General features: G+C 69.5%; 110 protein-coding genes (2 of these 110 only partly in view). 72 read left to right on the top strand and 38 right to left on the bottom strand.

Going from position 1 to position 113,222, the window contains the following annotated elements; all coding sequences use genetic code 11:
* Positions 1 to 242: the beginning of a glycine oxidase ThiO gene (thiO, locus tag A605_RS09065; protein ID WP_015401208.1), read on the bottom strand. 889 nt of this gene lie to the left of the window's left edge; only the first 242 of its 1,131 coding nucleotides appear in the window; it begins with the start codon at positions 240 to 242; the stop codon falls past the left edge of the window.
* Positions 235 to 912 carry a thiamine phosphate synthase gene (locus tag A605_RS09060; protein WP_015401207.1) on the bottom strand — a complete coding sequence of 226 codons (678 nt, stop codon included), beginning with the start codon at positions 910 to 912 and terminating at the stop codon, positions 235 to 237. Before A605_RS09060 ends, thiO begins: the two co-directional genes overlap by 8 nt.
* A 326-nt stretch (positions 913 to 1,238) precedes the next feature.
* Here A605_RS09060 and rplS point away from each other — a divergent pair, with 326 nt between their 5' ends.
* Positions 1,239 to 1,580, top strand: coding sequence for a 50S ribosomal protein L19 (rplS, locus tag A605_RS09055; protein ID WP_015401206.1), 342 nt, complete (start codon positions 1,239 to 1,241; stop codon positions 1,578 to 1,580).
* Between the two features lie 469 nt (positions 1,581 to 2,049).
* Here the strand turns inward: rplS and A605_RS09050 are convergent, their stop codons facing one another.
* Positions 2,050 to 2,418 (bottom strand): hypothetical protein, encoded by a 369-nt coding sequence (locus A605_RS09050; RefSeq protein WP_015401205.1) that lies wholly within the window; start codon positions 2,416 to 2,418, stop codon positions 2,050 to 2,052.
* Positions 2,419 to 2,547: 129 nt separating this feature from the next.
* Here A605_RS09050 and A605_RS09045 point away from each other — a divergent pair, with 129 nt between their 5' ends.
* On the top strand, positions 2,548 to 2,949 hold the full coding sequence (locus A605_RS09045) for a VOC family protein (RefSeq protein ID WP_015401204.1): 402 nt from the start codon (positions 2,548 to 2,550) through the stop codon (positions 2,947 to 2,949).
* Positions 2,950 to 2,958: 9 nt separating this feature from the next.
* On the opposite strand, the gene A605_RS09040 is transcribed toward A605_RS09045, so the two are convergent.
* Positions 2,959 to 3,405 (bottom strand): hypothetical protein, encoded by a 447-nt coding sequence (locus A605_RS09040; protein WP_015401203.1) that lies wholly within the window; start codon positions 3,403 to 3,405, stop codon positions 2,959 to 2,961.
* 140 nt (positions 3,406 to 3,545) lie between these two features.
* Positions 3,546 to 5,360, bottom strand: coding sequence for an ABC transporter ATP-binding protein (locus tag A605_RS09035; RefSeq protein WP_015401202.1), 1,815 nt, complete (start codon positions 5,358 to 5,360; stop codon positions 3,546 to 3,548).
* 119 nt (positions 5,361 to 5,479) lie between these two features.
* Between A605_RS09035 and lepB the strand changes: the two genes are divergently transcribed.
* The 7 genes from lepB to A605_RS09000 all read left to right on the top strand — a co-directional run bounded on the left by lepB (position 5,480) and on the right by A605_RS09000 (position 11,435).
* Positions 5,480 to 6,298 carry a signal peptidase I gene (lepB, locus tag A605_RS09030; RefSeq protein WP_015401201.1) on the top strand — a complete coding sequence of 273 codons (819 nt, stop codon included), beginning with the start codon at positions 5,480 to 5,482 and terminating at the stop codon, positions 6,296 to 6,298.
* A gap of 2 nt (positions 6,299 to 6,300) precedes the next feature.
* Positions 6,301 to 6,954: a ribonuclease HII gene (locus tag A605_RS09025; RefSeq protein ID WP_211208971.1), complete on the top strand. Its 654-nt coding sequence runs from the start codon at positions 6,301 to 6,303 to the stop codon at positions 6,952 to 6,954.
* Between the two features lie 22 nt (positions 6,955 to 6,976).
* On the top strand, positions 6,977 to 7,285 hold the full coding sequence (locus tag A605_RS09020; protein WP_015401199.1) for a DUF2469 domain-containing protein: 309 nt from the start codon (positions 6,977 to 6,979) through the stop codon (positions 7,283 to 7,285).
* Positions 7,286 to 7,439: 154 nt separating this feature from the next.
* On the top strand, positions 7,440 to 7,817 hold the full coding sequence (locus tag A605_RS09015) for a YraN family protein (protein WP_015401198.1): 378 nt from the start codon (positions 7,440 to 7,442) through the stop codon (positions 7,815 to 7,817).
* Positions 7,804 to 9,336 (top strand): YifB family Mg chelatase-like AAA ATPase, encoded by a 1,533-nt coding sequence (locus A605_RS09010; RefSeq protein WP_015401197.1) that lies wholly within the window; start codon positions 7,804 to 7,806, stop codon positions 9,334 to 9,336. Before A605_RS09015 ends, A605_RS09010 begins: the two co-directional genes overlap by 14 nt.
* Positions 9,333 to 10,493, top strand: coding sequence for a DNA-processing protein DprA (gene dprA, locus A605_RS09005; protein WP_015401196.1), 1,161 nt, complete (start codon positions 9,333 to 9,335; stop codon positions 10,491 to 10,493). Before A605_RS09010 ends, dprA begins: the two co-directional genes overlap by 4 nt.
* 36 nt (positions 10,494 to 10,529) lie before the next feature.
* Positions 10,530 to 11,435: a tyrosine recombinase XerC gene (locus A605_RS09000; RefSeq protein WP_027004105.1), complete on the top strand. Its 906-nt coding sequence runs from the start codon at positions 10,530 to 10,532 to the stop codon at positions 11,433 to 11,435.
* 14 nt (positions 11,436 to 11,449) lie between these two features.
* Here the strand turns inward: A605_RS09000 and A605_RS08995 are convergent, their stop codons facing one another.
* Positions 11,450 to 11,965: a M23 family metallopeptidase gene (locus A605_RS08995; protein WP_015401194.1), complete on the bottom strand. Its 516-nt coding sequence runs from the start codon at positions 11,963 to 11,965 to the stop codon at positions 11,450 to 11,452.
* 338 nt (positions 11,966 to 12,303) lie between these two features.
* On the opposite strand from A605_RS08995, the gene rpsB reads away from it, so the two are divergent.
* The 6 genes from rpsB (at position 12,304) to A605_RS08965 (ending at position 18,041) form a co-directional block, all read left to right on the top strand.
* Positions 12,304 to 13,128: a 30S ribosomal protein S2 gene (gene rpsB, locus A605_RS08990; RefSeq protein ID WP_027004107.1), complete on the top strand. Its 825-nt coding sequence runs from the start codon at positions 12,304 to 12,306 to the stop codon at positions 13,126 to 13,128.
* Positions 13,129 to 13,360: 232 nt separating this feature from the next.
* Complete coding sequence (gene tsf / locus A605_RS08985; RefSeq protein WP_015401192.1) at positions 13,361 to 14,188, top strand: translation elongation factor Ts; 828 nt, start codon at positions 13,361 to 13,363, stop codon at positions 14,186 to 14,188.
* 304 nt (positions 14,189 to 14,492) lie between these two features.
* Positions 14,493 to 15,179 (top strand): UMP kinase, encoded by a 687-nt coding sequence (pyrH, locus tag A605_RS08980; RefSeq protein WP_042440422.1) that lies wholly within the window; start codon positions 14,493 to 14,495, stop codon positions 15,177 to 15,179.
* Positions 15,180 to 15,256: 77 nt separating this feature from the next.
* Positions 15,257 to 15,814: a ribosome recycling factor gene (gene frr, locus A605_RS08975; RefSeq protein ID WP_015401190.1), complete on the top strand. Its 558-nt coding sequence runs from the start codon at positions 15,257 to 15,259 to the stop codon at positions 15,812 to 15,814.
* A 168-nt stretch (positions 15,815 to 15,982) separates the two neighbouring features.
* The gene (locus A605_RS08970) at positions 15,983 to 16,885 is read left to right on the top strand and encodes a phosphatidate cytidylyltransferase (RefSeq protein ID WP_015401189.1); all 903 of its coding nucleotides are present in this window, start codon (positions 15,983 to 15,985) and stop codon (positions 16,883 to 16,885) included.
* 172 nt (positions 16,886 to 17,057) lie between these two features.
* Complete coding sequence (locus A605_RS08965; protein ID WP_015401188.1) at positions 17,058 to 18,041, top strand: LLM class flavin-dependent oxidoreductase; 984 nt, start codon at positions 17,058 to 17,060, stop codon at positions 18,039 to 18,041.
* A gap of 46 nt (positions 18,042 to 18,087) precedes the next feature.
* Here A605_RS08965 and A605_RS08960 read toward each other — a convergent pair whose 3' ends face one another.
* Positions 18,088 to 18,561, bottom strand: a complete 474-nt coding sequence (locus tag A605_RS08960) for a LapA family protein (RefSeq protein ID WP_015401187.1) — start codon at positions 18,559 to 18,561, stop codon at positions 18,088 to 18,090.
* A gap of 104 nt (positions 18,562 to 18,665) precedes the next feature.
* Between A605_RS08960 and rlmN the strand changes: the two genes are divergently transcribed.
* From rlmN to A605_RS08945, 3 genes are read left to right on the top strand one after another with little or no spacing between them, the layout of a single operon-like run.
* On the top strand, positions 18,666 to 19,763 hold the full coding sequence (gene rlmN, locus A605_RS08955) for a dual-specificity RNA methyltransferase RlmN (RefSeq protein ID WP_015401186.1): 1,098 nt from the start codon (positions 18,666 to 18,668) through the stop codon (positions 19,761 to 19,763).
* A gap of 20 nt (positions 19,764 to 19,783) precedes the next feature.
* Positions 19,784 to 20,635: an ABC transporter ATP-binding protein gene (locus A605_RS08950; protein ID WP_015401185.1), complete on the top strand. Its 852-nt coding sequence runs from the start codon at positions 19,784 to 19,786 to the stop codon at positions 20,633 to 20,635.
* On the top strand, positions 20,628 to 22,235 hold the full coding sequence (locus tag A605_RS08945) for a hypothetical protein (RefSeq protein WP_015401184.1): 1,608 nt from the start codon (positions 20,628 to 20,630) through the stop codon (positions 22,233 to 22,235). Before A605_RS08950 ends, A605_RS08945 begins: the two co-directional genes overlap by 8 nt.
* Before the next feature lie 319 nt (positions 22,236 to 22,554).
* Here the strand turns inward: A605_RS08945 and A605_RS08940 are convergent, their stop codons facing one another.
* Complete coding sequence (locus A605_RS08940) at positions 22,555 to 23,028, bottom strand: DUF2631 domain-containing protein (RefSeq protein WP_015401183.1); 474 nt, start codon at positions 23,026 to 23,028, stop codon at positions 22,555 to 22,557.
* 167 nt (positions 23,029 to 23,195) lie between these two features.
* On the opposite strand from A605_RS08940, the gene dxr reads away from it, so the two are divergent.
* The 4 genes from dxr (at position 23,196) to A605_RS08920 (ending at position 28,831) form a co-directional block, all read left to right on the top strand.
* Positions 23,196 to 24,365 (top strand): 1-deoxy-D-xylulose-5-phosphate reductoisomerase, encoded by a 1,170-nt coding sequence (dxr, locus tag A605_RS08935; protein WP_015401182.1) that lies wholly within the window; start codon positions 23,196 to 23,198, stop codon positions 24,363 to 24,365.
* Between the two features lie 19 nt (positions 24,366 to 24,384).
* On the top strand, positions 24,385 to 25,596 hold the full coding sequence (locus A605_RS08930) for a M50 family metallopeptidase (protein ID WP_015401181.1): 1,212 nt from the start codon (positions 24,385 to 24,387) through the stop codon (positions 25,594 to 25,596).
* Positions 25,597 to 25,709: 113 nt separating this feature from the next.
* Positions 25,710 to 26,873 (top strand): flavodoxin-dependent (E)-4-hydroxy-3-methylbut-2-enyl-diphosphate synthase, encoded by a 1,164-nt coding sequence (gene ispG / locus A605_RS08925; protein WP_015401180.1) that lies wholly within the window; start codon positions 25,710 to 25,712, stop codon positions 26,871 to 26,873.
* A gap of 80 nt (positions 26,874 to 26,953) precedes the next feature.
* Complete coding sequence (locus A605_RS08920) at positions 26,954 to 28,831, top strand: penicillin-binding transpeptidase domain-containing protein (RefSeq protein WP_034990159.1); 1,878 nt, start codon at positions 26,954 to 26,956, stop codon at positions 28,829 to 28,831.
* Between the two features lie 12 nt (positions 28,832 to 28,843).
* Here the strand turns inward: A605_RS08920 and A605_RS08915 are convergent, their stop codons facing one another.
* Positions 28,844 to 30,997, bottom strand: a complete 2,154-nt coding sequence (locus A605_RS08915) for a LamG-like jellyroll fold domain-containing protein (RefSeq protein WP_015401178.1) — start codon at positions 30,995 to 30,997, stop codon at positions 28,844 to 28,846.
* Positions 30,998 to 31,273: 276 nt separating this feature from the next.
* Between A605_RS08915 and map the strand changes: the two genes are divergently transcribed.
* From map to A605_RS08900, 3 genes are all read left to right on the top strand, one after another.
* Positions 31,274 to 32,143 (top strand): type I methionyl aminopeptidase, encoded by an 870-nt coding sequence (map, locus tag A605_RS08910; protein ID WP_015401177.1) that lies wholly within the window; start codon positions 31,274 to 31,276, stop codon positions 32,141 to 32,143.
* A 73-nt stretch (positions 32,144 to 32,216) separates the two neighbouring features.
* Complete coding sequence (locus A605_RS08905; RefSeq protein ID WP_015401176.1) at positions 32,217 to 32,936, top strand: ABC transporter ATP-binding protein; 720 nt, start codon at positions 32,217 to 32,219, stop codon at positions 32,934 to 32,936.
* 5 nt (positions 32,937 to 32,941) lie between these two features.
* On the top strand, positions 32,942 to 35,446 hold the full coding sequence (locus tag A605_RS08900) for an ABC transporter permease (protein WP_015401175.1): 2,505 nt from the start codon (positions 32,942 to 32,944) through the stop codon (positions 35,444 to 35,446).
* 318 nt (positions 35,447 to 35,764) lie between these two features.
* Here A605_RS08900 and A605_RS08895 read toward each other — a convergent pair whose 3' ends face one another.
* The 4 genes from A605_RS08895 to A605_RS08880 form a co-directional block, all read right to left on the bottom strand.
* On the bottom strand, positions 35,765 to 36,157 hold the full coding sequence (locus A605_RS08895; protein ID WP_015401174.1) for a hypothetical protein: 393 nt from the start codon (positions 36,155 to 36,157) through the stop codon (positions 35,765 to 35,767).
* 38 nt (positions 36,158 to 36,195) lie between these two features.
* Complete coding sequence (locus tag A605_RS08890; RefSeq protein WP_015401173.1) at positions 36,196 to 36,627, bottom strand: hypothetical protein; 432 nt, start codon at positions 36,625 to 36,627, stop codon at positions 36,196 to 36,198.
* A gap of 418 nt (positions 36,628 to 37,045) precedes the next feature.
* Entirely contained in the window at positions 37,046 to 38,455 is a 1,410-nt protein-coding gene (mtr, locus tag A605_RS08885) for a mycothione reductase (protein WP_015401172.1), read from the bottom strand.
* 67 nt (positions 38,456 to 38,522) lie between these two features.
* Complete coding sequence (locus tag A605_RS08880) at positions 38,523 to 39,557, bottom strand: alpha/beta hydrolase (protein WP_015401171.1); 1,035 nt, start codon at positions 39,555 to 39,557, stop codon at positions 38,523 to 38,525.
* A 297-nt stretch (positions 39,558 to 39,854) separates the two neighbouring features.
* Between A605_RS08880 and mqo the strand changes: the two genes are divergently transcribed.
* Positions 39,855 to 41,357: a malate dehydrogenase (quinone) gene (gene mqo, locus A605_RS08875; protein WP_015401170.1), complete on the top strand. Its 1,503-nt coding sequence runs from the start codon at positions 39,855 to 39,857 to the stop codon at positions 41,355 to 41,357.
* 183 nt (positions 41,358 to 41,540) lie between these two features.
* Entirely contained in the window at positions 41,541 to 42,107 is a 567-nt protein-coding gene (locus A605_RS08870; protein ID WP_015401169.1) for a dihydrofolate reductase family protein, read from the top strand.
* Between the two features lie 15 nt (positions 42,108 to 42,122).
* Here the strand turns inward: A605_RS08870 and A605_RS08865 are convergent, their stop codons facing one another.
* Genes A605_RS08865 through A605_RS08855 form a run of 3 tightly spaced genes read right to left on the bottom strand, consistent with a single transcriptional unit; the run spans position 42,123 to position 45,327 of the window.
* Positions 42,123 to 43,739 (bottom strand): ABC transporter permease, encoded by a 1,617-nt coding sequence (locus A605_RS08865; protein ID WP_015401168.1) that lies wholly within the window; start codon positions 43,737 to 43,739, stop codon positions 42,123 to 42,125.
* Positions 43,736 to 44,656, bottom strand: a complete 921-nt coding sequence (locus tag A605_RS08860; protein WP_015401167.1) for an ABC transporter ATP-binding protein — start codon at positions 44,654 to 44,656, stop codon at positions 43,736 to 43,738. Before A605_RS08860 ends, A605_RS08865 begins: the two co-directional genes overlap by 4 nt.
* Positions 44,653 to 45,327, bottom strand: a complete 675-nt coding sequence (locus tag A605_RS08855) for a TetR/AcrR family transcriptional regulator (protein ID WP_015401166.1) — start codon at positions 45,325 to 45,327, stop codon at positions 44,653 to 44,655. The genes A605_RS08860 and A605_RS08855 overlap by 4 nt, the downstream gene beginning before the upstream one ends.
* Before the next feature lie 125 nt (positions 45,328 to 45,452).
* Between A605_RS08855 and A605_RS08850 the strand changes: the two genes are divergently transcribed.
* Positions 45,453 to 46,343, top strand: a complete 891-nt coding sequence (locus A605_RS08850; RefSeq protein ID WP_015401165.1) for a VOC family protein — start codon at positions 45,453 to 45,455, stop codon at positions 46,341 to 46,343.
* An 86-nt stretch (positions 46,344 to 46,429) separates the two neighbouring features.
* On the top strand, positions 46,430 to 47,326 hold the full coding sequence (locus tag A605_RS08845; RefSeq protein ID WP_015401164.1) for a VOC family protein: 897 nt from the start codon (positions 46,430 to 46,432) through the stop codon (positions 47,324 to 47,326).
* A 215-nt stretch (positions 47,327 to 47,541) separates the two neighbouring features.
* On the opposite strand, the gene A605_RS08840 is transcribed toward A605_RS08845, so the two are convergent.
* Positions 47,542 to 49,026, bottom strand: a complete 1,485-nt coding sequence (locus tag A605_RS08840; RefSeq protein WP_015401163.1) for a protein adenylyltransferase SelO — start codon at positions 49,024 to 49,026, stop codon at positions 47,542 to 47,544.
* A 148-nt stretch (positions 49,027 to 49,174) separates the two neighbouring features.
* Here A605_RS08840 and cobA point away from each other — a divergent pair, with 148 nt between their 5' ends.
* The 5 genes from cobA to A605_RS08815 all read left to right on the top strand — a co-directional run bounded on the left by cobA (position 49,175) and on the right by A605_RS08815 (position 53,575).
* On the top strand, positions 49,175 to 49,960 hold the full coding sequence (cobA, locus tag A605_RS08835) for a uroporphyrinogen-III C-methyltransferase (protein WP_015401162.1): 786 nt from the start codon (positions 49,175 to 49,177) through the stop codon (positions 49,958 to 49,960).
* Between the two features lie 71 nt (positions 49,961 to 50,031).
* Positions 50,032 to 51,165, top strand: a complete 1,134-nt coding sequence (locus tag A605_RS08830) for a sensor histidine kinase (RefSeq protein WP_015401161.1) — start codon at positions 50,032 to 50,034, stop codon at positions 51,163 to 51,165.
* Complete coding sequence (locus tag A605_RS08825; protein WP_015401160.1) at positions 51,162 to 51,839, top strand: response regulator; 678 nt, start codon at positions 51,162 to 51,164, stop codon at positions 51,837 to 51,839. Before A605_RS08830 ends, A605_RS08825 begins: the two co-directional genes overlap by 4 nt.
* A 60-nt stretch (positions 51,840 to 51,899) precedes the next feature.
* Positions 51,900 to 52,805 (top strand): ATP-binding cassette domain-containing protein, encoded by a 906-nt coding sequence (locus tag A605_RS08820; protein ID WP_015401159.1) that lies wholly within the window; start codon positions 51,900 to 51,902, stop codon positions 52,803 to 52,805.
* Between the two features lie 38 nt (positions 52,806 to 52,843).
* Positions 52,844 to 53,575, top strand: coding sequence for a hypothetical protein (locus A605_RS08815; RefSeq protein WP_015401158.1), 732 nt, complete (start codon positions 52,844 to 52,846; stop codon positions 53,573 to 53,575).
* On the opposite strand, the gene A605_RS08810 is transcribed toward A605_RS08815, so the two are convergent.
* On the bottom strand, positions 53,514 to 54,170 hold the full coding sequence (locus A605_RS08810) for a DUF1648 domain-containing protein (RefSeq protein WP_027004111.1): 657 nt from the start codon (positions 54,168 to 54,170) through the stop codon (positions 53,514 to 53,516). The two genes, A605_RS08815 and A605_RS08810, sit on opposite strands and share 62 nt — an antisense overlap.
* Before the next feature lie 30 nt (positions 54,171 to 54,200).
* Complete coding sequence (yaaA, locus tag A605_RS08805; RefSeq protein WP_015401156.1) at positions 54,201 to 54,932, bottom strand: peroxide stress protein YaaA; 732 nt, start codon at positions 54,930 to 54,932, stop codon at positions 54,201 to 54,203.
* 140 nt (positions 54,933 to 55,072) lie between these two features.
* On the opposite strand from yaaA, the gene A605_RS08800 reads away from it, so the two are divergent.
* The 3 genes from A605_RS08800 to A605_RS08790 all read left to right on the top strand — a co-directional run bounded on the left by A605_RS08800 (position 55,073) and on the right by A605_RS08790 (position 58,885).
* On the top strand, positions 55,073 to 56,830 hold the full coding sequence (locus tag A605_RS08800) for a proline--tRNA ligase (RefSeq protein ID WP_015401155.1): 1,758 nt from the start codon (positions 55,073 to 55,075) through the stop codon (positions 56,828 to 56,830).
* A 258-nt stretch (positions 56,831 to 57,088) separates the two neighbouring features.
* On the top strand, positions 57,089 to 58,351 hold the full coding sequence (locus tag A605_RS08795; RefSeq protein WP_015401154.1) for a phospholipase D-like domain-containing protein: 1,263 nt from the start codon (positions 57,089 to 57,091) through the stop codon (positions 58,349 to 58,351).
* A gap of 126 nt (positions 58,352 to 58,477) precedes the next feature.
* Positions 58,478 to 58,885: a DoxX family protein gene (locus A605_RS08790; protein WP_015401153.1), complete on the top strand. Its 408-nt coding sequence runs from the start codon at positions 58,478 to 58,480 to the stop codon at positions 58,883 to 58,885.
* 30 nt (positions 58,886 to 58,915) lie between these two features.
* Here the strand turns inward: A605_RS08790 and A605_RS08785 are convergent, their stop codons facing one another.
* Both A605_RS08785 and A605_RS08780 read right to left on the bottom strand, forming a co-directional pair.
* Positions 58,916 to 60,922, bottom strand: coding sequence for an MMPL family transporter (locus A605_RS08785; protein WP_015401152.1), 2,007 nt, complete (start codon positions 60,920 to 60,922; stop codon positions 58,916 to 58,918).
* A 125-nt stretch (positions 60,923 to 61,047) separates the two neighbouring features.
* Positions 61,048 to 61,917 (bottom strand): DUF4439 domain-containing protein, encoded by an 870-nt coding sequence (locus A605_RS08780; RefSeq protein WP_161607629.1) that lies wholly within the window; start codon positions 61,915 to 61,917, stop codon positions 61,048 to 61,050.
* A gap of 29 nt (positions 61,918 to 61,946) precedes the next feature.
* On the opposite strand from A605_RS08780, the gene rimP reads away from it, so the two are divergent.
* The 9 genes from rimP to A605_RS08735 all read left to right on the top strand — a co-directional run bounded on the left by rimP (position 61,947) and on the right by A605_RS08735 (position 71,346).
* A complete protein-coding gene (gene rimP / locus A605_RS08775; RefSeq protein ID WP_027004113.1) occupies positions 61,947 to 62,501 on the top strand; it encodes a ribosome maturation factor RimP in 555 nt (184 codons plus the stop codon).
* Positions 62,498 to 63,496 (top strand): transcription termination factor NusA, encoded by a 999-nt coding sequence (nusA, locus tag A605_RS08770; protein ID WP_015401149.1) that lies wholly within the window; start codon positions 62,498 to 62,500, stop codon positions 63,494 to 63,496. The genes rimP and nusA overlap by 4 nt, the downstream gene beginning before the upstream one ends.
* Before the next feature lie 207 nt (positions 63,497 to 63,703).
* Entirely contained in the window at positions 63,704 to 64,039 is a 336-nt protein-coding gene (locus A605_RS08765; protein WP_015401148.1) for a YlxR family protein, read from the top strand.
* A 110-nt stretch (positions 64,040 to 64,149) separates the two neighbouring features.
* The gene (infB, locus tag A605_RS08760; protein WP_027004114.1) at positions 64,150 to 67,014 is read left to right on the top strand and encodes a translation initiation factor IF-2; all 2,865 of its coding nucleotides are present in this window, start codon (positions 64,150 to 64,152) and stop codon (positions 67,012 to 67,014) included.
* Between the two features lie 141 nt (positions 67,015 to 67,155).
* Positions 67,156 to 67,596, top strand: a complete 441-nt coding sequence (gene rbfA / locus A605_RS08755) for a 30S ribosome-binding factor RbfA (protein ID WP_015401146.1) — start codon at positions 67,156 to 67,158, stop codon at positions 67,594 to 67,596.
* Complete coding sequence (locus tag A605_RS08750; RefSeq protein WP_015401145.1) at positions 67,596 to 68,555, top strand: DHH family phosphoesterase; 960 nt, start codon at positions 67,596 to 67,598, stop codon at positions 68,553 to 68,555. Before rbfA ends, A605_RS08750 begins: the two co-directional genes overlap by 1 nt.
* On the top strand, positions 68,552 to 69,874 hold the full coding sequence (locus tag A605_RS08745; RefSeq protein WP_034990160.1) for an MATE family efflux transporter: 1,323 nt from the start codon (positions 68,552 to 68,554) through the stop codon (positions 69,872 to 69,874). The genes A605_RS08750 and A605_RS08745 overlap by 4 nt, the downstream gene beginning before the upstream one ends.
* 13 nt (positions 69,875 to 69,887) lie before the next feature.
* Positions 69,888 to 70,697, top strand: coding sequence for a metallophosphoesterase family protein (locus tag A605_RS08740; RefSeq protein ID WP_015401143.1), 810 nt, complete (start codon positions 69,888 to 69,890; stop codon positions 70,695 to 70,697).
* The gene (locus A605_RS08735; protein ID WP_015401142.1) at positions 70,690 to 71,346 is read left to right on the top strand and encodes a 4'-phosphopantetheinyl transferase family protein; all 657 of its coding nucleotides are present in this window, start codon (positions 70,690 to 70,692) and stop codon (positions 71,344 to 71,346) included. The genes A605_RS08740 and A605_RS08735 overlap by 8 nt, the downstream gene beginning before the upstream one ends.
* Positions 71,347 to 71,512: 166 nt before the next feature.
* Here the strand turns inward: A605_RS08735 and truB are convergent, their stop codons facing one another.
* Positions 71,513 to 72,406, bottom strand: coding sequence for a tRNA pseudouridine(55) synthase TruB (truB, locus tag A605_RS08730; protein WP_015401141.1), 894 nt, complete (start codon positions 72,404 to 72,406; stop codon positions 71,513 to 71,515).
* A 29-nt stretch (positions 72,407 to 72,435) separates the two neighbouring features.
* On the opposite strand from truB, the gene A605_RS08725 reads away from it, so the two are divergent.
* The 3 genes from A605_RS08725 to rpsO all read left to right on the top strand — a co-directional run bounded on the left by A605_RS08725 (position 72,436) and on the right by rpsO (position 74,817).
* On the top strand, positions 72,436 to 73,398 hold the full coding sequence (locus tag A605_RS08725; RefSeq protein WP_027004116.1) for a bifunctional riboflavin kinase/FAD synthetase: 963 nt from the start codon (positions 72,436 to 72,438) through the stop codon (positions 73,396 to 73,398).
* A 53-nt stretch (positions 73,399 to 73,451) separates the two neighbouring features.
* On the top strand, positions 73,452 to 74,417 hold the full coding sequence (locus A605_RS08720; protein WP_015401139.1) for a nucleoside hydrolase: 966 nt from the start codon (positions 73,452 to 73,454) through the stop codon (positions 74,415 to 74,417).
* 130 nt (positions 74,418 to 74,547) lie between these two features.
* Positions 74,548 to 74,817: a 30S ribosomal protein S15 gene (rpsO, locus tag A605_RS08715; RefSeq protein ID WP_015401138.1), complete on the top strand. Its 270-nt coding sequence runs from the start codon at positions 74,548 to 74,550 to the stop codon at positions 74,815 to 74,817.
* 72 nt (positions 74,818 to 74,889) lie between these two features.
* Here rpsO and A605_RS08710 read toward each other — a convergent pair whose 3' ends face one another.
* Positions 74,890 to 75,417 (bottom strand): CPBP family intramembrane glutamic endopeptidase, encoded by a 528-nt coding sequence (locus A605_RS08710; RefSeq protein WP_015401137.1) that lies wholly within the window; start codon positions 75,415 to 75,417, stop codon positions 74,890 to 74,892.
* 131 nt (positions 75,418 to 75,548) lie between these two features.
* On the opposite strand from A605_RS08710, the gene A605_RS08705 reads away from it, so the two are divergent.
* A complete protein-coding gene (locus A605_RS08705) occupies positions 75,549 to 77,795 on the top strand; it encodes a polyribonucleotide nucleotidyltransferase (RefSeq protein WP_015401136.1) in 2,247 nt (748 codons plus the stop codon).
* 546 nt (positions 77,796 to 78,341) lie between these two features.
* On the top strand, positions 78,342 to 78,545 hold the full coding sequence (locus A605_RS16045; protein WP_211208970.1) for a M23 family metallopeptidase: 204 nt from the start codon (positions 78,342 to 78,344) through the stop codon (positions 78,543 to 78,545).
* Between the two features lie 27 nt (positions 78,546 to 78,572).
* Here the strand turns inward: A605_RS16045 and A605_RS15500 are convergent, their stop codons facing one another.
* The gene (locus A605_RS15500; RefSeq protein ID WP_015401134.1) at positions 78,573 to 79,304 is read right to left on the bottom strand and encodes an AMIN-like domain-containing (lipo)protein; all 732 of its coding nucleotides are present in this window, start codon (positions 79,302 to 79,304) and stop codon (positions 78,573 to 78,575) included.
* A gap of 100 nt (positions 79,305 to 79,404) precedes the next feature.
* Positions 79,405 to 79,794: a VOC family protein gene (locus A605_RS08690; RefSeq protein WP_015401133.1), complete on the bottom strand. Its 390-nt coding sequence runs from the start codon at positions 79,792 to 79,794 to the stop codon at positions 79,405 to 79,407.
* Positions 79,795 to 80,028: 234 nt separating this feature from the next.
* Between A605_RS08690 and dapB the strand changes: the two genes are divergently transcribed.
* The 7 genes from dapB (at position 80,029) to A605_RS08655 (ending at position 89,944) form a co-directional block, all read left to right on the top strand.
* Positions 80,029 to 80,775 carry a 4-hydroxy-tetrahydrodipicolinate reductase gene (gene dapB / locus A605_RS08685; RefSeq protein WP_015401132.1) on the top strand — a complete coding sequence of 249 codons (747 nt, stop codon included), beginning with the start codon at positions 80,029 to 80,031 and terminating at the stop codon, positions 80,773 to 80,775.
* Between the two features lie 2 nt (positions 80,776 to 80,777).
* A complete protein-coding gene (thyX, locus tag A605_RS08680; protein WP_015401131.1) occupies positions 80,778 to 81,536 on the top strand; it encodes an FAD-dependent thymidylate synthase in 759 nt (252 codons plus the stop codon).
* 60 nt (positions 81,537 to 81,596) lie between these two features.
* Positions 81,597 to 82,505 carry a 4-hydroxy-tetrahydrodipicolinate synthase gene (gene dapA, locus A605_RS08675; RefSeq protein ID WP_015401130.1) on the top strand — a complete coding sequence of 303 codons (909 nt, stop codon included), beginning with the start codon at positions 81,597 to 81,599 and terminating at the stop codon, positions 82,503 to 82,505.
* Between the two features lie 2 nt (positions 82,506 to 82,507).
* Complete coding sequence (locus tag A605_RS08670; protein ID WP_015401129.1) at positions 82,508 to 84,628, top strand: ribonuclease J; 2,121 nt, start codon at positions 82,508 to 82,510, stop codon at positions 84,626 to 84,628.
* 67 nt (positions 84,629 to 84,695) lie between these two features.
* The gene (locus A605_RS08665) at positions 84,696 to 85,322 is read left to right on the top strand and encodes a TIGR03085 family metal-binding protein (protein ID WP_015401128.1); all 627 of its coding nucleotides are present in this window, start codon (positions 84,696 to 84,698) and stop codon (positions 85,320 to 85,322) included.
* An 87-nt stretch (positions 85,323 to 85,409) separates the two neighbouring features.
* Positions 85,410 to 88,553 (top strand): FtsK/SpoIIIE family DNA translocase, encoded by a 3,144-nt coding sequence (locus A605_RS08660; protein ID WP_015401127.1) that lies wholly within the window; start codon positions 85,410 to 85,412, stop codon positions 88,551 to 88,553.
* 248 nt (positions 88,554 to 88,801) lie between these two features.
* Complete coding sequence (locus A605_RS08655; RefSeq protein ID WP_081602109.1) at positions 88,802 to 89,944, top strand: TerC family protein; 1,143 nt, start codon at positions 88,802 to 88,804, stop codon at positions 89,942 to 89,944.
* A 137-nt stretch (positions 89,945 to 90,081) separates the two neighbouring features.
* Here the strand turns inward: A605_RS08655 and A605_RS08650 are convergent, their stop codons facing one another.
* Positions 90,082 to 90,378: a YciI family protein gene (locus tag A605_RS08650; RefSeq protein WP_015401125.1), complete on the bottom strand. Its 297-nt coding sequence runs from the start codon at positions 90,376 to 90,378 to the stop codon at positions 90,082 to 90,084.
* Between the two features lie 59 nt (positions 90,379 to 90,437).
* Between A605_RS08650 and pgsA the strand changes: the two genes are divergently transcribed.
* The 4 genes from pgsA (at position 90,438) to A605_RS08630 (ending at position 92,977) form a co-directional block, all read left to right on the top strand.
* A complete protein-coding gene (pgsA, locus tag A605_RS08645) occupies positions 90,438 to 91,040 on the top strand; it encodes a CDP-diacylglycerol--glycerol-3-phosphate 3-phosphatidyltransferase (protein ID WP_027004118.1) in 603 nt (200 codons plus the stop codon).
* The gene (locus tag A605_RS08640; RefSeq protein ID WP_015401123.1) at positions 91,037 to 91,606 is read left to right on the top strand and encodes a CinA family protein; all 570 of its coding nucleotides are present in this window, start codon (positions 91,037 to 91,039) and stop codon (positions 91,604 to 91,606) included. Before pgsA ends, A605_RS08640 begins: the two co-directional genes overlap by 4 nt.
* Before the next feature lie 44 nt (positions 91,607 to 91,650).
* Positions 91,651 to 91,998 carry a helix-turn-helix domain-containing protein gene (locus A605_RS08635; RefSeq protein ID WP_015401122.1) on the top strand — a complete coding sequence of 116 codons (348 nt, stop codon included), beginning with the start codon at positions 91,651 to 91,653 and terminating at the stop codon, positions 91,996 to 91,998.
* Between the two features lie 139 nt (positions 91,999 to 92,137).
* Positions 92,138 to 92,977, top strand: a complete 840-nt coding sequence (locus A605_RS08630) for a PspA/IM30 family protein (RefSeq protein ID WP_015401121.1) — start codon at positions 92,138 to 92,140, stop codon at positions 92,975 to 92,977.
* 127 nt (positions 92,978 to 93,104) lie between these two features.
* Here the strand turns inward: A605_RS08630 and A605_RS08625 are convergent, their stop codons facing one another.
* From A605_RS08625 to A605_RS08615, 3 genes are read right to left on the bottom strand one after another with little or no spacing between them, the layout of a single operon-like run.
* Positions 93,105 to 93,719, bottom strand: a complete 615-nt coding sequence (locus tag A605_RS08625) for a CbiQ family ECF transporter T component (RefSeq protein WP_027004119.1) — start codon at positions 93,717 to 93,719, stop codon at positions 93,105 to 93,107.
* Positions 93,719 to 94,417, bottom strand: a complete 699-nt coding sequence (locus A605_RS08620) for an energy-coupling factor ABC transporter ATP-binding protein (protein ID WP_015401119.1) — start codon at positions 94,415 to 94,417, stop codon at positions 93,719 to 93,721. The genes A605_RS08625 and A605_RS08620 overlap by 1 nt, the downstream gene beginning before the upstream one ends.
* Positions 94,418 to 94,424: 7 nt before the next feature.
* On the bottom strand, positions 94,425 to 95,012 hold the full coding sequence (locus A605_RS08615; RefSeq protein ID WP_015401118.1) for a biotin transporter BioY: 588 nt from the start codon (positions 95,010 to 95,012) through the stop codon (positions 94,425 to 94,427).
* 119 nt (positions 95,013 to 95,131) lie between these two features.
* On the opposite strand from A605_RS08615, the gene A605_RS08610 reads away from it, so the two are divergent.
* The 3 genes from A605_RS08610 (at position 95,132) to recX (ending at position 97,427) form a co-directional block, all read left to right on the top strand.
* Positions 95,132 to 95,347 carry a DUF3046 domain-containing protein gene (locus tag A605_RS08610; protein WP_027004120.1) on the top strand — a complete coding sequence of 72 codons (216 nt, stop codon included), beginning with the start codon at positions 95,132 to 95,134 and terminating at the stop codon, positions 95,345 to 95,347.
* A gap of 266 nt (positions 95,348 to 95,613) precedes the next feature.
* A complete protein-coding gene (gene recA, locus A605_RS08605; RefSeq protein WP_015401116.1) occupies positions 95,614 to 96,774 on the top strand; it encodes a recombinase RecA in 1,161 nt (386 codons plus the stop codon).
* A 56-nt stretch (positions 96,775 to 96,830) separates the two neighbouring features.
* Positions 96,831 to 97,427, top strand: a complete 597-nt coding sequence (gene recX / locus A605_RS08600) for a recombination regulator RecX (RefSeq protein ID WP_015401115.1) — start codon at positions 96,831 to 96,833, stop codon at positions 97,425 to 97,427.
* A gap of 10 nt (positions 97,428 to 97,437) precedes the next feature.
* Here the strand turns inward: recX and A605_RS08595 are convergent, their stop codons facing one another.
* The 4 genes from A605_RS08595 to gluA form a co-directional block, all read right to left on the bottom strand.
* A complete protein-coding gene (locus tag A605_RS08595; protein WP_015401114.1) occupies positions 97,438 to 98,391 on the bottom strand; it encodes an amino acid ABC transporter permease in 954 nt (317 codons plus the stop codon).
* Positions 98,391 to 99,077: a glutamate ABC transporter permease GluC gene (gene gluC, locus A605_RS08590; protein ID WP_015401113.1), complete on the bottom strand. Its 687-nt coding sequence runs from the start codon at positions 99,075 to 99,077 to the stop codon at positions 98,391 to 98,393. Before gluC ends, A605_RS08595 begins: the two co-directional genes overlap by 1 nt.
* Before the next feature lie 61 nt (positions 99,078 to 99,138).
* Entirely contained in the window at positions 99,139 to 100,011 is an 873-nt protein-coding gene (locus tag A605_RS08585; protein ID WP_015401112.1) for a glutamate ABC transporter substrate-binding protein, read from the bottom strand.
* Positions 100,012 to 100,067: 56 nt separating this feature from the next.
* The gene (gene gluA, locus A605_RS08580) at positions 100,068 to 100,796 is read right to left on the bottom strand and encodes a glutamate ABC transporter ATP-binding protein GluA (RefSeq protein WP_015401111.1); all 729 of its coding nucleotides are present in this window, start codon (positions 100,794 to 100,796) and stop codon (positions 100,068 to 100,070) included.
* 219 nt (positions 100,797 to 101,015) lie between these two features.
* Between gluA and miaB the strand changes: the two genes are divergently transcribed.
* Both miaB and A605_RS08570 read left to right on the top strand, forming a co-directional pair.
* Positions 101,016 to 102,572 carry a tRNA (N6-isopentenyl adenosine(37)-C2)-methylthiotransferase MiaB gene (gene miaB, locus A605_RS08575; protein ID WP_042440112.1) on the top strand — a complete coding sequence of 519 codons (1,557 nt, stop codon included), beginning with the start codon at positions 101,016 to 101,018 and terminating at the stop codon, positions 102,570 to 102,572.
* 79 nt (positions 102,573 to 102,651) lie between these two features.
* Positions 102,652 to 103,347, top strand: a complete 696-nt coding sequence (locus A605_RS08570; protein ID WP_015401109.1) for an Rv2732c family membrane protein — start codon at positions 102,652 to 102,654, stop codon at positions 103,345 to 103,347.
* Between the two features lie 4 nt (positions 103,348 to 103,351).
* Here the strand turns inward: A605_RS08570 and A605_RS08565 are convergent, their stop codons facing one another.
* Both A605_RS08565 and A605_RS08560 read right to left on the bottom strand, forming a co-directional pair.
* Positions 103,352 to 104,515, bottom strand: coding sequence for a GNAT family N-acetyltransferase (locus A605_RS08565; RefSeq protein WP_015401108.1), 1,164 nt, complete (start codon positions 104,513 to 104,515; stop codon positions 103,352 to 103,354).
* Positions 104,516 to 105,904 (bottom strand): DUF349 domain-containing protein, encoded by a 1,389-nt coding sequence (locus A605_RS08560; protein WP_015401107.1) that lies wholly within the window; start codon positions 105,902 to 105,904, stop codon positions 104,516 to 104,518.
* Between the two features lie 246 nt (positions 105,905 to 106,150).
* Between A605_RS08560 and A605_RS08555 the strand changes: the two genes are divergently transcribed.
* Genes A605_RS08555 through dapF form a run of 3 tightly spaced genes read left to right on the top strand, consistent with a single transcriptional unit; the run spans position 106,151 to position 108,561 of the window.
* Complete coding sequence (locus tag A605_RS08555; RefSeq protein WP_015401106.1) at positions 106,151 to 106,762, top strand: hypothetical protein; 612 nt, start codon at positions 106,151 to 106,153, stop codon at positions 106,760 to 106,762.
* The gene (miaA, locus tag A605_RS08550) at positions 106,763 to 107,668 is read left to right on the top strand and encodes a tRNA (adenosine(37)-N6)-dimethylallyltransferase MiaA (RefSeq protein WP_015401105.1); all 906 of its coding nucleotides are present in this window, start codon (positions 106,763 to 106,765) and stop codon (positions 107,666 to 107,668) included. It begins immediately after the preceding gene.
* Positions 107,665 to 108,561: a diaminopimelate epimerase gene (gene dapF, locus A605_RS08545; protein ID WP_015401104.1), complete on the top strand. Its 897-nt coding sequence runs from the start codon at positions 107,665 to 107,667 to the stop codon at positions 108,559 to 108,561. Before miaA ends, dapF begins: the two co-directional genes overlap by 4 nt.
* Positions 108,562 to 108,571: 10 nt before the next feature.
* On the opposite strand, the gene A605_RS08540 is transcribed toward dapF, so the two are convergent.
* Both A605_RS08540 and A605_RS08535 read right to left on the bottom strand, forming a co-directional pair.
* Positions 108,572 to 109,120 (bottom strand): hypothetical protein, encoded by a 549-nt coding sequence (locus tag A605_RS08540; protein WP_081602108.1) that lies wholly within the window; start codon positions 109,118 to 109,120, stop codon positions 108,572 to 108,574.
* 27 nt (positions 109,121 to 109,147) lie between these two features.
* Entirely contained in the window at positions 109,148 to 109,891 is a 744-nt protein-coding gene (locus A605_RS08535; protein ID WP_015401102.1) for a hypothetical protein, read from the bottom strand.
* A 168-nt stretch (positions 109,892 to 110,059) separates the two neighbouring features.
* Here A605_RS08535 and hflX point away from each other — a divergent pair, with 168 nt between their 5' ends.
* Positions 110,060 to 111,613: a GTPase HflX gene (gene hflX / locus A605_RS08530; RefSeq protein WP_015401101.1), complete on the top strand. Its 1,554-nt coding sequence runs from the start codon at positions 110,060 to 110,062 to the stop codon at positions 111,611 to 111,613.
* Between the two features lie 67 nt (positions 111,614 to 111,680).
* Positions 111,681 to 112,982, top strand: a complete 1,302-nt coding sequence (locus A605_RS08525) for a uracil-xanthine permease family protein (RefSeq protein WP_015401100.1) — start codon at positions 111,681 to 111,683, stop codon at positions 112,980 to 112,982.
* A gap of 19 nt (positions 112,983 to 113,001) precedes the next feature.
* Here the strand turns inward: A605_RS08525 and A605_RS08520 are convergent, their stop codons facing one another.
* Positions 113,002 to 113,222, bottom strand: the end of a protein-coding gene (locus A605_RS08520) for a glycine betaine ABC transporter substrate-binding protein (RefSeq protein WP_015401099.1). 604 nt of this gene lie beyond the right edge of the window; 221 of the gene's 825 nt are visible here — the last part of the coding sequence; its start codon lies off the right edge, out of view — the gene reads right to left on this strand; its stop codon occupies positions 113,002 to 113,004.

Below are 113,222 nucleotides of genomic sequence, written 5' to 3'. Positions count from 1 at the left end.
CCCGCGCTGACCCGTCCCACCAGATCCGGGTACAGCGCGGCCGAGCGCAGCATCAGGGGAAACAGCGGTTCCTGCCGGTACTGCACCTCGGCGACCGGGGCGAGCATGCCGCCGGCGTGGTGCGTGGCACCGCTCGCCGGGGCCGGGTCGACGAGGGTGACCTGCACACCGCGCTCGACCAGTTCGAAGCAGGTCACCAGGCCCACCAGCCCGCCGCCGATGACGATGGCGCGCTCAGCCACGGCGTTCTCCGAATCCGGCGAGGATGCCGCGTGCCACGGCCGCGGGGTCGGAGGCGTGCATGAACCCGCGGGAGACCGCCACGCCCGCCACGCCGGTCTCCGCGAGGTCGGCGGCGTCCGCCGGGGTGACGTCCCCGATGGCCACGACCGGCACCGGGGATTCGGCCACCAGCGGCGGGTAACCCGCCAGCCCCAGCGGTGGGCGCCCGGAGTCCTTGGTCGGGGTGGGGCGGAAGGGTCCGGCACCGATGTAGTCGACGACGTCGGCGACGTCGTGCACCGCGCGCACCAGCTCGAGGGTGCCGGTGGTCAGGCCGATGGTCGCGTGCTCGCCCAGCAGGGCGCGCACATCGCGCACGGGAAGGTCGTCCTGTCCGACGTGCGCGCCGTGGACGGGAACGCCACGGCGCATGAGGGCGGCGGCGACGTCGGCGCGGTCGTCGACAAGCACGCGGGTGCGCGGGTTGGTCTCCGCGACGGCGAGCGCGACCCGTTCGGCCAGTTCGGTCAGGGCGCGGGCGCTGATCGGTTTGGAGCGGACCTGCACCACCCCGGCGCCGCCGGCCGCGGCGGCACGGGCGACGTCGATGATCCGGCGGGGTTCGCCCTGTCCGGTGACCACGTAAGCGCGTAGATCGGTGGTGGTGGGCAGGGTACGGGTGGACGGCATCGTCTGGCCTCTCTTCCTTCGCCGGTGCTAGCCGGACAGGTTCGGACGGTGCTCGCGCGGAGTGCAGCGCGATCTCAGCCCGATGCCTCGGGCGCCCGTGGGGTCGTGCCGCTCAGTGTAGGGCAGTGGCGGCGGCGGATGTCAAGGTCAGGGGGATTTGTCGGGTGCGGCCGGGATGTGGCACACTATCTCGGTTGACTGTGCATACCGCGTCCCGCGCGGGGATGCCAGCGGCGAACCATGTAGCGGATACGAACCGGCCGAGCGCCCGATGAGGGAAGTGCCGCCAGGGTCCTCTGTCCAGATCTCACAAAGGAATTTCAGACATGAACATTCTCGACAAGGTTGATGCAGCGCAGCGTCGCGACGACATCCCGGCTTTCCGTCCGGGCGACACCCTTGACGTTCACGTCAAGGTCATCGAGGGCAACAACGTCCGTACCCAGCTGTTCAAGGGCGTTGTGATCCGTCGTCAGGGCTCCGGCATCCGCGAGACCTTCACCGTCCGCAAGGTCTCCTTCGGCATCGGTGTGGAGCGTACCTTCCCGGTCCACTCCCCGAACATCGATCGCATCGAGGTCGTCCGCAAGGGCGACGTGCGTCGTGCCAAGCTGTACTACCTGCGCAACCTGCACGGTAAGGCCGCCAAGATCAAGGAGCGTCGCTAAGCACCGGCCCTCCGGGGCTCCGCTTCACGACGATCCGCGTCACCCCCGTTTCCCGCACACTGCTGCGGGAGGCGGGGGTTTCGGCGTTGGTGGGGGACAAGCTGGTTTCCATGACACTCGTGGAGGATCCGCCGGCCGGATCGGGGGGGGGCAGACGGATGCTGCTCGGGTCCGCCCTGGCGCCCGTGGCACCCGCGGATCCCCGGTCGGGGCCGCATCCCCTGGAAACGGCGGTCGCGAACGCCTCCTTTCAGCTGGTCCTGCCGGAGGAGCGGACCGAGGTCCGGGTCTGGACCGTCTCGGGATGCGCGCGGCTTCATCGGACCAGGGATTGTGCGGGTCCCGGAGAAGTGGCGGGGCACCTGCGTCGGTCCCCCTTGTCGGGGCGACGCCGGAACTGTCGCGACTGGTGCTCCAGCGGAGTGTTGACGCGGCCATGTACCGGCAACCGCCCTGGGGTGGGGGCCGGTCAGCGCCCGGCGGTCCTCGGCCGGTCGTCGATGAACAGTTCCATCATTGCGGTGAGGCGGTGGTCGATGACCGTCGGCTCCCAGCCCGGGGGACCGTGGCCGAACTTCTCCTCGGGGCGGCGGTGGAGCTCGTCGAGCAGCTGCTCGACGGTGGTCTCCGGAGGCAGGGGGACCAGACCTCCGGTGCCGATGCGCCCGAAGTGCAGCCGGTCGCTGTCGAGCACCGTCTCCAGGACGAACCGGACCTGTTCCTCGCTGGCCCAGCGGGCGTGGATGTCCATCACGCCGAGCGCCCCGGCGACCGACACCCAGTCGCGCATCTCGTCCATCTCGGCCAGGATCACCTCGACAGCCTCGTCCTGGCTCATACCGCCATCCGTCATCGCCTCAGGCCAACAACTCCGGCTCCCGGAAGACCCCGGTATGGGATACTGGTCCAACCCAGGTGAACATCCCCCGATCCGCCCGATCCGCCGTGACACCCCGAGGAGTTCCCCGTGATCACCAGCGTGTACCCCGTCATCATGACCGACGATCCCGGTTCCGTTGCCTCCTTCTTCTGCACCCACTTCGGCTTCGAGGCTGTCTTCTCCAGCGATTGGTACGTCTCACTCAACGCTGACGGTCATGAGATCGCCTTCCTGCGGTCCGGGCACGAGACGATCCCGGCGGGCCACCGGGCCGCCCCGGGGGTCACCGCGCCGGGCCTGCTCGTCAACATTGAGGTCGACGACGTCGATGCGGTGGCCGAGCGGCTCATCGCCGGGGGAGTTCCCGTCCTGCAGCCGCTGCGCTCCGAGGACTTCGGCCAGCGTCACATCATCGTCGAGGCACCCGGCGGGATCATGGTTGACGTCATCACCCCGATCCCGTTCACCGGCGAGCACCCCGGAGGCTGAGCCTCCGCGCTACCGTCGGCTGTGCCGGTGCAGGGTGTCGGAGTAGTTCTCCAGCCCCCGGCTGATCGCGCTCAGTCGGCGGGCCAGGGCATCCGCTCGTCTCTGGAGCTCGGTGAGCAGCTGTTCATCCGTTGCGTCAACCAGGCGGGGCCCCGGGACACGGGGTGTGCCGTCAACGGCGACGTCGTCCTCGGGGGTACGGTTCACCTGGGCCTTCGCCGCCCTGCGGAGCTGCTGCGCCGCCTCGTTGTCCGCCCCCACGCGGTCGAGCAGGGGGATCAGGCGCGCGTAGTCGCCCACGGTGAGACGTGATTCCTTCACGTGCCGCCACAGGGTGGAGGGGGTGATCCCGGCTTCGGTGGCGATGGCGTTGATGCTGGGCATGCCCGTCGCCTGGAACAGCGTCTCTTCCAGATTCCGGCCCGGGGCGCGCTTGCTGCGGGTGGTGGTGGCCATGGGTTCGGCCTTTCTCTCGGTTCCGTCTGCAATGCAATTGCAATGCGCAGCATTGCAGACGGCACGGAACCGTGCAACAGATGCAGGGGCCGGTGCCGCAGCGGGGGCACCCGGGTCCCGCGGCGTCGATAAGCGACTGTTCACCCCAGCAACTGCCGCGACGCCAGATCCCGGTAGAGCGGGCTGGTTTCCAGCAGCTCGGTGTGCGTGCCGGTGGCCTCGACACGGCCATTGTTCATCACGATGATCTGGTCGGCGTCGGTCACGGTGGACAGGCGGTGGGCGACCACCACGAGCGTGCGGCCCTGCGCGGTGGCGTCGATCGCGTCGAGGATGAGCTGCTCGTTCTGCGAGTCCACGGCACTGGTCGGCTCGTCCAGCATGAGGATCGGGGTGTCCATCAGCAGCATGCGGGCCAGGGCGAGTCGCTGGCGCTGCCCGCCGGACAGGCTCATGCCGCGGTCGCCGAGCACGGTGTCCAGGCCGTCGGCCTCCTCGAAGCGGGAGCGCAGGTTGACCCTCTCCAGTGCCCACCAGCAGCGTTCGTCGTTGATCTCCGGTGCGCCCAGCTGCAGGTTCTCCCGCACCGTGCCCGCCAGCACGGCGGCCTCCTGCTCGACGTAGCCGACGACCGCGCGCAGTGACGCCCGGTCGAGCTCCGCCGCGTCCTGCGCACCGAGCAGGATGCGGCCGGCGTCGATGTCGTAGAAGCGCTCGATCAGCGCGAGAGTGGTGGATTTGCCGGATCCCGAGGGGCCGACCAGGGCGGTCTTCTTCCCGGCGGGCACGTGGAAGGAGACGTCCTCGAGCACCGGCTTCTCTCCGTCATAGGAGAAGGAGACGCCCTCGAAGGTCAGGTCGTGGGCGGGTGCGGCCGGGGTGCCGCCGGTGGGTTCCAGGTCCTGCTCCATCACCTGCTGGATGCGCAGGAGGGCACCCATCGCCTGGCGGATGGTGGTCACCGCGGAGAAGATCGTGCCCAGCGGCATGGAGACCATGAACAGGTAGAGCACGAAGGAGACCAGGTCGGCGACCGCGATGTCGCCGGCGGCCACGCGCGCACCGCCGACACCCAGCACGATGAGGAAGCTGGCCTGCATCGCCAGTCCGGAGGCGGGGTAGAGCAGCGCCTCGACGCGCGCGATGCGCACGCCCTGTCGGTAGGCGCGGTCGGCGTCGGTGCCCAGCCCGGCCTCGACCTGGTCCTGGGCCCCGGTGGCGCGGATGGTGCGCACGGCGACCAGGGCCCGGTCCATGCCCGCACCCAGTGCGCCGACGGCCTCCTGGGCCTTCGTGGTGTACCGCTGGAGCAGTGAGGAGGCGGTGATCACCGCGATCATCGTCACCGCCACCACGGCCAGCACGATAAGCAGCATCAGCGGGTCGATCAGCAGCATGAGGACGACGGCGCCCACCATGGTCACCGCGCCGCCGACGGCGTCGACGAGGCCGCCCGTGAAGGCCTGGCGCACCAGGGTGGTGTCGGAGCCCAGGCGCGTGACCAGGTCGCCGGTGCGGTGGGCGTCGTAGATGCGCACGGGCAGCCGCAGCATCCGGGCGACGAGCTGCTGGCGGGTGGACAGCACCGCGGCCTCGGCGGTGCGGGTCATCACGTAGATCTGTCCGGCTGACAGGGCCGACGAGACCAGCAGCAGCCCGATCAGCAGGACCACCAGCCCGGTGACCGCGCCCTGCCCGATGCGGCCGATGATCTCGTTGATCACCATCGGCTGCGCCAGGCCGAGCACGGCCCCGAACAGGGAGAGCACGACCGCGACCGTCAGTGCCCCGCGGTGGTGGGCGAGCATGGCCAGCAGGGCCCGGAACGGGGCGGGCCTGCCGCCGGCACCCGCCCCGGGGTCCTGCCGTGGATCGGTGGTCAGCGTATCCCCGGCCTGCGGACCGGCTCCGCCCGGGGACTCGTCCGGGGACGCGGGGGGCTGGGGTGCGCTCATGGTGTGCTCCGGTGGGGGAAAAGGGGAGGTGGATCGGGAACTGAGTCTACGGCTCATCCTGCAGGCTCCCACCGTGGCGCTCACGGTCCGGGGCGTCGGTGCTGCTAATGTCGGTGCCCGTGACTGATTCCCCGCGCTCCTCCCAGGCCCCGTTCCCCGGATCCGGCCCCGTGCCCGCGTCCGGTGCGGCTGAAACGGCTTCCGCGCCGGCGTCGGAGAGCGACGAGAAGAAGCCGACCCCCTGGTACATCGAGATCCCGATCGTCATCGTGCTCACCCTCGTGGCGATCATCCTCATCCAGACCTTCGTCGGCCGGGTGTACATGATTCCCTCGCAGTCGATGGAGCCCACCCTCCACGGTTGTGAGGGCTGCACCGGCGACCGCATCTTCGTCGACAAGATCTCCTACCGCTTCTCCGACCCCGAGCCCGGCGACGTCGTCGTGTTCAAGGGCACCGAGTCCTGGAACACCAACTTCGTCTCGCAGCGCTCGGAAAACGACCTGATCCGTGGCCTGCAGAACGTCGGCTCTTACATCGGGCTCGTCGCCCCGGACGAGAATGACCTGGTCAAGCGCATTGTCGCCACCGGCGGCCAGACCGTCTCCTGTCAGGCGGGCGACCCGGCCGTGATGGTCGACGGCCAGCCGATCGACCAGTCCTACACCCTGCAGCCCCTGGCCTTCCCGGTCGACCCTGCCACCGGTTCGGAGGCCTGTGGCGGCGAGTACTTCGGCCCCGTCACTGTGCCCGAGGACCACTACTTCATGATGGGCGACAACCGCACCAACTCCGCCGACTCCCGCTACCATCTCGGCGATCCGCACCAGGGCACCATTCCGGAGGAGAACATCCGCGGCAAGGTCCAGGCCATCATCTACCCGTTCAACCGGATCGGCGGCGTGGGGGACCCGGACATCCAGCCCGCCCAGCAGTAGCCGTGGTGCGTCTGCGACGCCTGAAGCAGCAGCGCACCCACGAGGTGGCGCTGAACCGGGCCGGTCTCGGCCCGGTCGCCGGGGTGGACGAGGCCGGCCGCGGCGCCTGCTGCGGGCCGGTCACCATCGCCGCGTGCGTCCTGCCGGAGAAGGTCATCCCGGTCCTGGAGAAGCTCACCGACTCCAAGCAGCTCAGCCCCGCCACCCGCGAGCGGCTCTTCCCGGTCATCCAGGACCATGCCCTGGCCTGGTCGGTGGTGTCCATCCCCGCGGCGGAGATCGACGCCCGCGGCATCCAGCGCGCCAACGTCGGCGGCATGCGCCGTGCCGTGGCAGGGCTCGACCTGCGCCCCGGCTACGTCCTCACCGACGCTCTCAAGATTCCCGGCTTGACCATGCCGCATCTGCCCGTGATCGGCGGGGACGCCGCCGCACGGTGCATCGCCGCGGCCAGTGTGCTCGCCAAGGTCAGCCGCGACCGGATGATGGTGGAGCTGGACGCCCGCCACCCGGAGTACGGGCTCGCGGGGCACAAGGGCTACAGCACGAAGACGCACCTGGCTGCGGTGCGCCGCCACGGGGGAAGTCCCGAGCACCGATACACTTATGCCAACGTCGCAGCCGCTCACGCCGAGTGGCTGCGCGACCGTCGTTGAAGCATGGGCTAGGAGGCAGGTCATGAGTGCTGAGGAACTCGACAACTACGAGGCCGAGGTCGAACTCTCTCTCTACCGCGAGTACCGGGACGTCGTCAGCCAGTTCTCCTACGTGGTGGAGACCGAGCGGCGGTTCTACCTCGCCAACGCCGTCGAGCTGATCCCGCACACGTCCGGCCCGGACGTCTACTACGAGGTCCGGATGTCGGACGCGTGGGTCTGGGACATGTACCGCTCGGCCCGTTTCGTGCGCTACGTCCGCGTGATCACCTACAAGGACGTCAACATCGAGGAACTCGACAAGCCCGAGCTGATCATGCCGGATCAGTAATCCCCTCGGCGGCGTGTCAAGCGCGTCGGCGCCGCGGCTGTGGACAACTGCTGGTTGTCCACAGCCGCGGCGCTTCCGCGTGTGCGCCCCTTGTGGTGACCGTGCCCGCGCCCGAGAGTGGGAGGTGTCCGCACAACACCAAGGGGGGAACACCGTGACCACGAGAACGAGACGACGCGCACGCCTGGGCCGGCGCGGGGAGGACTACGCGGCCCAGCTCTACCGACGACGCGGCGGCGAGGTGATCGGCCGCAACGTGAGTTTTCCCGTCGGGGAGCTGGACCTGATCATCCGCGAACCCGACGCCACCACCGTGTTCGTCGAGGTCAAGACCCGGTCGGGGCGCAGCTACGGTGGGGCCGAGGCCGTGACGGGCCGCAAACTCGCCCGCATGCGCCGCGCCGCCGCCCACTGGCTCGAGGGGCGGCCGTGGACGGCGGTGCGGTTCGACGTCGTGGAGCTGACCGCCAGACGTGGCGGGCCCGGCTTCGAGGTCGAGCTCTACGAGGGGGTCGAGCATGGCGCTCGGTAGGGCCCACACCACCGCACTGAGCGGGGTCACCGCGCGGCCGGTGACCATCGAGGCGAACATCGGGCCGGGCCTGCCCGGCATCCACGTCGTCGGACTCGGCGACACCGCCGTCAGCGAATCCCGCGACCGCATCCGCACCGCCGTGGCGAACGCGCAGCTGGAGTGGCCGAAGACGAAGATCGTCGTCTCGCTGTCACCGGCCTCGCTGCCCAAGGCCGGCTCGCATTTCGACCTGCCCATGGCACTGGCGGTGCTCGCCGCCCGCCAACCGGAGGTCGGCCAACGGCTGTCGTCGACGCTGGTGCTCGGCGAACTGGGCCTCGACGGCTCGGTGCGGCCCGTGCCAGGAATCCTCCCGGCACTGCTCACCGCCCGCGCCGAGGGCTACCGGTGCGCCGTCATCCCACCCGGCAACGCCGCGGAGGCCACGCTCATCGACGACCTCGAGGTGCTTGTCGCAGGCAGTCTCGCGGACGCCTGGGAGTGGGGGACCGGCGAATCCGACCTGCCGGGGGCCGCGGACATCGTGCAGGACGCACCCGCCGCACTGCGCCGCCGCCCGGACTTCGCCGACCTCGCCGGCCAGGAGGACGCCCGCTTCGCCGCGGAGGTCGCCGCGGCCGGCGGACACCACATGCTCATGATCGGCCCACCCGGCTCCGGTAAGTCCATGATCGCCGCCCGGCTGCCCGGCCTGCTGCCGCCGTTGTCGACCGACCAGGCCGTCGAGGCCACCGCCGTGCACTCGGTCGCCGGCCCCAACGGCATGCCCGGCGGGGTGGTGCGCCACGCCCCGTTCGTGGCCCCGCACCACTCGGTGACCCGGGCCGCGCTGCTCGGCGGGGGAGCCGGCGTGCCCCGCCCCGGCGCGGTCAGCCTCGCCCACCACGGGGTGCTCTTCCTCGACGAGGCCTCGGAGATACCCGCGGCCACCCTGGACGGGCTGCGCACCCCGCTCGAGGACGGCCAGGTTCGCCTCGTGCGGGCGCGCCGGGAGGTCATCTTCCCGGCGCGCATCCAGCTGGTGCTGGCGGCGAACCCGTGCCGCTGCGCCGCGGAGGAACCCTCCGCCTGCCGGTGCACCGTCCGCCAGCGCACGACCTACCTGAACAACCTGTCCGGTCCGCTGCGCGACCGGCTCGACATCGGGGTGCGCACCAGTGCGCGCAACGCGGTGCTCGGTACCGCCGGGGCGGAGTCGACGGCGGTGATCGCGGAACGGGTGGCCGCCGCCCGTCAGCGCGCGGCCCACCGGTGGTGGGGGCACGGTTTCCCGGCGGCCACGAACGCCGCGATGGATCCGCATCAGCTGCGCCGCCACCATCCGGCGGATGAGGCCGCCATGGCGCTGTTGGGCGCCTACCTCGCCGACGGGGTGCTCAGCCAGCGCGGGGTGGACCGGGCGTTGAAGCTGGCGTGGACGATCTGTGACCTGGCCGGCGGAACACGGCCCGATCTGGCTCACGTGGCGCGCGCGATCGACCTGCGTGGTTCGACGACCCTGCGGGAGGCGGCGTGAGCACCCCCGAATCCTGGGCCTACCTCAATCGGGTGGTGGAGGGCCCCAGCCGGGCGCTGCAGGAGCTGTTGGCCGCCGGCCGTGACGCCGATGAGATCGCGGACGGTGTGCGCCGGCGCGCCAGCTGGTTGGGCGGGCTCGCCGAGGAGACGGCCGCCCGCCACGACTGGGACCGCGCGGAGCAGGATCTGGCCGCCGCCGCGGAGGCGGGCGCGCGGCTGCTCACCCCGGAGGACGCGGACTGGCCACGTCTGGAGCTTGACCGGGCCTTCGGCTTCGCGGCCACGGGCATGAGTGAGCATGTGCGCACCTACCAGTCCGATGCGGTCACCCCGCACGCCTTGTGGGTGCGCGGCGGGGCGGTGACGCCGGCGCTCGCGCAGTCGGTCGCGGTCGTCGGCACGCGCGCGGTGACCCGCTACGGGGTGGAGGTCACCCGCCAGATCGTGGGCGGTCTGGCCGCGCACCAGTGGACGGTGGTCTCGGGCGGGGCACTGGGCATCGACACCGCCGCGCACGAGGCGGCGTTGGCGGCGGGCGGGACGACGGTGGCGGTCACCGCCTGCGGCATCGACCGCGTCTACCCGGCGCGGAATGCGGCGCTGCTCGACCGCATCGCGGACGTCGGCTGCGTCATCAGCGAGTATCCGCCGGGCACGCCGCCGCAGCGTCACCGTTTCCTCACCCGCAACCGGCTGGTGGCCGCGCTGACCCGCGGCACGGTCGTCGTGGAGGCGGCGTGGCGCTCGGGGGCGCTGAACACGCTGAGCTGGGCGGAGGGGTTGGGCCGGGTGGCGATGGCCGTGCCGGGGCCGGTCACCGGTGCCGGGTCGCTGGGCTGCCACGAACGCATCCGTCACGGCCGCGCGCAGCTGGTCACCGGCGCCGATGACATCCGCTCCCTGCTGGGGCCGGCCGGGGCGGTGGACGCGGCCGAGCAGTACGAGCTGCAGTTCGCGCCGACCGCGGTGCAGGGACTCAGCCGCAATGAACTGCGCGTCTTCGACGCCCTCGATCCCGGGGTGGGGCGGGCCGCCCAGGAGGTCTCCGCGGTGGCCGGCCTGCCGCTGGCGCTGACGGTGCACCTGCTGGTGGACCTCGGTAAACGTGGGCTGGTGGCCCGCGAGGGCGTGGAGTGGCGCCGGGCGGAGGAGTGACCGCCAGGCGGTGGGCAGCCGGTAGACTCGGGCACCATGAGCACACAGGAGTCGCGGCAGCCCCAGGGGTCACAGGTGGGGGAGGCGGTCGACGACTTCGCCGAGCATCTCCAGCTGGTGGTCGGCCGCTCCGCGGCCACGGTGCGCGGCTACCGCTCCGACCTGCGGGACCTGGCCCGCACCGTCCCGGACTTCGCCGGATTCACGCTCGACAACCTGCGCGCCTGGCTCGCGGAGGCCGTCGCCGAGGGGAAATCCCGGGCCACCCTGGCCCGGCGCACCGCCGCGGTACGCGCCTTCTCCACCTGGGCCACGCGGCAGGGTCACCTCACCGCGGACGTGGCCGCCCGTCTGGTCACCCCGAAGGTGAACCGGAGACTGCCCACCGTGCTGGGGGAGAACCAGGCCGGCGAGCTGGTCGGCAACGCGGCCTCCGGCTCGGAGGCGGAGTTCCTGCGCGACAGCGCCATCCTCGAGCTGCTCTACGCCACCGGCATGCGCGTGGCGGAGTTGACCGGCCTCGACATCGCCGACGTCGACCTGGCCCGCGGCACCGCCCGGGTGACGGGCAAGGGCGACAGGCAGCGCACCGTCCCCTTCGGCGCGGCCGCCACCGACGCCCTGCGGACCTGGCTGGATGAGGCCCGCCCGCAGATGGCGGGGGAGACCGACGCGCTGTTCGTCGGCGTGCGCGGCGGGCGCATCGACCCCCGCCAGGTCCGCCGCATCGTCGACCGCGCCGGGCAGGTCACCGGCACCCCGGACCTGTCCCCGCACAGCCTGCGTCACTCCGCGGCCACACACCTGCTGGAAGGCGGGGCCGACCTGCGCGTGGTCCAGGAACTGCTCGGCCACTCCTCCCTGCAGACCACGCAGATCTACACGCACGTCTCCGCCCAGCGGCTCAAGGAGGTCTACTCCCGCGCCCACCCGCGCGCCTGAACTGCCCTGGCCGGTCAGAAGGGTTTGAGCCGGATCGTCGGCGCGTCCAGCAGGGACAGGGGATTGAGGTACTCGTCGCGGTCCGGGCCGGAGCGCGCACCCCAGTGCAGACCCGGATAGCCATCCACCGGATGCCCGAGCGTGCCGATGGCCTGGCCCTCGGCGACCTCCTCGCCCTGCCGCACCCGCGCGTGCACCGGTTGATAGGTGGTGCGCACCCCGTCGTCGTGGTCGACGGAGACCACCGGCGTGCCCGCCACCACGCCCGCGTGGGCGACCACGCCGTCCCCGGCCGCCACCACGGGTTCACCTATCCCGAGGGCGAGGTCGACACCGCGGTGGCCGGGCAGCCAGTTGTGCTCCGGTTTGTTGAAGGCGCGGGTCACGCGGGTGGCCACGGACCCGCCGGTCGTCGGGTCGACGTAGGCGGCCGCGGATGGGGCGGCGGGGAAGGAGACGGTGGCGGTGATGGCGACGGTGGCGGCGACGGCCAGTAGGGACGCGGGGACGCGACGGTGGGGGAGGCGCATATCCCGCACCCTCCCACCTTCGGGGGACGGGTGCGACGTCGGAACGCGTCCTCCTGTGGATGGTGGGGCGGAAGTTGCGTCCGGGGACCCGCCCTGTGGACAACCTGCGCGTCGTTTTGGCGACCGTCCTGCCAGGGGCTAAACTCGGTGACAGCAGTGTGTCCTCACCAGGGCCCGCTGACTACGCGCGGCGAAGCCCCGAGATGGGGGAGCCGGCTCCGACGAGGTCCCGGGGGCATGTTCCCAGGGTGTCGGACGGTCTTCGTCGCTAGGGTGCAGGACAAAAACCTGCACGAGCTCCACAGAAACCGAAACCCTAGACAGAAAGTGAGCGTGACATGGCAGTCGTAACCATGCGCGAGCTTCTCGACGCCGGTGTCCACTTCGGCCACCAGACCCGCCGTTGGAACCCGAAGATGCGTCGTTTCATCTTCACCGACCGCAACGGCATCTACATCATCGACCTGCAGCAGACCCTGACCTACATCGACACCGCGTTCGAGTTCGTCAAGGAGACCGTCGCCCACGGCGGCAGCATCCTGTTCGTCGGCACCAAGAAGCAGGCCCAGGAGGCCGTGCAGAACGAGGCCGAGCGTGTCGGCATGCCGTACGTCAACCACCGCTGGCTCGGTGGCATGCTCACCAACTTCCAGACCGTGTCCAAGCGTCTGCACCGCATGAAGGAACTGCAGGCCATGGACGCCGCGGAGAACGGCTACGAGGGCCGCACCAAGAAGGAAGTCCTCATGCTCACCCGCGAGCGCACCAAGCTCGAGCGCGTGCTCGGTGGCATCGCCGACATGACCAAGGTGCCCTCCGCCCTGTGGATCATCGACACGAACAAGGAGCACATCGCCGTCGACGAGGCGAAGAAGCTGAACATCCCGGTCGTCGCCATCCTCGACACCAACTGTGACCCGGATGAGGTCGACTTCCCGATTCCGGGCAACGACGACGCCATCCGCTCCACCGCCCTGCTGTCCAAGGTCATCTCCACCGCCGTGGAGGAGGGCAAGAAGGCCCGCGAGGAGCGTCAGCTGGCCGCCGCCAGGGAGGCCGCCGGCGACACCCAGGAGAAGGTCGAGGCCGACGCCGAGAAGGCCGCCGAGTCCTCCGAGGCTCCGGCAGCCGAGGCCACCGAGACCGCCGCCGCCGAGCAGTAGGTCCCAGCCCGGAACGGCGCCCCCGCCATCCCGCCACCCCTGCCAGTGCACGCACCGCGTCCTGCGGGGCCGGCCGGGGGCGGGGGCTTTCCCGTCCGTTCCGCCGATGCGCCGCCGACCCCGGCCCGCTGACGGGAGCCACACGCCGGACCCGGTCTCCGGCGAGAGCGCGGCGCGTCAGCTAGTCTTTCCCAACGAATACTGTTCCTACACGAGGAGGATCGCCCGAACTATGGCGAACTACACTGCTGCAGACGTCAAGAAGCTCCGCGAGCTCACCGGCTCCGGCATGCTCGACTGCAAGAAGGCCCTGGAGGAGACCGAGGGCGATTTCGACAAGGCCGTGGAGCTGCTGCGCATCAAGGGCGCCAAGGACGTCGGCAAGCGCGCTGAGCGCAGCGCGTCCGAGGGTCTGGTCGCGGTCTCCGGCAACACCATGATCGAGGTCAACTCCGAGACCGACTTCGTGGCCAAGAACGCCGAGTTCAAGGACTTCGCCGCCAAGATCGCCGACGCCGCCGCCGCCGCCAAGGCCAACTCCGCCGAGGAGCTCGCCCAGACCGACGTCGACGGCCGGCCCGCCGCGGACGCCATCCAGGAGCTGTCCGCCAAGATCGGCGAGAAGCTCGAGCTGCGCCGCGCCGCGACCATCGAGGGCGACAACGTCTCCGTGTACCTGCACCAGCGCTCCGCCGACCTGCCGCCGGCCGTCGGCGTGCTGGTCGCCTACACCGGCTCCGGCGATGAGGCCGGCAACGCCGCCAAGACCGCCGCCATGCAGGTGGCCGCGCTCAAGGCCCAGTACCTCACCCGTGAGGACGTTCCGGCCGAGGTCGTCGAGAAGGAGCGCTCCATCGCGGAGCAGATCACCCGCGAGGAGGGCAAGCCGGAGCAGGCCATCCCGAAGATCGTCGAGGGCCGCCTGAACGGCTTCTACAAGGACGTCGTCCTGCTCGAGCAGCCGTCCGTCGCCGACAACAAGAAGACCGTCAAGCAGCTCATGGACGAGGCCGGCGTCACGCTGACCTCCTTCGTCCGCTTCGAGGTCGGCCAGCAGTAGGCTGCCCGCCTCCGACGGCACCCGCTGACTCCGTTCAGCCCACCGGACCCCCGGACCGCCCCGCGCGGCCCGGGGGTCCGGTGCTTTTTCACCGGGGGATGGTGCACGGTCCGCCGTGCCCGGGCAGGAGAACATCGTGGGGTGGCCGTTCGGTAGGATGGACCCGACATCAAGACCCCCGAGGCGTCGGCCCGACTGATCGCGTGTCGATGAGCCATGCCCCGGCGTCCACCGCACCCCACCCAAAGGAGATCGCACGGTGACCACCCCTGACAGCTCGACGAGAACCGGCTACAAGCGAGTGATGCTGAAGCTGGGGGGTGAGATGTTCGGTGGCGGCAAGGTCGGTATCGACCCGGACGTGGTCGAGAACGTCGCCCGCCAGATCGCCGAGGTCGCCCGCGACGGCGCCGAGATCGCCGTGGTCATCGGCGGCGGCAACTTCTTCCGCGGAGCCGAGCTGCAGCAGCGCGGCATGGACCGGGCGCGCTCCGACTACATGGGCATGCTCGGCACCGTGATGAACTGTCTGGCCCTGCAGGACTTCCTCCTGCAGGAGGGGGTCGAGTGTCGCGTGCAGACCGCCATCAACATGGCCCAGGTCGCCGAGCCCTACCTGCCGCTGCGCGCCGCCCGGCACCTGGAGAAGGGCCGCGTGGTCATCTTCGGCGCCGGCATGGGCATGCCGTACTTCTCCACCGACACCACCGCCGCCCAGCGCGCGCTGGAGATCGGCTGCGACGTCCTGTTCCTGGCCAAGGCCGTCGACGGTGTGTACTCCGACGACCCGCGCACCAACCCGGACGCCGAGCTCTTCCACGAGATCACCCCGCGCGAGGTCATCGAGAAGGGCCTCAAGGTCGCCGACGCCACCGCCTTCTCCCTGTGCATGGACAACAGCATGCCGATTCTCGTGTTCAACCTGCTCACCCACGGCAACATCGCCCGTGCGGTGGCGGGGGAGCGCATCGGCACCCTCGTCAAGTCCTGATAGATTTATCCCGAGGTTCGTGCGTCACACCCGCGGGTGAGCGCGACGACACGTCAAGTAGCAAAGGAACCGCCCCCATGATCGATGACATTCTCCTCGAGTCCGAGGAGCGTATGACCGCCTCCGTCGAGCACACCCGCGAGGAGCTCGTGACCATCCGCACCGGCCGCGCCAACCCGGCCATGTTCAACGGCGTCATCGCCGAGTTCTACGGCGTGCCCACGCCCATCCCGCAGATGGCGACGATCTCGGTGCCCGAGCCCCGCATGCTGCTGATCAAGCCGTACGACATGTCCACGATGAACGAGGTCGAGAACGCGATCCGCAACTCCGATCTCGGTGTCAACCCCACCAATGACGGTCAGGTGCTGCGCGTGACCATCCCGCAGTTGACCGAGGAGCGCCGCCGCGACATGGTCAAGCTGGCCAAGTCCAAGGGCGAGGACGGCAAGATCGCCATCCGCAACATCCGCCGCAAGGGTATGGAGCAGCTCAAGAAGCTCCAGAAGGACGGCGACGCCGGCGAGGACGAGGTGGCCTCGGCCGAGAAGGATCTCGACAAGACCACCCAGACCTACGTCGCCCAGATCGACGAGCTCGTCACCCGCAAGGAAGATGAGCTCATGGAGGTCTGACCTCCGAGCAGAACACTCCGGGCACCGCCATCCGGGCCGGAGACCGACCGCACACTAGACTCAGGTGCACCGGTCGTGCCCCCGGGAGGCGGTGTTTTTGTGCGCCTTCGCGTGCGATGACCCCGGTCAGCACGCATCAACGACCAGACATGAAGCAGGAGGAGCCAGGTGAGTGACGTCAGTGGCGCATCCCGTCGTCCCCTGGGTGTGGACCATCTGCCCCGTCCCAGGAACTCCGCCGGCCGCAACCTGCCGGTTGCCGTCGGGGTCAGCGTGGTCCTCGGCGCGCTGGCCCTGCTGGCCGTGTGGATCGGCCCCCTCGGCTGGTACCCGCTGGTCGCCGCCGCCGTCGGCGTGGCCACCTGGGAGGTGGTCACCCGGCTGAACGAGCGTTCCTACCTCATTCCGCTCGTGCCGATGATCGTCCTCGGGCAGGCGATGGTGTGGCTGTCCTGGCCGTTCGGCACCAACGGTCTCGTCGCCGCGTTCGTCACCGCGGTGCTGGTGCTCATGTTCGGCCGGCTGTTCTCCCACGGCCGGCGCACGCCCCCGAAGAACTACCTGCGCGACACCGCCGTCGGCATCTTCGTGCTCACCTGGATCCCGCTGTTCGCCAGCTTCGCCGCGATGCTCTCCCTGATCTCCGCGGACTCGGCTGACGGGGTGCCGGGCGGGTTCTACATCATCACCTTCATGCTGTGCGTGGTCGCCTCCGACACGGGCGGCTACGTCGTCGGCGTCATGTTCGGTTCGCACCCGATGGCACCGGCCGTCAGCCCCAAGAAATCCTGGGAGGGCTTCGCGGGATCCGTCATCGGCGGGGTGGTGGCGGGAGCGTTGTCCGTGTCCCTGCTGCTCGAGCACCAGTGGTGGGTGGGTGCCCTGCTGGGGGTGGGCCTGGTCGTCTGTGCGACCCTCGGGGACCTGGTCGAGTCCCAGTTCAAGCGCGAACTGGGCATCAAGGACATGTCCGGGCTGCTGCCGGGACACGGCGGATTCATGGACCGGATCGACGGCATGCTGCCCTCGGCCATGGTCACCTGGCTGGTGCTCAGCCTCATCGGCGGCTGAAGCCGAGGCCGGACACCCGCCCGCCGTCCCAGTATTTGGCGTCCCGGTCACCGCCGGCGGGCTGACGGTCACGCTCCGATCTGCAGCGGGTGGGAATGAAGTGCCGTGGGGGCTGGTTGTCTCTGGTGTAGGCATGTATTTTCTGTTGATGTAAGGAAACTCCGATTTGTCTGTGCCGTTGAGCATTCTTGATCTGGTCTCCATCTCCGAGGGTTCCACGGCCCGCGGTGCCATCGCCGCCTCGATGGAGTCCGCCCGCCTCGCCGACCAGTTGGGTTACCGTCGGCTCTGGTTCGCCGAGCACCACAACACCCCGAATCTCGCCTCCAGTGCCACCGCGCTGCTGATCTCCCGGGCCGCCTCGGTCACCGAGCGCATCCGTCTCGGTTCCGGCGGGGTGATGCTGCCCAATCACGCTCCGTTGATGGTGGCGGAGCAGTACGGAACCATGGCCAATATCCATGGGGACCGGATCGACCTGGGACTGGGGCGGGCTCCGGGAACAGACCGGATGACCGCCCAGGCGCTGAATCGCTCCTCGGCCGAGCCGCAGGCCTTCGCCCAGAGCATCTATGACCTGCAGGGCTGGTTCGGTGAAACGGGTACCGCGCACAGTATGCCGATCATGTCCGCCGCCTCGGCCGGAACCGAGGTGCCCATCTGGGTGCTTGGTTCAACTGTCAACGGCGCGTCGATCGCCGGACAACTGGGTCTGCCCTTCTCCCTGGCCTCGCATTTCGCGCCCGACCAGGTGGAGGATGCCATTCAGGTGTACCGGGACGCATTCACCACCGAATCACCCACCGCCCAGATTGACGAGCCCTACGTCATGGCCGGCGTCAACGTCATGGTCGCCGACACCGACGAGGAGGCGGAGCGGGAATTCACGACCGTCGAGCAGATGTTCCTCGACATCCAGCGCGGCCGGTCCCGCCGGATCCAACCGCCGGTGGACCCGGAGACGCTCACGGGGCAGGGCAGCCGAGACCGGTCCATGCTGCGGATCAAGGCGGTGGGTGCCCCACAGACGGTGAAGGGGCAGCTGGAGGAGTTCGTGACACGCACCGGCGCCGACGAGCTCATCACCGTCACCTACGCGTTCGATCCGGCCGTCCGGAACCGCTCACTGCAGCTGCTGGCCGAGGCCTGGTTCTGAGCTCAAACGGTGTGCGCGGGGCGCCCCCACGTGCTCCGGGAGAATGTCACCGCTGTTGCCTGCGCAGCTTCTTCACCTGGCGGCGCAACTCGATCATGCGTACCCCGCCCGCCAGCGCCATGATCAGCGCGCCGGCGATGGCGGAGAACAGGTAGCCGATGCCCGCGGGGAACTGGAAGGACCAGGCGAACAGGTTCAGTTCCACCTGCTGCTGGTTCTGCAGGATGAACACCAGCAGCAGGATAAGCAGCAGTGCGCCGACGATCAGCGCCGCCCAGGTGCTCCCGGCCAGCGAGCCGTCGACCCGGCCCGCGGATTTCCCCGCCCGGGTCTTCTCCGTGGGCTTCGCCGGGACGGCGTCGGTGGCGGTGTCCTCGGGGGCGTCCGGTACCGCCACGGCGCGGGTGTCGTCACGTGGGGCGTCGTCGAACCCGGCCGGTACCCCGCTGCGGGCGGTCTCCGCGGAGGGGTCGATCGACGGGGTGTCTCGCTCATCAGGGTGTCGCGGGGAGTGTGTCATACCCCGTATTCAACGCGCGACCGCCGTAACCCGCCACCTTCCGCAGTGACGGTCGTCCCAACAATTCGATAACAGCACCTCCGACGTGCAAGGATGGAATCATTATGGCCCAACCCGTGAAACTCCAATTCGCCGCCCCCAAACGGGGAATGCCGCCGAAGCACTTCGCCGACCTCGACGCCGACGCGCGCGTCGAGGCGCTCGGCGAACTCGGCCTGCCGAAGTTCCGCGTCGACCAGATCGCCCGCCACTACTACGGCCGCTTCGAGGCTGACACCTCGACCATGACCGATCTGCCGGCCGACGCCCGCGCCAAGGTCGCCGACGCCCTGTTCCCGACCCTCATGACGCCCGTCCGCGTGTTCGACACCGACGAGGGCGACACCTCCAAGTCCCTGTGGCGCCTCCACGACGGCACCCTGCTCGAGTCCGTGCTCATGCGCTACCCCGAGCGCGCCACGCTGTGCATCTCCTCCCAGGCCGGCTGCGGCATGGCCTGCCCGTTCTGCGCCACCGGCCAGGGCGGGCTGGACCGCAACCTGTCCACCGCCGAGATCGTCGACCAGGTCCGCGCCGCCGCGGCCACGATGCACGCGGAGGGCTCCCGCCTGTCGAACATCGTGTTCATGGGCATGGGCGAGCCGCTGGCCAACTACAAGCGCGTGGTCTCCGCGGTCCGCCAGATCACCGAGCCCGCGCCGAAGGGCTTCGGCCTGTCGCAGCGCAACGTCACCGTCTCCACAGTGGGCCTGGCCCCGGCCATCCGCAAGCTCGCTGACGAGGACATGTCCGTCACCCTCGCGGTGTCGCTGCACACCCCGGACGATGAGCTGCGTGACACCCTGGTGCCGGTCAACAACCGCTGGCCGGTCGCCGAGGTCCTCGACGCCGCGCGCTACTACGCGGAGAAATCCGGCCGCCGCGTGTCCATCGAGTACGCGCTCATCCGCGACGTCAACGACCAGGACTGGCGCGCCGACCTGCTGGGCAAGAAGCTCCACGACGCCCTCGGCCCGCTGGTCCACGTCAACCTCATCCCGCTCAACCCCACCCCGGGCTCGAAGTGGGACGCCGCGCCGAAGGCCCGCCAGGACGAGTTCGTCCGCCGCGTCAACGCCCAGGGCGTGCGCTGCACGGTGCGTGACACCAAGGGACAGGAGATCGCGGCGGCCTGCGGCCAGTTGGCCGCCGAGGAGCGCTGACGGAATCTACGCTGTAATGCGTGAACACACCGATTCCGCATCTACCGCCCCTCGCCCCCGACCCGACCACGCAGGCCCTGGCCGTCCGTGACCTGACGAAGGTCTTCGGCACGGCCGTCGCCGTCGACCGCCTGAGTCTCGACATCCCGCGCGGTTCCATCTACGGCCTCGTCGGCCCCAATGGCGCCGGCAAGACCACGATGATCACCATGGCCACCGGCCTGGCGCGCCCCACTGAGGGGCGCGCCTGGGTGAGCGGGCACGACGTCTGGGTCGACGCGCTGCCCGCCAAACGCGCCATGGGACTGCTCGCCGACGGCGTGCCCGTCTTCGACCGGCTTTCCGGTCCGGAGTACCTGGCCTACCTCGGCGGGCTGCGCGGTATGGACGCCGAGGAGGTTGCCCGCCGCTCGGGCGAGCTGCTCGACGCCCTCGGGCTCGCCGAGGCGGGGGAGAAGTACATCGTCGACTACTCCGCCGGCATGACCAAGAAGATCCTGCTGGCCGGCGCCCTGCTGCACGACCCCGAGATCCTCATCCTCGACGAACCGCTCGAAGCCGTCGACCCGGTCTCCGGCCGGCTCATCCAGCAGATCCTGCGCGACTTCGCCGCGCGCGGCGGCACCGTGGTCCTGAGCTCGCACGTCATGGAACTGGTGGAGGGCCTGTGCGACCACGTCGCCATCATCCACCACGGCCGGGTGCTCACCGCCGGGCACGTCGAGAAGGTGCGCCAGGGCAGCTCGCTGGTGGACACCTTCGTCGGCTTCGTCGGCGGCGGGCAGCTGCGCGAGGGCGCACTCGGCTGGCTGCGCGGCGCCCGGGACCCGCTCCAGCGGCCCCGGAACCCCCGGGAGGCCGGCGATGAGTGAGACGACCTCGCTGCTGCTCAAACTCCAGCGCACCCTGTGGGCGCGCAACATGCGCGACAATATCGCTGCCGGCATGCTCACGGTGCTGGTCGTGATCTACGCACTGGGCGGGCTCGCGCTGCTCACGGCCATGGCGGTGCTCGCCGCGCAGCAGGACCAGTGGTCCGCGCTGGCGGGCATGGTCGGCGTCGGCACGCTGGCGTACGCGGGCGTGGCGGTCGTCCTGCCGTCGGGGGAGGCCCAGCTGCGCCCCGCGATGTTCGCCGCCCTGCCGGTCACGACCCGGCAGCTCCTGCCCGCGCTGGCGTGGTCGACGTTGCTGACCAGCCGCGGGGTGATCGCGGTGGTGTGCACGGCCGTCACCACGATCGCCGGGGTCATCCTGCTGGCGGGCGCGGGACACGTGTTCGCGGCCGTCGTCCTGCCGGTGGCGATGCTCGCCGCGCTGGTCACCACGCTGCTCCTCGGTGAACTCGTCGCCACGCTGGGCAGCGGGGGAGGCCGGACGTCGCGGGAACGGTCCAACATCATCGGTGCGCTGCTCGTGGTGCTCTTCCTCTTCGCCTTCAACGCCTTCGCCGGCCTCGGCGTGGAGGCCATCCCCCTCCACCTGGTCGGTGACGTGCTGGGCTGGACGCCCTTCGGCGCGAGCGCCGCGGTGGTCACCTCCGCGGTGCAGGGCCGCTGGTTGATCGCCTTCGGCCAGCTGTGCGTCGCCGCGGCCACCCTCGTGATGGGCGGCTGGTGGTGGCGCCGGGCCGTGGAGCGGCAGCTCGAGGCGCCGCTCGACGCCGCAGGTTCCTCCGGGGAGAAGCCGGACAAGCACCGGGAGGCGGAGGCCGGCACTCCACTGCTGCTGCCCGGCCTGCCGTACACGCCGGCGGCGATGGTGTACTCCCGGGCCGTGCGCTACCTGCGGCGGGACTCACGCATGCTGGCCAGCCTGGTGATGTTCCCCGTCATCGCCGCGTTCTTCCTGATCCAGGGCGTGCTCGTCCACGAGATGACGATGTTCATGGGCATGATCCTCATCGGGCTGATGGCCGGCACCCTGGCCGCCAACGACTTCGGCCACGACGGGCCCGCCACCTGGGTGCACCTGACCTCGGGAGTGCCGGTGCGCACGCTGCTGCTGGCCCGGCACGCGGCGTCGATGACCCCGCTGGTGGTCCTGCTCATCGGGGTCGACGTGCTCGGCATCATTCTGGCGGACTCCCGCGATGTCGCGCTGCTGGTAGCGGTGGTCTCGGTGGGGATGGCAGTGGCCGCGGGTGCGATCGCCCTGTTCTTCACCACCTTCAACCCGTTCGCGACCTCCCGGCCGGGCACCAGCCCGTGGGCCGACAAATCGGGCTACTCGGGGGCGGCGTTCATCTCCGCCTTCGCCGCGCTCTTCCTGGGGTGGCTCCCCGCGGCCCCGGGCGGGGCGCTCATCGCCGTCGGCTACCAGGCGGACGTCGTCTGGCTCGTGGGGCTCGGCGTGGTGCTGGTCCTGGCGCTGCCGGCCGCTCTCTACGCGGGGTCGGTGGCGCTGTGCACGCGCCGGGTGGGGCGGCGCCTGCCGGAGATCCACCACAAGGTCCGCGCGTGGGTGAATTAGGGCGGGCCTGATTCTTCGCCGGGCCTGGAGCGTGGCCGGGGTACTGCCCGCCCGCGGTTCCGGGGCGAGATCGCGTCGTCGAAGGACGGGGGTCTCGGGCGACATGGGGTATGACGCCTCCGGGGAAAAGCGGTGAACCGTCAGCAGGGGCGATACGCCCCATCCGTCAGCCGTGAATGGTCCGGAGACGTAATATCCCGGATCGGCCCACGTCAGCTCGCGTCGGCCCGCCCGGACCCGCGTCCAGACACGGAAAACCGCCCCCCCCCGGCGCGCTGTTCACAGCGGAGCCGAGGGGCGGTGGAGGTCGGGGAGCCGACTAGTGGAGCGAGCCCTGGTGCTCGGACTCCAGCGGGCGCTGGTCCTCACGCGGCATCTTGCGCAGGTGCTGGACGCGGGTGGGATCGATGTTCATGGCGATCAGCTGGTTGTCGGTCAGCTCGGCGTAGGGGCCCGACAGGGTCTTCTGCAGGTACGCCCACTCCGGCTCCTGGTGGCCGACCGGCTTGTTGCGGGCGGTCAGGGTGCGGCGCTGGGCCAGCTTCGGCTCGAAGAGGTGGATCAGCAGGCCGATGACGACGAGGACGGTCAGGACGAGGAGCCAGATGGTCTCGACGTGGCCCTCATGGTTGCCGAAGTTGTAGCCGAGCAGGAACAGAACGGAGATCCAGCCGGCGATCTGGATGGTGTTGCGTCCGATGTCACTCCAGCCCCAGGCCGCGGAGGGCACATCCAGGGTGGACACGCCGTGGTGGACCTCGGGCGCCTTCTCGTGCGAAGCAGCCACGTTCATCTCCTTCTCATCAACACGTCGTGTCCGGCCCGCCGTCGGGCGCGGATATCTAGGGCACGGCGTGTTGCTCAACAACAGTTCTCGCCCATTATCTTTGCACATCCCTCCCACGGACGGGGCACGGCACCCCCACGATTCCGCCTTCCGCGTCGTGGAACAATGGGGGAGTGACCAGTCGCAAACGCATTCTCATCCTCGGCTCCACCGGCTCGATCGGCACGCAGGCCCTCGAGGTCGTCGCCGGCAACCCGGACAAGTTCGAGATCGCCGGCGTCGCCGCCGGTGGTTCCGACCCCCAGCTGATCATCTCCCAGGCCCGTGCGCTGGGCCTGCCGCCCGGCCGGGTCGCCGTCGCTCGTGACGACGCCGCCGACACCGTCGCCGCCGCCCTCGGCGGGCCGGTGATCGCGGGGGCGGACGCCGCGGAAAAGCTCGTGCGCGAGGTGGAGGCCGACACGGTGCTCAACGCGCTCGTCGGCTCGCTGGGGCTGGCGGCCACGCTCGCCACGATCGAATCCGGCGCGGTGCTGGCCCTAGCGAACAAGGAGTCGCTGGTGGCCGGCGGCGATCTGGTGGTCGACCGCGCGGCGCCCGGTCAGCTCGTGCCCGTCGATTCCGAGCACTCGGCCATGGCGCAGTGCCTGCGCTCGGGCACCGCGGCCGAGGTCGAACGCCTGGTGCTCACCGCCAGCGGCGGGCCCTTCCGCGGCTGGACGCGGGAGCGGATGTGGGACATCACGCCCGGGCAGGCGGCGCAGCACCCGACCTGGTCGATGGGGCAGATGAACACCCTCAACTCGGCCACACTGGTCAACAAGGGGCTTGAGCTGATCGAGGCGACGCTGCTGTTCGGCATCGACGCCGACCGTGTCGACGTCACCGTCCACCCGCAGTCGATCATCCACTCCATGGTCACCTTCACCGACGGCGCGACCATCGCCCAGGCCTCCCCGCCGTCGATGAAACTGCCGATCGCCCTGGCCCTGGACTGGCCCGACCGCGTGCCCGGCGCCCAACCGGCGCTGGACTTCAGCACCGCCCACGACTGGCGTTTCGAACCACTCGACGACGCCGCGTTCCCCGCCGTTCAGCTCGCGCGCGACGTCGCCACGCGTGGCGGCACGCACGGGGCGGTCTACAACGCGGCCAACGAGGAGGCCGCCGCGGCGTTTCTGGCCGGGCGCATCCGCTTCCCGCGGATCGTCGACGTGGTCGCGGGGATCGTGGATTCTGCCTCACAGTTCGCTGGTGTACCCTCATGCGTCGACGACATCCTGGCCGTCGAGGCGGAGGCCCGGGCGCGGGCCAACGCGCTGATCGACTCCCTCGCCGGCTGACGCACCTGTTAGGAGAAACGTGGGAGCCTATCTCCTCGGCGTGGCCCTGTTCGCCCTCGGCATCGCGGTGACCATCGCCCTGCACGAGGCGGGGCACATGTTCACCGCGCGGGCCTTCGGCATGCGCGTGCGCCGCTATTTCATCGGCTTCGGACCGACCATCTGGTCGAAGCGTAAGGGGCACACGCAGTACGGCGTGGCCGCCGTGCCCGTCGGCGGGTTCTGCGACATCGCGGGCATGACCGCCCAGGATCCGGTCACCGCCGAGGAGGCCCCGCACGCCATGGTGAACAAGCCGTGGTGGCAGCGGGTGATCGTGCTCTCCGGCGGCGTGATCATGAACCTGATCGTCGGCTTCATCATCCTGTACGGCGTGGCGGTGACCTCGGGGATCCCGAACCCGTACGCCGACCACACGCCGACCGTCGGCGAGGTCACGTGCGTGGCGGACCAGCTCGACACCGAGACCATGGCCGACTGCTCCGGCACCGGGCCCGCGGGGGAGGCCGGCGTGCGCGTCGGTGACCGGATCCTGGCCCTCAACGGTGAGGAGCTCGAGGACTTCTACGAGCTGCGCGACACCGTGCTGACCATGCCCGGCGAGGACGCCGTGCTCACCGTCGAGCGCGACGGGCAGGTGCGGGAGATCACCGTGGAGGTCGCCTCCGTCACGCGTCTGAACCCGCAGGGCTTCGAGGTCCGGGCCGGCGCGATCGGCGTGGCCAATGCCCCGGTCGAGAACGCCGTGCGTCAGTTCGGCCCCGTCGAGGCCGTCGGCGCCACCGGTGCGTTCACCTGGCAGCTGCTCGAGGGCACCGTCGAGGCCATCATCCAGTTCCCGGCCAAGATCCCGGGCGTGGTCGCGTCCATCTTCGGCGCCGAGCGCGATATCGAGGGCCCCATGAGTGTGGTCGGCGCCTCCCGCGTCGGCGGTGAACTGGTGGAGCGTTCCCTGTGGGACGTGTTCTGGATGATGCTGGCCTCGCTGAACTTCTTCCTCGCCCTGTTCAACCTCATTCCGCTGCCGCCGCTGGACGGCGGCCACATCGCGGTGGTGCTGTACGAGAAGATCCGGGATCTGTTCCGCCGGATGCGCGGCAAGCCCGCCGGGGGGCCCGCCAACTACGAGAAGCTGATGCCGGTCACCTACGTCATGGCGGCGGCCCTGCTGTCGGTCGGCGCGATCGTGATCGTGGCCGACATCGTCAACCCGGTGCGGTTGTTCGGCTGATCACTGTGCCTTTCTGGGGATCCCACCCAGTGCTAAGGTGAGGGAGACTGACCCAAAAACCTGCACCGTGGGCGGCGTGTCGCGCGTCGCCCAAGTCGAGGAGAATGCACAAAGTGTCGACCCCCATCGGACTCGGACTCCCGGGCGCACCGGCGCCCACCCTGGCCCCGCGCCGCAAGACCCGCCAACTGATGGTCGGAAACGTCGGCGTGGGCTCCGACCACCCGATCAGCGTCCAGTCGATGACCACGACGAAGACCCACGACATCAACGCCACCCTCCAGCAGATCGCCCAGCTGACGGCCAGCGGCTGCGATATCGTGCGCGTGGCCTGCCCGAAGACGGTCGACGCCGAGGCGCTGCCCATCATCGCGAAGAAGTCCCCGATCCCGGTGATCGCCGACATCCACTTCCAGCCGAAGTACATCTTCTCCGCCATCGAGGCCGGCTGCGCCGCCGTGCGCGTCAACCCCGGCAACATCAAGGAGTTCGACGGCCGCGTCAAGGAGGTCGCCAAGGCGGCCGGGGACGCGGGCATCCCGATCCGCATCGGCGTCAACGGCGGCTCCCTGGACAAGCGCCTGCTGGAGAAGTACGGCAAGGCCACCCCGGAGGCGCTCGTCGAATCCGCCATCTGGGAGGCCGGACTGTTCGAGGAGCACGGCTACGGCGACATCGCCATCTCCGTCAAGCACTCCGACCCGGTCACCATGGTCGAGGCTTACCGCCAGCTCGCGGAGCAGACCGACTACCCGCTGCACCTGGGCGTGACCGAGGCCGGCCCGAAGTTCATGGGCACCATCAAGTCCTCCGTCGCCTTCGGCGCACTGCTCAGCCAGGGCATCGGCGACACCATCCGCGTGTCCCTGTCCGCCGACCCGGTCGAGGAGATCAAGGTCGGTGACCAGATCCTGCAGTCGCTGAACCTGCGGCCGCGCAAGTTGGAGATCGTCTCCTGCCCGTCCTGCGGCCGCGCCCAGGTCGACGTGTACAAGCTCGCCGACGAGGTCACCGCCGCCCTCGAGGGCATGGAGTACCCGCTGCGCGTGGCCGTTATGGGCTGCGTCGTCAACGGCCCCGGCGAGGCGCGCGACGCCGACCTCGGCGTGGCCTCCGGTAACGGCAAGGGCCAGATCTTCGTCAAGGGTGAGGTCATCAAGACCGTGCCGGAGGCCAGGATCGTCGAGACCCTCATCGAGGAGGCCCAGCGCATCGCCGAGGAGCAGGGCCTGGAAGAGGTCGAGGGCACCAGGGCCGAGGTGAAGGTCACCCGCTGACCTCCGCGCTGGTCCCCTCCGGCGTGTCGCCCCGGTGTGTTTCCGGGCGAAAGTGAAGTGGCGCTGTTAATCTGCCTGCCATGAGAACGACGGCGTTGATCATGGTCCTGGCCGTGATCCTGGGGCTGACGGCGTGCACCCCGAAGCCGGACACCCCGGCCCCGGTCGTCGAGGACTTTCTGGCGGCCCTGAGTGAGCGTGACGGGGAGACCGTCGCGTCGCTCATCGACACCCCCGCGCCGGCGCGGGAGATCATCTCCGCGACCTACGACGGTCTCCAGGCCGAGGGGCTGGAGGTCACCCCGGGCGAGATCACCACCGACGGCAACATCGCCACCGCCCGCTACACCCTCGACTGGCAGTTGCCGCGCGAACGCAACCTGACCTACGACACCGCGATGACCCTGACCCGCAGCGACGGGGAGTGGACGGTGCGCTGGCAGCCCACGCTGCTGCATCCGCGGCTGGGCGCGAACCAGCACCTCGAACTGCGTGCCGTGCCCGCCGGGAAGGCCAACGTGATCAGCTCCGACGGGGCGGCCATTCTCCGGCCCGGCGTCAGCTACCGTATCCTGGTCGACACCGACGCCATCGACGATCCGCGGGCCGTGGCGGACCGGGTGGCCTCGGCGGTCAACGCCGCCCACGAACGCGACGACACGGTCGCGCCCCTCGACGCCCGCGAGCTGGCCGAACAGTTCGAGGGCGCGGCCGGGGTGTACTCGGTGGGTATGGTCAACGAACACCAGGGCCCGCAGGTGGCCTGGGATCTGTCCGGGGTGGCGGGGGTGCGCCTCAACGAGGAGGCCGCGATGGTGCCCACGGACCCCGACTTCGCGCCGGACATCATCTCCCGGGTCTCGGGCATCGTGGCGGATGAACTCGACGGCGCGAACGGCTGGCGGGTGACGATGGTCAACGAGAACGGCGCGCCCATCGACGACGTGGAACACCATGCCGCCGAACCCGCCCCTTCCGTGCGCATCAGCCTGGACCACGACGTCCAGCGCGCCGCCCAGGAGGCGGTGAACATGCGCGAGGGCATGGAGGCGATGCTGGTGGCCATCCGGCCGTCGACCGGCCAGGTGCTCGCCGTGGCCCAGACGGAGAAGGCCGACGCCCGCGGGGACCTGGCGCTCAGCGGCCAGTACCCGCCGGGCTCCGTGTTCAAGATCATCACCGCCGCGGCCGGTGTCCAGGACCAGGGCCTGACCCCGGGCTCGATCGTGCCGTGCCCCGGATCGATGAACATCTACGGGCGCGTGGTGATCAACTACAACATGTTCTCGTTGGGCAACGTGCCCCTTGAGCGGGCCTTCGCCTCCTCCTGCAACACCACGTTCGCCGACATGAGCACACGGCTCGAGCCCGGCCAGCTCGCTGACATGGGCAAGCAGTTCGGCCTGGGCATCGACTACCGGATCCCGGGCCTGGACACCGTCACCGGCACCATCCCGGAGGGTGAGACCCCGCTGGAGCGTACGGAAGCCGGCTACGGCCAGGGCCTCAACCTCGCCAGCCCCTTCGGCTTTGCGCTGGTGTCCGCCACCGCGGCAGCGGGTCGGACCCCCGTACCGGTGCTGATCGAGGGACACGAGACAATCGTCAGCGAGGAGGTGCCCGCCCCGGACCCGGCGACCATCGAACAACTGCAGACCATGATGCGGGCGACGGTCACCTCCGGTACCGCCCGCGGTATGCAGGCCGGGGGAGAGATCTACGGCAAGACCGGCGAGGCCGAGATCAACGAGGGCTCGCACGCCTGGTTCACCGGCTTCCGCGACGACGACATCGCCTTCGCCACGCTGGTGGTCCTGGGTGGCGGCTCGGAGACCTCGGTGGCCATCACCGACCAGTTCTTCCGCACGCTCGACGAGATGCGCGCCGAGAACACACTGCCCGGGGAGGGGAGCGGGCAGGAACCGCCCGTGGCGCAGGAGGCCGCTTACGCGCCGTAGGGCCGGGGTGGGTCAGGCCCGCAGGCCCAGTGCCCGCAGCTGCTCCCTGATCTGGTTGATCACCGGGTGCTCAACGTTGAGCAGGGTGACCGCACCGGCCGCGATGCCGCCGATCGCCGCGAGCAGACCGAGGAAACCACCGTCGCTGGATCCACCGCTGGACCCGGGGGCGGAGCCTGTGCCGGTGGAGTCGCCGGGCCCGGCATCCTCCCCGGCGCGGGCGGTCAACCACTGATCCTCGGGCAGGGCGTCATGGACGATGCGGGTCTCCCCGATGGAGCCGTACCAGGGGTTGGCGGGATCGCCGGCCCACATGTTGGCGCCGATCAGCCAGGGATCGCCCGCGGAGGCCAGCCCCTCGGCGTCGAGGACGTCCCGCAGGATGGGGGCGCCGTTGATGAACATCTCGACGGTGTCCTCCGCCGGGTCGTTGACGATGGCCACGTGCAGCCATTCACCCACCGGAACCTCGTGGGACCAGTTGGAGGATCCGGTGGTGTCGCCCTCGGTCGCCACGGTGGTCCACTGCATCTCCCGGAGGGAGGAGACGGCCAGCGCGGCCGGTGGCTCCTCTCCCTCGGGCATGTCGTCGGCGAGTTCGCCGCGCGCGCCCTGGCGGGCGATCACCCCCATCCAGTGGTTGTCGCCGTCGAAGTTCTCGTCGATCCTGATGAAGGACTCGAACGTGTACCCGTCCCCGAAGGTTTCGGTGTTGAGCGGGGCGTCGGCGGCCGTTTCGAACCAGTTCAGGCGCCGGGGGTCGTCGGCCGGGTTGGTCCACCGCAGTGAACCGGTGTCGGAGGACAGCGGGTGCGTGTCGGTGGTGTACACGACGTCCGCCGCCTGCGCGCCCTCCGCACCGCGGATATTCAACGCTGCGCGGGTCATGTGGTTGCCGCCGGCGACGTCGGGGATGACGGCACCGGGCCCTACGGCCTGCCCCTCGGTGGCCTGCGCGCCGTCGATCAGGGTGGAGCCGGGGCGCCAGTGCACGGCGGTGTTCTCGGCGCGCGGGTAGTCCTCGGGGCCCTGCGGCAGGTCCCCCTCCTCGAGGGTGGGGGGAACATAACCCTCGGAGACGACCCTGCGGGCCAGGGCGGCGTAATCGGGATCGTCCTCCTCACCGATGCTCCAGCCCGGGGCGAAGCCCTCGAAGCGCTCGGCGAAGTTCAGGTCCACGGTCCAGGAGTCGCCGGATCCCGTCGGGATGAGATGGTCGAACTGGTTGCGGGTCTCGGCCGGTTTCTCCGCCACCCAGGGTGACAGGGCGGTCATGTCCAGCTGATTGCCGGACAGGTCGAACTGGATCAGTCCGAGCAGGCCGTTTCCGCCCTGGTAGGCCATCTGGTAATCCTGCAGCACATTGACGACCTCGTGGCCGTAGTCGTTTTCATCGACGCGGTACCCCGCGCCGTGGTGGTGGCCGCTGATCGTCAGGAAGATCTGGTCGTTGTGGGAGATGAAGGCATCCCACAGCTGCCGGCCGTAGGAATCCGACAGGAAGATGTCGCCGTCGGCGTCGATATTCGAGATCTCGTGGCTGGTGAGGATGACCGGCAGAGTCGGGTGCGCGTCCAGCACGGACTGGGCCCATTCCAGAGCGGCCTCGTCGGCCCGCCAGGCGAGGGCGAGCACCAGGTACTCCTGCCCCTCGGCCTCGAAGATGTGGTACTCGGACTCGTTGTTCGGGGCCTCGTACCGCCCGCCGAAGGTGTCGTTGTCCGCGGCACGTTCGGCGGGGAAGTGCTGCGAGAAGGGGGTGGGGCGGGCGTCGGAGATGTCGTGGTTGCCCGGCAGGACGGAGTAGTTCATGCCGCCGTCCTCGAGGATCCGCAGGGAACGGTCCGCGACCTCCCACTCCTGGGCGACCCAGGACTGGTCGACGACATCACCGAGGTGGGTGGTGAACGGGATGTTCAACTCCTCCTGATGTTCCACCAGCCAGCTCGCCTGGGTGGCGAAGGGCTCCGATCCGTAGCGGGCCTGGTAGAGATTCCCGGTGTCCGGGGTGGAGTAGCGGGAGTAGAACTGGGTGTCGGGCATGACCCCGAGGGTGAAGCGGGAACCCAGCGAACCGTCCTGTGCGTGGGCGACCGCCACAGCGCCGGAGGTGGCGAGCGCGGCGGTGAGCACAGAGACGGTGAACGAGAGGGAGCGACTAGTCACGGAAGGCCTTTCAACGGGAAACTGAAGAGCTGACCGGGCCCCGGACAGGCGCAGGTCAGCGAACTCAAGGTAGACCCGGGTTCTGAATGGTGCGTGAAATCCAGGACAACTCCGGAAGAGCATCCGGTAAAGGTCATATGATTTCGGTGATCGTGATAAACGTCCTGCGGCATACGCCGCGGACCAAGCCACCGGCACGGGACGCCGCGCCGTTCGCATCCACCACCGACCCCACCGCCGTCACACGTGGCGAACCCCGCGACTACCATGTCGTTCATGACCACACGCGCACCTCTGACCCCCGGCAAGCCCACCCCCGTCCGCACCGTCCCCAGGCACATCGAGCGCCCCGAGTACGTGTGGAAGGACGAGGTGCAGGAAAACGTCGGTGAGCCGTTCGTCCAGCCCCCCGAGGTCATCGAGGCCATGCGCGAGGCGTCGAAGATCGCGGCGAACGCGCTGAAGGAGGCCGGCAGGGCCGTCGCGCCGGGCGTGACCACCGACGAGGTCGACCGCGTCGCCCACGAGTACATGCTGGACCACGGCGCCTACCCGTCCACGCTCGGCTACCGCGGCTACACCAAGTCCACCTGCGTGTCCCTCAACGAGATCGTCTGCCACGGCATCCCGGACACCACCGTCATCCAAGACGGCGACATCGTCAACATCGACGTCACCGCCTACAAGAACGGTGTCCACGGCGACACCAACGCCACCTTCCTGGCCGGCAACGTCTCCGAGGAGCACCGCCTGCTCGTCGAACGCACCCACGAGGCGATGATGCGCGGCATCAAGGTCGCCAAGCCGGGTCGCGAGATCAACGTCATCGGCCGCGTCATCGAGTCCTACGCCAACCGCTTCGGCTACAACGTCGTCCGCGATTTCACCGGCCACGGCGTGGGCCCGACCTTCCACAACGGCCTGGTCGTCCTGCACTACGACTCCACCGTCTACCGCGATGTCCTGGAGCCCGGCATGACCCTGACGATCGAGCCGATGATCAACCTCGGCGAGCTCGACTACACCATCTGGGACGACGACTGGACCGTGCAGAACTCGGACCACAAGTTCACCGCCCAGTTCGAGCACACCATCGTCATCACCGAGGACGGCAACGAGATCCTCACCCTGCCCGACGAGGACTAGACATACGACCGGCCGCCCCGCTCGGCCGTATGCTTGATGAGTTCCCCGCTCCCACGTCCACGAAAAGGCACGCATGTCCCCGTCCGCTCCCGTGATCACGGCGACCAACCTCACCCAGTCCTTCGGGCGCGGCGACGCACAGGTCCGTGCCCTCGACGACGTCTCCCTGGAACTCCCGCGCGGTAGGTGGACCTCCATCATGGGGCCCTCCGGCTCGGGCAAGACCTCCCTGCTGCACTGCCTGTCGGGACTGTCCGTGCCGGACACCGGTTCGGTGGAACTGCTCGCCGGCGGCCACGCGAAGGCCCGCCCCGTCGATCTGGCGGTTCTGTCGGAGAACGGCCGCGCGCGGCTGCGGCGCACCCGCATCGGCGTGATCTTCCAGGAGTTCAACCTGGTGCCGGTGCTGAGCGTGCGCGACAACATCCTGCTGCCCACGCGCATGGCCGCCCGCCGGCCCGACCGCGGACACTTCCGCGACGTCGTCACGCGGCTGGGCCTTGACGACCGCCTGCGGCACCTGCCGCACCAGCTCTCGGGCGGGCAGCGCCAACGCGTGGCCATCGCCCGCGCCCTGCTGATGCGCCCGGACGTCATCTTCGCCGATGAACCGACCGGCAGCCTCGACTCGGAGTCGGGGGCGGCCGTGCTCGACCTGTTCCGCGAGCTCGTCGACGACTACGGACAGACCCTGGTCGTGGTCACCCACGACCCCTCCGCCGCCCGCCGCGGCGACCACCTGGTGACCATGCGCGACGGGCGCATCGCCAAAACCCGGTCGGCGGGGGAGTAGCGGGCATGCTGACCCTGGCACTGGCGCAGCTGCGCCGCCGCTCCGCGCGCTACCTGTCCCTGTTCTTCGCGATCTTCGCGGCCGTCGCACTCACCGTCGCCACCGCGGCGATCGTCACCACCCTGACGACGACCGTCAACGGCATGTTCGACCGCGCCTACAGCGAGACCGACGCCGTCGTCACGCTCGGTGCGGGGCGCTCCGGCACCGCCCAGCTCATCGTCGAGGAAATCGCCGCCCGCGACACCGTCGCCGACGTCGCCTTCGACCGGCAGGGCTCGGCCGCCGTCGAGGTCGACGGCTCGCTGTTCGCCTCCGGGACCGTCCAGCAGATCACCGACGGACCACAGCAGTGGCGCACGGTCACCGAGGGGCGCCTGCCCACCGGTCCGGGCGAGATCATGACCACCGGCGAACGCGCGGTGGGGGAGACAATCACCCTGCGGCCCTCCGGCGGCGAGCCCGTCACCGCGACGGTCGTCGGGCGGGCCGAGCGCTCCGCCAGCGAAGACCTCATCGGCTTCGACCTGTGGCTGGCCGCCCCGGAGGCGATGTCCGCCTGGTTCCCCGACACCGCGCGCGGCGAGATCCGCGTCGCCTCCGCAGGGCCGGACCCGCAGGCGCTCGTCGACGATCTCGGTTTCCTGACCGCGGACGCCTCCCTGCCCATCGACGGCATGGAGACCGCCGAGGCCCGCGCCGGGGCACTGGCCGCCGACTACCTCGGCGACCGTTCCCGCTACTTCCTGCTGCTGGCGGCCTTCCTCGTCGTTGTCGCGGTCGTCGCGGCCCTGGTCATCTTCTCCTCCTACCTGGTCATCGCGGGACAGCGGCAGCGTGAGTACGGGCTCATCCGCGCCGTCGGCGGTTCCTCACCGCAGCTGACCCTGTCCGTCCTCGTCGAGGCCGTCATGCTCTCGCTGATCGCGGGTGGGCTCGGCGCGCCCTTCGGCTGGTGGCTGGCCACTCTCGCCGGTTCCGGGGCCTCCCGACTCGGGGTGCGCGTCCCGCTCGACGAGGTCACCGTCGACCCGGCCGTCTTCGTCCTGGTCATCATCGGCGCCGTGGCCCTGACCGTCGTCTCCGCCTGGCCGGCGGCCCGCCGCGTGCTCAAGCGACCGGTCGTCGACTCGCTCAATGCCTCGTCCGCCGGCGGCGGCTCCCTCCTCGGTTCGCTCGTCGCGCTGGTGGCCGGCATCCTCCTGCTCATCGTGGCCTGGGCCGGGCGCGGTCTTCTCGACACCGCGTCGCCCACCGGCGCGATCATCGTCTCCGTGGCCACCGCCGGGGTGGCGGTCCTCGGCGTCCTGCTGGTCGCCGCCGTCGTGTGGCCGGCGCTGCTCGGCCTGCTCACCCCACTGGCCGCCCGGCTCGGTCCCGTCGTGCAGCTGGCCACCGCCTTCGCCGGGCGGCAGCGCATGCGCTCGGGCGCGCTCGTCGCCATCCTGGTCGCCGGCACGGCACTCGTCTCGGCGGTCCTGCACGGCCAGGACCGGGTCGAGTCCGTCATCCTGGAGCGCACCGCCTCGGCCGGCAGCGTCGACGTCGTCGTCGCCGGCATCGGGGACCCGCTGGCCCCGGAGACCGCCACCCTCATCCGGGAGACACCGGGCGTGGCGGCCGTCGCCGTGCCGGAGGCGGTGACGGTGGAGGGCCGGGAGGGCGACGCCGACACCGCGCTGGCCCTGTCCGCCGGGGAGGCGGAGACCGTCATGCGCGACACCCATCCAGTACTCGGGGCCGCCGGTCCGGGCGAACTCGTCCTCGCCGCGGACTCGCCGCTGCGCGATGAGATCGTCAACGGCTCCGTCACCACCATTGAGGTGCTCAACCAGCCCATCGATGTCGCGGTCATTCACGGTCAGGGCCCGCGCACCGTGATCGACCCGGGCGTCGCCGACGCCGCGCGCCGGGCCGCCGCCACCGCCAACGGGATCCCGCTGGAGATGGCCCCCGACCTGCCGACGCCCGTGGCGATGGTCCGACTCGAGGGACCAGCCCTCCAGCCGGAGGACAACCCCGCCCTGACGGGACTGCGGGAGACACTCGCCGCCCAGGAACAGCTGGTCAGCGTCTCCGAGGAGTTCGGGGCGCGCACCAACGCCGAGGAACTGGTCACCCGCGTGCTCACGCTGTCGACGCTCATGGCCGTGGTGGCCCTGCTCATCGCGGGCGTCGGCGTGGGCAATACCGTGGCACTGTCGGTCCGGGACCGCTCCCGGGAGCGCACTGTGCTGCACTCCGTGGGGCAGACCTCCGACGGGGCGGTCGCCTCCCTGGGGCTGGAGATGTTCCTGCTCACCCTGCCCGCCGCGCTGGTCGGCAGCCTCGCCGGGGGTGCCCTGGGCGGCTGGGCCGCCGACGTCTCGGTCGCCGCCGCCGAGGTGCCGGGCCTGGCCGTCACCTGGACACAGGTGCTCACCATCACCGCGGTCGCCACGGTCGGGGCCATCGCCATCGGACTGCTGACCCAGCTGATGGTCGGCCGGAGGCGCGGGACCGTGCTGTAACTGGCGCCCACCGGGCGCGAGGCCGGGGCCGGGAGCGCTGGACCGGGAGAACCGCAGCGTGGCCCGCCGGGATCACGGTGAGCAGGGCCGAAGGCCGTCGCCTACTGCGCGCGTCATCGATACCGCGGCAACGGATCACGGGTCTGGAGTTTCCTGTTCAGTCCCTGCCCCGATGGCCCGGAGTGTGCGCAGCTGCACACTCCGGGCATCGAATGCACCCCACGGAAGCAGCCGGGTGACCGGCCCGAGGTATGCAAAAAGGGCACTCCCGGGGGAGTGCCCTTGAAGTCTCGCTGTGTCTCGTCAGGAGACGGGTGATCAGTACGGCAGGATGCCCTGGTACTTCAGCCAGTTGATGCCGCCGATGACAGCACCGACGACTGCGCCGACGACGCCGAGAGCGGTGAAGTCTCGCCAGATCTCGGCCCACTGCGGGTTCTCACCGGTCTCTTCACCGAGCAGGTCGCTACCGGAGGCCTGGTCGTCGTCACGGATGATCGGATCCTCCGGGTTCTCCTCGTCCTCGTCCTGCTCGGACCAGGCGCCGAGGTCGTGGCCGAGGGCGGAGGAACCGGAGGACAGGCGGACGGAGGAGTCTTCCTGGACGTCCTGAACGTCGTCGCCGTCCTGGGCGGCGGCGATGGTGGTGCCGGCGAAGGTCAGGGAGACGGCGGTGGCTGTCGCGATGGCGGCGTTACGGAACTTGCGCATGTGGGGTGCCTACTTTCGGGAAGCTGGGAGCGGTGGACTTAGGCCTGCGGACCGTGGTTGAGGAAGTTGACGATCGGGCCCACGATCACGCCGATCAGGGAACCGATGCCACCCAGGATGCTGGCGCCGTAGAGCAGCTGGGCCCAGGCCGGCTGGGAGTCGAGGTCCTTCGAGGAGCCGAAGATGGCCGGGCCCTGGGCGGGCTGCTCACCTTCCAGCGAGGAACCGGTGTTGATGTCGGAGGAGAGGCTCGGCTCGTAATCCTCATCCGGCTCCGGGGCGGTGGGCTCGTAGTCCTCGACCGGGATCTCGTCGCCGCCCTGGTCGATGGAGTCATTCTGCTCCTGGGTGACGCCATCCTCCGGCGGGAGCAGATCGTCGCCGTCCTGGGCGGTGGCCACCGCGGTGGTGCCGAAGGTGAGGGCGAGTGCGGATGCGCCTGCGACGGCGGCGGTGCGGAAAGAACGCATATGGAATCCTTAACTGGTAGGTCTGACTAGGTTTCCGACTTTCGCGGAATTCCGTAGTGTCCCGGCACGTCAACGGGGACATGCCGTGTGACACCCGGGTGCCGCATGGAGTCGACACGCGCCGGTGTCAAACATCACCCTAAACAAATTCCAGGTTTGTCGCAGAACAAAACCAGCTTTTAAGGAGCTTTTATTAGGGCTCTCTCCCTGTGTGAACTGCTTAATTACCCTTACATTTCCCTAAAAACAATTGGGTAAGCACCACTTATCAATTAAGAGTCTTCAACTCACAACAGCCTGTGATTTCCCCCACAGGTTACCCCCGTTCAGTGAGGGCGATTTGACGCTCCGGCTCCCGCCCCCACGGGGCGCGGGCCCATGCCCGTCCGCCCGCCCCGCAGAGCTCCGGCCACCGGGATCAGTCGAACTCGAGGCCGAGGAGCGCGTTCTCGGTGACCTCCGGCAGCGCCGGGTGAATCCAGTACTGTTTGGTGGCCACCTCGCGGACGTCGAGGTCGAAGGCCATGACGGTGATCATCTGCTGGATGAGCGTTGCGGCCTGCGGGCCCATGTAGTGGGCGCCCAGCAGCCTGCCGGTGTCGCGGTCGGCGATGAGCTTGACGATGCCGGTGGAGTCCTCCATGGCCCAGCCGTAGGCCACGTCGCCGTACTTCTGGATTTTGGTGGTGATGCTGTGGCCGGCCCTGCGGGCCTGCTCCTCGGTCAGGCCGACCGTGGCGATCTGCGGGTGGGTGAAGGTCGCCGCCGGGATGTGCTCGTGCGGCAGCTTCCGCATGTCCTCCGGGTGCAGCAGATTGTGGCGCACCGCGCGCATCTCGGCATTGGCCACGTGCTTGAGCATGTAGGGCGAGGAGACGTCGCCGAGCGCCCACACGCCCTCCGCGGAGGTGGAGCGGCCGTACTCGTCGACGCTGATGCGCCCGTCCCCGGTCATCTCGACACCACCGGCGGCCAGTTCCATCTGGTCGCCGTTGCGCGTGCGCCCGGTGGCCACCAGCAGCACCTCGGCGGTGACGGACGAGCCGTCGTCAAGCTGTACGGTCACCCCGTCATCGGACTCGCTCGCGCCGATCGCGTTGCGCCCGGCCAGGACGGTGTAGCGCTGGGCAGCCAGCTGGTTGAAGCGGTCGCGCAGGTCGGCCTCGAGGTTGCGGAGCATGGGGGAGCGGGTGACCACGGTGACCTCGGTGCCCAGCGCGTCGAAGACGTGGGCGAATTCGGCGGCGATGAAGCCGCCGCCGACGATCACGATGGACTTCGGCTGCTCCGGCAGCCGCATGATGTCCTCGTTGGTGTGGTAGCGCACGCCGGAGGAGGCGATCGCCGCCGGGACGAAGGGGCGCGAACCGGAGGCGATGACCACCTGGTCGCCGGAGATCGTCCTGGTCTCCAGGCCCTGGCCGGTGCGCAGGGTGCGCTCGCCGACGAAGACGGCGTGCTGGTCGTAGACGTCGATGTTGGGGGTCTCCGGGCCGCGCCGGTACTCCTCGCCGCCGGCGGCGATCAGGTCGATGCGCTGGTTGAAGATGCGGGAGACCATGGACCGCCAGTCGACGTCAGTGACCTGGGCGTCGACGCCCAAGCGCTTCGACTCCGCCGTCTCGAGGGCGACGTCGGCAGCGTAGACGTACATCTTCGTCGGGATGCAGCCGACGTTGAGGCAGGTGCCACCGAAGGTTCCCTTCTCGATGATCGCGATCGACTTGTCCTCGAACTCCGGGCCGGGGATCGAGTTGCCCGAGCCCGTGCCGATGATGATCAGGTCGTAGTGCTTGTCAACCGCGACGGCGTCCGCAGAGGTGGCCATGAAAGCTCCAATCGTGTCCGGATAAATAGAGGTATCTTTCGTAATCCTACCGACCGATGAGGTCTACCTAATCCGAGGTCGAGACCCCTCGGGCCCCGTCGAGCCCCGTCAGCCAGTCCGCCGTGACCTCGAGCGCCTCCTCCCGGGCGGGCCGCAGGGAGAGGAACACATCGTGGCGGGCGTCCTCGATCGTGCGCACGGTCACCCGCGATCCCAGTCGCGGCGCCCAGTACCGGATCTGTGCGACGTCGAGCACCGTGTCCGCGGTGTCCGCCTCGGGTGCGTAGGGCCGTCCCAGCCGCGAACGGGACGAACACAGCGTGAGCACCGGCACGCCGACGTCGACCCCGCCCTCGTGCACCTGCCCGTGACCGGCGAGGATAGCGCGCAGCCAGCCCAGGTACTTGCGGTGCCCGCCCACCGGCTTCATCGTCACGTCGAAGTCCCACTCGCCGTGGTGGTCGCGGTGGATGGACGCCCCGTAGACGCCCAGGTTGCCGCCGGGGATGGCCAGATGCGGCCACCGGCGCCCCAGGAAACGCACCACGGGACGCAGAACCCGGACGACGGCGCGCGGGTACATCATGTCCAGCCACGGACTGTTGAGGATCACCCCGTCGACGTGCGCGTGCCGCGGGTCGCCCGTCCGGCGCAGGTGGTCCAGCCACAGCGGGACGATCAGTCCGCCGGTGGAGTGCGCGATCGGCACCACGCCCGGATGCTCACCGGCCAGGAAGTCCAGCGCGGCGGACAGGTCGGGGAAGTAGTCCTGCAGACTCTCGCTGTAGTGCCAGTGCTGGCCGGGCTGCCGGGCGCGGCCGGTCTTGCGCAGATCCAGGGCGTAGAAGGCGAAGCCACGCTCATGCAGGAAGCGGGCGACATGCTCCTGGAAGAAGTAGTCCGTCATGCCCGGGATCCACACCACGGCGCGGCGTCCGGCCCAGTCGGCCGGCGGGTGCACCGGATCGGGCAGATGGCGGATCAGTGTCGTCACCACCTCGCCCTCGCCCTCCGGGTCGGTGCCGAGGCGGAAGTCGCGGGCCTGGAAGCCCGCCCCGAGGAGATCGGGACGCCAGACGGGGTCGGGGGCCTGCTCGTTCATGCCCCTCAGCTTAAGGAAGCGGGCCCACCGGGGCGCTGTGGCGGCCGCGAAACGCGGGGCGGGACCCCGAACCCCCAGGTATGGGGTGCGGTGGGGGAGAACAGGTGACCCCCGGGCCCGAAATAGGGCCGATGTCCCCACCCCCGAACACCGAGGGCGTAATGTAATGGGGCACCGGACGACGTGTGCGGGTAGAGGAGCTGCCCGGCCCGCGCGCGGTCACGTTCTGCCCGTCAGGTCACCCGTCACCCTCCTGACGGCGGACCATCCACCGACGACGAAGAGGTAAATACAAAGGTGTCCACCAACAACGCAAACGCCACGCACGCCACCGACGAGGTCGATGTCGCCCTCGTCGGTGCCGGCATCATGAGCGCCACCCTGGGTGCCATGCTCCGCGAGCTGGAGCCGAGCTGGTCCCAGATGATCTTCGAGCGTCTCGACGGCCCGGCCCAGGAGTCCTCTTCCCCGTGGAACAACGCGGGCACCGGCCACTCCGCACTGTGCGAGCTGAACTACACGCCGGAGAAGAACGGCAAGATCGACATCTCCAAGGCCGTGAACATCAACGAGAAGTTCCAGGTCTCGCGTCAGTTCTGGGCCCACCAGGTCAACAACGGCGTGCTGTCGGATCCGCAGGACTTCATCGCCCCGGTCCCGCACGTCTCCTTCGGCCAGGGCCAGGAACAGGTCGACTACCTCCGTCGCCGCTACGAGGCGCTCGGCGCCAACCCTCTCTTCCCGGGCATGGAGTTCTCCGACGACAAGTCCGTCTTCGCCGAGAAGCTGCCGCTGATGGCCGAGGGCCGCGACTTCGACGCCGAGAAGACCGCCATCTCCTGGATCGACGAGGGCACCGACGTCAACTTCGGCGCCCTGACCGACCAGTTCCTCACCGCCGCCAAGGCCTCGGGTACCGAGATCCGCTACGGCCACGAGGTCAAGAACCTCACCCGTGACGGCAAGAAGTGGAAGATCACCGTCAAGAACGTCCACACCGGTGACACCCAGGTGATCAAGGCCAACTTCGTCTTCGTCGGCGCCGGCGGCTACGCCCTGGACCTGCTGCGCAAGGCGGGCGTGCCCGAGGTCCGCGGCTACGCCGGCTTCCCGGTCTCCGGCATGTGGCTGCGCTGCACCAACGAGGAACTCATCGAGCAGCACGCCGCCAAGGTCTACGGCAAGGCCAAGGTGGGCGCCCCGCCGATGTCGGTCCCGCACCTGGACACCCGCGTGATCGACGGCGAGAAGGGCCTGCTCTTCGGCCCCTACGGCGGCTGGACCCCGAAGTTCCTCAAGGAGGGCTCCTACCTCGACCTGTTCAAGGGAATCCGCCCCGACAACATCCCGTCCTACCTGGGTGTCGCCGCCCAGGAATTCGGTCTGGTCAAGTACCTCGTCGAGGAGGTCACCAAGAGCTTCGACGGTCGCATGGAGGCCCTGCGCGAGTACGTCCCGGAGGCGAAGAACGAGGACTGGGAGACCATCGTCGCCGGCCAGCGCGTCCAGGTGATCAAGCCGACCGCCGCCCCGCGCTTCGGCTCCCTGGAGTTCGGCACCACCCTGATCAACGACCTCGACGGCTCCATCGCCGGCCTGCTGGGCGCCTCCCCGGGCGCCTCCATCGCCCCGGCCGCGATGATCGAGCTGCTCGAGCGCTGCTTCGGTGAGCACCTGATCGACTGGTCCGACAAGCTCTACGAGATGATCCCGTCCTACGGCACCAAGCTCGCCGGCGACGAGAAGCTCTTCACCGAGATGTGGGACTTCACCCAGAAGACCCTTAAGCTGGAGCGCTAGGCCTTCCCGGCTCCCCGGTACGAGACAACCCCCGCCCGGGCGGGGGTTTCGTCGTCTCCGCCCTGGAATGCTGTCCCACCTGCCCACTTCCGCCCGCAGCGCCGGTGGGTGCCGGCACCCACCGAGGAGTAAGATTGGGGCCAGGAAACCGTGACCTCTGTCATGTCCCGCCAAGGAGACACCATGGGCAGGCTCGTGTACTCGATGATCACCTCGTTGGACGGCTACGTCGCCGACCGGAACGGCCGCTTCGAGTGGGCGCAGCCGGACGAGGAGGTGCTCGCGGTGATCAATGAGCAGGCCGCCGAGGCAGGCACCTATCTCTACGGTCGACGGATGTACGAGATGATGCACGTCTGGGAGACCGACCCGTCCGTCGCGGCGCAATCGCCGGAATCCGCGGAGTTCGCGCGAATCTGGCGGGCGGCGGACAAGATCGTCTACTCCACCACGCTGGATGAGGTGTCCACCCGTCGCACCCGGCTGGAGCGCAGCTTCGACCCACAGGCGGTACGGGAGCTCAAGGAGAACAGTCCGGCAGACCTGACCGTTGACGGGCCGACCCTGGCCGCCCACGCGCTGCGGCACGGCCTCGTCGACCAGGTCAGGCCGCTGGTGTGCCCGATCTCGATCGGCGGCGGCCTGAAGTTCCTCCCGGAGTTCCGGATTGGACTACGGCTGCGCGGCGAGCACGCCTTTTCCGTCGGTCTGGTCCAATTGCATTACGACGTCACCGGTGTGGACTCCTGAGCGCGGCAGCTGCGCTCAACCCTCGGCGATGTCGCGGCGCCGGAAACCGGCCAGCCCGATCACGGTCAGCAGCACCACCAGTACCACCAGCACGACCAGGGGCACCGGGTCGAGGTCGGCGTCGGGCACGGCTGGGGTGTGCCAGAGCGGGGAGAGACCGCGCGCCCAGTCCGGCAGGTCGAGCAGCTCGCCGAGGAAGAGCACCACCGCCGTCCAGGCGGTCAGCACCCAGGCCAGGACCGTGAAGCGGGGCAGCAGCCCGAACAACGCCGCCGCCAGGGCGCCGAAGAAGAGGATGGCGGGCAGGTAGGCCAGCGAGGCGGCCGGGATCTCACCGAGCCAGCGGGCCTCCCCCGAGGCGACCGTCATTCCGAGTCCGAGGCCGAAACCGAGGACCACCTGCACCAGGACCGCCTCCACGGCGACGACGGCACACCACCCGGACAGCAGGCCCGGGCGGGAACCGCCGCTGGTGAGCAGCCCGGTGATCCGTCCGTCGCGCTCCTCCGCACGCAGGCGCAGCACCCCGGACACCAGCAGGATCACCGGCCCCAGGCTCAGGTACGCCAGTACCAGGCCGCCGAAGGAGCGGGTGAGGTCCTCGAGGTTGAGGTCGGTCCACTCGCCGATGGCGGGCATCTGCTCGACCACCCCGTCGAGTTCGGTGGTCAGGCTGCCGAAGGCCACCGCGAAGAAGAACAGCCCCACCGTCCAGGCCACGAACGTCGGGGCCTCCAGGCGGTGGGCGAGGCCCGCCGGGGAGAGCAGCGCGGACGAGGCACGGGCCGGGCCCGGACGGTCCTGCCGGAGCCCGGCGCCGAGATCCCGTCGGCCTGACAGGTACAGGGCGAGTGCGGTCAACCCGGCCGCGACCACCGCGGAGACCACCAGCGGCCACCACCGCAGATCCGCGTACAACCGGGTCTGCTGCGCCCACGCGAAGGGGGAGAACCACGACAGCCACGACCCCTGGTGGTCGATGACGTCACCGATGCCGCGGATGACGAAGGCCAGCACGATCGCGGACACTCCCAGTCCCGTGGCCGCCCGGGAGCTGCCGGTCAGCTGCGCGGCCACCGCCGCGATCGCCCCGAAGACGAGTCCCGTCAGGGTGGTGGCCAGTCCGAACGCCAGGGAATCCGTGACCGCCATGCCGGGGACGGTGAGCCCCGCGGCGACGGCCGCCCCCACCGCGAGGTCGGCCAGGGCGACCAGGAGGAGGGCGGCCGCCGGGGAGGCGAAGCGGCCCACCGGCAGGGCGCGCAGCATCTCCAGTCGGCCGGCCTCCTCGTCGGCGCGGGTGTGGCGCACCATGAACAGCACGCTCATGATCGCGGCGGCGAGGAAGACCCACAGGGACAACTCGCTGGCGAGCATCACCCCGAAGGTGTAGTCGTCCCGGCTGAACAGTGGCCCGGTCATCATGATCGCGGCGGGGTTGTCCTGCAGCATGGCACGCGCCTGCAGCGATTCCCGGTCGGTGAAGGTCGCCTGCAGGGACACCACCGTCGAGGGGATGAGCACCAGGAAGGCCAGGATCCAGACGCTCAGCCGCACCCGGTCCAGCCGCAGGTACAGGCGCAGCAGGCGACCGGTGCCCGCGAGCGGGGAGGAGTGCACGGGTGCGTTCATCGGTTCGTCCCCTTCCCGGTCACTGCTTCGGCGCCGCCGTAGTGGCGCAGGAACAGCTCCTCGAGCGACGGGGGAGTGATCGTCAGGTGCTCCACGCCCAGCTCCGTGAGCACCTGCAGCACCTCGTTCAGCCGCTGGTCGTCGACGTCGAAGCGCAGCTGCCGACCCTCGACGGTGAGGTCGTGCACGCCCGGTGCCGACTCGAGCCGCGCGGGGTCCCCGGCCGTGGTGGCGGTGACGGTGGAGCGGGTCAGATGCCGCAGTTCGGTCAGGGTGCCGTGCTCGACGTCCGTACCGGCGCGGATGATGGTCACGGAGTCGCACAGCTTCTCCACCTCGCCGAGGATGTGGCTGGAGAGCAGGACCGTCCGACCCTCGTCACGCAGGGTGCGGATCTCCTCGGTGAAGATGGATTCCATGAGCGGATCCAGGCCGGCGGTGGGCTCATCCAGCAGGTAGAGCTCGACGTCCAGTGACAGGGCCGAGACCAGGGCGACCTTCTGACGGTTGCCCTTGGAGTAGGTCCGGGCCTTCTTGGTGGGGTCGAGCTCGAAGCGTTCGATCAGCTCCCCGCGCCGGCGGCGCTGCGCGTCGGAGCGCTGGTGGCGGGTGAGTACGTCGATGGCCTCCCCGCCGGTCAGGTTCGGCCACAGGTTGGTGTCCCCGGCGACATACGCCAGGCGGTGGTGCAGTTCCACCGCGTCCCGCCACGGGTCCAGGCCCAGCACCGTCGCGGAGCCGGAGGTGGCCCTGAGCATGCCGAGCAGGATGCGGATGGCGGTCGATTTCCCGGCGCCGTTGGGGCCCAGAAAACCCCGCACCTGTCCGGTGGGCACGGTGAAGGTGAAGTCGTCGAGGGCGCGGGTGCTCCCGAAGGTCTTGGTCAGGTCGGTGGTGGAGATGGCTGTCCCGGTCATGGTGTCTCCTGGTTGCTCCTGGGGCGGGCGGCGAGGTAGGCGTCGAGCAGCGTGGGGTCGGTGAGGATGGGTTCGGTGTAGTACTCGAGCACGGGCCCGATGATCCGTTCGGCGTAGTCGTCGAGCCAGCGGGGGAGTTCGTCGAGGTCCAGGTGCTCCTGCTGCGCCGGCAGCTGCAGCAGCAGCGCACCGAGCGCCTGCTCGGTCAGCACCCGGGCGCGCGCTTCCCGGTCACGGCTCGGACGCACCGTGCCCGCCTTCTCGCCGCGGCGCAGGTAGTCCACGGCGTCGGCGGCGAAGGCGTCGACCAGCCGGCGGGTCAGGGGACCGCCGGTCTGCAGTCGGCGCAGCACGTACCCGATGACCGGGGCGTACTCCTCGATCTGTGCGAGCTGGGAGAGCATCGCCGCCGCGCCCGCGCCGGGGGAGAGGACGGACTCCTTGCTCCGCGCGGTGGCCTCGAGGACGTGGCGGTCGCAGGCCTCGCGCAGCCCCTCGCCGGAGCCGAAGTGGTGGATGATCAGACCGGGGCTGACCCCGGCGTCCGTGGCGACGGCGCGCAGGGGAGCGCCCAGGCCGTCGGCGGCGAAGCGGCGGACGGCGGCGTGGATGATTCGGGCCCGGGTGGTCAGCTTGCCGTCCGAGGTGGAATCAGCCTCGGTTGAACTCATGTTCAATAGTTTAAACGCCTGTTCAGGACGTGTCTATAACGAATATCCATACCGGCCATAATCGGTCGGGGCCGGGCGTAGAGTAAACACAATCCCAGCCCTCTACGCTGAAGGAAATCAGTCCGATGCAGACGATCGTCCCCCACATCTGGCTCAACGGCGTGGCCGACGAGGCCGCGCAGTTCTACCTCGCCGCCTTTCCGGAGGCCCATGTCGTGGCGACCGAGACCTACCCCACCGAGGGCCTGCCCGAGTTCCAGCGGGAGTACGCCGGGCGCACCATGTCCATCACCCTCGAGATCGGCGGCTACCGGCTGGCGCTGATCAACGCCGGCGACGAGTTCACCCCGAACCCCGCGATCAACTTCTTCGTCAACTTCGACCCCGCCTTCCGCATCGACGCCCGCGGGGACCTCGACCGCACCTGGTACCGGCTCACCGAGGGCGGCCAGGTACACACGGAACTCGGCGACTACCCCTTCAGCCCGCGCTACGGCTGGGTGCAGGACAAGTACGGGGTCAACTGGGAGCTGATGCTCACCAACCCGGACGGTGACCCGCGGCCCTTCCTCATCCCCAGCCTCATGTTCTGTGGACCCGTGCAGAACAAGGCGGGAGAGGCCGTGGACCACTACCTCTCGGTGTTCCCCGACGCGCGGCTGGGCGACCGGGTCCACTACGACCGGGACAACGGGGTCGTGACCACCGACTCGGTCATCTTCTCCGACTTCCAGCTGGCCGGGGAGTGGCTCTCGGCCATGGACTCCGCCGTGGAGCAGCCCTTCACCTTCACACCGGGAGTCTCCCTGCTGGTCAACGCCCATGGTCAGGAGGAGATCGACCGGCTGTGGGCGGCGTTGGCCGCCGATCCCGACGACGGTCAGTGCGGCTGGCTGACCGACCGCTACGGCGTTAGCTGGCAGATCGTCCCCGACAACCTCGACGAGCTGCTGTCCCGGCCGGGCGGGTACGGCAGGTTCATGGAGATGAAGAAGATCGAGATCGACCGGTTCTAGGCGGGCGACGAGGCTTGTCGACGCCGCGGCGCACCCGGCGTAATGTGGGCCCCACCACAGCCCTGCGGGGAGATGGGAGACCCCTGATGCAGAAGATCGTCCCCAACCTCTGGTTCCACCGGAACGCGGCCGAGGCCGCGGAGTTCTACCGCACCGCCTTTCCCGGCACCCAGCTCATCGACACCACCTATTACCCGCAGGAGGGGCTGCCGGATTTCCAGCGGGACTTCGCCGGCGAGGTGCTCACCATCGACCTCGAGATCGCCGGCTTCCGCTTCACTCTCATCAACGCGGGCGACGAGTTCACCCCGAACCCGGCGATCTCCTTCATGGTCGCCTTCGACGAGCACTCCGACGGCGACGCCCGGCAGCGGCTGGACGAGACCTGGGAGGCGCTGGGGGAGGGCGGCACCGAACTGATGCCGTTGACCGAGTACCCCTTCAGCTCCTACTACGGCTGGATGCAGGACCGCTACGGCGTGAGCTGGCAGCTCTCCCTCATCGACTCCACGGACGGGGCAGGCAGCCGGCCGAGCGTGTACCCCAGCCTGCTGTTCGGTGGGGCGGAGCAGAACCGGGCGGCCAAGGCGAAGGAACGCTACCTCGTCGCCTTCCCCGACTCCGCCGACGGCGCCACCGCGCTCTACTCCGAGCAGACCGGCCCCGCCCCCGAGGGCGCGGTGATGTACACCGACTTCCAGCTCGAAGGCCAGTGGTTCGCGGCCATGGACTCCGGGGTGGAGCAGGACTTCACCTTCACCCCGGGTATTTCTCTGCTCGTCAACGCGGCCGACCAGGCCGAGATCGACCAGCTGTGGGACCAGCTCTCCCACGTCCCCGAGGCCGAGCAGTGTGGGTGGTGCACCGACGAGTTCGGCGTGAGCTGGCAGATCGCGCCCGAGAACATGAATGAACTGATGGATCGCGACGGCGCCTACGCAAAGCTCATGGACATGAAGAAGATCGAGATCGACCGGTTCTAGCGGGTGAGTGCGCCGCTGCGCACCCGCGGGACCGGTCGGTGGCCCCGCCCACGTATTACCCGACAGCCGCTGGCCTCGTTGCGGGAAAGGGCCGGATCTGATTCTTTTGAGCCTGCAACCCCGATCACCATGTGGTCAACCACTTCTTCCACAGCGGAGCAGGAAAATGCCCGTGGGGCGAACGACCCACGGGGCAAAAGTTCACAGCCGCGGTACTAGGTCCCGCAGTAGGTCACGTACCGCCCGAAGTCCTCCGGGGCCGGGTACTCGAGCTTCGAGAACCGGCCGTGGCGTTCGAACGGTGAGGTCACGGCGTCGAGAAGGCGCAGGAACGGTGCCATCTCGCCGTCCTCGGCAGCTTTCAACGCCTCCTCAACGAGGTGGTTGCGCGGAACGTAGATCGGGTTGACGCGCTTCATCGCCTCGCGATCGGGGCTCATCGCCAGCCAGCGCTTCAACCATGCGGTGATGTCGCCGGGGGCGGTGAACATGCGCAGCACCGGGGCGTCGTCCACCTGGTCCACTGAGGCGGTCTCGGCCAGCAGCCGGTTGAACCTGGTCAGATCCGGCTGATGCTCGGTGAGCAGCCCGATCAGGTCATCGATGAGCTTCTCCTGGTCGGGGGAGATGTCGGTGGTCGGCAGGCCCAGCGAACGGGAGGTCTCGCGCAGCCACGCCGCCCGGTAGCGATCGCTGAAGGAGTTCATCACCGGCTGGAGCGTTGCCGCCGCCTGCTCGACGTTGTCGTCGATGAGCGGCAGCAGAGTTTCGGCGAAGCGGGCGAGATTCCAGCCGATGATCGCCGGCTGGTTCCTGTAGGCGTAACGACCCTGGGCGTCGATGGAGCTGTAGACCGTGTCCGGGTTGAAGGCGTCCATGAACGCGCACGGGCCGTAGTCGATGGTCTCGCCGGAGATGGTGGTGTTGTCCGTGTTCATCACCCCGTGGATGAATCCCAGCCGCATCCACTGCGCCACCAGGCTCGCCTGGGCGTCCATCACCGACTCGAACAGCGCCAGGTAGGGCTGCTCGGCCCCGCGGGCCTGCGGGTGATGGCGGTCGATCGCGGCGTCGGCGAGCCGCCTGGTGACGTCGAGCTCCTCACCGTCCCCGCCACGGCTGCCGTCGATGAGCCGGGCGTACTGGAAGGAGCCCACGCGCAGATGGCTGGCGGCGACGCGGACGAGCAGCGCGCCGGACTCGACCCGGGTGCGCTGCACCTTCCGGCCGGTCGTGATCACGGCCAGTGAGCGGGTCGTCGGCACCCCGAGGGCGTGGACGGCCTCGCTGACCAGGTACTCGCGCAGCATGGGGCCGAGCACGGCGCGGCCGTCGCCGCCGCGGGAGAAGGGGGTCGGGCCGGAGCCCTTGAGGTGGATGTCGCGCACCCGCCCGTCGTGGTCGGTGACTTCGCCGAGCAGGAGGGCGCGCCCGTCACCCAGGCGGGGGACGAACTGGCCGAACTGGTGGCCGGCGTAGCCCTGCGCCACGGGGCGGGCGTCCTCGGGGACGTCCCGGCCGAGGAGGAAGGCCACCCCGTCCGGCGTGCGCAACCACTCCGGGTCGAGGCCCAGCTCGGTGGCCAGGGCGTCGTTGAGGACGACGAGCCGCGGGTCGGGGGCCTCCTCGGAGCGCCAGGGCACGGCGAGTTCGGGGAAAGTGTCGGCGAAGCGGGCGGACAGCTGAGTCTGCGTGCTCATGACCCCAGCGTAGCCGCGGGCGGACGGGGGAGGAAGAGCCGTTCCCGCACAGCGGACCGCGTTGTCGCGCGCCGGGCTGTCCCGATGGAGGCGGAACCGTACCGCTCGGTTCGGTTGCCCCGCACCACACCATCTAGACTGGGCACCCATGAGCGCCCCGAGCCCCCGCACCGACCTGCACCCGCACCCCACCGACACGTCCGCAACCGGCCTGCCCGGCGTGACCCTGGTCGGCGGCGGCCCTGGCGCGTGGGACCTGATCACCGTGCGTGGGATGCACGCCCTCCAGGCGGCCGACGTCATCCTCACCGACCACCTGGGACCGACGGGCGAGCTCGCCAAGCTCTGCGACACCGGCTCAAAGGAGATCATCGACGTCTCCAAGCTGCCCTACGGTCGGCAGGTGGCCCAGGAGAAGACGAATCAGCTCATCGTCGAGCATGCCCGCGCCGGAAAGCGCGTCGTCCGGCTCAAGGGTGGTGACCCGTACGTCTTCGGCCGCGGCTTCGAGGAGCTGGTCGTCTGCCGCGCGGCGGGTGTCCCGTGCGAGATCGTTCCCGGCGTGACCAGTGCGGTCTCCGTCCCCGCAGCGGCCGGCATCCCGATCACCCAGCGTGGGGTGGTCCACTCCTTCACGGTCGTCTCCGGGCACCTGCCGCCCGGACACCCGAAGTCCCTGGTGAACTGGGGCGCCCTCGCCAAGGCCGGCGGCACCATCTCGGTGATCATGGGCGTGCGCAACGCCGCGGCCATCGCCGACGCCCTCCTGGCCGCTGAGATGCCCGCGGACACTCCGGCCGTGGTGATCCAGGAGGGCACCACAGACGCTCAGCGGGCCTTCCGCTGCACCCTCGGCACGCTGGCCGAGACGATGGCGGACAACCAGGTGGGATCCCCTGCCGTCTACGTCATCGGGGACGTCGCGGGATTGTAGCGGGGCTGTGGCGGCGGAATCATCCCCGGGGATGAGGAACCGCCCCTGAGCGGACACTATCCTGGGGCGACATGACGAAACTGCGCTGGCCGACGAACTGGGTCGGCAGCCCGTTCCGGGTGCTGATGATCGTGGGGATCGCAGTGAGCACCACCGGCACCTACCGGGCCGCCGACCATCTCGACGCCCCGGCGGCGGTGATCATCACGGTGGTCACGGCGGCGTTACTGCTGCACCCCCGGAAGCCGGACGCCGCGATCGGAGTGGTCGCCGTCGCGTTGACCGTGGCAGCGTTCCTGCCGGATCTCCGCGGCTCCGTCCAGGTCTCCGTGCCGGTGTTCTACGCCACCTATCTGGTCAGCGCCTACTCGCACGCCCGCCTGCGGCCGGTGTGGTTGGTCTGGCTGCTGGCCGGTACCGGATTGGTCGTTGGCGGTGATGTCGCGTTCATGCAGACCGGGACCGCCGCGCAGCATCCGGGGCTTATCGTGGCCGTGCTGGTGGCGGGGGTGTGGCTGGTCCTCGGCTTCTTCTGGATGGTCGGCCTCCAGATCCGCCGCCGTCGCTCCGACTACCGGGCGCTGCAGGAGAAGGCCGAGCTGGCGGGCGTGGTGGAGCGCACCCGCATCGCCCGCGAGATGCACGACATCGTCGCCCACAGCCTCTCCGGCGTCATCGCGCTGGCCGACGGCGCGCGTTTCGCGGCGGCGAAGGACCCACAGGTGGCCGTCGACACCCTGGCGACGATCTCGGACACCTCCCGCCAGGCGCTCAAGCAGATGCGGGGGCTGTTGTCCGTGCTGCGCGAGGACACCGGGCGCGACCTCCAGGCCGCGCCGGGCGCCGCCGAACTCGGCGCCCTCATCGACGACGCCCGCCGTTCCGGCCTCGACGTCCGCGTCACCGGGCTGGCGGAGATCCCGGCGGAGCTGCCCACCCTCAACCAGTTCACTCTCTACCGGATCATCCAGGAGATGCTGACCAACATGCTGCGCCACGCCAGCGAACCCATGGGCACTATCGGCGTCACAGTCAAGGGTAAAAACCTGACTGTCAGGGCGAGCAATCCCGCTGTCGAGCCACCCGGCGACACCGCCGGATTCGGGCTCGTCGGCATGCGCGAGCGGGGGCGGGCCCACGGCGGCCGACTCCGGCAAGAGCTGCGCGCCGGGCGGTTCACCGTCACCGCGGAGGTGCCGGCATGATCCGGGTGGGACTCGTCGACGACCAACCCCTGGTGCGCGCCGGCTTCGCCATGCTCATCGGCTCCCAGGACGACATGGCGGTGAGGTGGCAGGCCGGTGACGGCGCCGAGGTCCCGTCCCAGGAGCCGGTCGACGTCGTGCTCATGGACGTGCAGATGCCCGGCATGGACGGCATCACCGCCACCCGCCGACTGTTGTCCGGTGACGACCACGTGAAGGTGATCATGCTGACCACCTTCGACGACGGCGAGTTCGTCTCGGGCGCGATCGACGCCGGCGCCAGCGGCTTCCTGCTCAAGGATGCCCAGCCGGAGGAGCTGCTCGACGCCATCCGCCTCGTCCACCGCGGCGACGCTGTCCTCGCCCCGCGGGTCACCGCCCAGGTCCTGCGTACCCTGCGCGCGCCCCGCCCGGGCGGCTCCGGCGTTACCCGTGACGAGCGCTCCCTGGCCGAGCTCACGCCCCGGGAGCACGAGGTTCTGCGGCTGATCGCCCTCGGATACAGCAATGAAGAGATCGCCGGGGCCGAATTCGTCTCGATGGCCACCGTCAAGACCCACGTGCGCCACATCCTGATGAAGACGAGCTCCCGCGACCGCGTCCACGCGGTGCTCTTCGCCTACCGCACCGGCCTGGTCGACACCGCCGAACTGCTGGATCATCCCCAGGGCTGAGACCGTGGATTCACCCTCAGGGACGATGTTTCCCGCTCGCGTTCCGGCGAGCATGAAGACATGCTCACAGTCGAACGCCTCACCAAGACCTACCGCGGCCACAACGCCGTCCGCGACCTGTCCTTCACAGTCCCCGACGGGCAGGTGACCGGCTTCCTCGGCCCCAATGGTTCCGGCAAGTCCACCACCATGCGCATGTGCGTCGGGCTCGAGACACCGACCTCGGGCACAGCCACCTTCGACGGCCAGGCGTTCCGGGGCCTGCGCCACCCCTCGCGTGTCGTCGGCACGCTGCTCGACGCCACCTGGTTCCACCCCGGCCGCACCGCGCGCGCCCACCTGGCCGCGATGGCGGCCCTGGCCGGCCTGCCGACCTCCCGCGTCGACGAGGTGCTCGACCGGGTCGGCATCCTGCAGGTCGCCCAGCGCAAGGTGGGCGGCTACTCGCTCGGGATGAAACAGCGGCTCGGTCTGGCGTGCGCCCTGCTGGGTGACCCGGCGCACATCCTCCTCGACGAACCGGTCAACGGGCTCGACCCGGAGGGGGTGCACTGGATGCGCGACCAGATCCGGCAGTTCGCCGCCGAGGGCAGGGCCGTGCTGGTCTCCTCCCATCTGCTGTCCGAGATGGCCCTGACCGCCGACCGCCTCGTGGTGATCGGCCGGGGTGAACTCATCGGCTCCGGCACAGTGGAGGAGTTCGTCGGGGCCGCGGGATCCGGAACGGTCGAAGCCGAGGTGAGCGATCCGACCACCCTCGTCGCCGCCCTCGCCGGGCAGGGAATTGCCGCCGAACGGGAGGGCGACACCGTCACGGTCACCGACACCGCGGTCACCACCACCCTCATCGGCGAGCTCTGCCTGGACCACCGCATCGTCATCCGTTCCCTGACCCGCGCCACCCCCAGCCTCGAGGAGGCGTTCCTCGGCGCCACCGCCGACGCCGTCGAATACCGCGCGGTCTGATTCCCCTCACCCCCCCCTGAATCCCGACAAGGAGAACCATGCTGAAGCTCATCACCGGCGAGACCGTCAAACTCTTCTCGCTGCGATCCACCTGGATCTACCTGATACTCAGCGCGGCGGCCATGTTCGCCGCCGCCCTGCTGATCATGTGGTCCTGGGGCAGGGACGAACCCGTCACCGTCCCCCGCCTGTTCACCGGCGGTGATCTGTCGATGATCATCGTCGTCTTCGCCGCCGCCATGATGGCCGCGGCCGACCTGCCCCGCGGCACCGTCGCCTGGTCCTATCTGAGCAGCAACCGGCGCACCGGCATGCTCGCCGCCCAGGTGCCGTTGATCGTCATCGCCGTCACCGCCGCGGTCTCGCTGGGGGTGGGGCTCGCGGTGCCGGTGATCTACGCCCTCGGCGGCAGCGTCGACTTCACCATGGGCGGCGGGACGACCGAGACAGTGGTCTCTTACTACGTTCAATGGGTCGTGTTCGCCACTCTGGCGGCCCTGCTCGCCGTCATCCTGCGCAGCGGCGCGTTCGCCGCGATGATCGTCATTGCCGAGATCTTCGTCGTGGAGGCCATGCTGGGCGCCATCGGCATCGACGCGCTCAGGCCAGTCCTGGATCTGCTGCCCCTGGCAAATATCCGGGTCCTCTCGGCCGGCGAGTTCGCCGACGTCACCCACGGCCGGCTCACGGCGGCGGTGATCCTCGCGGTCACGGTCGCGGTGTTCGCCGCAGGTGCGGCGTTGATCGTCCGCCGCCGGGCGGTGCGGTAGCGGGACCTGCGCCGAGGAACTCGTGCCGGGCCTTCTCGTCCTCGTCGGGCGGGAACAGTTCGCGGGAGCGGAACATCGCCCGGACGGCCAGCACCACCAGGACCAGACCACCGCCGAGCGGCCCGAGCAGAATCACCACGATCGACGCCGTCAGGTGCGCCCCGAACGCCGGAATCGTCGTGGCCACCGCGGCATACGTCATCCCCGCGGACAGGATGAGACCGAGGACGCCCAGACCCCGGCCTAGGTGGCCGAGCTGGTAGGCGAGCCGGTCGGCCAGGGATCGGGAGAATGGGGCGGGCACCCCACCGCGCGCCGGGTCCACCGGCATCGACCGGTGGGCCGCGGCCCCCAGGGCGGCGATACCGGCGAACAGGGCCAGAACCCCGAGTTCGCCCCAGCGCAGGAAGGTCACCGACCACCACGTCTTCGGCTCCCACCGGTCGGGCCCGTCCGCGCTGAAGTGGACCGGCACGGGATCCGGGATGAACGGCCAGTTCGCCGCCAGGATCACGAAGCCCAGGGCGAGGACACCCAGGGAGGTCAGGATCAAGCGCTGGGGGTAGCCGGGAATGCGCGGGTCAGGGGTGGTCACGGCCGACAGCCTAACGGGCTGACAGCGGTCTCAGACCACCAGCGTCAGTTCGGTGCCGCCGTTCTCCTCGACGGTCAGCCCGGTGCCACGGGCGATCTCGGCGACACCGGACGCGTCGGCGGCGTCCCGGTCGGCCTGTGCCAACACCCGCGCCAGCTTGCCCTTGTAGTGCTTGTTGAAGTGGCTGACCACCTTGCGCGAGCCGTCCTCCTGCACCGACTCCACCCGTACCGTCACGGCCGCCGGCACCTTCCCCAGCTGCTGGTACGCACCGGAGCGCAGATCCACCACCAGCCCGTCGAAGTCCGAGAGCGCCTCGGTGATCGTCCGACCCCACCGGGCCTTCATCGTCGGTGTCGCGCCGTCGGACGTCGGCAGTTTCGTGCCGCCGGACAGCCGGTAGTGGGGGATGGGGTCGCCGGCGCCGACGACCCCGAACAGCGCGGAGCCGACGGCCAGGCGGGACAACGCGGCGTCGTGGAGCGTGGCCGCGTCCAGGGCGTCGTAGAGCACGCCGGTGTAGCGGTGGATGGCCGGCATCGTGGGCGAATCCGGCAGCGCGAGATTCGCCTCCACCTCATGGAACAGCCGGTCACTCAGCCCCAGGGCGGACTGCATCTCCTCCGGCGGCAGGGCCAGCAGGTCACCGGCGATCCGCCGGCGGACGTCGGTGAGTCCCGGGAAACTCAGCCGGTCCCAGCTGAGGGCGGGGCCGTCACCACCGAAGGCCTTGGTCTCGGACGGGGGAAGCACGATGAGCATTCTTCAGACCTTAACGCGGGCCCCGGAAAACACGCGCCATCACCCACCGCGGAGCGGGCGTGGATCACCGCCCCGAAACAGACGACCATTAGCTGCCCCTGCACGCGGGTGACCGCAGTTGAGACGGTATATTTACCGGCATGATCACTCGTCTGTCCTCGCTTTTCCTGCGCACCCTGCGGGAAGACCCCGCTGATGCGGAAGTTCCCAGCCACAAGCTGCTGGTCCGGGCCGGTTTCATCCGTCGTGCCGCCCCCGGTGTGTACTCCTGGCTCCCGCTGGGGCTGCGCACGCTGCGCAAGATCGAGGACGTCGTGCGCGAGGAGATGACCGCGATCGGCGGCCAGGAGCTGCTCTTCCCGGCGCTGCTGCCGCGCGAGCCCTACGAGACGACGGGCCGGTGGACCGAGTACGGCGACGACCTGTTCCGGCTCAAGGACCGCCGCGACGTCGACATGCTGCTCGGCCCCACCCACGAGGAGATGTTCACCTCCACGGTCAAGGACATGTACTCCTCGTACAAGGACTTCCCGGTCACGCTGTTCCAGATCCAGACGAAGTACCGGGACGAGGCGCGCCCCCGCGCCGGCATCCTGCGCGGCCGCGAGTTCGTGATGAAGGACTCCTATTCCTTCGACATGTCCGACGCCGGCCTCGACGAGTCCTACGCGCAGCACCGCGCCGCCTACCAGCGCGTCTTCGACCGTCTCGGCATCGAGTACGTGATCTGCCAGGCCACCTCCGGCGCCATGGGCGGCTCGGCCTCCGAGGAGTTCCTGGCCGTCAGTCCGACCGGTGAGGACACCTTCGTGCGTTCCACCGACGGCTCCTACGCCGCCAACGTCGAGGCCGTGGTGACGCAGCCGGGCGTCGAGAAGCCGATCGAGGGGCAGCCGGAGGCCGTCGAGCACGACACCCCGGACGCCGAGACGATCGAGACCCTGGTGGACTGGGCCAACAGTGCCGGCGTCACCGTCGACGGCCGCGCGGTCACCGCCGCGGACACGCTCAAGTGCATCGTCGCGAAGGTCACCGGGCCCGGCGCGGAGGAGCCCGAACTGCTGGGCGTGCTCGTGCCCGGCGACCGCGAGGTCGACATGAAGCGGCTCGAGGCATCCCTGGAGCCGGCGGCCGTGGAGCTGGCCTCCGACGAGGACTTCGCCAAGAGCTCTTTCCTGGTCAAGGGCTACGTCGGCCCGCGCGGTCTGGCCGCCAACGGGGTGCGCGTGCTCGCCGACCCGCGCGTGGTGTCCGGTACCTCCTGGATCACGGGTGCCGACGCGAAGAACCGCCACGTCGTCGGCCTGGTCGCCGGCCGTGACTTCACCCCGGACGGCCACATCGAGGCCGCCGAGGTCCGCGAGGGGGATCCGGCGCCGGAGGGCCAGGGCAGCCTGACGCTGGCGCGTGGTATCGAGATCGGCCACATCTTCCAGCTCGGCCGCAAGTACACCGAGGCCTTCGACGTCCAGATCCTCGACGAGAACGGCAAGCGCGCCGTCCCGACGATGGGCTCCTACGGCATCGGCGTCTCCCGCCTCATGGCGGTGCTCGCCGAGCAGAACCACGACGACAAGGGCCTGAACTGGCCGGTCGAGGTCGCCCCGTACCAGGTGCACGTGGCCGTGGCGAACAAGGACGCCGCCGCCATGGAGGCCGGCGATAAACTGGTCAACGAGCTCGACGCCGTCGGCATCGAGGTGCTTTTCGACGACCGCCCCAAGGTCAGCCCCGGCGTGAAGTTCAAGGACGCCGAACTGCTGGGCGTGCCGTTCGCCGCCATCCTCGGCCGTTCCTTCGCCGACGGGATCATCGAGCTGCGCATCCGCGGCGGCGAGACCCTCGAGGTCCCGGCCGACGAGATCGTGGCCAGGCTCAAGGAGCTGGTCCGCGGGTAGTTCCACGGTGGTGGACGGGGAGGGGACTGCTACCCACTCGGGTTCGATCTGCCGGGGATTGGAGCCGGGGGACACGGCCGCCCGGAGCGTGCGGCTTTCAGGGACATCCTCAGCCGGCCCCACGACAGTCCTGTCCTGATCGTCTCCCGTCTCGGTGACGCCTGCTCATGGGGGTTCGGCTGACCGGGCAGTTCGCCCACCCGCGCGCGTTATCCGTTCAACCCCCACCCGCTCAGTGGACGTTGCTAGAGTGGGGCAATGCGCCCCACCCGGCTGGAATCCCGTCAGGCCCCCAAGCGCGCTTTGCTCAACGCAGGCTTTCTCGCGGCCGGAACCACCTTCGCGGTTCCGGCCGTCGCCGCCGCCTCCGTGGTGACTCTGGATCTGGTGAAGCAGTTCGGTCGCAGGGGACGCAAGGCACCCCGTCCGGGCAGCTTCCACTCGCGGGTGGAGGAATCGGAGATGAAGATCTACACGGACGGTTCCTCGCTCTACGACGACATGATCGGGGCCATCGACTCCGCCCGGGACTCCATCCTGATGGAAGCCTATATCTGGAAGAACGATGAGGTCGGGCAGCGATTCATTGACGCGTTCAACGCGGCCGCCCAGCGTGGGGTGGAGGTGTACCTCATCTATGACGGGTTCGCCAATCTGGTTGTGCCTGACTCCTTCTACCGCCAGTTCTCGGAGAAGATCCACGTCTTCCGCCTGCCCGTCATCCGCAGAAGGTTCTGGAAGGGTCCGTTGCGCTACACCGGGGTCAACCACTCCAAGATTCTGGTGGTCGACGATTCCACCGCGTTCGTGGGCGGGTACAACATCGGCTCCCTCTATGCCCGGCAGTGGCGTGACACCCACCTGCGCGTGACCGGGCCCGGCGTGTGGGGACTGCGCCAATCGTTCGTGAGGGTCTGGAATGAGGACCGCGACCCTGAGGAGCAGATCGACTGGATTCCTCCGCACGGCTGGGACCCGGAGATCCGGGTGGCAGCGAATCTGCCGGTGCAGCTGGTCTACCCCATCCGCAACATGTACCTGCAGGCGTTCGAAAGGGCACGTGACCACATCTGGGTCACCACCCCCTATTTCATCCCGGATCAGCAGATCCTCCGGGTCCTGACCGAGGCGGCCGAGCGGGGCGTCGATGTCCGCGTCATGGTGCCGGAGGACTCCAACCACGTGCTGGCCGACTGGGTGTCCCGCGGCTTCTTCGGACAGTTGCTCGACGCCGGAATCTCCATTCTCCTCTACACCACCAGCATGACGCATTCGAAGATAGCCACGGTCGACGGGGAATGGTCCACGGTGGGCACCGCCAACATCGACCGGTTGTCACTGACCTTCAACTACGAGACCAATGTCGAGATCATCGATCCCGGGTTCGCCGCGGAGATGGAGAAGATCTTCCAGAGCGACGCCGAGCATTGTGAGGTGCTCAGTTCACCTGAGTGGCGCGACCGTCACCCTGTGGCGAGGGCGACGGAGGCGGCCCTCGTGCCCCTGCGACCGCTGCTGTGAGCGCGTCAACGGCCGGTGGAGAATGTTTTTCGTTCCCTGGCGCCTCTCCTCCGGTACTGCAGCCGCGGTTGTCTCTTCCACCCGGCGCCCGCCCCGGGCGGAGCAGAGCGTTCTAGGCTGGCGGGCATGCGGAAACTTCTCACCACGGCTTTCACGGGCGCGGGCATCCTGCACTTCGTGAGACCGGAGCCCTTCGACTCGATAGTGCCGCCCCCGATCCCCGGTTCCGCCCGCTTCTGGACCTACACCAGCGGGGCGGTGGAACTCGTCACGGCGACCCTGCTCGCATACCCGCGTACCCGACGGGCCGGGGGCCTCGCGGCCACCGGGCTACTGCTCGCCGTGTGGCCGGCCAACATCCACCTGGTCGGACTCTGGCGCGATGAGGTGTGGTGGAAGAAGATGATCGCCCTGGCGCGCGTGCCTCTGCAGCTGCCGATGATCACCGGTGCCTGGAGGATCTGGCGCAGTGCCGACAACGACGACACCAGCAGCGCCAACAACGACGATGGGGCCCGGACGCAGCGCGTCTGAGCCCCTCCGCCGGAAAGTCCGGGAACAACCCTAGTGTTCCCTGTCAGCCGCGGTGGCGGCGGTGGATCCCGCCCCGGCGGGAACACACGGGTCCCCGTTGTCACGCGGCCGCTTCGAGTCCACCTTGGCCGGCCACCAGAACTTCTCTCCCAGCAGCTGCACGAGCGACGGGACGAGAATGGTGCGCACGATCAGGGTGTCCAGGAGCACACCGATGAAGATGACGATGCCGACCTGGGCCAGCACCACCAGCGGCAGCACACCCAGGGCCGCGAACACGGCGGCCAGGAGGATGCCGGCGGAGGTGATCACACCACCGGTGGCCGACAGCGAGCGCAGGATGCCCTCCTTCGTGCCGTGCACGCCCGCCTCCTCGCGGGCGCGGGTGACCAGGAAGATCGTGTAGTCGATGCCCAGGGCCACGAGGAAGACGAAGGCGTAGAGCGGAGTGGTGGAGTCGAAGTTGTCGAAACCGAACAGCCCCGAGGAGATCCACCAGCCGAGGCCGAGGGCGGCGACGTTCGTCAACAGCACGGAGGCGACCATGATCGCCGGGGCGAGCAGGGAACGCAGCAGGAAGATCAGCGCGACGAACACCAGGGCCAGCACCAGCGGGAAGATGAGGATCCGGTCCTGGCCCGCGTATTCCTCGGTGTCGTAGAGCTGCGCGTCCTGGCCGCCGACGAGGGCGTCGGTCTCGGCCAGCAGCTCCCGCAGTTCCGCGGTGTCCGGGCCGGAGACCTGCAGGAAGGCCTGCTCACCGACGGGTTCGTCTTCCTGCACGGTCGCCCCCTCGCCCTCCAGGATGGCGGTGGCCTCCTCCGGCTGAGTGGTCACCACGATAGCCGGGGTGGCGTCCTGTCCCGGGAACTTCTCGGAGAGCTCCTCGGACGCGGCGATCGACTCGGGCGTGTCGATGAACTGCTCGGACTGGCTGATGCCGGTGCTCACCTGCAGGGCACCCAGGCAGGAGATGCCCAGCACGACCAGGGAGACGATCATGAGCGGGACCGGACGGCGGCGCACGAAGCCGGAGATGCGGTCCCAGACGCGATGGTCCGGCTCCTCCCCGACCTTCGGGCGCACGGGCCAGAAGATCCAGCGGCCGAAGAACAGCAGCACGCCGGGCAGGACGAACACCCCGAAGATGAAGGCGATGGCGATGCCCACCGCCGAGGCCAGTCCCAGGCCGCGGGTGGACGGGGTGGCCGAGAGCAGGAGGCAGGCCACGCCGATCACGACGGTGACCGCGGAGGCCAGGACGGTGCGCGCGGTCGGACCCCAGGCCGTCGCCATGGCCTCGAAGCGGTTCTCGTGGCGGTGCAGCTCATCCCGGTAGCGGGAGATGAGCAGCAGGGCGTAGTTGGTGCCGGCACCGAAGACGAGGACGGAGAGAATACCCGTGGTGGACTCGTTCCACACCACCCCGAAGGCATCGAGGACCCAGGTGAACGCGGTGGCGGCGACGCGGTCGGCGACGCCGATGACCAGTAAGGGGATGATCCACAGGATGGGGGAGCGGTAGGTGACGATCAGCAGCACCGCGACGATGAGGGCGGTCACGCCCAGCAGCAGGAAGTTCGCGCCCTCAAAGACACCGGAGAGGTCGGCGTCGATGGCGGCGGGACCGGTGACCTGGGCGGTCACGCCCTCCGGCAGGTCACTCGAGGCCTGGTCCCGCAGCTCCTGGACCCTTTCCGCGTTGTCGGACAGGCCGTTCGAGCTGACGTCCACGGGCACGAGCGCGCCGGTGCCGTCCTCGTTGGGGATCAACGGGCCGCCGAGGGACCCGGCACGCTGGCCCAGGACGGCGAGATCGAGCGGGTCGTCGGAGGAGAAGAGCACGATGGCGGTTCCGCCCTCGTCGCCGGGTTGCTGCGCCTGGAGTTCGGCGACCCGGGTGGACTCGGCACCGTCGGGCAGCATGCCGGTGGGTGAGGCGGGCTGTTCCGCTGAGCCGAGGGCCATCACCCCGATGCCGAGGGCGAGGAGAACGAGAGCGAGCCAGCGGAAGGCGCGCGTGGTGGGTACCGACATAGGGGGCCCTTCAGATCGGGAACAGGGGAACCTCCAACTTTAGTTGGTCATATGAGAGTGTGCGCGAGACCCTGCCCCTCGGAGCTGTGAACGTTTACCCAGGCTAATTAACCAAAATGAGCGACTCAGGCGGTGAAGTTGTGGCCGCCCGCCGCGTCCTGCGCATGTGCCGCACCCGCCACGGACCACTCGCGCCACTGCGCGGTGTGAGCGTCGGCGGCCGCGGCGTGCCACAGCTGCACGGTGTCGGCCTCCAGTGAGGTGATGAACTCGGCGGCCGAGGCAGGGTCGGTCGGGGCGGGGAAGGCCTCGAGCTCGTAGCCGGGCGCTGCCACCGGCGCCTGGCCGGACGGTTCGAGCAGCGCCCGCAACCCCAGGACCCGTTCGTCGTGGGCGTCGGCGAGTTCGGCGAGGGCGTCCACCTGGTCGGCGGAGAGATACGCCGAGGCCAGCCCCAGCCCGTAGGAGGCCGCGTGCTCCCAGGCCAGCAGCTCCTGCGCGGCGGCCACGTCCTCCCGGTCCGTCAGTTCGAAGGCCTCGGGCAGTTCCACCGGATCCGCCAGCGCCGCCAGGTCAATGGCCTGGCCGGTGACCAGGGCCACGGATCCGTCCGGCAGGCCCGTCATCTCCTCGAGGATGAGCTCATGCGACCGGTCGAGCACCTCGCCGGGGTCGGTGCTCCCGACCTCCGGGGTGGTGCGCTCGACCGCGCACGAGTCGGGTACGCGGCCGTCGTCACGCACGCCGCACAGCCGGTCGATCTCGGCGTAGAGCTGATTCGCGTGGCGACGGCGCAGTTCGGCGGTCTCGGGAGCGGTCTCGGCCAGGGCGGCGGCGTCGGTGTCGGCGCGCTGCGCCAGGGAGAGCACCTCGGCGTCCGCGCGCGGGCCGAAGACCCCGATCACGTCATCGACGCTGCAGGCGGACAGGGCCGGCGCAGCGGTGAGCAGGGCGACGGTGGCGAGCGTGATCAGGCGGCGGTGCACGTGCGTCACCTTACCGACCGCAGGATATGGTGGAGCGCATGGCATTCCCCGGCGTCGACGAACTGACCGACCTGATCACCCCCGCGACCTCCTCCCACGGACTGGACATCGAGGGCATCAAGATCACCCGGGCGGGCAGGAAATCAGTGGTGGCGATCAAGCTCGACGCCGACGCCCGACCCGACCTCGACCTCCTCGAGCTCGTCTCCCAGGAGATCTCCACGCTTCTCGACGCCGCGGAGGAACGCGGGGAGGCCAACTTCGGCGCCGGCTACACCCTCGAGGTCTCCACCCCGGGCGTGGACCTGCCGCTGACGGCCCCACGGCACTGGCGCCGCAACCGCCACCGCCTGGTGCAGCTGACCGAGGACGGGCAGAAGTCGCAGTGGCGCATCGGCGCGCTCAACGAGGAGCAGACCGCAGTGATCCTGGTTACGACCAGGAAGAAGGATCTGGTCGTCCGGGAACTGGAATTTACGAATCCCGTGCACGCGGTGGTAGAAGTTGAGTTCGCCAAACCGCCGGCGGCAGAAACAGAGCTGACCGGTCTCGAGTACGACACAGCCATCCAATGGCGAGAGGACAACAAGTGAATATCGACCTGCAGGCGCTGAAGGCGATCGAGGACGACAAGGGGATCGACGTCGACGACCTGCTCGGCACCATCGCCGGAGCCCTCCTGCACGCCTACCGCGAGTTCCGCGGCACCGAGGCGGACGGCAGCTCGAAGGCGCGCGTCGACATCGACACGACGACCGGCTCGGTGGCGGTGACCGTCTCCGAACTCGACGACGACGGCGAGGTCGTCTCCGAGTACGATGACACCCCGGCCAATTTCGGCCGGGTGGGCGCCCGCGCCGTGCGCGAGGCCATCGTCCGCCGCCTGCGTGAGGCGGAGGCCGGCCGCGTCTTCGACGCCTACCAGTCCTTCGAGGGCCGCGTCGTCTCCGGCGTGGTCCAGCGCGACGTCCGCGCCAACGACCGCGGCATCGTCGTCGTCCAGCTCGGCACCGAGGCCGACTCACAGGACGGCATCCTGCTGCCCGCCGAGCAGCTCCCCGGTGAGAAGCTCCGTCACGGCGACCGCGTCAAGTGCTTCATCGTCGGCGTGCAGCGCGGTCCCCAGAACGTCCAGGTCAATCTCTCCCGCACCCACCCCGAGCTGGTCCGCGGACTGTTCGAGCTGGAGATCCCCGAGGTCGCCGACGGTTCCGTCGAGATCCTCGGCATCGCCCGCGAGGCCGGCCACCGCTCCAAGGTCGCCGTCGTCGGCCGCGTCAAGGGGCTCAACGCCAAGGGCGCGTGCATCGGCCCGCGCGGGCAGCGCGTGTCCAACATCATGCGCGAGCTCGGCGGCGAGAAGATCGACATCATCGACTACTCGGAGGACCCGGCGACCTACGTCGGCAACGCCCTGGCGCCGTCGAAGGTCGTGCGCGTGGAGGTCACCGATCCGGAGGCGCAGACCGCCAAGGTGACGGTGCCGGACTACCAGCTGTCCCTGGCCATCGGCAAGGAGGGGCAGAACGCCCGCCTGGCCGCGCGGCTGACCGGATGGAAGATCGACATCCATTCCGACGCCGACTAGGCAGGGGTCGGCAGCGGGCCAATCGGTCCGATAGGTGGGGTCCCGCGCGGACCGCGGAACATCTCCGCGGTCCGCGAGTTCAATTTCAGGTGAAAATGGCGTAAACTACAGGACGGCCCACGTGCCGAGAGGTTGCCGTACACCTGCCACAGCCGGTGACCGGTGGCCACGAGATCAGTTGAATCCCGCGATACACAAAGGAGTCGAATGCCGGAGACCCGCGACAGTGTGACTGCACCGCGAGAGATCCGCATCCGAACCTGCATCGCTACCCGGGAGCGCAGGCCCGACACCGAACTGCTCCGGGTGGTCCTCGATCCGCAGGACCCCACCCGCAGTACGGCGCTCGCGGACCCCGCGCGTAGGCTGCCCGGCAGGGGAGCCTGGATTACCCCCGATCTCGCGGTACTCGAGCTGGCGGAACAGCGCCGCGCCTTCAGGCGGGCGTTGCGGGTGTCCACGACAGTGGACACCGGTCACGTACGCAGGTACCTCGCAGCACATGCTGCCGGACCCGACATTGTAAGGAAGACCGAACACTGATGAGCACTCTGCGATGAAGCATCAGCGATGAACGTCACAAACATCATCTAGAGGTCGAGCCCGTCCCTCCGGGGCTTACTCGATCTCTAGGAAACACCCAGAGGAGAGAAGTGCCCGGAAAGCTACGCGTCCACGAGCTCGCCAAGCAGCTCGGCGTAACCAGCAAGGAACTGCTCGCCACGCTCAAGGAGCAGGGCGAGTTCGTCAAGACCGCATCTTCGACCATCGAACCGCCGGTGGTCAAGAAGATGCGTGCCCACTATGAGAGGCAGAACGGCGGCGGCGACGCCCCCGCCAAGTCCACGAGCGCCAGGCCCGGTCCGAAGCCGGGTGCCGGTGCCCCCAAGCCCGGTCCGAAGCCGGGTGCCCAGACCCCGAAGCCGGGTGCCGCCGGTGCCAGGCCCGGCCCGAAGCCGGGCGCCGGTGCCCCCAGGCCGGGTGCCCAGACCCCGAAGTCTGCTCCGGCGCCGAAGCCGGCCGCCGCTGAGCAGACCCCCAAGCCCACCTCCGCGCCCAAGCCGGGCGCCGGTGCGGCCACCCCGAAGCCGGGCCCGAAGCCGGGCGCCGGTGCCCCCAAGCCCGGCCCGAAGCCGGGCGGCGAGCGCCCGACCCCGGGCAACGCCATGCCGAAGCCGGGTGGCCGTGTTCCGCGCGTGGCCAACAACCCGTTCTCGTCGGGCGGCGGCGAGCGTCCCGCTCCGCGTCCCGGCGGCGGTCCGCGTCCCGGCGGCGGTCCCCGTCCCGGCGGCGGCCCGCGTCCCGGCGGCGGCCCGCGTCCGGGCGGTGCCCAGGGTGGTAAGGGCGGCGCCCCGGCCAAGGGCGGCCGTGGCGGCCAGGGCGGTCCCCGCCCGGGCAGCGATCGCCCGGCCCAGGGCGGTGGCCGTCGTCCCAGCCCTGCAATGATGCCGTCGCACCCGAGCCCGGGTCAGATGCCTTCCAAGGCGGCCGGCGGCGGCCGTGGTGGTCGCGGCGCCGGTGGCGGTGGCGGCGCCCGTACGGGTGGCGGCACGGGTCGCCCCGGTGGCGGTGGCTTCCGCGGCGGCCGTCGCGGCGGAACTGCCGGTGCCTTCGGACGTCCGGGTGGCGCACCGCGTCGCGGACGTAAGTCGAAGCGTCAGAAGCGCAACGAGTACGAGGCGATGCAGGCCCCGAACGTCATCGGTGGCGTCCGCCTGCCCGACGGCGGTGGCAAGACCGTCCGCCTGCGTCGCGGCGCCTCCCTGTCCGATTTCGCCGAGAAGATCAACGCCGATCCGGCCGCACTGGTCCAGGCGCTGTTCAACCTGGGTGAGATGGTCACCGCGACCGCCTCGGTCCCCGAGGAGACCCTGCAGCTGCTGGGCGCGGAGATCAACTACGTCGTCGATGTCGTCTCCCCCGAGGACGAGGACCGCGAGCTGCTCGAATCCTTCGACCTGCAGTTCGGTGAGGACGAGGGCTCCGAGGAGGACCTCGAGCGTCGTCCTCCGGTGGTCACCGTCATGGGCCACGTCGACCACGGCAAGACCCGCCTGCTGGACACCATCCGTAAGGCGAACGTCGGTTCCGGCGAGGCCGGCGGCATCACCCAGGGCATCGGCGCCTACCAGGTGCCGCTGACCATCGAGGACCGCGAGCGCCGCATCACGTTCCTGGATACCCCGGGTCACGAGGCATTCACCGCCATGCGTGCCCGTGGTGCCAAGTCCACGGATATCGCGATCCTGGTCGTGGCCGCCGACGACGGTGTCATGCCGCAGACGGTGGAGGCCATCAACCACGCGAAGGCCGCTGACGTGCCGATCGTGGTCGCAGTGAACAAGATCGACAAGCCGGAGGCCCAGCCGGACAAGATCCGCGGGCAGCTCACCGAGTACGGCCTGATCCCGGAGGAGTACGGCGGCGACACCATGTTCGTCGACATCTCCGCCAAGCAGGGCCAGCACATCGACGAGCTGCTCGAGGCCGTCGTCCTCACCGCGGACGCCGAGCTGGATCTGCGGGCGAACCCGGAGATGGACGCCCAGGGCCTGGCCATCGAGTCCCACCTGGACCGCGGCCGCGGCCCGGTGGCCACGGTCATCGTCCAGCGCGGTACGCTGCGCGTCGGCGACTCCATCGTGGTCGGCGACACCTTCGGTCGTGTCCGCCGCATGGTCGACGAGTACGGCAACGACGTCGAGGAGGCCGGTCCCTCGCGTCCGGTGCAGGTGCAGGGCCTCAACGGCGTGCCCGGTGCCGGCGACAACCTGCTCGTGGTCGAGGACGACCGCGTGGCACGTCAGATCGCCGCGCAGCGTGACGCCCGCAAGCGTTCCGCACAGCAGGCGCGCTCCCGCAAGCGCGTCTCCCTCGCGGACCTGGATGCGGTGCTCAAGGAGACCAGCACCCTCAACCTCATCCTCAAGGGCGACAACGCCGGCTCCGTCGAGGCGCTGGAGGAGTCCCTGCTGAAGATCGAGATGGACGACGAGGTCGAGCTGAACATCATCGACCGTGGCGTCGGTGCGGTCACGCAGACCAACGTGACGCTGGCCTCCGCCTCGGACGCGGTGATCATCGCCTTCAACGTCCGTGCCGAGGGCAAGGCCACCGAGGAGGCCAACGCCGAGGGCGTCGACATCCGCTACTACACGGTCATCTACCGTGCGATCGAGGAGGTCGAGCAGGCTCTCACGGGCATGCTCAAGCCGATCTACGAGGAGCGCGAGGTCGGTGCCGCGGAGATCCGTGCGACCTTCAGGGCCTCGGCCATCGGTCTCATCGCAGGTTGCATGGTCGAGTCCGGCAAGGTCCGCCGCGGCGCTTCCGTCCGCCTGATCCGCGACGGCAACGTCATCGCCGACAACGCGAAGATCACGTCGCTGCGTCGCGAGAAGGACGATGTCACCGAGGTCAGCGCCGGCTACGAGTGCGGTATGGTCCTGTCCTACCCGAACATCGAGGTCGGTGACCGGATCGAGGTCTTCGAGCAGGTCGAGGTGCCGCGCACCTAATCCGCCCGGATGAACCCGGCCGGGGCTCCGCCACCCACCACCGTGTGGGCGGCGGGGCCTTTGCCGTCGCCGGTCGTTTCGGGGCCGCAGTGGCTTCGGTAGGATTGGCGGGTACCGAACATCACCGCGAAAGGGGACGTCATGGCCGATAACGCCCGCGCAGCCCGTATGGCCAAGCGCATCCAGACCATCGTGGCCTCCGCCATCGAGCGAGAGGTCAAGGACCGTCGGCTGGAGTTTGTCACCGTCACCGACACGCGGGTCACCGGTGACCTCCACGACGCCACCGTGTTCTACACGGTCCGCGGTCGCACCATCGACGAGGAGCCGGATCTCGACGCCGCCGCCGAGGCCCTGAACCGCGCCCGTGGCCAGCTCCGCAAGATCGTCGGTGACGAACTCAGCGTGCGTTACACGCCCACGCTGTCCTTCGAGCTGGATACCGTCCCGGAGGCCTCCGCCCACATGGAGGAGCTGCTCGCCCGTGCCCGCGCGCGCGACGAGGAGCTGGCCCGCCTGAAGGAGAACGCCACCCCGGCGGGGGAGGCCAACCCCTACAAGAGTGAGGGGGACGAGCGGTAGTGCCTGACTACGCGGCCGCCGCCCGGCTCATCGCCGCCGCGCGGTCCGTCACCGTGGTCACCCACCTGCGCCCCGACGCCGACGCCGTCGGCTCCGCGTGCGCGACCGTCGCGGCCCTGCGCCAGCTCGGCAAGGAGGCCGTGGCGGTGGTGGGGCAGCGGATGGCGGTCCCGGAGAACCTGCTGACCATCCCCGGCGCCGGTGAACTGCGGCTCGTCGACGAGCTACCCGGCGACGAGGACCTGGTGATCACCGTCGACTGCGGTTCGCTCGACCGGACCGGCACGGTCGCCGACGAGATCGGGGCCGGCCGGGAGCGGGTGCTGGTCATCGACCACCACGCCTCCAACCCCGGCTTCGGCACGGTCGACCTCATCGACGACTCCGCCGAGTCCACCACGACCGTGCTCGGCCGGCTCTTCGAGGAGCTGGGGGTGAGCGTCGACCACGACATCGCCCACTGCCTCTACGCCGGTCTGGTCACCGACACCGGCAGCTTCCGCTGGGGCAGGCCGCGCATGCACACCTTCGCCGCCGAGTTGATGGGCCACGGCCTGGACACCCGGCAGATCGCCGTCGACCTCATCGACGGCACCACCCCGGACGACCTGCGCATGATCGGCGGCGTCCTCTCTGGTCTGCGGGTCGAACGCACCCCGACCTGCTCCGTGGCCGTCCTGGTCGCGGACCGGGAGCGCACCGCCGGGCACGCCGACGCCGCGGTGGAGAGTCTCGTCGACTTCGTGCGCGCGCTCCACGGCACCGACCTCGGCGTGGTGTTCAAGGAGACCTGGCCGCAGCGCTGGGCGGTCTCGTTGCGCTCGACCGTCATGGACGTCAGCGCCGTCGCGGTCTCCCTGGGCGGCGGGGGACACGTCCCAGCCGCGGGCTACACGACCTCCGGCCCGGCCGAGGACGTCGTCCGCGAGCTGCTGGGGGCGCTGGGTAGTCGGCGTTGACCCGTCCGGTGGAAACGGGCGTGGTCACCGCCCGGCAGATCTTCGCGCTGGCCTTCCCGGCGCTCGGCGTGCTCGCCGCGACCCCGTTGTACCTGCTGCTGGACACCGCCGTGGTCGGCCGTCTCGGCGCCTTCGAGCTCGCGGCCCTGGCCGCCGGCACCACGGTGCAGTCGACGGTGACCACCCAGCTGACGTTCCTGTCCTACGGCACCACGGCGCGCGCCTCGCGGCTGTTCGGCTCGGGGCGGCGTCGGGAAGCGGTGGCCGAGGGTGTGCAGGCGACCTGGGTGGGGCTGTTCATCGGGCTGCTGCTCGCCACCGCCGTGTGGATCCTCGCCCGCCCCATCGCCCTGGCGCTGACCGGCGACGAGGCCACGGCGGACGCGTCCGCCCGCTGGCTGCACGTGGCCGCCTTCGCCATCCCGCTGACCCTGGTGACCATGGCGGGCAACGGCTGGTTGCGCGGGGTGCAGAACACTCGCTGGCCGTTGTACTTCACCCTCGCCGGGGTCATCCCGGGCGCCGTCCTGGTGCCCGTCCTGGTCGGCCGGTTCGGGCTGGTCGGCTCCGCGGCGGCCAATGTCGTCGGCGTAGCGGTCACGGCGACGTGCTTCGTGGTCGCGCTGGCACGCCAGCACACCGGCTCGTGGCGGCCGCGGTGGTCGGTGATCGTCCGCCAACTGGTGCTCGGCCGCGACCTGATCGTGCGGTCCCTGTCGTTCCAGGTGGCGTTCATCTCGGCGGCCGCCGTCGCCGCGCGCTTCGGCACCTCGTCGCTGGCCGCGCACCAGATCATGCTGCAGCTGTGGAACTTCATCACCCTCATCCTCGACTCGCTGGCCATCGCCGCGCAGGCGCTGACGGGCGCGGCGCTCGGCCGGGGCACGGTCGGCGTCGCCAGGCGGGTGGGCACCCGGGTGACCGTCTACTCGGTGATCTTCGCCGGCTTCATCGGCCTGGTGTTCGCGGCGCTGGCCGGGGTCATCCCGCGCATCTTCACCACCGACGCCGCGGTACTCGACGCGCTGGCCGGGCCGTGGTGGCTGATGATCGTCATGATCATCCTCGGCGGCGTCGTCTTCGCCCTCGACGGCGTGCTGCTCGGCGCCGGCGACGCGGGCTACCTGCGCACGATCACCATCGCCTCGGTGGTGTTCGGCTTCCTGCCCGGGGTGTGGATCTCCTACGCCGTCGACGGCGGACTGACGGGAATCTGGGCGGGCCTGCTGGCGTTCATCGTCATCCGGATGGTCGCGGTGGTGCTCCGCTTCCGGTCCATGCGCTGGGCTGTGGTACATAATGTGGAAGGCAGTTCGTGAGAGGGGGAGACCGGTGACCACCACGCTCTGGGCCGTGTCCGACCTCCACGCGGCGGTCAAGGCCAACGGCGGCAGAATCGACGACATCCAGCCGGAGGACCCCTCCGACTGGTTGATCGTCGCCGGTGACGTCGCCGAACGCACCGACCTGGTGCTGCGCATCCTCGAGCGGCTGCGCCGCCGCTTCGCCTGCGTGATCTGGGTACCCGGCAACCACGAGCTGTTCTCCCGGTCCGCGGACCGCTGCAAGGGCCGCGACAAGTACTCCGAGCTCGTCGCCGGCTGCCGCAGCATCGACGTGCTGACCCCGGAGGACCCGTACCCGGTCTTCGCGGGCGTGACCGTCGTCCCGCTGTTCACCCTCTACGACTACAGCTTCCGACGCCCCGGCATGACGGTGGAACAGGCCGTGGAGGCGGCCCGGGAGAACCAGATCATGATGACCGACGAGTTCGCCATCGCCCCCTTCGCGGACATCCGCGCCTGGTGCTGGGACCGGCTGGCCTACTCCATCAAACGGCTGAGCCGCATCGACGGGCCGACCATCCTGGTCAATCACTGGCCGCTCGTGCAGGAACCCACCCTGAACATGCGCTGGGCCGAACTGGGGCTGTGGTGCGGCACCCGGCACACCCGCACCTGGGCCGAACGCTACAACGCGGAGGCTGTCATCTACGGCCACCTCCACATGCCCGGCGTCGTGGAGGTCGGCGGGGTACCGCACATCGAGGTCTCGCTCGGTTACCCGCGGGAGTGGGAGCGCCACCCCGTGGACCGGCAGTGGCCGTACCCCGTGCTCAGAGAGGGGGAGGACAATGCTTGACGAGAGTCTCTTTCCCCCCTCCGCCCGCTTCTGCTATGTCAAGACCTCCCGGCGTGAGCCCGACCTGCAGAACTTCCGGCACCTCCACCCGCTGGAGCAGGCGCTCGTGTCGCACTCGGTGGACATCCGGAAGGCCGAGTTCGGTGACGCCCGCTGGTGCGCCCACCAGGCGCTGCGGGACCTCGGGCTCACCGGTGAGCAGCCGATTCTGCGCGGGGAGCGGGGCATGCCCCTGTGGCCGTCGACCGTGACCGGATCGCTGACCCACACCGAGGGCTTCCGCGCCGCCGTGGTCGCCCCGCGCCGCCACGTCCGGTCGATGGGGCTGGACGCGGAGCCGGCCGAACCGCTGCCCGAGGGCGTGGTGGGATCCATCGCCCGGGTCGGCGAGTTCGCCCAGCTGGAGCGGTTCCGCGAGAACGGTATGACCTGCGCCGACCGGCTGCTGTTCTGCGCCAAGGAGGCCACCTACAAGGCCTGGTTCCCGATGACCCAGCGCTGGCTCGGCTTCGAGCAGGCCGAGATCGATCTGCGCGAGGACGGCACCTTCATCTCCTACCTGCTGGTCCGGCCCACCCCGGTGCCGTTCATCGACGGCCGCTGGATGCTGCGCGACGGCTACGTGATCGCCTCGGCCGCGGTGGTGTGAGCGGGGCGGTGCCGGTGGGCGGATTGTCCCGGCCGAGATCACCTGACTGAGAGGGCTTCACCGAGATCAGGGGGTGATCTCGGTGGGGAGGACACCCTGCCGCCGAGATCACCGACTCCTCTCGGTGAAGCGGTCTCGGCGAGGCGATCTCGGGCCGGGCGGACGGCTACAACGTCGACGGCCGCGCCACGAACACCGTCGCCAGGCGCTTGCCCTTCTCCCGGATCAGGGCGATCGCCCTGCCCTCGGGGTCGACGGCCGCGTGCACGCCCTGCAGGCCGCGCGGCTCCAGCCACTTGCCCATGGCCAGCGCCGCGCCCTCCTCGGCCGTGACCTCCAGCACCGGGTACGAGCGGATCAGCGCCTCGTCCAGCGACAGTGACAGCCGGGGCTCGTTCTCCAGCGAGTCGAGCTCCACCGCATCCGGTAGCGCGAAGGGACCGACCTCGGTGCGCCGCAGGGCGGTCAGGTGCCCGCCGATCCCGAGCGCCTCGCCCAGGTCGCGGGCGAGGGAGCGGATATAGGTGCCGGAGGAACACGACACGGACACGTCCAGGTCCAGGAACTCACCCTCCCGGCGCAGGTCGTGGATGTCGAAGGAGAAGACCGTCACCGGGCGGGCGGGGATCTCGACCTCCTCGCCGGAGCGCACCAGCTCGTGGGCGCGCCGGCCGGCGATCTTGATGGCACTGACCGACGCCGGACGCTGCATGATCTCGCCCGTCAGCTTCCCGACGGCCGCGCGCACGGCCTCCTCGTCCAGCGCCGCCGCCGACTCGCCCCACGTGTGGTCGCCCTCGGCGTCGTCGGTGGTGGTGGCCGCGCCGAGGCGGATGGTCGCGTCGTAGGCCTTCGTGGTGGCCACGAGGTGGGCGAGGAACCTGGTGCCGCGCTCGATGCCGACGACGAGCACGCCGGTGGCCATCGGATCGAGGGTGCCGGCGTGCCCGACACGTTTCGTGCGGAAGAACCGGCGTAGACGGGAGACCACGTCGTGGGAGGTCATCCCCGCCGGCTTGTCGACGACAACGAGCCCGGAATTGGAAAGCGCATCAGCCATACCGGAAGCTTATGCCGTAGTCTGAAGCGGTGATTGTTTGGCACGGAATAGACGACGTCCCCGCAGATCTGGACGCTTCGGTGGTCACGATCGGCGTCTTCGACGGGGTTCACCGCGGACACCGCCTGCTCATCGAGGAGGCTGTCCGGGTGGCCCACTCGAAGGGCCTGCCGTGTGTGATGGTCACCTTTGACCCGCACCCGCTGTCCGTGTTCCTGCCCGAGCGGGCCCCGGTCCTGCTCGTCCCGCTCGAGCAGCGGCTGCGCCTGGCGATGGAACTCGGCGTCAACGGGGTGCTGGTCGTCGACTTCAGCCGTGAGCTGGCGGGACTGGAACCCGAGGAGTACTTCAACACCCTGCTGCTGGACACGCTCAAGGCCGAGTCGGTGGTGGTGGGCCGGAACTTCACCTTCGGCAACAACGCCGCCGGGACCGCGAGGATGATGCGCGAGCTGGGGGAGCGCAATGGTGTGGACGTGCGCATCGTCGACCTGCTCCATGACGAGGGCATCCGGATCTGCTCATCGACGATCCGTGACTTCCTCGCCGAGAGCGACGTCGAGAGTGCCGCCTGGGCGCTCGGCCGGAACTTCACCGTCACCGGCGAGGTCGTCCACGGCGCGGGCCGGGGCGGGCGTGAGCTGGGGTACCCCACCGCCAACCAGTACTTCCCGGAATCGGTGGCCCTGCCCGCCGACGGTGTCTACGCCGGCTGGTTCACCATCCGCGACGGCCGCCCGATCGACGGCAACATGGAGCGCGACGTGCCCTACCCGGCGGCAATCTCGGTAGGCATCAACCCGACGTTCGGGGATGAGCCGCGCAGCGTGGAGTCCTTCCTGCTCGACCGGGAGGCCGACCTCTACGGTCACGTCGCGGACGTCTCCTTCGTCGGGCACATCCGGGACATGGTGAAGTTCAACTCGGTGGACGAGCTCACGGACGCCATCGAGCGCGACGTCGCCATGACCCGGCGCATCCTCGGGGTCTGAGTCCGGTCATTACACTCGGGGAGGTATCTGACGACACCTTCCAAGGAGAAACTGTGACCAAGAAGATCATCCTGGATCTCGACACGGGCATCGACGACGCCCTCGCACTGGCCTACGCGCTCGGCTCCCCGGAGCTCGAGCTGATCGGCGTGACCGGCACCTACGGCAACGTGCTCGTGGAGACCGGCACCCGCAACGTGCTGGCACTCCTGGAGCTCTTCGGTCGCCCGGACGTGCCCGTGTACGCGGGCATCCCGCACGCCTCCACGAAGGACTCCTTCGAGGTGCTGCCGGTCTCCGAGTTCATCCACGGCAAGAACGGCGTCGGCGAGGCCGAGCTGCCGGAACCGCAGGGCCAGATCCAGGAAACCGGCGCAGTCGACTTCCTCATCGACTCGGTCAAGGAGCACGGCGACGACCTGGTCATCATCCCGACCGGCCCGTCGACCACCATCGCCGCAGCGATCGAGAAGGACCCCTCCTTCGCCGAGAACGCCCACATCATCATGATGGGCGGGGCGCTCACCGTGCCCGGCAACGTCAGCCCCTGGGCCGAGGCCAACGTCAACCAGGACCCGGACGCCACCGACGCCGTGTTCCGGAATGCGAAGGACGTCACCATGATCGGCCTGGACGTCACCCTGCAGACCCTGCTGACCTACGAGGAGACCAGGACCTGGCACGACCTGGGCACCACGGGCGGCGACTTCCTCGGTGTGGCCACGGACTACTACATCAAGTCCTACGAGACGAACTCCCCGCACCTGGGCGGCTGCGGTCTCCACGACCCGCTGGCCGTCGCCGTCGCCGCCGACCCGTCCCTGGTCACCACGCTCGACATCAACCTCAAGGTCGACACCGGGGGCGAGACCCGCGGCCGCACCATCGGCGACGAGACGCGTCTGAACGACCCGGTCAAGACCGCGCACGTCGCCGTCGGTGTCGACGTCGAGCGTTTCCTGGGCGAGTTCATGGAGCGGCTGACCAGCCTGGCGGAGAACACCGACCTGCGCCAGTGATTTGGTCGGCGCCGTGGGGGACCGGTAAGGTTTTCTGAGGCTCAATGCGACTGCGGTCCACAGCAGTTGCGCCCTCTGCCCCGGCAGAGTCATTTCATGTGGACTGAAACAACCATCAGGAGATATCCCCATGGCTCTTTCCGCCGAGAAGAAGAAGGCCATCCTGGCCGAGTACGGCCTGCACGAGACCGACACCGGTTCCCCGGAGGCCCAGGTCGCCATGCTGACCGACCGCATCAACACCCTGACCGAGCACCTGAAGTTCCACAAGCACGACCACCACTCCCGTCGTGGCCTGCTGCTGCTCGTCGGCCGTCGCCGCGGTCTGCTCAAGTACCTGGCCGACAACAACGTCAACCGTTACCGTGACCTGATCGCCCGCCTAGGCCTGCGTCGCTAGGTAACGTCGCGCGTCGCTTTCCGACGCCGCGCACGACCCGCCGTTCCGCACTTGCGCGGATGGCGGGTTTTCTCATGTCAGGAGCGCCCCGGCGGCCACGTTCGTCAGCACGTGGGCGATCACCCCCGGCAGGACGGAGCCGCTGCCGCGGCGCAGCACACCGGCCACGAGTCCGAGCAGGAACTGGACCGGCAGCAGGATCCACAGGCGGGCGTCGACAAGCAGCAGGAAAAGGTGGGGGAGCAGGAAGATCACGGCCTGCCCCCACAGGGCGGCGCGCGCGCCGAAGCGACGGGCGAGGTGGCCCTGGACGAAGCCGCGGAAGAAGATCTCCTCGCCGGCGGCCGCGGCGGCCACGCCCACCGCCGCGGAGAATCCGGTGACCGCGCCGGTGGTGCCGGGCCCGATCGTCAATCCCGTGGGCAGGTTCAGCGCGGTGAACAGTCCGAGCATCAGGCCGAGCAGACCGACGACCACACCCCAGCCCACCCACCACCAGTCGGTGGGCAGGAGCCCGTTGCGGCGGCGGACCGGATCGCCGCCGCGCGCCACCGCCAGGTCGACCAGCGTGGGCAGCGACCACAGCAGCAGCATGAGCATGGTTCCAACCTAACCCGGTCGGACTGTTCACACGTCGTTTCAGCTGGTAGAATTGGGGCCGTTGTATCGCAAAGACAGCATTACGGCGGCATCGACGATCGCCGGAGAAACAGACACTCTGAGGAGAATGCATGAGTGACGTGGAATTCCACGTGGACGAGGACTTCGGCGTGACCGAGGCCATCGCCAATATCGACAACGGGGACTTCGGTACCCGCACCATCCGGTTCGAGACCGGACAGCTCGCCCGCCAGGCCGGCGGCTCCGTCACCACCTACCTGGATGACGACAACATGCTGCTGGCCACCACCACCGCCTCCGGCAGCCCGCGCGAGCACCTCGACTTCTTCCCGCTGACCGTGGACGTCGAGGAGCGCATGTACGCCGCCGGTCGCATCCCCGGCTCCTTCTTCCGCCGCGAGGGCCGCCCGTCGACGGACGCCATCCTCGCCGCCCGCCTGATCGACCGCCCGCTGCGCCCGACCTTCGTCAAGGGCCTGCGCAATGAGGTCCAGGTCATCATCACCGTCCTCTCGCGCGATCCCGAGGACTACTACGACGTCGTCGCCATCAACGGCGCCTCCGCCGCCACCCAGCTGTCCGGCGTGCCGGTCTCCGGCCCGGTCGGCGGCGTGCGCATGGCGCTGGTCGTCGACGACAGGCACCCCGAGGGTCAGTGGGTCGCCTTCCCGACCCAAGCGCAGCGCGAGAGCGCCGTGTTCGAGATGGTCGTCGCCGGCCGTCAGGTCAGTCGTGGACAGGGCCGCAAGAACGTCGATGACGTCGCCATCATGATGGTCGAGGCCGGCGCCGGTGACGGTGTCGTCGGCCGCATCGCCGAGGGCGCCCCCGCCCCGAGCGAGAGTGTCGTATCCGAGGGCCTGGAGGCCGCGAAGCCGTTCATCGCCACCCTGTGCAGGGCACAGGCCGGCCTGGCCGAGCGGGCCGCCAAGGACGTCCAGGAGTTCCCGCTCTTCCCGGCCTACTCCGACGACATCTACGCCGCCGTGGAGAAGAAGGCCACCAAGAAGCTGACCCAGCTGATGACCATCAAGGGCAAGCATGAGCGCCAGGACGCAACCGATGAGCACATGGCGGCCGTCGAGGAGGAGCTGCTCGACCGCTTCTCCGGCAACGACAACGCCGGCAAGGAGATCCGCGCCGCCTACACCGCGCTGATGAAGAGCATCGTCCGCGAGAAGATTCTCACCGAGAACTTCCGCATCGACGGCCGCGGGGTCTCCGACATCCGCGATCTCGGCGTCGAGGTCGACCTTCTCCCGCGTGCCCACGGCTCCTCCCTGTTCGAGCGTGGCGAGACCCAGATCCTGGGCGTGACGACCCTCGACATGCTCAAGATGGAGCAGCAGATCGACTCCCTGGCACCGGAGACCTCCAAGCGTTACATGCACCACTACAACTTCCCGCCGTACTCTACCGGCGAGACCGGTCGGGTGGGCTCCCCGAAGCGCCGCGAGATCGGCCACGGTGCCCTCGCCGAGCGCGCCCTGCTGCCGGTCATCCCGTCGCGCGAGGAGTTCCCCTACGCCATCCGCCAGGTCTCCGAGGCGCTGGGCTCCAACGGTTCGACCTCCATGGGCTCGGTCTGCGCCTCCACGCTGGCGCTGTACAACGCCGGTGTGCCGCTGAAGGCCCCGGTGGCCGGTATCGCCATGGGGCTGGTCTCCGGCGACGTGGACGGCGAGACCAACTACGTCGCGCTGACCGACATCCTGGGCGCGGAGGACGCGTTCGGCGACATGGACTTCAAGGTCGCCGGCACCGCCGAGTTCATCACCGCCCTGCAGCTGGACACCAAGCTCGACGGCATCCCGTCGCAGGTCCTGGCCGACGCCCTCGAGCAGGCCAAGGAGGCGCGTCTGACCATCCTCGAGACGATGGCCCAGGTCATCGACAGCCCCGACGAGATGTCCCCGCTGGCCCCGAAGATCACCGCGATCAACGTGCCCGTCTCCAAGATCGGTGAGCTCATCGGCCCGAAGGGCAAGACCATCAACTCCATCACGGAGGACACCGGCGCCGACGTCTCCATCGAGGAGGACGGCACCGTCTACGTCTCCGCGGCCACCGGCGAGTCCGCGGACGCCGCGATCGAGAAGATCAACGCGATCGCCAACCCGCAGTTGCCGAAGGTCGGCGAGCGCTTCCTGGGCACCGTCGTCAAGACCGTCGCCTTCGGTGCGTTCGTCTCCCTGCTGCCGGGCCGCGACGGCCTGATCCACATCTCGAACCTCGGCGGCGGCCAGCGGGTCGAGAAGACCGAGGACGTGGTCAACGTCGGCGACAAGCTCCAGGTGGAGATCGTCGACATCGACAGCCGCGGCAAGATCTCCCTGGTGCCGGTCACCGAGGACTAGTCTCCGCGACGTTCACGACGCCCGTGTCACCTCCTTGAGAGGGGTGCCGCGGGCGTCGGCGTTCCCACAGTGGTGGGCTGGCCCGTGGGCGATGACGGGGCGATAATGGCCCCGTGACCACCGAGACTGTCCTCGCCCTCCCGTTCACCGGCCGCTGGCTGGCCCGTAACTCGCCTGCGCGGAAGGTGCCGAGCCATGGATCACATCTGCTCGGCACGACCTATTCGATCGACTTCCTCGGGGTGGACGACCGCGGTCGCAGCGCACCGTGGGGCTGGTGCTCAGCCTTCGCTGTTGAGAAACCGACGGTCTTCGCCGGTTTCGGACGGCCGATCCTCGCGCCCGCCGACGGGGAGGTCATCGTCGCCCACGACGGCGAGGAGGACCACGTCGCCCGCCGCTCCCAGCTCACCCTGGCCACCTACTACTTCAGCCAGCCCTCCCGCTACCGCCGGGGCGGCCCCACGGCCATCGCCGGCAACCACGTCATCATCGCGCTGGGGGAGAATGGGCCCTTCGTGACGCTGGTGCACCTGAGGCGGGGCGGTGCGGGTGCGCCCGGGGCAGCGGGTGTCAGTGGGGGAGCAGGTGGCCGAGTGCGGCAACTCCGGAAACAGCACCCAACCGCACGTGCACGTCCAGGTCACCGACTCGACCGACTGGGAGACCTGCCGCGGGCTGCCCATGGTCTTTCGGCATCCTGATGGATCGGCCTGGCTACCCGGGGAGGGCGAGATCGTCGATGCCTGAGCAGTTGGTCAAGGCCTGGTCCTTGGTTCAGTCATGCGCGAAATCGATGACGACCCGGGTCGGGTTCTGCAGCAGGGACACGGAGTAGGGGAGTTTCTCCTCCAACCCGATGACGAACTCGGAGTGGCCCTCGAAGATGCTCGTGAAGGTCACTCCGGTGACGTGGCCGGCGCCCTCCACCGTCGTATGCTCCATGGGTTCTATGCCCAGGTCGAAGGGGTAGGGGGTGCCCACGATGCTGACCTGCAGCGCGATGGCACCCTCGTACTCGACCGGGAAACCGGAGGCCTGCTGCGCCGGGGTCTCGGTGTAGTCGATGAACCAGCCGGGCAACCCCTCGCCCTCGAGGTCGAAGACCAGCCGGTCGAAACGCTCGTGCTCGGCCACGCGCACGCCTGTGACGGCCAGCCGCCAGGGCCCTTCGGGGTCCTTCTGCTTCCGGGCGAGGTCGGGGTTGCCCAGTGGTGGCAGGGCGGTCGGCGACGCCGCCGGGGGAACCGTCACCGTGACGGTCACCGTTCCGGTGTCGGTGTCGGTGGCGGTGGTGGTGGCCGTGGTGGTCTCGGGCGAGGGTGCCGCCGGAGCGTCGGGGGTGGGGGCGGTGACGGTCGTCGTGACGGTCTCCGGGGCGGAATTCCCGTCGTCACCCGGCGTGCCCCCGGTGCCACAGGCCGAGAGGGTGAAGGCGGCGAGGGCCGCCGCGCAAGCGCCCGCGAGGGGGGCTCGGGCGGGCCGGGGGAACAGGATGTGCCGCTTCATATCTCCACGGTATGGCCCCACACCTCGCCCTGCCAGGGGGGCGGGGAAGAAGCTACCGTTTCGTGAGGGAACTGTTGTGGGGGAAACGGCCCCCGGGGGATCAGCCCTTGTACTGGGCGAGCTGGATGAGGTTGCCGCAGGTGTCGTCGAGGACGGCGACGATCACGGTGTCGGCGTCCGTCGGTTCCATGGTGAAGCGCACCCCCTGTCCGGTGAGCCGCTCGAACTCGGCCCGGACATCGTCCACGGCGAACTGAGTGAAGGGGATGCCGTCATTGAACAGCGCCTCCTTGAATGTTTTCGCCGCCGGGTGGGCGTCGGGTTCGAGGAGCAGTTCGGTGCCCTCCGGGTTTTCGGGGGAGACGACGGTGAGCCAGCGGGCGTCGCCGACGGGGACGTCGTGTTTGACCCGGAAGCCGAGGACCCCGGTGTAGAACTGGTGGGCCTTCTCCTGGTCGTCGACGAGGACACTGGTGATGTTGATGCGCATGTCCCCATTGTGCTTGGAGCGGGGGCGCCACGGCTGACACCGTCACCCCCTGACCTCCCCTCGGTGAGCGCAGCAACCCCTTTCTCAGGTGTTTTTAGTAAATCGGTAAGGTTTTTCTTTCTTTCTGGTAGAAGTTTAACTGGAACGAGCCAAGGTCTCCCCGGAAATCAAAGCGCCTAGAATGGGAGCCTGAATCTCGGTAACACCTATTTCTCTATCCCGCCAGGAGGCAGTATGACAATCAAGGTTGGAGTTCTCGGGGCACAGGGCCGCGTCGGCTCGTCGGTGGTCGACGGCGTCAACGCCGCGGACGACCTCGAGCTGGTCGCGGCGCTCGACCGCGGCGACGATCTGCAGGCCCTCGTCGACAACGGTGCCGAGGTCATCGTCGACTTCACCACCCCCGGTGTCGTCATGGACAACCTGGAGTTCTGCATCGCCAACGGCATCCACTGCGTCGTCGGCACCACCGGCTTCGACGAGGAGCGCCTGGGCCGGGTCCGCCAGTGGCTGGAGGACAACCCCGGCACCGGTGTGCTGGTCGCCCCGAACTTCGCCATCTCCGCGGTGCTGGCGATGTCCTTTGCCAGGCAGGCCGCCAGATTCTTCGACTCGGCCGAGGTCGTGGAGTACCACCACCCGAACAAGCTCGACGCCCCGTCAGGCACCGCCATCCACACCGCCCAGGGCATTGCGGACGCCCGCCGGGAGGCCGGTCTGTCCGCCATGCCCGACGCCACCGAGCAGCAGCTCGAGGGCTCCCGCGGTGCGGACGTCGACGGCGTGAAGGTCCATGCCGTACGCATGACCGGCATGGTCGCCCACGAGGACGTCATCTTCGGCGCCCAGGGCCAGTCCCTGACCATCCGCCAGGACTCCTACGACCGGACCTCCTTCGTCCCGGGTGTGCTCGTCGGCGTGCGCGACGTCGCCGAGCATCCGGGCCTGACCGTGGGGCTCGACGGCTACCTGGGGATCTGATCGTGGCCAAGCCAGTGGAGCTGGACGTCCAGCTCATCGCCGCGACGCAGTTCAGCCCCCCGGTCGACGTCGACTGGTCCGCCGACGGAACCGCCACCGACGCGGAGGCGCTCGTCGAGTTCGCCGGACGGGCCTGCTACGAGTCCTTCGACAAGCCCAACCCCCGCACGGCCGCCAACGAGGCCTACCTCCGCCACATCATGGAGGTCGGCCACACGGCCCTGCTCGAGCACGCCACCGCCACCCTCTACATCCGGGGGCTGTCGCGCTCGGCCAGCCACGAGCTGGTGCGCCACCGCCACTTCTCGTTCTCGCAGCTGTCGCAGCGCTTCGTCCACACCGACGAGGCGGAGGTGGTGCTCCCGCCCCTGATCGCCGACGATCCGGAGCTCGAACGGCTGATGCTGCGCGCCGTCGACGAGTCCCGCTTCGTCTACCAGGAGCTGCTCGACGCCCTCGAGGAGAAACTCGCGGACGAGCCCAACGCCCTGCTACGCAAGAAGCAGGCGCGCCAGGCCGCCCGCAGCGTCCTGCCGAACGCGACGGAGACCCGCATCGTCGTCACCGGCAACTTCCGGGCCTGGCGCCACTTCATCGGCGCGCGGGCCACCGAACACGCGGACGTGGAGATCCGCGCGCTGGCCGTGGCCTGCCTCAAGCTGCTGCGCGGGCAGGCGCCGGTGCTGTTCTCCGACTTCCAGATTTCCACCCTGTCCGACGGCTCCGAGATGGCCGTCAGCCCCTACGTCACGGACATTTAGGCACAACATCCCGTCGGGTCAATTCCCCGGTGGGAGGGAGAGAAGGTAACCTTGACCACCATGAGCACAGGTTTGACAGCGAAGACCGGAGTGGAGCACTTCGGTACGGTCTGTGTCGCCATGGCCACCCCCTTCGACGGGGACGGCAATCTCGATATTGCCGCCGGCCGACGCCTCGCCGCCCACCTGGTCGACAACGGCTGCGATTCCCTGGTCCTCGCGGGGACCACGGGGGAGTCGCCGACGACGACCACGGCGGAGAAGCTGGACCTGCTCAAGGCAGTGAAGGATGAGGTCGGTGACCGTGCGAAGCTCATCGCCGGCGCCGGAACGAACAACACCGCCTCCTCGGTCGAGCTGGCACGGGTTTCCGCGGAGGCGGGCGCAGACTCCCTCCTCGTGGTCACCCCGTACTACTCGCGGCCGAACCAGGAGGGCCTCGTCCAGCATTTCACCGCAGTCGCCGACGCCACCGATCTTCCGGTGTGCCTCTACGACATCCCCTCGCGATCCAATATCCCGATCGAGTCCGACACCATCCGTCGGCTCGCCGAACACCCGCGCATCATGGCGGTCAAGGACGCGAAGGGCGACCTCGGTGCTGCGGCCGTGCTCATGCAGGAGACCGGTCTGGCCTGGTACTCCGGCGACGACCCGCTGAACGTACCGTGGCTGTCCATCGGCGCCTCGGGCTTCATCTCCGTCGTCGGCCACGCCGCGCCGAAGGCCCTGCGTGAGCTCCACACGAGTTTCGAGGAAGGCGACCTCGCCCGGACCCGGGAGATCAACGCCGATATTCTTTCCCCGCTGACCGCCGCCCAGGCCCGCCTGGGTGGCGTCAGCCTCGCCAAAGCTGCCCTGCGACTGCAGGGCATCGAGGTGGGGGATCCGCGCCTGCCGATCACCGCTCCGGATGAGCGGCAGGTGGCGGACCTCCGCCGTGACATGGAAAAGGCTGGAGTCCTTTAAATATGACTGAACCCCGTAATCGTTCCCGGAAGGTCACCCGCAAGGCAGGCCCGCCGGAGACCGGCGACACCACCGGTGCATCGCCGGTCTTCCAGGCGCCGACCCCGGAGACGACTACCGACGGAGCCGACAAGGCGACCGGTGACAACGCCTCCGCCGGTGACGGCAACCAGAACGGCCGCGGCAACAGCGGCGGTGGCAACAACGGCAACCGTTCCCGCGGCAATTCCCGGCGTGGCCGGGGCTCCCGCGGCGGTCGCAGCGGCGGCCAGGGTGGCGACAACCAGGGTGGCAACCGCCAGGGCGGCAACCAGGGCGACGGCAACAAGGGCGGCGGCCGCAACCGCCGCAACGTCGTCAAGTCCATGCAGGGTGCCGATCTGACCAAGCGCCTGCCGGAGCCGCCGAAGGCCCCGAAGAACGGCCTGCGCATCTACGCGCTCGGTGGCATCTCCGAGATCGGCCGCAACATGACGGTCTTCGAGTACAACAACCGTCTGCTCATCGTGGACTGCGGCGTGCTCTTCCCGTCCTCCGGTGAGCCGGGCGTGGATCTGATTCTGCCGGACTTCGGTCCGATCGAGGATCAGCTGCACCGCGTCGACGCGCTGGTGGTCACCCACGGCCACGAGGACCACATCGGCGCCATCCCGTGGCTGCTCAAGCTGCGCCCTGACCTGCCGATCCTGGCCTCCCGCTTCACGCTGGCCCTCATCGCGGCCAAGTGCAAGGAGCACCGCCAGCGCCCGAAGCTGATCGAGGTCGACGAGAAGTCCAACGAGAACCGCGGACCGTTCAACATCCGCTTCTGGGCCGTCAACCACTCCATCCCGGACTGCCTCGGCCTGGCCATCAAGACCGGCGCCGGTCTGGTCATCCACACCGGCGACATCAAGCTGGACCAGACCCCGACCGGCGGTCGGCCGACCGACCTGCCGGCGCTGTCCCGCTTCGGCGACGAAGGCGTCGACCTGATGCTCGCCGACTCCACCAACGCCACCACCCCCGGCGTGTCCGGCTCGGAGGCGGAGGTCGTCCCGACCGTCAAGCGCCTGATCGGCGAGGCGAAGCAGCGCGTCATCTTCGCGTCCTTCGCCTCGAACGTCTACCGCGTGCAGGCGGCCATCGACGCCGCCGTGGCCGCCGGCCGCAAGGTCGCGTTCAACGGCCGCTCGATGATCCGCAACATGGAGATCGCCGAGAAGATGGGCTATCTCAAGGCCCCGCGCGGCACCATCGTCTCCATGGACGACGCCGCCAAGATGGCGCCGCACAAGGTCCTGCTGATCACCACGGGCACGCAGGGTGAGCCGATGGCCGCCCTGTCGCGCATGGCCCGCCGCGAGCACCGCCAGATCACCGTCCGCGACGGCGACCTGATCATCCTGTCCTCGTCGCTGGTCCCCGGCAACGAGGAGGCGGTCTTCGGCGTGATCAACATGCTCGCCCAGATCGGTGCGACAGTGATCACCGGCCGGGACGCCAAGGTCCACACCTCGGGCCACGGCTACTCCGGCGAGCTGCTGTTCCTCTACAACGCCGCCCGGCCGAAGAACTTCATGCCGGTCCACGGCGAGTGGCGCCACCTGCGCGCCAACAAGGAACTGGCGATCTCCACCGGCGTCGACCGCGACCACGTCGTGCTGGCCCAGAACGGCGTCGTCGTCGACCTCGTCGACGGCCGCGCCCGCGTCGTCGGCCAGATCCCGGTCGGCAACCTCTATGTCGACGGTGTCACCATGGGTGACGTCGACGCCGACATCCTCGCCGACCGCACCAGCCTCGGCTCCGGCGGCCTGATCTCCATCACGGCGGTCATCGACAACCGCACCGGCCGCCTGCTGGAGGCCCCGACGGTCCAGACCAAGGGCTTCTCCGAGGACGCGAAGACCATGATGCCGGAGGTGCGCGAACTGGCCGAGAACGTCATGAACGATCTCGCCGCCGAGGGGGAGAACGATCCCTACCGCATGGTCCAGCAGCTGCGCCGCAAGGTCTCCCGCTTCGTGGAGCAGAAGTGGCGCCGCGAGCCGATGATCCTGCCGACGGTCGTCCCGATGACCGCCGGCGACGAGACCATCGACGACGCCGAGGTGGAGTCCTCCTCGCTGCCGTCGCTGTAGCTCGCCCCGGCTCCCGCGGACACCGCACCCCAGCCGGCCGCCTCTTGAGGTGGCTATGCTGGGGTGCATGTCTTTTGCCGCCGCTGAACGCCGCCGCCTCGCCGATCTCCTCCTTGAGCTGGGGCCCGACGCCCCCACGCTCTGTGAGGGGTGGGACACCCGCGATCTGGCCGTGCACCTGCTGGTGCGCGAGACCCGCCCCCTGGCCGCGGCCGGGATGTTCGTCCCGCCGCTGCAGGGCCGGCTGGATGCCGTCACCCGCGAGGTCGGTCAGCGGGACTACGGCGGGATCGTCCGCGAGTGGGCGGCCGGCCCGCCGAGGAGGAGCCCCGTGCGCCTGCTCGACACCGTGATGAACACCTCCGAGCACTTCATCCACCACGAGGACGTGCGCCGGGGTGGGGGAGTGGTCGAGCCCCGCGACTTCAGCATGGCGGTGCAGAAGCAGCTGCACCGTGTGCTGGCGATGATGGCCCCGCGCGTGCTCTCCGGCAGCGGCGTGCCCGTGGTGCTCCAGCCCGACGGCCTGCCCCGCGTGGTGGTGGCCGACCGACGCGGCGTGTCCCCGGACGGGGAGGCCGTGGCCCGGGTCTCCGGACCGGTGGGGGAACTGCTGCTGTGGGCCTCCGGGCGCGACGCCGTCGCGGTGGATTTCGCCGGGGAGATCGAGCAGATCGAATTATCCGGTCTCTAGGCTTGACTCCATGGGGGAACACATTTTCGGCCCCGTGCTCGGTGTGGCTGATGTGAAAGGTGGGGTCAGCACCACTAGTCTGGGGGCATGTCTGTCAGAAGCACGGCGCCCCGCACCACCAAGCGCTCCCCGTCACGCACCCGCGACAAGGAGCGCAACGCCAAACGCACCCGGCCCACCGGTCGGACCCGGGCGACGGCCGTGACCCCGGCCCCGACCTCCGCGATGCGCGCTGCCGAAACCTCCGAGGAGCGGACCGGCAGCGCTTTCCGTGCTGTCGGCAACGGCCTGGGCACGGTCTTCGGCGCGACCGCCCGCGGCGTCGGCAATCTCACCCGGGGAGTCGCCACCATCGGTCGCGGTGGCGGTGACTCCGACGGGGATGACAAGCTGGAGACGACCGTGATCGACACCCGGGGAACCAAGGACGTGGAAGGGAAGAAGGGGACGAAGGGCCGCAGGAAGAACACCAGGGACGAACCCGCCGGCAAGGCTTCCGGGAAGGCCGCGACCGTCCGCGCGGATGATCCCGAGGACGACGGGGAGGGAGCCGACGCCGACGGTTTCGGTCTGGTCCTCATCGGCCTGGCGGCAGTGCTAGGTGCGTCGGTGTGGCTGGACATCGCCGGCCCCATCGGCGCGGCGATCGCGCACGTCACCCACCTCGTCATCGGCGCCGGCGCCCTGATCCTGCCGGTCGCGCTCGTCGGCCTGGCCATCGCGCTCATGCTCGACCTGCGGCAGACCCCGGGAAGCCGGGGGCGGGTCGCCCTGGGCGCCACACTCATCGTGGTCTCCATGCTGGGCCTGGTGCATCTCTTCGCCGGCAACCCCGGTGACTGGGAGACCCGCAAGGACGCGGGTGGCGCCATCGGGGCCTGGAGCGGTGGCCTACTGGCCGCCGGCTTCAGCAGCTACGTCGCCGCCCCGCTGCTGGTGCTCGTCATCGTCTACGGCGCGCTGAAGGTCACCGGCATCACCACCCGCCAGGCCATCGACTACATCCGCGACATCATCGGCGACGTCCGCGGCGACCGGGACGGCGATTACGACGACTACGACGACTACGACGACGGCTACGACGATGCCGACGACGACCTCTACGGCCACGTCGAGCGCGACGTCGAGGACATCGCCGAGGGCCGCGACCGCCGGACCCGCCCGGCACCGCGGAGCACCGCGCGGGCGTCGCGAAGCGGCCGTGGGCGGCGTGCCACCCCGATGGAGAACTACCCGCTCAACGACTCCGACTATCCGGGTACCGAGGAACAGCAGGAGGCCTTCGAACACGACACGCAGCACATGCTGTTCTCCGATCCGGCACCGAAGAAGACCGCCCGGGCGAAGAAGCCCACGGCCGCCGACATCCCGGACACCGACGAGTTCCCGGCCGTGACCCCGGACGGTCAGGTCGTGGAGCGGCCGGAGCAGCCTGAGCAGAAGGGGCAGAAAGGTTCGTCGGACGCGGTCACCGCCTCCCGCGAGGCCATGCGCCAGGCGATCCTGGCCCGGTCGGGCGTGGACGCGTCGGCCATCCCGGCCACGACCCCGAAGAGCGAGACCCCGCAGGAGGAGCCGGCCCCGGCGCCGCGGGAGCCGGAGACCGCCTCGGACTACCAGCTGCCGAGCACCGACCTGCTGATCGCGGGCGAGCCGCCCAAGACCCGTTCCGAGGTCAACGACCGTATGATCGAGGCGATCACGGACGTGTTCTCGGAGTTCAAGATCGACGCCGCCGTCACCGGCTTCTCCCGCGGCCCGACCGTCACCCGCTACGAGGTCGAGCTCGGCCCCGGCGTGAAGGTCTCCAAGATCACCAACCTGCAGTCCAACCTCGCCTACGCCGCGGCGACCGAGAACGTCCGCCTGCTGACCCCGATCCCCGGCAAGTCCGCGGTAGGCATCGAGGTACCCAACGCCGACCGCGAGATGGTGCGCCTGGCCGACGTACTCAACGCCCCGTCGGTGCGCGGCAACCACGACGCGATGCAGATCGCCCTGGGCAAGGACATCGAGGGCGAGTTCGTCTCCGCGAGCGTGCAGAAGATGCCGCACCTGCTGGTCGCCGGCTCCACCGGCTCCGGTAAATCCGCGTTCGTCAACTCCATGCTGGTTTCCCTGCTCACCCGCGCCACCCCGGAGGAGGTCCGCCTGATCCTGGTGGACCCGAAGATGGTGGAGCTGACCCCGTATGAGGGCATTCCGCACCTGATCACCCCGATCATCACCCAGCCGAAGAAGGCGTCGGCCGCCCTGCAGTGGCTGGTCGAGGAGATGGAGCAGCGCTACCTGGACATGAAGTCCGCGCGCGTGCGCCACATCAAGGACTTCAACCGCAAGGTCAAGGCGGGTGAAATCCAGGCTCCGGCGGGCTCCCAGCGCGAGTACCGTCCGTACCCGTTCATCGTCTGCGTGGTCGATGAGCTCGCCGACCTGATGATGACGGCGCCGAAGGAGATCGAGGAGTCGATCGTCCGCATCACCCAGAAGGCCCGTGCCGCCGGCATCCACCTGGTACTGGCCACCCAGCGCCCGTCCGTCGACGTGGTCACCGGCCTGATCAAGACCAACGTGCCCTCGCGCCTGGCCTTCGCCACGTCCTCGTTGACCGACTCCCGCGTCATCCTCGACCAGGGCGGCGCCGAGAAGCTCATCGGCATGGGCGACGCCCTGTTCATCCCGCAGGGCGCGGGCAAGCCGCAGCGCCTGCAGGGCTCCTTCGTCACCGACGAGGAGATCCAGGCGGTCGTCGAGGCCGCCAAGTCCCAGGCCGAGCCCGACTACACCGAGGGGGTCACCGAGGAGAAGGCCTCGGAGGCGAAGAAGGAGATCGACGAGGACATCGGCAAGGACATGGACGATCTGCTCGAGGCCGTCGAGCTCGTCGTCACCTCCCAGCTGGGTTCCACGTCGATGCTCCAGCGCAAGCTGCGCATCGGCTTCGCCAAGGCCGGCCGCCTCATGGACCTGATGGAGACCCGCGGCGTCGTCGGCCCCTCCGAGGGCTCGAAGGCCCGCGACGTGCTGGTCAAGCCGGAGGAACTCGACACCATCATCTGGATGATCAAGGGCGCGGACCCGGCCGAGGCGCCGAAGGAGCTCGACGCCGGCGGGGCCGACGGCGCGCCTGACGACGCCGCAGACGACGGTACGGGTGCCTCCGACGACGGCGCCGACGGGGAGCCCCGCACGGTCCAGGCGACCTACAACCCCACCGGCGGAGCCTTCTAGATCCGTCTTTCCGCCGCTCCGTGCATGAAGTGGCGCGGACTACGGTGGGATGGGGTAAACTGGCGCCTCGTCATGGAGGGGAGTACCCCGGTCACGGCATTGATCGTCAGCACGGAAGTGGAAACCGGCCAACGGACCTAGTTGGCGGACTCCCGGTTCCCGGTCATGTCGGCCCCGGCGCGCTGAGCGCACAGGGTGGGGGAGACCTCCGGTCACGTCTCATATCCCACGACCGGAGGTTTAGTCCTTTGACTGTTTCACTCTGGATCTGGGTGGTCACGATCGTCGTGATCGCCGGATTCTTCATCTTCGACTTCTACAGTCACGTGCGTACCCCGCACGAGCCCACCCTCAAGGAATCCGCCTGGTGGTCGGTGTTCTACGTCGGCCTGGCGCTGTTGTTCGGTGTGATCGTCTGGGTGGTCTGGGACCAGCAGCACGGCATCGAGTACTACACGGGTTACGTGACGGAGAAGGCGTTGTCGGTGGACAACCTCTTCGTGTTCGCCCTGATCATGGGCGCGTTCAAGATCCCCCGGAAATACCAGCAGAAGGTGCTGCTCATCGGCATCGTGCTGGCGTTGGTCTTCCGCCTGCTCTTCATTCTGCTCGGCGCGGCCGTCATCGCCGCCTGGTCGGACGTGTTCTACATCTTCGGCATCTTCCTGCTCTACACGGCGATCAAGCTGCTGTGGGACGAGATCGTCGACAAGCCGGAGACCGACCCCAACGACATGGCCATCATCAAGTGGCTGCGCAAGGTCGTCCCGGTCACCCGGGACTACCACGGTGACAGGCTCACGGCCCGGGAGGCCGGCAAGTTCGCCCTGACCCCGCTGTTCGTGGCCCTGGTGGCCATCGGCCTGGTGGACATCATGTTCGCCTTCGACTCCATTCCGGCTATCTACGGCATCACCACCGAGGCGTACCTGGTGTTCACCACCAACGCGTTCTCGCTGATGGGCCTGCGCCAGATGTACTTCCTGCTCGACGGCCTGCTCGACCGCCTGGTCTACCTGCCGTACGGCCTGGGTCTGATCCTCGGCTTCATCGGTGTGAAGCTGATGCTGCACGCCCTGCACGAGAACAACCTGCCGTTCATCAACGGCGGCGAGAACGTGCCGGTCCCCGAGGTTCCGACGGAACTGTCCCTGCTCGTCATCGTCGGAATCCTGGTGGTCACGGTCCTGCTGTCCATCTGGAAGAACAAGCGTGACGAGGCGCAGGGCGCCATCGACATCCGCATCCGCCCCTCTGACGACGAGGACGCCGGCAGCACCTCCGCCTCCGAGCTGCAGGCGGCCGAGCGTCGCCGGCTCGCGGAGGAAGGGCTGTCCGATGACCCGAACATGCGCGACGACGGCGGTAACGACAACGGGCCCCGCTTCTAACCACCCCTCCCGCCCATGACGCCGCTGAACGCGGTGTCGGCAAGCGGGGTGGACACGACGCCCCCGTCGGAGTGGAAGCTCCGGCGGGGGCGTCGTCGTTGTCGTGCTGTCGGAGACGGGCAGTGGGTTCAGTGGGTTCAGTCCTCGGGGAAGATGTTCAGCACCGGATTCCAGGCGCGGATCGTGCGGTCGTCGAGGACCCGGTCACGGTGGAAGGGATCCTGGTTCATCAGTTCCTCGGCGTCGGCGACGGTGGCGGACTCCGGCAGGCGGATGAGGATGAGGGCGGAGCCGCCGCCGTCGGTGTAGGGGCCGGAGGCGACGAGTTTTCCCTCGTCCTTCAGGCCCTTCAGGAACTCGCGGTGCTCGGGGCGCAGGGCGACGACCGCCTCGGCCCCGTCGGCGTAGGAATAGTGGACTGCGAAGAAGTTCATGGTGGAAATCCTATTGCCCCTTCCGCCGGTGAACGAGCCGCACCCGCCCACGGGGTAGGGTGAGGGACGTGAGTGGAGCAACGACGAACACCCGCGACGGCGGGCAGGCAGGGCCGGACAAGCCCTCCAACTTCAACCTGCCCAATGCGCTGACCAGCCTGCGCATCCTGCTCATCCCCGTCTTCGCCTGGCTCGTCATCCGCGGCGACAACCAGCACACGACGTGGATGTGGTGGGGTTTCGGTGTCTTCGCCGCGCTCATGATCACCGACAAACTCGACGGCGACATCGCCCGCGCCCGCAATCTGGTCACGGACTTCGGCAAGATCGCCGATCCGATCGCGGACAAGGCACTGATGACCACCGCCCTGGTGTGCCTGAACATCATCGGGGCACTGCCGGTGTGGGTCACCGTGGTCATCGTCGTCCGCGAGCTCGGTATCACCGTCTGGCGCATGGTCATGCTGCGCCGCGGCAGGGTCGTGCCCGCCTCCAAGGGCGGCAAGCTCAAGACCGCGCTGCAGACCCTGGCCGTTGGCCTGTACCTGTTCCCGCTGCCCGCCTGGATGGACACCCCGACGTTCATCGTCATGCTCGCCGCCGTGGCCGTCACCGTGGTCACCGGCCTGCAGTACCTGTGGGACTCGAGGCGGCAGCAGTGACCCTCGCGGAGGAGCTCGTCGCCGCTCTGCGGGCAAAGGGGCAGACCGTGGCCTTCTGCGAGTCGCTGACCGCCGGCCTGGCCTCCGCCACGCTGGCCGACGTCCCCGGCGCCTCCGCGGTGCTGCGGGGAGGCCTGGTCACCTATGCCACCGACCTCAAGGGGCGGCTGGCGGGCGTGCCGGAGAAGGTGCTCGAGGAGCACGGGCCGGTTTCGGAGGAGACCGCCGCCGCCATGGCCCTCGGCGCGCACGACAGATGCGGGGCCGACTGGGCGGTGGCGCTGACCGGCGTGGCCGGGCCCGACCCGCAGGACGGGCACCCCGTCGGCGAGGTGTGGCTCGGCCTCGCCGGGCCGGGAATCGGGGACAGCCGCGGCGGCGGGGGAGCGACCGTGCGCACCCTGCGCGCCGAGTCCCCGGGGAGTATGCGTTCCGCCTCCTCGCCGCGGGAGCCGGACCCGGTGCCCGTCATCGACGGCGATCGCCGCACCATCCGCGCGGCGGCCGTCGACGCCGCCTTCCGTGCCCTGCTCACGGGGGTGCGGGCGCAGGAGGAGACAAGGTGAATTTCCGGGGAACAAATTTCGAACCGATGGCGTTGATCTAAGTAATGGTTACCACCGCTGTACTCGACACCCCGACCCCCGTCCACCGCCCGTCCCGTCACGCAGAGCCGTTGCTGCGTGAGGCGCTCGGTTCGGCTCTCCGCGCCTTCCGCGCGGACAAGGGAATCACCCTGCGTGAGCTCGCCGAGTCCGCCCGTGTTTCGCCCGGTTACCTGTCCGAACTGGAGCGTGGCCGCAAGGAGGTCTCCTCCGAGCTGCTCGCCTCCGTCTGCCACGCCCTGGACACCTCCGTCGCCGACGTCCTCATCGAGGCCGCCGGGTCAATGGCCCTGCGGTCCGTGGCCGAGGAACTGGCCGCCACCGAGCAGGTTCCGGCGCCGGTCCGGGCCTGAGCAGAATCCCGCCGCACCACCGACGCTGACCGCGGCGCTCCGCTACCATGGTGGCGATGCGGTACGCGTCCCTCGCCCAGCGGGAGGCGGGACCCACCGAACGTTGAAGTGAACGAATGCAGGAAAGGCCCGATCCGACATGGCTAACCCCTTTGTGAAGGCATGGAAGTACCTCATGGCGCTGTTCGACTCGAAGATCGAGGAGAACGCCGATCCGAAGGTGCAGATTCAGCAGGCCATCGAGGACGCCCAGCGCCAGCACCAGGAGCTGTCCCAGCAGGCCGCCGCCGTCATCGGCAACCAGCGGCAGCTGGAGATGCAGCTCAACCGCCGCCTCGGTGAGATCGAGAAGCTCCAGGCGAACACCCGCCAGGCGCTGCAGCTGGCCGACAAGGCCCGGGCCGAGGGCGACGAGCGCAAGGCCGTCGAGTACGAGAACGCCGCCGAGGCCTTCGCCGCCCAGCTGGTCACCGCGGAGCAGTCCGTCGAGGACACCAAGCAGCTCCACGACCAGGCCCTGCAGCAGGCCGACCAGGCCAAGCAGGCCGTCGAGCGCAACGCCATGGCCCTGCAGCAGAAGGTCGCCGAGCGCACCAAGCTGCTCTCCCAGCTCGAGCAGGCCAAGATGCAGGAGAAGGTCTCCGAGTCCCTGCAGTCCATGAACTCCCTGACCTCCAGCGGCTCCACCCCGAACCTGGACCAGGTCCGCGACAAGATCGAGCGTCGCTACTCGAACGCTCTCGGCCAGGCTGAGCTGGCGCAGAACTCCGTCGAGGGCCGCATGGCAGAGGTCCAGCAGGCGGGCATCCAGATGGCCGGTCACTCCCGCCTCGAGCAGATCCGCGCCGAGATGTCCGGCGGCGGCAACAAGCAGGTCTCCGGTGGCGGCAACCAGGCCATCGAAGGCGGGCAGTCCGGCGCCGCCAACGTCACCGACGACGCCGTCGCCCGTCGCATGCGGGAGCTGCGCGGCGAGTAACACCCCCTCCACGGGCGGGTCGGGACCCACACCCCGTCCCACCGGCAGCACAGCGGCTGCCGGTGGGACGGGGTGTTTCTTCGTCTCGGTGACTTCAGCCCGGCTTCAGCCCGGCTTCAACCGCGCCTCAATCGCCGACCCCGCGGGCGGTGAGCGCCTCCGCTAGCAGCCGGGCGCGGCGGATGCTGCGCACCAGCACCGGGGTGCCGAAGGCCGCGACGGAGAAGCCGGCGCCGCGCGCCTTCCGGGCGGCGAGCACCTCCCGGACCGTGGCCAGCTGGACGGGGATGAGCCGGATGGTCAGCGAGATCGCCAGCGTCACCGAGTCGACGGGGAGGCCGAAGCGCTCCAACGGGGACAGACCGCGTTCAAGCGACTCCATCAGCTCGGTGATGGTCGTCGTCAGGGTGAGCAGAGCGGCCGCCGCGACCGAGGCCAGCAGCACGAGCACCATGGTGGCCGCCGGCTCCGGGCCGCGCTGCCACCACTGGAAGGCGCCGAGCACCAGCAGCACCGGCAGCACCGGTGCGACCTGACCGACGGCCACCCGCACCGGGATCCGGGCCACCGCGAAGGCCACGAGCACGGCGGCCAGACAGGCCCCCGCCAGCATCGGAGTGCCCACGAAGATCGTCGAGGCCAGGATGAACACCAGCAGGGCGAGGAACTTGCCCCCGGCCGGGGCCCGGTGGACCAGTGTGGTGCCCGGCACGTACACGCCCAGGGGGACGGACCGCGGGATCACAGCGGCTGCTCCGCCATCAGTCGTCGGTAGTGCCCGCAGACCTCGTCCGGGGCACCGTCGGCGATGACCCGCCCGCCGTCCAGGCACAGCACGCGGTCGAAGTCCGCGAGCAGCTCGAGGTCGTGGGTCACCACGATCAGCTGCTGGGGAAGTCCGGCGAATTCGTGCGCGATCCGTAGGCGGTTGCGCAGGTCGAGCAGGGTGGTCGGCTCGTCCGCGATGATCAGGTCGGGCTCGATGACCAGCACAGAGGCCAGCGCCAGCAGCTGCTTCTGCCCACCCGAGAGGGTGTGCGGCGAGGCCTCGGCCAGCTCCGTGAGACCGAAGCGCTCCAGGGCGGCGTCGACGCGCGCGGTGCGCTCGGCCTTCGGCAGTCTGAGACGGCGCAGGGAGAAGGCGACGTCGTCACGCACCTGCGGCATGACGATCTGGTTCTCTGCGTCGGAGAAGACGAACCCGACCCGGCGGCGGATGTCGCGGCCGTGCCGGGCGACGTCGGCGCCGTCGACGAGCACGCGGCCGGACGTCGGCTCACCCAGGCCGTTGACCAGCCGGGCGAGGGTGGACTTGCCGGAACCGTTGGCGCCGATTATCCCGATGCGGTGTTCGGACAGCTCGAGCGTGATGCGGTCCAGGACATGATGGGCGGTCCCGTCGTAGCGGACGGAGACGTCCTCGAAGCGGATCTGCGGCATGGGGTGATTATGCCTTCCTGCCCCGGCGGGCGAGAAGGTCCGGGAAGGCCGCGTGGATACCGAGGGCGATGACGACCATGAAGGCGAACTTCGCCGCGTCCGGGACGAGGAACGGCACCTGGGCCAGTGCAGCCTCCGACAGGCTCAGGCCGGCGCGCCACACCAGGCCGAGGGCGCCGCAGACGTACTGGGCGGTCAGGCCGACGACGGCCGCGAGGGTGAAGAAGGCGATCTGGGGTCCCCGCCGCCGTGCCGGTGCGCGGTAGGCGATCAGACCGGCCAGCCCGGCGGAGACGAGGTAGCCGAGGAGGTAGCCGACCGTGGGGCCGGCCAGGGCGGCGACCGTGGTGCGGCCGCCGGCGAGCACCGGCAGTCCGAGCAGGCCGAGGCCGACGAACAGCCCGGCGGCGAGGAATCCCCGGCGTCCGCCGAGCACCAGTCCGGCGAGGACCACCGCCGAGTTCTGCAGGACGATCGGCACGCCCGCCGCCCCCACGGGGATGGCGACGAAGGCCAGCACGATGATCAGGGCCGCGAAGACGGCGATGTAGGCGAGATCGGACACGTGTATCCGGGAACGGGAGATGGTCGTCATGGTGAAAGACCCTATCACTGAACAATGTTCAAGCAGGAGGGAATCGGTTTTGAATGGTGTTCAACGAGGGTAGGGGAGGGAGGCTGTGGTCGGTGGACGGCGTGGGTATCATCGTGGACATGCGATTGACGGAGTTCCACCAGCTGATCCAGGACGAATTCGGTCACGGGCAGGGCAACTGGATTCTGCACTCCCATGTTCCCGCGGGTTACGACCGCACCGTGGAGCAGCTCATCGAGGACGGGCTCAGTCTGCGGAAGCTGTGGGCGGTGCTGTGTGACGACTTCGATGTGCCGGAGGAGCGCCGCCTGGGCGTCGATCGCGGAGAGAAATAACCTCCACCGGCGCGGGCGCAGGGCCATCTCGCCCGCATTGTTTTCGAACAGTTGTGCGTGTAGATTCGAACTCAACGTCACCTGATTCGGATAACGTGACGCGTCGTAACGGACGGACGGAACCGGGGCCCCTGGGAGCCGTCCGAGGCAAAAGCGGGTCTAAGTCGGCGTGGAGACCCTGACGGGGGCCGACGACAGTTCCCCGTCCCCCGATCAACACCCAGCGACATCAGCACTGACCCACCCGAACAGAAGGAACTTGCATCATGGCCACCAAGAAGAAGACCACCGCCTCGGCCGGCGATGACCGCCAGAAGGCCCTCGACGCCGCCCTGTCGATGATTGAGAAGGACTTCGGCAAGGGCGCCGTCATGCGCCTGGGCGACGAGAACCGCCCGCCGATCAGCGTCATCTCCTCCGGCAACACCGCCATCGACGTCGCGCTCGGCATCGGCGGTTTCCCGCGCGGCCGCGTCGTCGAGGTCTACGGTCCGGAGTCCTCCGGTAAGACCACCGTGGCGCTGCACGCCATCGCGCAGGCGCAGAAGGCCGGCGGCATCGCCGCGTTCATCGACGCCGAGCACGCGCTGGACCCCGACTACGCCAAGAAGCTGGGCGTGGACACCGACGCCCTGCTGGTCTCCCAGCCGGACACCGGCGAGCAGGCGCTCGAGATCGCCGACATGCTGGTGCGCTCCGGCGCCATCGACATCATCGTCATCGACTCCGTGGCCGCCCTGACCCCGAAGGCCGAGATCGAGGGCGAGATGGGCGACAGCCATGTCGGCCTCCAGGCCCGCCTGATGAGCCAGGCGCTGCGCAAGATGACCGGCGCGCTGTACTCCTCGGGCACCACCGCCATCTTCATCAACCAGCTGCGCGAGAAGATCGGCGTCATGTTCGGCTCCCCGGAGACCACCACGGGTGGTAAGGCGCTGAAGTTCTACGCCTCCGTGCGCTGCGACGTCCGCCGCATCCAGACCCTCAAGGACGGCCAGGACGCCATCGGCAACCGCACCCGCCTCAAGGTGGTCAAGAACAAGGTCTCCCCGCCGTTCAAGGTCGCCGAGTTCGACATCATCTACGGCGAGGGCATCTCCCGGGAGTCCTCCCTGATCGACATGGGTGTCGAAAACGGCATCGTCAAGAAGTCCGGCTCCTGGTTCACCTACGACGGTGACCAGCTGGGCCAGGGCAAGGAGAAGGCCCGCCTGCTGCTGAAGGAGTCCCCGGAGCTGGCCGACGAGATCGAGCGCAAGATCTTCGCCAAGCTCGGCATCGGCCCCGAGGCCGCCACCGAGTCAGAGGACGCGCTCACCGACGAGCCGGTGGACATGGTCCCGAACGTGGACTTCGATGACGCTGACGATGCCGAGGGTTCCGAGGGCCCGGCCGTCGCCGGTGTCGGCGCGGAAGCCGACAACTAGGCCCGCAGGCAGCACGGACAGACACGGACAGCACGGACAGGCAGGAGTTCCCCTCCATGACCGACGAGACCCAGCAGGCCAAGCTCGAGAAGCTGCGCCGGGCGCTGGCGGATTTCGAGGCGGGGGAGGGCTCCGGCCTGTTAGACCGGGAGGCCGAGTCCGCCAAGGCCGCCGTGCGCAAGCGTGCACTGGGCCTGCTGGACCAGCGGGCCCGCTCACGTCATGAGCTGCGCGGGCGGCTGCTCGACCTCGAGTTCGAGGAGCGGCTCGTGGACGAGGTGCTCGACGATCTGGCCGCCGTGCACCTCCTCGACGACGAGACCTTCGCCCACGAGTGGGTGCGCCAGCGCCACGCCCGCCGCGGTAAATCCGCCCGGGTACTCAACCGCGAGCTCGCGGACAAGGGGGTGGACGCGGCGACCCGGGCCGCGGCCCTCGACCAGATCGATCCGGAGGATGAGGAGGCCACCGCCCGGGAACTGGCGCGCAAGAAGGCCCGGTCGGTGAAGGCCGTGCCCGCCGACCGGACCGAGCGGGACAAGGCGCTGCGCCGGATCGTCGGGGTCCTGGCCCGGCGTGGCTTCAGTCAGTCGATGTCGCTGTCCCTGGCCCGCGAGGCGCTCGATGAGCGGATCGCGGAGCTGGGGGAGTGAGAGTGGGTCCTCAGCGCTCCGGATCGCGCGGCTTCCCGGGGCCCGGGGCCTGCCATCCGGCGGTGACGTTGCTCCCGGCGTCACCGCCGTCGGGATCGGATCCCTGATCGGTCGACCCGGCGCCCTCAGTGCCGGCGCGCCGGTGGGTCCGGCCCGCGCGCAGCCGCCGTTCGATGCGCGAGGCCAGCGTGGTCAGGCCCCAGTTGATCAGAATCATGATGACCGCCACCACGGTCAGCGCCGCCAGGAAGTTCTGGTTGAACGACGCGCTCTGGATTCCGGAGCGGACGACCTCCACGTAGCCGATCTGGTAACCGAGCGCGGAGTCCTTCAGCGCGATGACCATCTGGGCGATCAGCGCCGGCAGCATCGCCGCGACCGCCTGTGGCAGCAGGATCTTCAGCATGGTCTGGCGGTGCGTGAGTCCCAGCGCCCGCGCGGCCTCGGTCTGGCCCTTCGGCAGCGACCGGATGCCCGAGCGCAGGATCTCGGCGATGACGGAACCGTTGTACATGGTCAGGGCGAACACGACCGCCGCGAACGCCAGTTGCCGGGGCGGGACCAGCTGGTACACCGCGAACAGCTGGTAGGCGAAGATCATCAGCAGCAGCACCGGGATGGCGCGGAAGAACTCGACGATCACCCCACAGATCCAACGCAGCCACGCCAGTTCCGAGAGCCTGCCCAGGCCGAGCAGTGCGCCGAGCACGCACGCCAGGATGATCGAGGCGAACGCCGACTTCAGCGTGCCCCACAGGCCCGGCAGGAGGTAGGTCCGCCAGGTCAGGCCCTCCAGGAAGGGCGACCACTTGTCCGCCTCCAGCTGCCCGTTGACGTTCAGCGTCCAGAGCACCCAGACCACCGCCGCCACGGCGGCGACCCCCGTCAGCACGGTGTAGATGCGGTTGTTGCGTCGGCCCCGGGGACCGGGCGCGTCGTAGAGGACTGTCGCGCGCACGCTCATTACTTCTTCACCGCCAGACGGTTCGAGAGGTTGCCCATGGCCAGGCCCATGGGGAGGGTCAGGATGATGAAGCCGAGGGCGAACACGCCGAAGATGACGAAGAGCATGTTGGCGTGGTTCTCGATGGTGGTCTTCATCAGCAGGGACGCTTCCGCGACGCCGATCACCGAGGCGATCGTGGTGTTCTTCGTCAGCGCGATCAGTGTGTTGCCCAGCGGGACGATGGCGGCGCGCAGGGCCTGCGGGAAGACGATGCTGCTGAAGGTCTGCCCGAAGGTCAGCCCCAGGGAGCGGGCGGCCTCGGCCTGGCCGAAGTGCACGGTGTTGATGCCCGAGCGCAGGGACTCGGCCACGAAGGACGAGGTGTAGAGGATGAAGCCGAGGATGGCCAGCCGGAAGTTCTGGTCGGCCAGGAAGGAGGAGCTGTCGCGGGAGGCCAGCTCCAGCCCGAGGTTCTGGTAGAGGCCGAAGGAGCAGAACAGGATGATCAGCGTCAGCGGGGTGTTGCGCACCGTGTTGATGTAGAAGGTGGCGATCCCCCGGAGGATCCGGACGGGGGAGACCCTCATGGCCGTGAGGATGGTCCCCAGGATCATGGAGCCGATGGCAGAGAAGAAGGTCAACTGGATGGTGAGCCAGAAGGCCGGCCACAGCGCCGGTCCCAAGTCGTTCCAGAGGGCGGTCATGAGGGTGGGACTCCTCCTCGCTGGGGGATCGCTGGCGGTGGGGGACTACTCGACGCTCGTACTACTCGTCGAGGAAGGACAGGTCACCCGGGTTGCCCGGGGTGACGCCCTCGGTGCCGCCGAGGTTCTTCTCGACGAGCGCGTCGAACTCACCGGACTCGTGCAGCTCGGTCAGCGCCTCGTTGACCGCCTCGGTGCCCTCGGCGTCGCCCTTGGCCAGGCCGATGCCGTAGTACTCATTGGTGAACGGCTCGCCGTCCTGCTCCATCTCCACGACCCGGAACTGGCCCGGAGCCTGGGCCGAGTAGCCGTGGAGGATGGTCGCGTCGGTGGTCATCGCGTCGATGTTGCCCTGGCGCAGTGCCTCGACACACGAGGAGTAGGTGTCGTACTCCTGCAGCTGCACGCCCGGCAGGGCGTCCTTGACCTTCTGGGCCGGGGTGGAGCCGGTGACGGAGCAGAGGATCTTGCCGTCCAGGCTCTCCAGTCCGTCGATCTCGGTATTGTCCTCCTGGACCAGCAGCGCCTGGTGGGTCAGCAGGTAGGGCCCGCCGAAGTTGACGGACTCGGAGCGGCCCTCGTTGATGGAGTACGTCGCGGCGATCATGTCGACCTCGCCGTTCTGGATGAGGGTCTCGCGCTGGGCCGAGGGGGTCTCGCGCCAGTCGACCGACGGTTGCTCCCAGCCGTTGGCCTCGGCGATGTGGTCGACCACGTACTGGGCGACGTCGACGTCGAGACCGGTCATCGTGCCGTCCGGGTTGCGCAGGCCCAGGCCCGGCTGGTCGTACTTGGTGCCGACGGTGACGGCGCCGGACTCGATGCTGGCCAGCAACCCCTCGGAGGAGGAACTGCCGCCGCACGCGGTCAGGGTCACGCCCGTCAGCAGGGCGGCGGAGACGATGGCGGCGGAGCGGCGGATGGAGGGGAACATGGTGAACTCCTTGGGTGAGGGAGGGATTGGGCGTGACTGGTGGGGGCCGGTGGGAACTAATGCGAGAGGATCTTGCCGAGGAAGTCCTTCGCCCGGTCCGTCTTCGGGTCGGTGAAAAAGGTGTCGGGGGTGGAGTCCTCGACGATCGCGCCGTCGGACATGAACAGGATCCGGTCGGCCACCCGACGGGCGAAGCCCATCTCGTGACTGACCACGACCATGGTCATGCCCTCCTGGGCCAGACCTGCCATGACGTCGAGGACCTCGTTGACCATTTCAGGGTCGAGCGCCGAGGTCGGCTCATCGAAGAGCATGATCTTCGGATCCATGGCCAGGGCGCGGGCGATCGCCACGCGCTGTTGCTGCCCGCCGGAGAGCTGGGCCGGGTACTTGTCCGCCTGGTTGGCGATGCCCACCCGTTCGAGCAGAGCCATGGCCCGCTCGTCGGCGTCCTTCTTCTTCATCCGGCGCACCTTGACCGGCCCGAGCGTGACGTTGTCCCGGATCGTCAGGTGGGGGAAGAGGTTGAACTGCTGGAAGACCATCCCGACGTCGGCGCGCAGCTTCGCCAGCGGACGGCCTTCCTCGGGCAGCGTCTTCCCGTCGATCTCGATGGTGCCGGACTCGACCGTCTCCAGCCGGTTGATGGTGCGGCACAGGGTCGATTTGCCGGAGCCGGAGGGGCCGAGGACGACGACGACCTGGCCCCGGGGAATCTCCAGGGTGATGTCCCTCAGCGCCTGGAAGTCGTCGAAATACTTCTGCACGTCGACCATCCGGATCATCGGGGGCCCGGACCCGGATCCTGTCGTGGACGGTGTGTTCTGAATCATACGACAGATATTAGCCCGCGGTTCGTTGACGCGTGAGCGTTTACCGAAACTCACCCCTGGCCCCGCGGCGGTGGTCCACCGCCGCCTGGACGACGGGTCCGCAAGGCGGGCGTGAACTGGTGAAACGGGACGGTTAGGTCGCGTTCTGCAGGGTGGCTAGAATGGCACTCCGTGGCGCAGCAAATTCTTGACAACACCAGGACCAACCCAGACGAGGGGCCCCGGACCTACGAGGTCCGCACCTTCGGGTGCCAGATGAACGTCCACGACTCCGAGCGGCTGTCCGGCCTGCTCGAGGAGGCCGGCTACATCTCCGCGGAATCCGCGGGCGAGGGAGTCGAGCCGGATCTGGTCGTCTTCAACACCTGCGCGGTGCGCGAGAACGCCGACATGAAGCTCTACGGCACCCTCGGCAATCTCAAGCACACCAAGGACAACCACCCGGGCATGCAGATCGCCGTCGGCGGCTGCCTGGCGCAGAAGGACCGCGACACCGTCCTCGCCAAGGCCCCGTGGGTCGACGCCGTCTTCGGCACCCACAACATCGGCTCGCTGCCGGCCCTGCTGGAGCGTGCCCGCCACAATGACGAGGCCCAGGTCGAGATCGTCGAGTCTCTCGAGCAGTTTCCCTCGGTGCTGCCCGCCAAGCGCGAGTCGGCCTACGCCGGCTGGGTCTCCATCTCCGTGGGCTGCAACAACACCTGCACCTTCTGCATCGTCCCCTCCCTGCGCGGCAAGGAGATCGACCGTCGGCCGGGTGACATCCTCGCCGAGGTGCAGGCGCTCGTCGATCAGGGCGTCAGCGAGGTGACCCTGCTGGGGCAGAACGTCAACGCCTACGGTGTGAACTTCGCCGACCCGGACATCGAGCGCGACCGCTCGGCCTTCTCCAAACTGCTGCGTGCCTGCGGCGAAATTGAGGGGCTCGAGCGGCTGCGGTTCACCTCCCCGCACCCGGCCGAGTTCACCTCCGACGTCATCGACGCCATGGCCGAGACCCCGAACATCTGCCCGCAGCTGCACATGCCGCTGCAGTCCGGCTCGGACAAGGTGCTCAAGGAGATGCGCCGTTCCTACCGCTCGAAGAAGTTCCTGGCCATCCTCGACGAGGTCCGTGCCAAGCTTCCGCACGCATCCATCACCACCGACCTCATCGTCGGTTTCCCCGGCGAGACCGAGGAGGACTTCCAGGCCACCCTCGACGTCGTCGAGCGGGCCCGCTTCGCCTCCGCCTTCACCTTCCAGTATTCCCCGCGCCCGGGCACCCCGGCCGCCGGGTACGCGGAGCAGGTCCCCAAGGAGGTCGTCCAGGAGCGCTTCGAGCGGCTCATCGCCCTCCAGGAGCGCGTCAGTGCCGAGGAGAACGGGAAGCTCGTCGGCACCGAGGTCGAGCTGCTGGTCCAGGCTGGCGGCGGCAGGAAGAACGGGAAGACCAACCGCATGACGGGCCGCGCCCGCGACGGCCGCCTGGTCCACTTCACCCCGGAGGGTGAGCTTGACGGGGAGATCCGTCCCGGCGACGTCGTCACCGCCACCGTCACCGATTCTGCCCCGCACTTCCTCATCGCCGACGCCGGTGTCCTCACGCACCGCCGCACGAGGGCCGGTGACATGTCGGCCGCCGGCCGCGTGCCGACGACCGCCCCCATCGGCGTCGGCCTCGGCCTGCCGACGATCGGCGCCCCGGCGTCGACCCCGCAGCCCGAGAGCGCGTGCGGGGTGCACTGACCACCACCGGCCCCGACTAGGATGGTGGTCAGACGACGCCCGCGCCGTCGGCCGCAGCGAAAAAGGAGAGACGCCCCCAGTGAGCGAGAACAACCCGTCCCGGGACGACATTCGTCAGGCAGCGGATTCCAGCCGTGATCTGGCACAGGAGGAGAAGCGTGCCGCCCGCACGATGAGCCTGGGCGGCCACCGCTGGACCCTGCTGGCGGCGCTGGTGCTCTACATCGCCTACCTGCTGCTCCCGCACGCCGGCAGCGTCCTCGGCATCCAGGTGCTCCTCCAGCTGCCGGCGGCGGAGGAGGCGGGGATCAAACTCACCGAGTACATCTACTCGATCCTGATCTTCCTGGGCATCGGACTGCTCACCACGCTGACGCTGATCACCAGGCGCACGGTCTTCGGGTTGCTCGCCTGGATGTTCAGCACCGTCGGACTGTTCTACACCGTCTTCGCCCTGTGGCTGCGCCAGACCCGGCCCGCCGGCGAGGAGGATGCGGCCACGGGCATCGGCATGTGGTTGAGCATCGTCGCCGTCGTCCTGGCGGTGGCGGCCTACAGCATGGTGGCGCTGCGCCGGGACCCGGAGCAGAAGCGCATCGCCCAGGAGCGGGCGCAGAACGAGAACCTCGACGAGGTCGGCTTCGCCCAGCGCGCGGCGATGGTGACCAGGCAGAACACCTCCTACGAGGACAACCCGCTGTTCATCGACGACCGCCGCCGCCGCGCCGCCGAGCGGCACCGCCCCGCCGACACCGGCGATCAGGACACCGACTGAACCGTCACCGGGCCGTCACCTTCTGCCAGGCCGAGCTGACACTGATCGGCCGGACCCCCAGGTCGGCGTTGACGGCCCGCATGCCCGTGTTGGCCAACGCGTTCGACGTGTAGACCCGCTCCACCCGCGGCATCGCGGAACGTAGCCGCTCCAGGCCCACGACCTTGACCGCCCGCCCCAGGCCCCGACCCCGGGCCCGGGGCGCCACAATGGTCACGCCCTGCTCCGCCACCGCGGGATCGGATCCGGGGTGGCGGGAGAACTCGGTCAGCGCCAGCACTCCGCCCACGCCGTGGAGCACCACCATCAGATTCTCCGTCCCACGGCCGCGCAACCGGACCGCGGCCTGCCGCAGGCGCTCCCGCGTCCAGACCGCGCGTTCGGCGTCGAGACCACCGTGGGGGATGTCGGTGGACGCCGCGGTCATCAGCTCGAGCACCCCGTCGGTCAGCTCCCCGGGAACCTCGTAGCCGTGGACCACGGTGCAGGTGACACCCTCGGGCAGCGGGGTCTCGTCCGGGGCGGGGACGGGCAGTTCGAGGACCCCCTGGATCTCGGCCAGGCCCAGGATGAAGCCGCGGGCGGCCAGCTCCCGGGCGAGGGGACCGGCGCCGGGCTGTTCCCCGGCCGGGTGCATCAGCCACACCTGCAGGGTGGTGCGCCCCAGCTGCCGGGCCACGGCCTCCACCTCGTCGAGCAGGCGACCGTAGACCTCCCGGCCCTCCCCGGAGAGCTCCTCGCCCGGGATGGGCAGCAGACCCACGTCGAGCACGCACTCGAACTCGATGACGTGGCGGTCCTCGAGCAGCGGCAGGCTCAGGTGTACGAAGCCGAGGAACTCCGCCGGCCCCGTCTCCGCCTCCCGGGTGGAATCACCGGCCACCGACGGCAGGAGGGGATAGCCCAGATCCGAGACTCCGGCAGTTGCCGGCAGCGGAGCCACCGCGTCGTCGACGAGCGTGAGCAGCACGGCGTCCGACTCGCTGGAACCCTGCAGGCGGTGGAGCACCCGCTCCACCGAGACCGAGGAGGCGGTGTCCCCGCTGGACTCCTGGGCGGCGAGATTGGCGGTGAAGACGAAGGTGCGCACGGCGTCGGCGGGAACCGGCGGGATCTTCTCACCGGTGGCCACCGCCGGCGGCCGGTCGAGCTGGAGGAAGCGGGCCAACTACCGGTCCTCGACCGCGTTGACAGCGGTCTCGGCCCACTCGCGCCACTGGGCGGCCTGGGCGCGCAGCTGCTCGGCCTTCTTCGTGTTGCCCTTCGCCGCGGCGGCATCGGCCTGGGCGGTGAACTCGTCGACCTTGGCGGTGAACTGGGCCGCACGGGCCTGCGCCTCCGGGTCGGTGCGGCGCCACTGGGACTCCTCGGCCTCGGAGACACGCTTTTCCAGTGCGCCGATCCTGGCCTCGTACTCGGAGACCCGGCCGCGCGGGACGTAGCCGATCTCGTCCCACTTCTCCTGCAGCTCGCGCAGCTTGGCGCGGGCGACGTCGAGATCCTTGGCCGGATCGATCTGGGGGTCGTACTCCGCGATGAGCGCGTCCTTGGCCTCCGCGTTGGCGGTGAACTCCTTGTCGCGCTCGGCGTTGACGGCGTTGCGGGCGGTGAAGAAGTGGTCCTGGGCGGCGCGGAAGGCCTCCCAGAGCTTGTCGTCGACGTCGCGCGGGGCGCGACCGGCGGCCTTCCACTCGGTCATCAGATCGCGGTAGGCGCGCGCCGTCTCGTTCCACTCGGTGGAGTTCTGCAGGCCACGGGCGCGCTCGACGAGCTCTTCCTTCTTCCGGCGGGCGGCGGCGCGGCCGCGGTCGAGCTCGGCGAAGTGGGAGCCGCGGCGGCGGTGGAAGGAATCGCGGGCGCGCGAGTAGCGCTTCCACAGCGCGTCGTCGGTCCTGCGGTCGATGCCGCGGATGGTCTTCCACTCGTCGAGGATGGCCCGCAGGCGGTCGCCGGCGACCTTCCACTCGGTGGAGTTCTCGGCGATGTCCTCCGCCTCGGCGGCGAGTTTCTCCTTGGCGGCGATGGCCTCGGTGCGGCGGCGGGCCTTGTCGGCCTTCGCCTGCTCCCCGGCGACGTCGGAGTGCTCCATGATGGTGCCCAGCCGCCGGTCGAGTGCGCCCAGGTCGCCGATCACGGCGGCCGTCGGCAGCGTCTCGCGCAGCCCGCGGGCGGTCTCCTTGATCGACGCCGCGTCGTCCGGATGGGCGGTCAGGCGGGACTCGAGCAGCTCGACCTCGGTGGCGAGGTCGTCGAAGCGCGCGCCGTAGTGGGCCAGGCCCTCGGCGGGGGTGCCCGCCTGCCAGGAGCCGATCTCCCGTTCACCGTCGGCGGTCCTGACGAACACGGTGCCGTCCTCGGCGACCCGGCCCCACTCAGCGGGGTTGTTCTTCGGCGGACTGGGCACCGGCACGGTCTTCGGCACGGGCGACGGGGTGGGGCGGGAGCCGGTCTGTGCACCCGGACGGGGGCCCGGCTTCGGCATGGTGCCCGGAGTCGGACGCGGTCCCGACTTCGGCATGGAGCCGGGGTTCGGGGAGGGCGTCGAGGGAGTGGTCATGATGGCTCGTCCTGTTCTGTCGTTGCGCCGCGCGACACGGCTGCCGGGGGCCCGTGCGCCACGGACCGCTGAAAACGTGGGTACCGCTCTGACGCGAGGTACCCCGCCCGGGCCTGACGGGCAGACCCGGGCGCGATGTGTGTATTCAACATACCGCGCGGCTTCCGTGACTGTCAGTGTTACGCGCGGGTCGTCGGACGGTCCACTCTGACAGAGGCGGATCCCGGTGGGACTAGGGTGGGGTGCGTGACTGTCAATCTCGTGGTGATGCCCGCCGGACCCGCCCTCGTGCGTGAACTCGCACCGGCCGACAGTGTGGGCGAGCAGCTGCTCGCGGCGGTGTCCACGCTGGTCGACGCCGCCCTGTCCGCCGACCCCGCCCGGACGGTCGAACTCGTCGGCAGCCGGGATCCGCGCTGGGAGACCGGGCTGACCGGCTCCTTCGCGGCCTGGGGTGCCCCACAGGTCCAGGTGGGCGCCGGCACCCACCTGCCCGAGCTGGTGCAGCGCTATGCGCTCGGCGGCTGGACCGGGCGCATCGCCGACACGCGCGCAAACCTGCAGGAAATCAAACCTCACGCCTTGACTGTGGTGGCCGTCGACGGCAGCGCCGGACTCACGCAGCGGGCCCCGCTCGCGCTGATCGACGCCGCCGCGGAGGCCGACGAGTGGTGCCGCGACGTGCTGTCCGGGACCCGGCCGGGGCGGGAGATGGACCCGGCCTCGCTGCGCGGGGCCGGGGTGCTGGAGCCTGATCTGTGGCTGGAGCTGGCGGCGCTGCGACCCCGCCGTGCCCGCCTGCTGGCCGCCGACACCACTCTCGGGGTGGGGCGCTACGTGGCCGCCTGGGAGGTGTAGATGAACGCGATTACCCCGATCGCGGTGGTCGGACCCACCGCCTCCGGCAAGTCGGCGCTCGGGCTGGCGCTCGCGCACGAACTCGACGGGGAGGTGGTCAACGTCGACTCCATGCAGCTCTACCGCGGCATGGACATCGGCACCGCCAAGCTCAGCGTCGACGAGCGCGAAGGCATCCCGCACCACCAGCTCGACGTCCTCGACGTCACCGAGACCGCCTCCGTCGCCCGCTACCAGGCCGACGCCGTGGCCGACGTGGAGGACATCCTCGCCCGCGGGAAGGTGCCCATCCTGGTCGGCGGGTCGATGCTCTACGTGCAGTCGCTCGTCGACGACTGGCGCTTCCCGCCCACCGATCCGCAGGTGCGCGCGCGGTACGAGGCTCGGCTGGCCGATATCGGCGTCGACGCCCTGCACGACGAGCTGGCCGAGGTCGACCCCGAGGCCGCCCGCGTCATCGAGGACAAGGACCCGCGCCGGACCGTGCGTGCCCTGGAGGTCATCGAGCTCACCGGCGAACCTTTCCGGGCCAGCCAGCCGCCGAAGAACGCCCCGCCCCGCTGGGGCACCCGCATCCTCGGCCTGCGCACCGCCCCGGACTGGCTCAACCCGCGCATTGAGCTGCGCACCCGGCAGATGTTCGACCGGGGTCTGGTCGGGGAGGTCGAGGCCCTGGTCGCCCGCGGCCTGGTCGCCGACTCCACGGCCGGACGGGCCATCGGCTACGCCCAGGTGCTCGCCGCCATGACCGGGGAACTGACCTGGGACGAGGCCGTGGAGCGCACCATCACCGGCACGCGACGCTACGTGCGCCGCCAACGCTCCTGGTTCAACCGGGACCCGCGCATCACGTGGTTGGACGCCACCGCCGACACCCGCGCCCGGGCGCTAGAATTACTCGGGTGAACGTCACCGAACAGCACCCACAGGACCTGATCTTCTTCGCCAAGGGCCACGGCACCGGCAACGACTTCCTCGTCCTCCCCGACGAGGACGCCACGCTCGACCTGGACCCCGGGCTCGTCGCGGCCCTGTGTGACCGCCGCACCGGCCTCGGCGCCGACGGCGTGCTGCGCGTGGCGCGCGCCGGTGCCCTGCTCGACGCCGGCGGGCTCGGGGCACTGGCCGAGGGCATCGCCCGCGACGACTGGTTCATGGACTACCGCAATGCCGACGGCTCCATCGCCGAGATGTGCGGCAACGGCGTCCGCGTCTTCGCCCACTGGATCCGCTCCCGCGGACTCGTGGCGGTCGACCGGTTCACCGTCGGCACCCGCGCCGGGGCCCGGCCGGTGACCGTCCACTCCTGCGACGACCACCTCGCCCGGGTCTCCGTGGACATGGGCCCGGCCGAGGTCACCGGCGTGTCCACCGCGCGCATGGGCGGGCTCGACTTCGCCGGGCTCGGCGTGGACCTGGGCAACCCGCACCTGGCTGCGGTCGTGCCCGGCCTGACCCGCGACGGCCTGGCGGCGCTGAGACTCGAGCAGCCGGTCTATGACACGGAGTTCTTCCCCCGGGGGGTCAACGTCGAGGTGCTCACCGAACTCGCCGACGGCAGCGTGGGCATGCGCGTGTTCGAGCGCGGGGTGGGGGAGACACTGTCCTGTGGCACCGGCACCGTCGCCGCGGCTCGGGCGGCGCTGGCCGACGCGGGACGGGTGGACGGCACCGTCACCGTCGAGGTGCCCGGCGGTCAGGTCGTCGTCGAGATCGCCGGGGAGACCTCCACGCTGACCGGCCCGTCACGCATCGTGGCCACCGGGCATGTGCACCGGGGCGCCGTGACAGGGAGGTAGTGGCGCGGGCTCAGTAGTTCGGGCCGAGCCGCTTGGCGGCCTGGCGGGCGGCCAGCCACGACTCCTTCAGCTCGAGGACACGCTGGTCCGTCACCGACAGCAGCGTCTCGAGCTGGCCGATCTCCAGGGCGGGGTTGGCCAGGCGCGCCTCCAGCCGGTTGAGGAAGCGGCGCGCGGTGGCCTGTTGGTAGTGGAACTCCTCGATCTCGGGATCAGGGCAGTCCTGGTCGAGCAGCGCCGGGCGGTGCAGGGTCCGGTCGGCCAGCGCATCGGCGTCCGCGTCGGCGGCGAAGCGGTCGAATTCGTCGAGGACGTCCCGCAGATCCTCGGCCGACAGCGCAATCGAGGACCGCAGAGCGGTGACCTCGGTGGCGTCGGGGCGGTAGTGCAGGACCATGAGGGCGACCAGCAGAATGGGCACGAGCAGGATCAGTCCCTGCAGCCTGAACATGGCCAGCACCACCACGCAGGCGGCGAGGGTGGCGGCCAGCACCCAGGGGTGGCGGCCCCGTCGGCCTCCGCGTCCGCCTCCCGGGGTGGAAATAGACTTCTCCGGCATGTGTCGGGTGACCTCCCGGTCAGCGGCCTAGTGCCCGCCGCAGCCGCAGCCTCCGCTGCCGCAGCCGCATCCCCCGCCGATGGGGGAGAGCACGGAGGCGGTGAGCACCGCGGTGCCGGCGATGACGCTGTCGCGGGCCGGGAGCTCCGGGGAATCGGGCAGGCAGACGTCGAAGGGGAAGGCGCCGTCGACGGTGGCGTGGATGAAACGCTGGCCGGTCAGCTGGTTGTGGCGGTACTCCGCGTCGAGCACGCGGGCCGAGAAGGTCGCGGAGGCGTCCGGGGCGGCGGCGCCGGATCCGGCGGCGACGACCTGCGCGCCCTCGGAGATCAGCACGCCGAGGATCTCACCGGTGGCGGACTCGTAGGCCTCGGCGTCCGCGTAGCGGGACACCTCCAGGCCCAGGGCGGTCACGCCGAGCTGCTGCCACTCCTGGGTCGGCTCGTCGACCAGCAGGGGGCCCTGGGACAGGTTGCAGGTCACGGAGGACTGCACCTTGCCGAAGGGATCGAGGATCTCGCAGTAGGCGAGCACGTCACTGACCATGCTCACGTTCGCGAAGGTCTGCGTGAGGGACTCGAAACCGGCGTAGGTGGCGAACGGCTCCACGGCGAGGATGTTGATCTGCGCGCCGGAGACGTCCGTGAACTGGATCAGCTGACCACCGCGGACCTCGCCGGTGACCACCAGTTGGTTGGTGGCGATCGCCGCCTCGACGGCGTCCTGCCAGCGGTCGAATCCCAGGCCAATGCTCTTCAGGTCGGTGCTCATGCGCGCCAGTCTAACCCTTGTGCCCCCTCCGGTGAACTCGCCGGTGGCGAACCTCCGCCCCTGTTTCCGGGCCGTGACCGGCCCGTGATCGACCCGTGACCGGTGTTCGCTGTGGGCGAGCCCGCAGGCCCTGGGTTTTCCGTCCACGACGTGGAAGAATAAAGGCCAATGACCAATTCTCACGACACCGACCGAAACAACCGTCCCGCCGACTCCTCCCACGACGAGCTGCTTGCGCGTGCGTTCCGCGACAACCGCCCGCAGCCGAGGCCGCAGGAGGATCCCGGCGAGGACCAGTCCGGGTTGCTCGCCCCGACGGTCGGAGAACTGGACCTGGCCGAACGCAACGCCTTCCGCCGGGTCACCCGCGAGACCACGATCCGCTCCGAGGACATCACCGAGGTCGAGTACCGCAAGCTGAGGCTTGAGCAGGTCATCCTCGTCGGGGTGTGGACGGAGGGCACCACCGCGGAGATCGAGGCCAACATGGCCGAGCTCGCCGCCCTCGCCGAGACCGCCGGCGCCGAGGTCCTCGAGATGCTCTACCAGAAGCGCGACAAGCCGGACCCGGGCACCTACATCGGCTCCGGCAAGGTCGACCAGCTGCGCGACATCATCGCCGCCACCGGCGCCGACACCGTCGTCTGCGACGGTGAGCTGGCCCCCGGCCAGCTCGTCGCCCTGGAGAACGCGCTCAACACCAAGGTCATCGACCGCACCATGCTCATCCTCGACATCTTCGCCCAGCACGCGAAGTCCAAGGAGGGCAAGGCACAGGTCAGCCTGGCGCAGATGGAGTACCTGATCACCCGCGTGCGCGGCTGGGGCGGCAACCTGTCCCGCCAGGCCGGCGGCCGCGCCGGCTCCAACGGCGGCGTCGGGTTGCGCGGCCCCGGTGAGACGAAGATCGAGGCGGACCGCCGCCGCCTGCGCGCCGACATGGCCAAGCTGCGCCGCGAGCTCGCGGGCATGAAGACCTCACGCGAGATCAAGCGCCACCGGCGCCAGTCCTCGACCACCCCGCAGATCGCCATCGCCGGTTACACCAACGCCGGCAAGTCCTCGTTGATCAACGCGATGACCGGGGCCGGCGTGCTCGTCGAGGACGCGCTGTTCGCCACCCTGGATCCGACGACGCGCCGGGCCACGCTGGCCGACGGCCGGGCGGTGGTGTTCACCGACACCGTCGGCTTCGTGCGCCACCTGCCCACCCAGCTCGTCGAGGCCTTCAAGTCCACGCTGGAGGAGGTGCTGGCCGCCGACCTCATGCTGCACGTCGTCGACGGTTCCGACCCCTTCCCGCTCAGGCAGATCGAGGCCGTCAACAAGGTCGTCTACGACATCGTCCGCGAGACCGGTGAGGAGGCGCCGCCGGAGATCATCGTCGTCAACAAGATCGACGCCGCGGATCCGCTGGTGCTCGCGGAGCTGCGTCACGTGCTCGACCGCGACGACGTCGTGTTCGTCTCCGCGAAGACGGGGGAGGGGGTGCCCGAGCTCGAGGCCCGCATCGAGCTGTTCCTCAACTCCCTGGACGCCCACGTGACGGTGCTCATCCCCTTCACCCGTGGTGACCTCGTCTCCCGCATCCACGAGTCCGGCACCGTGCGCAGCGAGGAGTACACCTCCGAGGGCACGCTCATCGACGTCCGGCTGCCGCGGTCGCTGGCCGGTGAGCTCACCGAGTTCATCGTGGAGCCGGAGACCGGGTCCCGGAACTAGGGGACGAACCAGGGGACGTGCCCGCCCGATTGTCCGATCGGGCCCGCAGGCGGGATAATCGGGATTCGTGAAGACATCCCTCGGCTGGACCGTCCACGGCGACGGCAAGAAGATCCTCCCCGGCGCGGTCGTCGCCCCCGACGAACGGCTGAGCTGGCCGCGCACCATCGGCATCGGCATGCAGCACGTGGTCGCCATGTTCGGCGCCACGCTGCTCGTACCCACCCTGACCGGGTTCCCGGTCAACACCACGCTGCTGTTCTCGGGCGTGGGCACGATGCTGTTCCTGCTGCTCACCCGTAACCGGTTGCCCTCCTACCTGGGCAGCTCCTTCGCCTTCATCGCCCCGCTGTCGGCCAGTCAGGTCCACGGTATCGGCGCCCAGATCGGCGGCGTGCTGGCCACGGGACTGGCACTGGTGGTCGTGGGGTTCATCGTCAAGGCCGCCGGGCGTCGGGTGATCGACGCGGTCATGCCCCCGGCCGTCACCGGCGCGATCGTCGCGCTGATCGGCCTGAACCTCGCACCGACGGCCGCCGCGAACTTCGCCTCCCAGCCGCTGGTCGCCGCCGTCACGCTGCTGGTCATCCTCGTCGCCACCGTGGCCGGGCGGGGCATGGTCGCGCGCCTGGGCATCCTCCTCGGCGTGGTCGTCGGCTGGATCTTCGCCGCCCTGACCGGCAACCTCGCCGATGGTTCCGCGGAGGCGGTGTCCGAGGCCGCCTGGTTCGGTCTGCCGCAGTTCCACGCCCCGGAGTTCCAGCTCTCGGCCATCCTGGTCACGCTGCCCGTGCTGATCGTGCTGATCGCGGAGAACGTCGGCCACGTCAAGGCCGTCAGCGCGATGACCGGAAAGAACCTGGACGACCTCGCGGGCAACGCGCTGATCGCCGATGGCCTGGCCACCTCCCTGGCCGGCGGGTTCGGTGGTTCCGGCACCACCACCTACGCCGAGAATATCGGCGTCATGGCCGCCACCCGCGTCTACTCGACGGCCGCGTACTGGGTTGCCGCGCTGACCGCCGTCGTGCTGGCGTTCATCCCGAAGTTCGGCGCCCTGATCTTCACCATCCCCACCGGGGTGCTGGGCGGGGCCACCCTCGTGCTCTACGGGTTGATCGGCATGCTCGGCATCCGTATCTGGCAGGACAACGACGTCGACTTCAACAACCCGGTCAACCTGACCACCGCCGCCGTGGCCCTGATCGCGGGCATCGGCAACCTGACCCTGACCGTCTTCGGCGTGACCCTCGAGGGCATCGCCTGGGGCTCGGCCGGCATCATCGTCGTCTACCCGGTGCTCAGGTGGCTCTACGTCCACGTCGGGGAGGGCCGGGGCGCGCGCTTCCAGGCCGGCGACCGCGGCTGACGTCCCGAACCCCGGGTTCTCAGGCGAACCAGGCGTCGACTGTCTCCGGGTGGCGGTCCATCCACTCCCGCGCGGCCGTCAGCGGATCCCGGCTGTGGAGGTTGACGGCCAGGTCCATCTCGTTGACCGCCCCGATGGGGTAGGTGATGCGCGACAGGACCCCGCGGGTCCGGGCGGGGAGCGTTTCCCAGCTGCCGCGGTGCGCGAGCAGCGAGGCGCGATCCGGGGCGGGGAACGCGC

The organism is Corynebacterium halotolerans YIM 70093 = DSM 44683, from assembly GCF_000341345.1.
In the GTDB taxonomy this organism is placed as follows: domain Bacteria; phylum Actinomycetota; class Actinomycetes; order Mycobacteriales; family Mycobacteriaceae; genus Corynebacterium; species Corynebacterium halotolerans.
Note: the sequence above shows the minus strand (reverse complement) of the source record. Positions and strands in the feature narration are given on the sequence as shown.

Bases quoted from the DNA above. Each gene is read 5' to 3' on its own strand.
- A605_RS08540 (WP_081602108.1), bottom strand. From the start codon at position 109,120: ATGCCGGAGAAGTCTATTTCCACCCCGGGAGGCGGACGCGGAGGCCGA.
- mtr (WP_015401172.1), bottom strand. From the start codon at position 38,455: ATGGCCACCTCTGCGGACGCCGTCGCGGTTGACAAGCACTACGACCTG.
- A605_RS08920 (WP_034990159.1), top strand. From the start codon at position 26,954: ATGAGAACGACGGCGTTGATCATGGTCCTGGCCGTGATCCTGGGGCTG.
- rplS (WP_015401206.1), top strand. From the start codon at position 1,239: ATGAACATTCTCGACAAGGTTGATGCAGCGCAGCGTCGCGACGACATC.
- A605_RS08765 (WP_015401148.1), top strand. From the start codon at position 63,704: ATGCCGGAGACCCGCGACAGTGTGACTGCACCGCGAGAGATCCGCATC.
- tsf (WP_015401192.1), top strand. From the start codon at position 13,361: ATGGCGAACTACACTGCTGCAGACGTCAAGAAGCTCCGCGAGCTCACC.
- A605_RS08825 (WP_015401160.1), top strand. From the start codon at position 51,162: ATGATCCGGGTGGGACTCGTCGACGACCAACCCCTGGTGCGCGCCGGC.
- A605_RS08795 (WP_015401154.1), top strand. From the start codon at position 57,089: ATGCGCCCCACCCGGCTGGAATCCCGTCAGGCCCCCAAGCGCGCTTTG.
- A605_RS08865 (WP_015401168.1), bottom strand. From the start codon at position 43,739: ATGAACGCACCCGTGCACTCCTCCCCGCTCGCGGGCACCGGTCGCCTG.
- A605_RS08735 (WP_015401142.1), top strand. From the start codon at position 70,690: ATGCTTGACGAGAGTCTCTTTCCCCCCTCCGCCCGCTTCTGCTATGTC.
- A605_RS09020 (WP_015401199.1), top strand. From the start codon at position 6,977: ATGAGTGCTGAGGAACTCGACAACTACGAGGCCGAGGTCGAACTCTCT.
- A605_RS08855 (WP_015401166.1), bottom strand. From the start codon at position 45,327: ATGAGTTCAACCGAGGCTGATTCCACCTCGGACGGCAAGCTGACCACC.
- A605_RS08785 (WP_015401152.1), bottom strand. From the start codon at position 60,922: ATGTCGGTACCCACCACGCGCGCCTTCCGCTGGCTCGCTCTCGTTCTC.
- gluA (WP_015401111.1), bottom strand. From the start codon at position 100,796: ATGATCCGGATGGTCGACGTGCAGAAGTATTTCGACGACTTCCAGGCG.
- A605_RS08995 (WP_015401194.1), bottom strand. From the start codon at position 11,965: ATGCGCCTCCCCCACCGTCGCGTCCCCGCGTCCCTACTGGCCGTCGCC.
- A605_RS08900 (WP_015401175.1), top strand. From the start codon at position 32,942: ATGCTGACCCTGGCACTGGCGCAGCTGCGCCGCCGCTCCGCGCGCTAC.
- A605_RS08620 (WP_015401119.1), bottom strand. From the start codon at position 94,417: ATGCCGCAGATCCGCTTCGAGGACGTCTCCGTCCGCTACGACGGGACC.
- A605_RS08895 (WP_015401174.1), bottom strand. From the start codon at position 36,157: ATGCGCAAGTTCCGTAACGCCGCCATCGCGACAGCCACCGCCGTCTCC.
- A605_RS09035 (WP_015401202.1), bottom strand. From the start codon at position 5,360: ATGAGCGCACCCCAGCCCCCCGCGTCCCCGGACGAGTCCCCGGGCGGA.
- rimP (WP_027004113.1), top strand. From the start codon at position 61,947: ATGGCATTCCCCGGCGTCGACGAACTGACCGACCTGATCACCCCCGCG.
- A605_RS08660 (WP_015401127.1), top strand. From the start codon at position 85,410: ATGTCTGTCAGAAGCACGGCGCCCCGCACCACCAAGCGCTCCCCGTCA.
- A605_RS08880 (WP_015401171.1), bottom strand. From the start codon at position 39,557: ATGAACGAGCAGGCCCCCGACCCCGTCTGGCGTCCCGATCTCCTCGGG.
- A605_RS09010 (WP_015401197.1), top strand. From the start codon at position 7,804: ATGGCGCTCGGTAGGGCCCACACCACCGCACTGAGCGGGGTCACCGCG.
- A605_RS08710 (WP_015401137.1), bottom strand. From the start codon at position 75,417: ATGCTCATGCTGCTGCTGTGGTCGCTGCCCACGCTGGTCGACCTGGCG.
- A605_RS08870 (WP_015401169.1), top strand. From the start codon at position 41,541: ATGGGCAGGCTCGTGTACTCGATGATCACCTCGTTGGACGGCTACGTC.
- hflX (WP_015401101.1), top strand. From the start codon at position 110,060: ATGACCAATTCTCACGACACCGACCGAAACAACCGTCCCGCCGACTCC.
- gluC (WP_015401113.1), bottom strand. From the start codon at position 99,077: ATGACCGCCCTCTGGAACGACTTGGGACCGGCGCTGTGGCCGGCCTTC.
- miaA (WP_015401105.1), top strand. From the start codon at position 106,763: ATGAACGCGATTACCCCGATCGCGGTGGTCGGACCCACCGCCTCCGGC.
- rlmN (WP_015401186.1), top strand. From the start codon at position 18,666: ATGGCCCAACCCGTGAAACTCCAATTCGCCGCCCCCAAACGGGGAATG.
- map (WP_015401177.1), top strand. From the start codon at position 31,274: ATGACCACACGCGCACCTCTGACCCCCGGCAAGCCCACCCCCGTCCGC.
- rpsO (WP_015401138.1), top strand. From the start codon at position 74,548: ATGGCTCTTTCCGCCGAGAAGAAGAAGGCCATCCTGGCCGAGTACGGC.
- A605_RS08690 (WP_015401133.1), bottom strand. From the start codon at position 79,794: ATGCGCATCAACATCACCAGTGTCCTCGTCGACGACCAGGAGAAGGCC.
- A605_RS08800 (WP_015401155.1), top strand. From the start codon at position 55,073: ATGATCACTCGTCTGTCCTCGCTTTTCCTGCGCACCCTGCGGGAAGAC.
- A605_RS08830 (WP_015401161.1), top strand. From the start codon at position 50,032: ATGACGAAACTGCGCTGGCCGACGAACTGGGTCGGCAGCCCGTTCCGG.
- A605_RS08630 (WP_015401121.1), top strand. From the start codon at position 92,138: ATGGCTAACCCCTTTGTGAAGGCATGGAAGTACCTCATGGCGCTGTTC.
- A605_RS08615 (WP_015401118.1), bottom strand. From the start codon at position 95,012: ATGACGACCATCTCCCGTTCCCGGATACACGTGTCCGATCTCGCCTAC.
- recA (WP_015401116.1), top strand. From the start codon at position 95,614: ATGGCCACCAAGAAGAAGACCACCGCCTCGGCCGGCGATGACCGCCAG.
- A605_RS08595 (WP_015401114.1), bottom strand. From the start codon at position 98,391: ATGAGCGTGCGCGCGACAGTCCTCTACGACGCGCCCGGTCCCCGGGGC.
- A605_RS08665 (WP_015401128.1), top strand. From the start codon at position 84,696: ATGTCTTTTGCCGCCGCTGAACGCCGCCGCCTCGCCGATCTCCTCCTT.
- A605_RS08860 (WP_015401167.1), bottom strand. From the start codon at position 44,656: ATGACCGGGACAGCCATCTCCACCACCGACCTGACCAAGACCTTCGGG.
- rpsB (WP_027004107.1), top strand. From the start codon at position 12,304: ATGGCAGTCGTAACCATGCGCGAGCTTCTCGACGCCGGTGTCCACTTC.
- A605_RS09000 (WP_027004105.1), top strand. From the start codon at position 10,530: ATGAGCACACAGGAGTCGCGGCAGCCCCAGGGGTCACAGGTGGGGGAG.
- A605_RS08905 (WP_015401176.1), top strand. From the start codon at position 32,217: ATGTCCCCGTCCGCTCCCGTGATCACGGCGACCAACCTCACCCAGTCC.
- A605_RS08820 (WP_015401159.1), top strand. From the start codon at position 51,900: ATGCTCACAGTCGAACGCCTCACCAAGACCTACCGCGGCCACAACGCC.
- A605_RS08845 (WP_015401164.1), top strand. From the start codon at position 46,430: ATGCAGAAGATCGTCCCCAACCTCTGGTTCCACCGGAACGCGGCCGAG.
- A605_RS08850 (WP_015401165.1), top strand. From the start codon at position 45,453: ATGCAGACGATCGTCCCCCACATCTGGCTCAACGGCGTGGCCGACGAG.
- A605_RS09050 (WP_015401205.1), bottom strand. From the start codon at position 2,418: ATGAGCCAGGACGAGGCTGTCGAGGTGATCCTGGCCGAGATGGACGAG.
- recX (WP_015401115.1), top strand. From the start codon at position 96,831: ATGACCGACGAGACCCAGCAGGCCAAGCTCGAGAAGCTGCGCCGGGCG.
- pyrH (WP_042440422.1), top strand. From the start codon at position 14,493: ATGCTGAAGCTGGGGGGTGAGATGTTCGGTGGCGGCAAGGTCGGTATC.
- A605_RS08960 (WP_015401187.1), bottom strand. From the start codon at position 18,561: ATGACACACTCCCCGCGACACCCTGATGAGCGAGACACCCCGTCGATC.
- A605_RS08705 (WP_015401136.1), top strand. From the start codon at position 75,549: ATGAGTGACGTGGAATTCCACGTGGACGAGGACTTCGGCGTGACCGAG.
- A605_RS08560 (WP_015401107.1), bottom strand. From the start codon at position 105,904: ATGACCACTCCCTCGACGCCCTCCCCGAACCCCGGCTCCATGCCGAAG.
- rbfA (WP_015401146.1), top strand. From the start codon at position 67,156: ATGGCCGATAACGCCCGCGCAGCCCGTATGGCCAAGCGCATCCAGACC.
- A605_RS08840 (WP_015401163.1), bottom strand. From the start codon at position 49,026: ATGAGCACGCAGACTCAGCTGTCCGCCCGCTTCGCCGACACTTTCCCC.
- A605_RS08635 (WP_015401122.1), top strand. From the start codon at position 91,651: ATGGTTACCACCGCTGTACTCGACACCCCGACCCCCGTCCACCGCCCG.
- A605_RS08945 (WP_015401184.1), top strand. From the start codon at position 20,628: ATGAGTGAGACGACCTCGCTGCTGCTCAAACTCCAGCGCACCCTGTGG.
- A605_RS08535 (WP_015401102.1), bottom strand. From the start codon at position 109,891: ATGAGCACCGACCTGAAGAGCATTGGCCTGGGATTCGACCGCTGGCAG.
- A605_RS08610 (WP_027004120.1), top strand. From the start codon at position 95,132: ATGCGATTGACGGAGTTCCACCAGCTGATCCAGGACGAATTCGGTCAC.
- A605_RS08790 (WP_015401153.1), top strand. From the start codon at position 58,478: ATGCGGAAACTTCTCACCACGGCTTTCACGGGCGCGGGCATCCTGCAC.
- A605_RS08585 (WP_015401112.1), bottom strand. From the start codon at position 100,011: ATGTTCCCCTCCATCCGCCGCTCCGCCGCCATCGTCTCCGCCGCCCTG.
- yaaA (WP_015401156.1), bottom strand. From the start codon at position 54,932: ATGCTCATCGTGCTTCCCCCGTCCGAGACCAAGGCCTTCGGTGGTGAC.
- cobA (WP_015401162.1), top strand. From the start codon at position 49,175: ATGAGCGCCCCGAGCCCCCGCACCGACCTGCACCCGCACCCCACCGAC.
- dapA (WP_015401130.1), top strand. From the start codon at position 81,597: ATGAGCACAGGTTTGACAGCGAAGACCGGAGTGGAGCACTTCGGTACG.
- dapB (WP_015401132.1), top strand. From the start codon at position 80,029: ATGACAATCAAGGTTGGAGTTCTCGGGGCACAGGGCCGCGTCGGCTCG.
- A605_RS08670 (WP_015401129.1), top strand. From the start codon at position 82,508: ATGACTGAACCCCGTAATCGTTCCCGGAAGGTCACCCGCAAGGCAGGC.
- truB (WP_015401141.1), bottom strand. From the start codon at position 72,406: ATGGCTGATGCGCTTTCCAATTCCGGGCTCGTTGTCGTCGACAAGCCG.
- frr (WP_015401190.1), top strand. From the start codon at position 15,257: ATGATCGATGACATTCTCCTCGAGTCCGAGGAGCGTATGACCGCCTCC.
- A605_RS08650 (WP_015401125.1), bottom strand. From the start codon at position 90,378: ATGAACTTCTTCGCAGTCCACTATTCCTACGCCGACGGGGCCGAGGCG.
- A605_RS08940 (WP_015401183.1), bottom strand. From the start codon at position 23,028: ATGAACGTGGCTGCTTCGCACGAGAAGGCGCCCGAGGTCCACCACGGC.
- A605_RS15500 (WP_015401134.1), bottom strand. From the start codon at position 79,304: ATGAAGCGGCACATCCTGTTCCCCCGGCCCGCCCGAGCCCCCCTCGCG.
- A605_RS09060 (WP_015401207.1), bottom strand. From the start codon at position 912: ATGCCGTCCACCCGTACCCTGCCCACCACCACCGATCTACGCGCTTAC.
- A605_RS09040 (WP_015401203.1), bottom strand. From the start codon at position 3,405: ATGGCCACCACCACCCGCAGCAAGCGCGCCCCGGGCCGGAATCTGGAA.
- A605_RS08815 (WP_015401158.1), top strand. From the start codon at position 52,844: ATGCTGAAGCTCATCACCGGCGAGACCGTCAAACTCTTCTCGCTGCGA.
- A605_RS08890 (WP_015401173.1), bottom strand. From the start codon at position 36,627: ATGCGTTCTTTCCGCACCGCCGCCGTCGCAGGCGCATCCGCACTCGCC.